Genomic DNA, 115,343 nt, shown 5'->3' with positions numbered 1-115,343 from the left:
TGCAGTTGGCGGAAGAAAAAGGGTTATTTGTCATTGAAGATTGTGCTCAAGCACATGGGGCACAATATAAAGGAAAATCAGCGGGTTCGATTGGTCATATTGGGGCATGGTCTTTCTGTCAGGACAAAATTATGAGTACTGGTGGTGAAGGCGGGATGGTTACCACCAATGATGAGAACTTATGGGAAAAAATGTGGTCTTATAAAGACCATGGTAAAAATTATGACAGCATTTACCATAAACAACACCCACCTGGTTTCCATTGGGTACATGACTCTTTTGGAACCAATTGGCGCATGATGGAAATGCAGGCCGTGCTCGGGCGCATGCAACTGAAAAAAATGCCAATATGGACAAAAAAACGTACGCAGAATGCGCAGCGTATATTGGCTGTATTTCAAAATAGTCGTTATTTCTCCGTACATTATCCAAATCAAGATTATGTACATGCCAACTACAAGTGCTATGTACAGGTCAATATTGATCAATTACCTGCAGGTTGGTCCCGTGACCGTATTTTGAATGAAATAAATGCACAAGGTGTGCCATGTTTTATTGGCTCTTGTTCAGAAGTGTATTTAGAAAAAGCATTTGATGGTACTCCTTGGAGACCAAAAACACGCTTAGTGAACGCACAACAATTAGGTGAAACCAGTTTAATGTTTTTGGTACATCCGACCTTAACAGAAGATAATCTGACAAAAACTGTGAATGCTATTCAGCAGGTTATACAGATGATGAATGCAATAAAAAATTAAACCAATTAAGGTGATCCTCGACAAAATATTGGATACACAGTTCTTTTAAAAATCATGTAAATTTTAGAAATCTTGGATGACTCCCTTGTACAGCAGTGCTGCTCAAGTCCTGAATTTAAACAGTCAGCAATGGATTCAAATCATCGTTTACCTACAGCGCAAAATTTTAGGGATTGCCTATTTCCAGTTATTTAGTCACTACTATTTAGACAGTCAACATGGCCTCTATTTGAATTAAAGAAGGCTAGTCATACTCATGGGTAATATTGAATTAATTTAGTCATCTTATTCGTGGTTGGAAAACTAGCCCACACATAAACTGTCAATTGGTATGTGCTGTATTTCATTATGAGCTGTTCACGAGGAAACTCTATCAGTTGTTATGTTTATGACCTTGCAAAGCTGTGCTTCTCAGGCTTACGAGACTGTATTGTGATTTTAGAGTGCTATTACACAAGCAGCCGAATTAAAATAATATTTATGCGTAGAGACTGTTGGGATTACAGTAATTAAAAGTTTCATTCATGTATCAAAAGTTCATGTGGTACACGGCAGAGTATTGTCTACTTGCAAACGAACCAATGATATCTAGTTTGTATATATTGAGATTTACTACAATCGAATCAGACAACACTTTGAAAATAGTGAGTTAAGTCTGACCGCATTTCAACAAGAATATTTTAAGAATTTAGAGAGATTATCTGTTGAGAATACTCTCTAGGGTCAATGTTATTTTTACTAGGATCACCCATACATACGGACAATATGCTATCGAAATATTCCGATAGTTTGTCGAGTATAAATAGGGAGCTAACTTTACTGCCGATTTCTTCAAATAATTTAATTTCTCTTAATGAATTGTGGCTAAAAATTGCTCGTCCGTCCGCGTAGGACTTCTAGTTTAAATGAACCAGAATCTTTTGGTTTTGCGAGAGTAGCCCTTTCTACAATTGATTTTTTAGGATTTACGTCCAGATATTTTTTAATCTCTGCATTTAAGACCGTTTCAGTCCGCTCTTTAATCTGAGACTTCAGAATAAAAGTTTAACCAGTGAGTAGTCGTCCGGATTGTAATTATTTAAATTTGTTTAGAACTCAAAGTTGTAATTTGTCATGCTTTTTCATGAAGCGCTGATTAATTTAATAAAATAATTATATTTTTTGATAAATGTCTCAATTTAATTAAAAACAAATATTAATTTATCAATTTTACCAATTTTTGGGGATTTATTCGCATTTATGGTGATTCTATAGTTGTGCTATGTCATTCGTTTGCTTGATCCAGAAGGTTTACTTAGAGACTTAAAGTACGTCTAGTAAATGCTCAATATCTAAGTGAAGCAAATTTAATGTTCTTGGTACCTCTATGTTAAGAGAAAAGAGTTTTTAAAAAACCGTGAATGTAATTAAGAAGATTGTGTAGGCGATTGATGTAATAAAAAGTTCAACCAAATAAGGACAATAGGATGTCCTCATAAGGCTATCCCATTTAAACATGCATTTTTATTGACATAAAAATGGGTATAAAGATGCAATCCTGTAAAGGGGATCATCATGGTGAGAAATATAATTCATCAATTTGCTGCACAGCCAAGATTATATAAGCAAGTTTTTTTAAGTTTTTTGGATTTATTGGCTTTCCCTGTCATTTTATGGTTGTGCTATGTGATTCGTTTGTTTGATTTTCAAACTCCAATTATTTCAGATGCGACATATGGCATTATCTTGATCAGTTTTATTGCAGTCTTAAGTTTGATGATCACAGGAGTTTATCGTTTTATTGTCCATACTTTTGAAGAAATCCTGATATGGAAGTTAGCACTTGCTGTCGCGATGACGATGATCGCCTTATATGTACTGCGTTCAAGTACTGCAACATTCGTTCCGATGTCTGTCCCATTTATATTCGGATTTATGATGTTTACATGGGTTTGGTTGAGTAGGGTATATATTCGTTTTTTAGTTAGAGCTTCATATTGTGCTGAAATTGGCAGTAAAAGAGTTGCAATTTATGGTGCAGGTGCAGCTGGTCAGCAAATTGAGGCGGCACTTAAATGTTCAGGTCAGTATCTACCTGTATTCTTTATTGATGATGATCCATCCTTACAAGGAAGAATTATTGGCAGTATCCCTGTTTATCCAGTTGCTCAAGCATTACAACGGTTGAAGAAAGATAGAATCGACGAAATTTTATTGGCACTTCCTTCAGTGGAGCGTGGAAGAAAAGCAGAGATTATTCATGAGCTTGAGCCTTGTAATTTAAAAATTACGGCACTACCTGGTTTGACCCAGTTGGTTCATGGCGAAATTACCGTTTCTGATATTCAGGAAGTGGATATTATTGATTTGTTAGGGCGTGATCCTATTCCCCCGATTTCGCATTTATTGACCAAGAATATTGAAAATAAAGTTGTGATGGTGACAGGTGCAGGTGGGTCTATTGGATCTGAATTATGTCGTCAAATTGTTAAGAATAAGCCGAAAGCGCTAGTTCTTTATGAACTGAACGAATTCGCACTGTATAACATTGATCAAGAATTACACTCGAGCTGTGATGTGACCATCATTCCTGTTTTGGGTTCTGTGCGGAATCAAGCCAAATTAGAGTATGAGATTGAACAGTATGGTGTTCAAACAGTCTACCATGCAGCAGCATACAAGCATGTGCCTCTAGTTGAATGTAATCCGCTTGCTGGATTGAAAAATAATGCGATTGGTACGGCATGTAGTCTCAATGCAGCAGTAAAAAAAGGGGTAGAAACATTTGTATTAATTTCGACAGATAAAGCGGTTCGACCAACCAATGTGATGGGGGCTTCGAAGCGGATGGCAGAGTTATATTGTCAATCTGTCGCTGCAATACAGAAAAATACACATATCAGTATTGTTCGATTTGGTAATGTTTTAGGGTCTTCAGGTTCAGTAGTCCCTTTATTTAAACAGCAAATTGCCAAAGGGGGCCCCATTACTGTGACCCATCCAGAAGTTACTCGTTACTTTATGACGATTCCTGAAGCCTCGCAATTGGTGATTCAGGCGGGTGCACTGGGGCAAGGTGGAGATGTATTCTTATTGGATATGGGGGAACCTGTATGCATTCAGAATTTGGCACGACAAATGATTAAACTAAGTGGTTTCACTGTGCGAGAAACTGGGTCGTTGAGTGGTGATATTGAAATCATCTATAGTGGCTTACGTCCAGGAGAGAAACTGTATGAGGAACTGTTGATTGACCAAGAAAATACAGAGTATACAGAGCATGCGCGGATTCGTCGTTCCTTTGAAAAAGATTACCCCTTACAAGAAATACAAATAGTCTTTGATAGAATAAGTCAAATGGATGCAGCAAAACCAGATATAGATTGGTTGTTGACTCAACTTGAGCATTATGTCGATGGGTATAAACGGAGTAATCAAGTTATAATTAACTAAACTATAGAGATTTGCTTGATGAGTATAATTTCGATATTACAGGATTCATTTGATAGCTTAATTTAGGGCTTACTGAAAGTTTTGCAAGGAAAAAATATGGCTAAGATTTTAGTCACAGGTGGAGCTGGTTATATCGGCTCACATACCTGTGTTGAGTTATTAACCGCAGGTCATGACGTTGTGGTTTTAGATAATCTCTCAAATAGTTCGGTTGAATCCTTGACGCGTGTACAACAATTGTCTGGAAAATCTCTCGATTTTGTCGAGGGGGATATTCGAGATGGTGAAATACTAGATCAACTTTTTGCACAGCATACAATTGATGCGGTGATTCATTTCGCAGGTTTAAAAGCGGTAGGTGAAAGCCAGCAGATTCCTTTGACCTATTTTGATAATAACATTACGGGTAGTTTGAATTTGGTCAAAGCCATGGAGCGGGCTGGCGTCTTTAAGCTGGTGTTTAGTTCTTCTGCGACTGTTTATGATGAGGCAAATACTTCACCATTGAATGAAGAGATGCCGACGGGTATGCCATCGAACAATTATGGCTATACCAAGCTGATTGTTGAACAAATGCTACAAAAGCTCAGTATGGCAGATGAGCGTTGGTCGATTGCTTTGTTGCGTTACTTTAACCCTGTAGGCGCGCATAAAAGTGGTCGAATTGGTGAAGATCCCCAAGGAATTCCAAATAATTTGATGCCTTATGTAACGCAAGTCGCTGTGGGGCGTCGTGAAAAACTGGCTATTTTTGGTCAGGATTACGATACGGTAGATGGTACAGGCGTTCGTGATTATATCCATGTAGTGGATTTAGCTAATGCGCATTTATGTGCATTGAATAATCGTTTAGCGGCTACAGGCTGTCGTGCATGGAATATCGGTACGGGGCAGGGTGCCTCAGTTTTGCAAATTAAAAATACCTTTGAGCAAGTCAATGGGATCGCGATTGCATTTGAATTTGCACCACGACGTGCGGGTGATGTAGCAACATCTTTTGCGGACAATACTCGTGCAGTAACAGAATTGAACTGGCAGCCGCAATATGGTTTGGAAGATATGTTGGCCGACAGTTGGAATTGGCAAAAACAGAACCCGCAAGGGTATGCTTAAAATAGACTTTAAAAAAGGGAGCAAAGTGCTCCCTTTTTTAACTTTGAATCAATTGCGTTAATTCATTCACATAAGCTTGCATCGGTTGCGGATTTTGATCCAAACGGCTTTCAATATTCAAGCGAAGCAAAGGTTCTGTATTGGATGCACGTACGTTAAAACGCCAAGTGCCAAAATCTAAGCTCACCCCATCGGTACGATCAATCTCAGGATTTTGATCTGCAAAATGGTCAAACAGTTTTTGAATTGTAGCTTGCGTATCTGCAACCTTAAAGTTGATTTCACCACTACATGGAAACTTGGTAATCATATCTTCAACCAAGCTAGATAAAGATTGCTGTGTTTCAGATAAAACGCTAATCGCCAGTAACCATGGAATCATGCCACTATCGCAATAAGCAAAATCACGGAAATAGTGGTGTGCACTCATTTCTCCGCCATAGACTGCATTATGTTCACGCATGACATCTTTAATAAAGGCGTGACCAGATTTAGACTGTACAGTAATACCTTGATATTGATCGACAATATCTAAAGTGTTCCAGACCAACCGTGGGTCATGTACAATTTTTTCATTGCTCTGTTTTAACAAGAAGGCTTGAGCCAATAAGCCGACAATGTAATAACCCTCAATAAATTGCCCTTTTTCATCAAACAGGAAACAGCGGTCAAAATCGCCATCCCAAGCAATGCCCATATCCGCCTGATGTTCTAGTACTGCATGACGGGTACTATCACGATTTTCAACTAAAATCGGATTTGGAATACCATTCGGGAATGTGCCATCGGCTTCATGATGAATTTTGACAAACTCGACTGGAACTTGCAGTTGCTTGAACTTTTGCTCCAGTGCATCAATCACATGCCCCGCTGCACCATTGCCCGCATTGACCACCAGTTTGAGTGGACGAATTTTTTCGGGGCGAATGTAGGTGAGGAGGTGATCGATAAATTCAGGCAGAATATTGTAACTTTCAACTGTGCCTCTATGCTCAACAGTTGTAAATGCGCCTGATTCCGCCAGTGCTTGAATATCTTTTAAACCAGTGTCAGCACTGATTGGGCGTGCATTTTCACGCACCAGTTTCATGCCGTTATAATCCATTGGATTGTGACTGGCCGTGATTTCGATACCGCCTTGTACGTCAAGATGGAAGGCTCCGAAATACACTTCTTCAGTTCCTGTCATACCCAAATCAAGAACATTGACACCAGCATCGATGAGCCCTTGGATGGTGGCTTGTTTTAGGCCTTCGCTGCTCAGACGGATATCGCAACCAATCACCACGGTTTTAGGTTGGTAAATTTGTCCATAGGCACGACCAATTTTATAGGCAATCTCTTCATTCAATTCTGAGCCGAGTTTGCCACGAATATCATAAGCTTTAAAACAGGTAAGGCTGGTCATATTTTTAACTCATATTATTTGATAAAAAAGGCTCGAAATTCGAGCCTTTATTCTTATTCGACAGTAACACTCTTGGCCAAGTTTCGAGGCTGGTCTACATCGGTACCACGCAATACTGCGACATGATAAGACAGTAGCTGTACAGGGACGCTATACACGATTGGTGCTAAAGTCGCACTGATACTTGGTACACTCACTACGTGTTGGCGATCTTTATTGTGAATGCCACTATGTTCATCCGCAAAGACAAACAATTCACCCCCACGTGCTTGAACTTCTTCCATGTTCGATTTGAGTTTATCTAGCATGTCATCTTGTGGAGCAAGAATAACCACAGGCATGTCATTATCGACCAAAGCCAACGGCCCATGTTTGAGTTCGCCCGCAGCATAACCTTCAGCATGAATATAGGAAATTTCCTTCAGTTTCAATGCACCTTCCAAGGCGATCGGGAAATGTGTGCCACGACCAAGGAATAAGCAGTGTTGTTTTTCCACAAACAATTCTGAAAGTCGCAAAATAGCTGCGTTATTTTGCAAAGTATCTAAAATAACCTTAGGTAAGTGCCATAACTCTGCTGCAATGCTTTGAATTTGATGTTCTGAAATGGTTTGTTTGATTTGACCAATTTTTAAAATCAGTAACATCAATGCGGCCAATTGCGTGGTAAAGGCTTTGGTTGATGCTACGCCAATTTCAGGGCCTGCCAAGGTCAATAAGCTGTGGTTGGTTTCACGAATCATCGATGAAGTGGCCACATTACAAATTGCCATAGTCACAATATTGATATTCTTTGATACAGCACGCTTTTGGGTATCACGCAGTGCGGCTAAGGTATCCGCAGTTTCACCCGATTGTGAAATACATAAGTAAAGCGTGTTATTCACAATGACTGGAGTGCGATAGCGGAATTCGCTGGCAATTTCGACCTGACAAGGCACATCAATCAGTTGTTCAAACCAATATTTGGCAATCATGCCAGCGTGGTAGCTGGTCCCACAAGCTAGAATTTGTACTTGTTGGATGTTCGCAAAATCCGCTTCTGCATGCTTTAAGAAATCAGCACGTAAAGCATTACCATCTAAAGCTTGAGAAATGGTTTGTTGCAATGCTTCAGGCTGCTCATAAATTTCTTTCAGCATGTAATGCTTAAATTCACCTTTGGATGCATTGCTGACTGTTGCATCCAGTTCTTTCACTGGACGATTGACCAGTTGCCCATTTACAAATACTTCAATCTTGTCACGTGTTAAGCGAGCAATGTCACCTTCTTCAAGGTAAATAAAGCGGTTGGTAATCGGTAATAAAGCCAATTGATCCGAGCTAATGAAGTTTTCACCAATCCCCACACCAATCACAAGTGGTGAGCCTTCACGCACCGTAATCAGTTCATCAGGATAATCTGTGTGAATAATTCCCAGTGCATAGGCACCTTTAAGCTGTGGTACTACGCTTTGTACAGCTTCTAACAGGCTAGAGGTTGATTTTAAGGCGTCATGTACCAGATGCGCGACAACCTCGGTATCGGTTTGCGAGGTAAATACATAACCTAAGGCTTCAAGATCATCTTTCAGTTCTTGATAGTTCTCGATAATCCCGTTATGTACGACGGCAACATTACCCGAGACATGTGGATGGGCATTATTTTCGGTTGGTTTACCATGAGTTGCCCAACGAGTATGTGCAATCCCAAGTGAACCTGTGACCAGTGATTCATTCACGGCTTGTTCAAGGTTGGCAACTTTACCGACACGACGTTCACGTAAAATAGCATCTTGACTCACCAGTGCTAAGCCTGCCGAATCATAGCCACGATATTCCAGTCGTTTTAAACCTTCAATTAAAATATTGGTAATACTACGTTCTGCAACGCCACCGACAATACCGCACATAGGAATATCCTCTTATTTCTTCAATTTTTGTGGACGTTGATAGTTTTCTTTGACTATCTGCTTTGAACGTTCAAAGGCCAAGTTGTGATCTTCAACATCACGGGTAATCACTGAACCAGCGCCGACTGTAGCACCATGACCAATACGTACAGGGGCGACCAGTGAACTGTTCGAGCCAATAAAGGCAGCGTCACCAATAATGGTTTTGAATTTGTTGGCACCATCATAATTACAGGTAATGGTTCCTGCACCAATATTTGAATTTTCACCAATTTCGGCATCGCCTAAATAAGTAAAATGATTGGCTTTAGAACCCAGACCGATGCTTGAGTTTTTCACTTCAACAAAATTCCCAATATGGACTTCATTGGCGAGTTTTGCACCTGGACGTAAACGTGCAAAAGGTCCAATTTGGGTGTCTTCACCGACAATGGCTTGATCGAAAATGCTATACGGCTGCACTTTGGTGCCAGCAGCGATTTTGGTGTTTTTAATCACACAACCTGCGCCAATTTCAACCCCATCACCCAGTTCGCAATCACCTTCAATGATCACGTTAATATCAATCCGTACGTCTTGACCGACTTTAAGTTTGCCACGTAAATCAAAACGACTCGGGTCAATCAAATGCACGCCTTGTTGCATCAATTGTTTAGCTTGGAAGTTTTGAAATTGGCGTTCTAATGCTGCAAGTTGAATACGGTCATTCACACCTTCAACTTCAAAGCTCATCTCAGGTTCAACTGAAGCGACCTCAAGACCATCGGCCAGTGCCATCGCCACGATGTCAGTAAGGTAATATTCACCCTGAGCATTATTGTTGGTGAGCTGTGGTAGCCATTGATGTAACTTGGCATTACTCACGCAATAGATGCCTGTATTGATTTCACGAATCTGACGTTGCTGTTCGTTGGCATCTTTATGCTCAACGATCGCTTGAATTTTCCCATTTTCACGCACAATGCGACCATAGCCTGTGGCATCTTCAAGGGTTAAGGTCACGAGACCAATCCCTGTTCCACGTGAAGCATCAAGTAGTTTTTGTAATGTTGCGGGGGTAATACAGGGTACATCACCAGATAAAATCAGTGAGATGCCATCTTGAGGTAGTACAGGTAAAGTCATCTGAACAGCGTGACCAGTACCCAGTTGTTCTGCTTGTTCGACCCATTGTATTTGTTCATGGTTAAAGTGCTGTTGCACTTGTTCGCCACCATGTCCATAAATGGTGATGATGTGCTCAGCATGGAGTTGCTTTGCTGTGTCAATCACATGTCCAAGTAAGGGGCGTCCTGCTAAGGGTTGTAACACTTTGGGGAGCTGGGAACGCATTCGGGTTCCCTTACCTGCAGCAAGAATAATCACAGAAGTTGTCATAACACACCTTACAAGCTGGCGCTAAGCCAGAGAAATATTGAGGTATATAAAAATACAGAGCGCTGCCCAAAGCCCCGCAATAATGTCATCGAGCATAATGCCAAATCCGCCGTGGACTTGGCGGTCAATGACGCGAATGGGCCATGGCTTCCATACATCAAACAGGCGAAACAGCAAAAAACCAATCAATGCAGAGAAGACACTCATTTGTCCGAAATAAATCAACGGTAACAAGGTAATGGATTGGCCTGCAAACTCATCCCAGACAATGCGTCCATCGTCATGTACACCCATCACTTTGGCGGTTTGACCGCAAATATAGATGCCGATCAGCGACATGAAGATGATGGCGTATATGGAGTTGATAAAGCCTAAATTCAACCACAATGGAATAAAAAGCAGGGCAAAAGCTGAACCAAATGTGCCTGGTGCTTTGGGTAATAAACCAGAGCCAAAACCGACACCGCAAAATACAATACAGCGGTTCGACCAAGACATCTGGTTAAACTGAATTGGAGGTTTATGCAAAGTGTTGATACCCTTGAAATTGAAGCGGATGATCTTTGCCATCTTTTTCAAATGTAAGCCCAGTAGATGTTGTAATAGTTCCAATCACCGTAATTTTTACATCTAATTGTTGTTGCAAAAGTTGTTGGTAATTTTGCGGGCTTATTGTAAAACATAACTCGTAGTCATCACCACCTGCGAGTGCGTATTGCCATTGTTGTACTTGTGTTAAATGTTGCAGACTGACATCGATTGGGAGTTGTTCCAATTGTAGTCGAGCACCGACCTGTGATGCCTTAAGAATATGTCCAAGATCCTGTGCCAGTCCATCCGACACATCAATCATGGCAGAAGCTAAGCCTTTTAACTGCTGTCCAAGTTGGCAACGTGGTGTTGGGTAATCTAAACGGTGCTTTAAGGTGTGATTTGGATGTTGAAGGCCAAAGGCCGCATCACCGACCTGACCGCTGACACAAACGTAATCACCTGCTTGAGCACCTGAGCGTTTTACCGCTTGCCCCGTATCTACCCAGCCGAGGGCGGTGACGGAAATGGTGAGGTGAGGGCTTTGGGTCGTATCACCACCAATTAAACTCACGCCAAATTGATCGCAACAATCGTAGAGTCCCCGACTAAAGTCTTTCAGCCAGTCATGATCAATTTGGGGTAGGCTCAATGCCAATAAGATACTCTGCGGTTTGGCGCCCATTGCTGCAATATCGGAAAGATTCACGGCAACAGATTTCCAGCCAATGGCATGGGGAGGAGTATCGAGAGGAAAATGTCGTCCTGCAATCAAGGTGTCTGTGCAGATCACCAATTGTTGCTGCGGAGGCGGGGTAAGTACGGCTGAGTCATCTCCGACCCCTAAGTCGACTGAAGTATGCTTCTGTCGATTAAAATAGGTTTCAATGATAGAAAACTCAGCCATATTACTTACTACACGTCTTATTGTGCTTGTTGCTTTTCTGCTGCACGAAGGCTGTTAGCTAAACGGTCTAATACACCATTAATGTATTTATGACTGTCAGCACCACCAAAGTGTTTGGCAAGTTCAATCGCTTCATCTAAAACCACGCGATACGGGATTTCAAGATGTTCTTTCAATTCGTAAGCGCCTAAACGTAATGTTGCAAGTTCAACACCGTCTAGTGCTTCGATTTGGCGATCTAGCACAGGAATAAGAAGCGCATCCAAAGCTTCATGATTGGCAACCACTTGAGTCAGCAATTCATGATAATAGCTTAGGTCCACTTTATGCATGGCATTTTCAACACGCGTACGTGCTTCAATTTCATGCACTGGGTTGCGGCTCATTTGCCATTCATAAATGCCTTGTACAGCAAAACGACGTGCTTTACGTTTTGCAGCATAAGCGGCTTGAAGTGTTTGCGACATGCTTTAAATAGCCTTTAACAAGTTAACCATTTCAATTGCAGTAAGAGCAGCTTCGCTACCTTTATTACCTGCTTTTGTTCCAGAGCGTTCAATCGCTTGTTCAATGCTGTCCGTAGTCAATACACCGTTAATCACTGGTAAACCAGTGTCTAAGCCAACTACGCCTAAACCTTTGGCACATTCACCTGCAACAAAGTCAAAGTGAGGCGTACTACCACGAATCACAGCGCCAAGAGCGATGATGGCATCAAAGCGATCAGAAGCAGCCAGTTTTTTTGCAACCACTGGAAGTTCCCAAGCGCCTGGTGCATGAACAACAGTGATATTATCCTCTGATACACCATGACGTTTCAATGTATCAATTGCGCCTTCTAGCAAGTGTTCAACCACAAAGCTATTGAAACGACCAACTAAAATCGCGTAACGGCCTTCGCTCGCGAGATGTAATAAACCTTCAATTCGGCGAATCGCCATAGCAACCTCGATTATTTCGTTAATGTTTGTTGAGCGGTGACATATTCCACCACTTCAAGATTAAAACCTGATAATGCGTTGAAACGTAGCGGCGAACTAAGCAGCTTCATTTTTTCGACGCCTAAATCACGTAAAATTTGTGCGCCCACACCAATCGTTTGATATTGCTGAGACAGAGCTGCACTAGATTTGGTTTTCTTTGGTGCAGTTAGGCTGTCTAGGGCAGGGCCTAAATCTTGTAGATGACGTTGACCAATCCAGACCAGTACGCCACGATCACTTTGTGCAATTTCTTTTAAGGCACGGTCTAAGTTCCAAGCGGGTTCGCCGTCTTGCTTGTTCAATTTGAGCAAGTCACGTGTCGGATTAAAACCATGTACGCGAACCGTAGTGATGCCATCTTTTGGCTCACCTTTCACCAAAGCCAAATGAATATCTGGATTGCCAATTTCACGGTAACGGAACAGTTCAAATGTACCGTATTCAGTGTCGATGCTTTCTTGACCTAAACGCTCGACTGTTTGTTCATTGGTCATGCGGTAATGGATGAGGTCAGCAATGGTTCCCATTTTCAGGCCATGCTTTTCAGCGAAAATTTCTAAATCTGGGCGACGGGCCATGGTGCCGTCTTCTTTGATAATTTCACAAATTACAGAAGCAGGTTCTAGACCAGCAATACGGGCAAGGTCACAGCCTGCTTCAGTATGTCCCGCACGGTGTAGTACACCACCAGGTTGCGCCATCAATGGGAAGATATGTCCAGGCTGTACGATATCGCTAGGCTTGGCATGTGCTGCAACCGCCGTTTGAATGGTATGAGCACGTTCAGCAGCGGAAATACCTGTGGTAATCCCTTCGGCTGCTTCAATTGATAGGGTGAAGTTGGTGGCATGTTGCGCACCATTGGCATCGACCATTAATGGTAAATTCAATTGCTGACAACGCTCACGGCTTAAAGTTAAGCACACCAAACCACGCGCATGTGTAATCATGAAGTTGATGTCTTCTGGGCGGACATGTGTCGCCGCAATGACCAAGTCACCTTCATTTTCACGGTCTTCATCATCCATCAGGATGACCATTTTCCCTGCACGGATATCTGCTACGAGCTCTTCAACGGTATTGAGCGGCATCAATCTTCACCTTTCTATTCGTCTGCAAATGACCAAAGTCTTTGCATTTCTGATTGTGGCATAGTCTAACGCTTTTTTAGACAGTTTGCCTATGCTTTTACTTTTCTGTACGTCGATTGTTATACACAGCCATGCAAGACTTTAAAAGAGTTGCACTATTTAAAAATGAGCAATCGATTAAACTCATGGGGTCAAAATCGGCTCAAATTTCCTAGAAAACGGGGGCCGAACTGTACATTTTACTCAAATCAGGCTGTATTGATCAGGATGGTTTGATTTCTAAGAGTATGCGGGTTTCTCACTTAAAATCACGATAAGTGAATTGCTTATGCTTTATAAGTCGAAAGCAAAATACTGGTTTCAGTGTTATAAATACCCGAAATGGTTCGAATACGCTCTAAGGTTTTGTCAAAACTTTCCAAACTGTCCGATTTCAGCTCAACCAATAAATCCCATTTACCATTGGTGGTATGCAGTGTATGTACAGAAGGGTCGATTCTTAACTCTTTTACGACCGCACTGGTTTTGGTGCCTTCCACCATAATATTCATCCAAGCACGAATGGTGTTTTTCTCACTGCCGGGTTTTAAGCGAACGGTATAGCCCGTAATGATGCCACTCGATTCTAAATATTCGATTCGTTTCTGCACAGTATTCCGGGAAACGCGCACTTTTTGGGCAATGTCGGTAATTGACATACGGGCGTTGTCACGCAGCAAACCTAGAATTTGGCTGTCAGTATCATTCATTTTGATTTCCATAATTATCATTTTGATAAAATTTATTGCATTTTTATCAAATTTACAACTTTTTAGAGTCGTTTTGATTTTTCATACTATGCGTATTAGGTAACACTCCAGTTGGAACAACACCGAGCTGAGGCGGTGTCCAATAGATGGGGTGTTTCCTATTTTGAATGGATTAGCTCAATTAAATTCTCAGAGGATAAAATAATGTCTTTGTCGTATGAAATGGAAAATAGTGGCGCATGGCAAACCTACCTTGCTCAGATTAACCGTGTAGCACCTTATCTTGAAGAAGACTTAATCCCATTTATCAATACTTTAAAGCGTCCAAAGCGTGCGCTCATTGTTGATGTGCCTATTGTAATGGACGACGGTTCTATTCAGCATTTCGAAGGTTACCGTGTACAACACAATTTGTCGCGTGGACCAGGTAAGGGCGGTATTCGTTACCATCCAGATGTAGAACTGAATGAGGTCATGGCCCTCTCAGCATGGATGACCATTAAAACTGCGGTATTGAACTTACCATATGGTGGTGCAAAAGGCGGTATTCGAGTAGACCCGCGTAAATTGTCGCCACGTGAACTTGAACGCTTAACACGTCGTTTTACCACTGAAATTAGCCCAATCATTGGCCCACAAATCGATATTCCAGCGCCAGATGTGGGTACTAATGCAGACATTATGGGTTGGATGATGGATACCTATTCCACAATTAAGGGTCATACTGTCACAGGTGTAGTGACGGGTAAACCTGTACATTTAGGTGGTTCATTAGGTCGTGTCCGTGCAACAGGTCGTGGTGTATTCGTTACAGGTTTAGAAGTTGCCAAAAAAATTAACTTAGCACTTGAAGGCAGCCGTATTGCAGTTCAGGGCTTTGGTAACGTAGGTAGCGAAGCTGCATATTTATTCCATAAAGCCAACGCAAAAGTAGTATGTGTACAAGACCACACAGGCACAATTTTCAACGCAGATGGTTTTGACGTTAAGCAATTACAAGACTACGTTGCGATTCATAAAGGTGTTGCAGGCTTCCCTAATGCAACCGTAATTGAAGATGAAGCGTTCTGGACAGTAGAGATGGATATTTTAATCCCTGCTGCTTTAGAAGGTCAGATTACTGCTGAGCGTGCGCAAAAATTGACTGCGAAATTGGTCTTGGAAGGTGCGAACGGCCCAACTTATCCAGAAGCAGAAGATATTCTTTTACAACGTCAAATCATGATTGTTCCAGATGTGCTCTGTAATGCTGGCGGTGTAACCGTGAGTTACTTTGAGTGGGTTCAAGACATGGCAAGTTACTTCTGGACCGAAGAAGAAATTAATGAGCGCTTAGATAAGCTCATGATTAAAGCGGTTGAAGATGTTTGGCATACAGCAGATGACAAAGATTGTAGCTTGCGTACTGCAGCGTACATTTTGGCTTGTGAGCGTATTTTGAAAGCACGTAAAGAACGAGGAATTTTCCCAGGTTAAGGGGAAGTTTCGTGCCCTTCGGGGCACATTCAAGTAAGAAAAACATCAGATTTATTAAGGAAGAACAGACCATGAACCAGAACAGCCAACCGAATCGCCAAGATTTTAATCAGTATATGGTGCCTGTTTTTGCACCTGCTCAATTTATTCCTGTGCGTGGCGAAGGTTCTCGTTTGTGGGATCAGCAAGGTAAAGAATATATTGATTTTGCAGGTGGCATTGCGGTGAATGCGCTTGGACATGCACATCCAGTTGCAGTCAAAGCCTTAGTCGAACAAGGTCAAAAGTTATGGCATATCGGTAATGGTTATACCAATGAACCTGTACTTACTCTAGCAAAACAATTGGTTGAAAGTACCTTCGCCGATAAAGTGTTCTTCTGTAACTCTGGTGCAGAAGCCAACGAAGCGGCTTTGAAACTTGCACGCAAAGTGGGCCTACTTTCAGGCTCTGCGCGCAAGAACAAGATTATTGCATTTAAAAATGCCTTCCACGGTCGTACCTTATTTACCGTTTCGGCAGGTGGTCAACCGAAATATTCGCAAGATTTTGCTCCTTTACCAGAAGGTATTCAGCATCTGCCATTTAATGATTTGGACGCAGCCCGTGCAGCGATTGATGCCGACACGTGTGCCGTGATTGTTGAACCGATTCAAGGTGAAGGTGGGGTCATTACGGCTGATCCTGAATTTTTAAAAGGTTTACGTGAGCTGTGTGATCAACACGGTGCAGTATTAATTTTTGATGAAGTACAAACAGGTGTAGGTCGTACAGGGGCGCTATATGCCTATATGAACACTGAAGTGACGCCAGACATTTTAACCACAGCCAAAGCACTCGGTGGTGGTTTCCCAATTGGTGCCATGATTACGACAGATAAATACGCGAATATGTATGCAGTGGGAGATCACGGCACGACGTATGGCGGTAATCCATTGGCATCTGCTGTGGCAAATGCAGTGTTTGGCTTTATCAACACCCCTGAAGTATTGAATGGTGTACGTACTCGTGCGCAAATCTTTGCTGAAGGTTTGAAGCGTTTGAATGAACGTTTTGGTTTGTTTGAAGAAGTTCGCGGTCAAGGTTTATTGATTGGCTGTGTACTCAAAGCAGAATATGCAGGTAAAGCCAAAGATATCGTCACGCTTGCTGGTGAAGAAGGCCTCTTGGCCTTGGTTGCAGGTCCAAATGTCGTGCGTTTCACGCCATCTTTAATTATTCCAGAAGCGGATATTGAAGCAGGTTTACAACGTTTTGAGCGTGCGCTCGCACGTTTTGTTGGCGCGTGATAGGTCACCGCTGATGATGATTGTTAGACATGCAGAGCATCGAGATTTAGATGATATCTTCATTCTGGCGGGGAAGTCGGGCGTAGGTCTGACTTCTTTACCCCAAAATAAAGACATCTTATTGGCTCGAATTGCCCGCACACAAAAGACCTTACAAGGTCAGGCGGCGCCAAATGAGCAAGGTTATTTATTTGTTTTAGAAGATACCCAGTTGCAGCGCGTGGTTGGCGTGAGTGCGATTGAAGTTGCAGTGGGTTTGACGGAACCATTTTATAACTTTCATGTGGGCAAACAAGTTCATGCTTCACAAGCTCTGAATGTTTATAAGGCCTTAAACACCCTATTTTTAAGCAATGACCATACAGGATGTAGTGAGCTGTGTACGCTGTTTTTAGATCCTGAATACCGTAAAGATCAAAATGGTAAATTGCTCTCTAAAATCCGTTTTCTGTTTATCGCAGCATTTCAGCAGGCATTTCAAAATACCCTGATTGCAGAAATGCGTGGTTATTCTGATGAAAATGGTCGATCACCCTTTTGGGATGCCTTGGGTTATCACTTTTTCAATATGGATTTCTCCACGGCGGATTACTTGAGTGGTATTGGGCAAAAAGTCTTTATTGCGGAATTAATGCCACGCTTCCCTGTGTATACCGATTTATTGCCATTGGCCGCACAGCAAGTGATTGCGCAAGTTCATCCCCAGACTGTTCCAGCTTCTCGTGTTTTAGAGTCGGAAGGTCTGCGTTATCAAGGGTATGTCGATATTTTTGATGCAGGGCCAACCCTCGAAGCTGAAGTGAAAAACTTACGTGCAGTCAAGGAAAGCCAGACCTGTGCTGTGAAAATCGTGAGCAGTTTGCCAGAAGCGACAGGTCGTTATTTGGTGGCGAATGACCGTTATCACGATTATCGCGCAATTTTAATTCAACATGCTGCGGATGCAGACAACTTAAGTTTAACGGCTGAACAAGCCTATGCGCTTGGCGTACAAGCGGGGCAAAGTATTCGTATGTTGCCTTTAGACAAGATGGAGTAAAAATAATGTCACAAGGGAATTTATATATTAATGGGACATGGTCTCCAGCGCAGGGTGCAGCTTGGAACAAACTTGATCCAGTTTCTCAAGAAGTGATTTGGCAAGGTGCAGAAGCTAAGGCTGAACAAGTGGAACAAGCATGTCAGTCAGCACGTGCTGCCTTTGCTGCTTGGGCACGTCGTCCACTTGCAGAGCGTATTGAGGTGATTCATCGCTTTGCAAGCTTGCTAGAACAAAATAAACAACAGTTAGCGACAGTCATTAGCCGTGAAACCAGCAAGCCGATTTGGGAAACCTTAACCGAAGTTCAATCGATGATTGCTAAAGTGGCCATTTCGATTCGTGCTTACCATGAGCGTACAGGCGAAAGCGTAACGGAAATGGCTGATGGTGCAGCCTCTTTGCGTCACCGCCCACATGGGGTATTGGCTGTATTTGGCCCATATAATTTCCCAGGTCACTTGCCGAATGGTCACATTGTACCAGCACTGATTGCGGGGAACACCATTGTCTTCAAACCAAGTGAACTTACGCCGTGGACTGCGGAAGAAACCGTGAAGTTATGGCATGAAGCAGGCTTACCTGCGGGTGTCTTGAACTTGGTACAAGGTGGTCGCAGTACCGGTGAAGCCTTGGCGCAATCACATGAGATTGACGGCTTGCTGTTCACGGGCAGTGCCAATACGGGTTACCACTTGCATAAACAATTAGCAGGTGCGCCAGAAAAAATTCTCGCTCTAGAAATGGGGGGGAACAACGCATTAATTATCGATGAAATTACTGATATTGATGCAGTGGTGAATTTAACCATTCAATCTGCCTTTATTTCCGCAGGTCAGCGCTGTACCTGTGCGCGCCGTTTGATTATCAAAAATGGTGCTGTAGGTGATGCTTTCATTCAACGTTTGGTTGAAGTGAGCCGTAACTTGGTGGTGGGTCAGTGGGATGCACAGCCACAACCATTCATGGGTGGTGTGATTTCATTGCATGCTGCACAGCAAATTTTACAAGCGCAACAACGTTTGGTGGATTTGGGCGCAGAGGTGTTATTGCCTGTGACTCAAACTGATCCAAATAGTAGCTTGTTAAGCCCAGGTCTTTTAGAGGTCACAAACGTCAATAATGTGCCAGATGAAGAATATTTTGGTCCATTGAGCTGTATCTATCGTTATAACCATTTTGATGAAGCTTTAGCGCTTGCCAATGCAACACGCTTTGGCTTGTCAGTAGGTTTAGTTTCACCAGATCGTGAACTGTTCGAGCGTTTATTGATTGAAGCGCGTGCAGGCATTGTGAACTGGAATAAACCATTAACAGGCGCTTCAAGTGCAGCGCCATTTGGTGGTGTTGGTGCATCAGGGAATCATCGTGCCAGTGCCTTCTATGCGGCAGATTATTGCGCATGGCCAATGGCATCACTAGAAAGTCAGCAGGTAAGTCTACCTGAAAAATTATCGCCAGGCATTGTGCTGTAAGTCGACAGAAAAGGGAGTTTAGAAATGTCAGGCTATGAAATTAATTTTGATGGTTTAGTCGGTCCAACGCATCACTATGCTGGATTGTCTTTTGGAAACGAAGCTTCGACCAAAAACCGTAATAATCTATCGAATCCGAAGTTGGCTGCCAAGCAAGGTTTGTTAAAGATGAAAGCTTTGGCCGACATGGGCTTAAAGCAAGGTGTATTTGCACCGCAAGAACGCCCACATGTGCCAACTTTGCGCAAATTGGGTTTCTGTGGGGATGACCATAGCGTGATTGAACAAGCGATGCGTACTTCGCCTGCATTGTTATCCGCTTTGAGTTCTGCATCGTGCATGTGGACAGCCAATGCGGCAACGGTTTCACCGTCGGCAGACAGTGCAGATGGTCGTGTGCATTTTACAGCGGCAAACTTGAACAACAAATTCCACCGCTCGATTGAACATGAAACGACCTCGCGTGTTATGGCAGCCATGTTTAACGATGAGAGTCACTTTGCGCATCACGAAGCACTACCACCCGTGGCATTGTTCGGTGATGAAGGCGCGGCGAACCATAACCGTTTAGGCGGTGCTTATGATCAAGCCAGCGTACAAGTGTTCGTTTATGGTCAGCAGTTCCTCGGCGGTGGTATTGGTCCGAAACATTATCCTGCGCGTCAGTCACGTGAGGCGAGTGAAGCTGTTGCACGTTTACATCAATTGAAAGCTGAACAAACCGTTTTTGTGCAGCAGCATCCCGATGTGATTGACCAAGGGGTCTTCCACAACGATGTGATTGCAGTGAGTAACCAAAACGTCTTGTTTCATCATCAACATGCATTTTTGAACCAAACGGAAGCTTTGGCCGAAATTCGTGAAAAAATGGCGAGTTTGGGTCAAGAGTTTGTGTCCATTGAAGTACCTGATCAGCGTGTTTCAGTGAAAGATGCAGTGAATACCTATTTATTCAATAGTCAATTACTCACACGTGCCGATGGCGGTATGAGCATTGTAGTGCCTGAAGAATCGCGTCAAAACCAAGCGGTATGGAGCTACTTGAACGACATGATTCAAATGGGTACCCCAATTGATGACATCAAAGTTTTCGATTTACGTGAAAGTATGCGTAACGGTGGCGGTCCTGCATGTTTACGTTTGCGTGTTGCCGTGAATGAAGCAGAACTGAACGCGATTAATCCGAATCTATTTATGAATGATGCTTTGTTTGCACGTTTAAATACGTGGGTAGATCAGTACTACCGTGATCAGTTGGCACAGCAAGATTTGGCCGACCCACAATTATTGATTGAAAGCCGTACTGCGTTAGATGAGTTGACGCAAATTTTAGGCTTGGGTTCGGTATATCACTTCCAACGTTAAGTAATCGTGCAGGGAAAGCAAATGATAGATTTTCTAGGTGATGTTTTAGCACAACGTATCCCGACTGTATCGCAGGGCGAACAGCATGATTTTCATTGGGAATGGTTAGCTGAAGGGGTTTTATCTTTTACTCCAAAGCAGGCTTATGAAAAAGCCATCGTGCTTTCCGCGGGTGTACATGGCAATGAAACTGCGCCAATCGAGTTATTGGCGCAGCTCAGTCAGGATATTTTTGCATGTGCGTTACAGCTCAAGGTCAAATTAATATTGATTTTGGGCAACCCTGTCGCGATTCGTTCAGGTCAACGCTATGTTGAAAATGATATGAATCGGATGTTTTGTGGTGCACATCAGCAATTTTCTGAAACCTTTGAAGCAAAGCGAGTGGCTGAGCTAGAGCAGTTGGTGGCAGATTTCTTTCAATCTTGCCCTGCACAGGTCAAACGCTATCACTATGATTTGCACACAGCGATCCGTCCATCTTTGCTTCCGACTTTTGCTTTATTTCCTTATCAAACTCATGGCTATGATGCGGTCATGTTGGCGTGTTTAAATGCTGCGGAACTGGATGCCTTGGTATACCACAATGCAGCGGGTCGCACCTTCACGCACTATACCAGTTCAAGATTTCAGGCAGCGAGTTCAACCCTTGAGCTTGGACATGCCAAGCCTTTTGGTCAAAATGATTTGGCAGCATTTGCTGCAATTAATCAAGTTTTACGTGCGGTGGTGACAGAACAAGCTTTACCTGCACGCCAAAAGTCAGCAATTAAAAACTTTCGTGTCGTCGATTCGATTATCAAAACTGAAGATGACTTTCAGCTCAATCTTGCCGATTCTGCGCCCAATTTCTCAATGTTCCAATCAGATGCAGTGATTGCCCTGCAACAGGGCAAACCTTATGTGATTGCACCAGAACAGGTCTGGATTTTATTTCCAAATACTCAAGTGAAAAAAGGGTTAAGAGCAGGCTTGATATTAACTGAGCTTCGTGTGTGATTATTCGTCTCGATTTATTAAATATGATGATGGTGATTTATAGAATTTAAATCGTTAAATTGATTTTCAATGGAATTGAATATATGGATATTGTAAAAAATATTAATGCAATATTTACGTCCAGTGATTATGAGTTCGCTTGTAATCAGTGGATAAACTCGCGTCATGTTTTTATTAAGCTATTATTTTTTAATGTTAAATTAATAAAATTGGTATAGGTTTTGCAATCTGTGTTGTGATTATTTGGTCGCTATTTTTATTTTATAAATTCGGTTAAATAATAAAATTAATATTATTGAAAGATAATATTTAGCTTAATTTTGGATGGATATTAAATAAGGAAAAATTTTATATCTGTCCCGTATTTGCACCTCTTTGAGGTGTAAATTGGAGTAATAAACATGATGAATGGAAATAAGTTCAATAAGTCGAAAGAAACCCTAGAGGGTGATTTACTGGGTGGACATCATTACGATTCAGCTGGAGAAGAACAACTCGATCGTTCTCTCAGCAATCGCCATATTCAAATGATTGCGATTGGCGGAGCTATCGGAACAGGTCTATTTATGGGTTCGGGGCAAACCATTGCCAATTCTGGAACCTCAGTCATTTTGACTTATATGATCGTTGGCTTTGTCCTGTTTTTTGTCATGCGTGCCATGGGAGAGTTACTGCTTTCCAACACCAATTATAAGTCATTTGTAGATTTTGCTACGGATTATTTAGGTCCTTGGGCAGGCTACTTTTTGGGCTGGACCTACTGGCTCAGTTGGATCATTACTGCGATTGCCGATATTATCGCGATTGGCGGTTATATGCAGTTCTGGTATCCCGATTTACCCGTATGGTTGCCTGCTTTGGCCACGATCACTGTTTTGACGGTACTAAACTTACTTACGGTGAAAATGTTTGGTGAAACTGAGTTTTGGTTTGCCATGATCAAGATTGTGGCAATTGTTGCCTTTTTAATCTTGGGTGTGAGCTTGGTGGTTATGGGCTTCGTGTCGCCAAATGGAGTCAAGGCATCGTTCTCACATATCACCGATCCTGATGCATTTTTACCGCATGGTGTGACAGGTTTCTTGGCGGGTTTCCAAATGGCAGTGTTTGCTTTCTTGGGTATTGAGTTGGTCGGTACAACTGCTGCAGAAACCAAAAACCCAGAAAAATCATTACCTAAAGCCATTAATTCAATCCCTTGGCGAATTCTATTGTTTTATGTGGGTGCCTTGTTGGTCATCATTTCCGTAACCTCATGGCAGCACGTTGATCCAGGCAAAAGTCCATTTGTGGCCATGTTCCAATTGGTCGGGCTGACAGCCGCTGCTGCTGTGGTGAACTTTGTGGTAGTGACTTCGGCAATGTCTTCTGCAAACAGTGGTATCTTCGCCACCAGCCGTATGTTGTATGGCTTGGCGGTTGAGAAAGATGCGCCGCAGCGCTTTAAAACCTTATCTAAAGGTAAAGTGCCTGTACAAGCCCTGTTGTGTTCGATGATTTGTGTATTTATCGGTACGCTGATTCTATTTGTTACGCCAAATGTCATGTCTGCATTTAATATTGTGACAGCATTGACCTCAATTTTGACTGTATTTGCCTTTGGTATGATTCTGGCATCGTATTTGGCTTATCGTAAAAAGCGTCCTGATTTGCACGCGCAATCTATTTATAAAATGCCTGCGGGTATTTTTATGAGCTGGTTTGGGATCGCCTTTATGGTGTTTGTGGTTGCGATTCTATGTCTCGATCATGATACGCGTATTTCACTGTTTGTTTCACCACTTTGGTTTGTCGGCTTATGGATTGCTTACAAACGTCGTCAACGTCAAGATAGCAAGCGCACTTGGATTTTAGAGCATGGTCGTCGCATTGATCATGATGAACTATCAGAAAATAATTAATGAAGAGTGAGAGAGGGTATTTACCCTCTCTTTTTTATAACGACCAAGAGGGATTTGTCTTGAAAAAAGTAACATTATTGGCATGTATGTTGGGGGCAGGGCTGCTGAATATGAGCAGTGCGATGGCGGCACCGATGTTGACATCACAGATTTCAGCGACACAGGCTGCGGCCCCTCAAGCCAACGCTTGGGTTGAAATTAATGTGCAAGCCTTTGAGCAAAATATTCAAACCTTGCAGCAGCAATTGCAGGATAAGAGCCAAATTTGTGCTGTGATGAAAGCCGATGCTTATGGGCATGGAATTCAGTTGTTGATGCCGAGCATTATCAAGTTAAATGTACCTTGTGTGGGCATTACCAGTAATGCCGAAGCAGCGATGGTACGCCAATCGGGTTATCAAGGTCGTATCTTAAGATTGCGTGCAGCCACCGATCAAGAAATTCAAAATGCAGCTTCACTCAAGATGGAAGAATTATTCGGAAACTATGAGCAAGCGCAGCGTATTTCCACTTGGGCGAAACAGCAGGGCATTACAGTTGCCTATCATTTGGGTTTGAATGCAGGCGGTATGGATCGGAATGGTTTAGAGTTAAACAGTGAAACAGGCAAACAGCAAGCACTGCGTATGACCAAACTGCCAAATTTGAAGTTGGTCGGTATCATGACGCATTATGCAGTAGAAGATGAAAAATATGTGCGGGAACGTTTAGCAGTCTTTAACCAACAAACGAACTGGCTCATTAAAAAAGCCAAACTCAAACGTGAAGAGCTAACCTTGCACACAGCCAATTCATTTGCCACTTTAACAGTGCCAGAGTCACATTTAGATATGGTTCGTGCTGGTGGCGTGATTTATGGTGACAGCATTCCTGACCGTGTGGAATATAAAAAGTTGATGACGTTTAAAACCCAAGTGGCAACAGTGAATGTTTATTTAAAAGGTACAACTGTAGGCTATGATCGAACCTATACTTTACAACGTGATTCTTTATTGGCGAACTTGCCGATGGGCTATTCAGATGGCTATCGTCGTGCTTTTAGTAATAAAGCCTATGTACTGATTCGTGGACATAAAGTCCCTGTCGTTGGACGGACGTCGATGAATACCACCATGGTCGATGTCACTGATTTTCCTGATATTCGTGCCAGTGATGAAGTAGTGTTGTTTGGTCAGCAAGGCAATGAAAGCGTCAAGCAAAGTGATTTAGAAGAATACAATGGTGCGCTGCTTGCAGATGTCTACACCATGTGGGGCAATTCTAATCCTAAAATTGCTGTACGCTAAACTGACAATAATTCATTAAGATAAATGACTACTCCATGTCTGAACTTTCAGGCGTGGGGTAATTTTTATATGGCTGTGTAGAGGGGCAATTGATTGTCTATCCAGCTTCATATTGATCGTTAATGCTCAGTTGAGGCTTTAACTTCGGGATAGTTTTCACATCAAATTCATAAATGCCATTTAAGCTTTGAACTCGCATTCCTATAATTGGACATCCAATACCTTTAGTGATCAAGATGTCAGGCTGTTTTTAATGGTGATTGTTTTTTGTATGTATTATGGTTATACCCCAGAGCTTTGAGGTGATGCAAAAGTGATTTTAAAGGTCTCGAAATGGCTATTTAGATGTAAACGTTTGAATCGGTAATTTTCTAGAAGATTGCTGGTGAATCAGATCAATTCTGTAAAAATTTGGTGGGCTACTTGAATAAAAATGGATGGATTATTCAGATTTAAATTTTTAGCCATAAAAAAAGCCCTAATCATTTGACTAGGGCTTTTTTGAATCTGGAGCGGGAAACGAGACTCGAACTCGCGACCCCAACCTTGGCAAGGTTGTGCTCTACCAACTGAGCTATTCCCGCATATTGAGCAGTTTTTTCTAAAACTTACACTAAAAAATTTGGAGCGGGAAACGAGACTCGAACTCGCGACCCCAACCTTGGCAAGGTTGTGCTCTACCAACTGAGCTATTCCCGCATGCCGTGTATAATACAGTATGAAAAATGATGGTCAATATGTTTCTGAAAAAACTTGTATCAATTGCATAAAATACAAGCATTTTATGCCAGATTTTCTAAAAAATTACGATTGAAACCCTAAAAGTCACCTCTGAATACAAAACATAGAGGTAGAACAGCTATACTGTATATAATGGATAAGATAAAGGCAGATTCTCATGAGCTTAGAATTACAACTGCGTGATCGTTTACAGCAATTGGCACCGACTTATTTAGAAATTGTGAATGAATCTTCGGGGCATGGTGGGTATTTTCCTGGCAAAGAGTCCCATTTCAAAGTGGTGATTGTCAGCGAAGCCTTTGATGGCTTACGTTTAGTGCAACGTCATCAAAAAGTATATGCTGCTGTGGGGGATTTATTGGCACCGAGTCGCATTCATGCACTGGCAATTCATGCCTTTGTAGAATCAGAATGGCAGGGACAAGACACGTCAAGCCCTGAATGTGCACATGCACCTAAGCATTAAGGATATTGGCTTGTTATGGATGCTCAAATGTTGTTAATGCTGCATTGGTTGGCAGTTGTACTGGCAGGTTTGGCAATTGTGATTCGTGCGCGGAGTTTATTTTCGGGAACTGAAGGTAATTTGCCGAATCCATCTGCACGTAAATTCTTTGTGGCTTTTCAGCACAGTGCTATGACCTTGTTGATTTTGACAGGTGTTGCCTTGTTGGTGATGAAAGGTTTTGAGGTACAGTCTTGGTTTTATGCCAAAATCATTCTGTTTTTCGTGCTGTTATCTTCTTTAAGTAAAGCCTATAAGAAACAGGATCTGATCGTTTTGGCACAACGTCGTGCAGGCTTGTTTTTAGCTGTGGTGGCGTTTGTTGCTATTTTGGGCTTGGTGATGATTCAGCCAAATTTTGGTTGATTGTCAGACATTTTCGATAACGATAAAAAAATGATCGTTTACACTGCTGAACGATCACAGATAAGAATTGAGGGAGGGGGGAATATGCGGACACGTGTGGTGTTTAATCAGAAAGGTGGTGTAGGCAAGTCGAGTATTACAGTCAATTTGGCTGCGATTAGTGCTTATCAGGGCTTAAAAACACTGGTGATTGATTTGGATCCGCAAGCCAACTCCAGTCAGTATTTATTGGGAGATGATGCTACGTATTCAGTGGATAAGCCTGCATTGGAACCGAATATCGAAAACTACTTTGAAGAAGTGTTGGGAGCAACCCAAAGCAAAGCAGGTTTATTGGGCAATGCGATCGGCTCTTTACTAAAAAATCGTTCCAAAGGTTTGGAAAGTTATGTGCATCAAACCCCGTTTAAACTATTGGATGTGATTCCAGCCAGTCCGAGTTTAGGGGCTTTGGCCCATGCTTTAGAAGCCAAACATAAAATTTATAAATTACGGGATGCTTTGAAGTTACTCGAAGGCAAATATGACCGTGTTTATATTGATACTCCACCAGCCTTTAATTTTTTTACTTTGTCGGCATTAATTGCCGCAGATCGCGTGTTGATTCCGTTCGATTGTGATGTATTCTCAAAACGTGCCCTACAAAGCCTCATTGAAAATGTGATTGAAACCCAAGATGATCATAATGACCAACTGGAAATTGAAGGCATTGTGGTGAATCAATACCAAGCACAAGCCAAGTTACCGCGTGAAGTGGTGCAGGAACTAAAAGATGAAGGCTTGCCAGTATTGGAAAATATGTTGCCACCTTCAGTGCTGATGAAAGAATCCCATCATCAAAACCAGCCATTAATCTATTTAGCCAAAGATCATAAATTGACGCAGGCCTATCTTTCATTGTTCAATGAAATTGAGCAAAAATAAGATTGAGAAAACAGATGAAAAAAATTGCTTTATCTATCCTTGCTGCAAGTGGTTTATTGCTGACCGCGTGTGCAACCACGGTTAAACCGACTTATGTTTCGCCTACACAATATCAGTCATTGAACTGTCAACAATTACAGGCAGAGTATGACCGTATTCAACAATATTTAGACCAAGGTGTTTCAGTACCCAAAAGTACGGGAATGGGAGTCGATGTTGGACTAGGTGGTGGTTGGAGCCGTGGTGGAGGCTGGGGCTTTGGTCCAAGTGTTTCATTAAATATGGGACAGTCTTCAAACACCAAAAAGACCGAAATCTCTCGTTTGATGGGGCAGCAAGATGCTGTTGTTCAGGCGGCTCAGTTTAAAAATTGTCCAATTAAAGTGGTGCCAAGAACTGCAAAATAGCTATTTCACCCTTTGTCATTGCACCACTGAAATGATAAAGGGTGAAAGTTTTTCAAAATATTTCAATATAAAATATAATATAAATAAATACTTATCTTGGTTTATTGCGTTGTATACAACTTAACGGTTCTCAATTTAGACTGAGTTTGGCTTGTCCTTTGGGGGGAGTTTCAGATAAGGTGTGCAACACTTTAAGCTTGAGTAATAGGTTTTTATGATTGAGAGTTGGCTATTTGTATTTGCGATGATTGCGGTGTTCCTGATTCCAGGACCGACCAATGCATTACTGGCAAGCTCTGCACATCAACAAGGTATTCCTAAAACCAGTTTACTTATTCCAGCCGAATTATTGGGCTACATCTATGCAATTAGCTTGTGGTCGCTGTTTATCCATTTGACCCATCCTGTCTGGCCGCATTTGATTACCTTACTGCATGTGTTGAGTGCATTGTATGTGTTCTGGATTGCATTTCATTTATGGAAGTCGACACATTTGCAATCGCATCATCAAAAGCATCCTCATATTCGACCACATCAATTGTTTTTTTCCACGCTTAAAAATCCAAAAGCGCTACTTTTTGCCGCAGGAATTTTACCGTTAGAAATGTGGAATAGTAGTTTGAGTGTAGGCTTGGTTTTTTTGGTCTTTTCTTTAATTTTGATTCCATTTGCATTGTTCTGGATGGTCTTTGGCAAAGCGATTTTGGTGGGAAATTTAAAACAAATAAAAGCCGATCATTTATATAAAGGATCGGCCATGTTATTGATTATCTGTATGTTGCCAGTGGTAATTCGATTCTTTTAACGCTTATGCTTTTACTTTATTTTTTGCTAGTTTCTGACGAATAAAACCGATAATGCCTGGTAAGATACTGATAATAATAATCCCGAAGATTAAATGGGTGAAATTGTCTTTGACTACAGGCATATTGCCAAATAAATAGCCGAGTGTAATAAACGAGGCAATCCAGCAAAAAGCACCAATTAAATTATAGGTTAAAAAGAATTTATAATTCATTTTTCCTGCACCTGCGACAAAGGGTGCAAAGGTACGGGCAAAAGGTACAAAGCGGGCAAAAATAATGGTTTTACCACCATGTTTTTCAAAGAATTTTTGGGTATTAATCAAGTGCTGTTTATTAATAAAACGCGAATCAAGTTCAAATACCCGTGGTCCAATATATTTACCAATATGGTAATTCAGGGTGTCACCTAAAACTGCTGCAATAAACAGTAAAATGCCCAAGACCCAAGGATCCATTGCTCCTGTAGATGCTGCCAATGCCCCTGCAGCAAATAACAAGCTGTCGCCAGGTAAAAATGGCATGACCACTAAACCTGTTTCGACAAAAATAATTAGAAATAAAATAGCGTAAATCCATACCCCATAATTTGTAATAAATTCGAGTAAATGGTCATCTACGTGTAAAATAAAATCAATGAGTTCCATGGGGTAAAACATCGCGAAAATGTAGCCAAATCCTAGCAGTCCATATACGGAAAGTCAGTATAAAAACGTAATTAATTTTAGCTATCTATTGTTTCAAATATAAAACGATAAGTCTGAAAAATGCATATTTATTCTATTATCAACAAAAACTAAGCTGTGCCTATCCACAAAATTAAGAAAAGGTTCAATTATGTTTAATCCAAATGTTGTTGTGAAAAATATCGTGACTCAACCTGCGTTTGATAACGCTGTGAGTTTAATCGCCCGTGTGCTCCTCGCGTATATCTTTTTGGTTGCGGGCTGGGGCAAATTGACCGCCTATAGCGCTACCGTTGGTTATATGGAAGCAATGGGGGTGCCAGGTGCATTATTGCCTTTAACCATTTTGGTTGAATTTGGCGGTGGTTTGGCACTGTTATTTGGTTTCCAAGCGCGCTTTGCTGCACTCGGTCTAGGTATATTTAGCCTTATTACCGCGTTCATTTTCCACGGTGGTGCAGACGATGCCATTAACTTTATGAAAAACTTTGCTATGGCAGGTGGCTTATTTTTCTTGATGCTGCATGGCGCAGGCAAGTTCAGTCTAGATGCCCTTATTGAAAAATCAGAGGTTTAAATTATTTGCTGTAGGATTCAGCAATCCTATTGCAAGTCAGAAGCACCGATAAGTTCGGTGCTTTTTATTTAAATATTTGTTTTATATGTATATTTATTGGTTGTCCAAATAGTGTGCTTAATAACTGGAAAAATGGTAGAATATGGCGCTTATATTCGTTTGCCTATCATAGTTGTTTGTCATGACTACCAATTCTCAAATTACTGAAGATCGTATCCTTATTTTGGATTTCGGCTCTCAATATAGTCAGCTTATTGCACGTCGCGTACGCGAGGCGGGTGTATATTCTGAAATGTATGCCTACGATATGTCTGAAGAAGACATCCGTGCGTTTAATCCAAACGGTATTATTTTATCGGGTGGACCTGAAAGTGTGCATGAAGAAGGCAGTCCACGTGCACCGCAAGTGGTGTTTGAATTAGGTGTGCCTGTATTGGGAATCTGTTACGGTTTCCAAACCATGTCTGAACAACTCGGTGGTAAGGTTGAAGCGGGTACAGTACACGAATTTGGCTATGCTGAAGTTGATATTCAACAGCGCGATCACTTAATTGGTCAGCTTCAAGACCGTGAAAACCAATTACACGTGTGGATGAGCCACGGTGACAAAGTGAGCCGTCTTCCAGAAGGTTTTACAACAACTGCAAGTACACCAAGCTGCCCATTCGCTGCGGCATCTGATGAAAGCCGTCGTTTCTATGGCGTGCAGTTCCACCCAGAAGTTACGCATACTGCAAAAGGTGCAGAGTTATTATCTAACTTTGTTCACAAAATTTGTGGCTGTGGCGGTTTATGGACACCTGAACACATTATCGATCTTCGTGTAGAACAACTACGTGAACAGATTGGTGATGAAAAAGTTCTACTTGGTTTATCTGGCGGCGTAGATTCATCAGTTGTGGCTGCTTTATTACATAAAGCGATTGGTGATCAACTGACTTGCGTATTTGTAGACAACGGTTTACTTCGTTTAAACGAAGGTGATCAAGTGATGCAAATGTTCGCAGACAACATGGGTATCCGTGTGATCCGTGCCGATGCAGAAGAGCGTTTCTTAACAGCGTTGGCGGGTGAAGTTGATCCTGAGAAAAAACGTAAGATCATTGGTCGCGAGTTCATTGAAGTATTTGCAGAAGAAGCACGTAAACTTGATGGCGTGAAATTCTTGGCTCAAGGTACGATCTATCCAGACGTAATTGAATCTGCTGCAAGCAAGCAAGGTAAAGCACATGTGATTAAATCGCACCACAACGTGGGTGGTTTACCAGAAGATTTAGCATTTGACCTTGTTGAACCATTACGTGACTTGTTTAAAGATGAAGTACGTAAACTAGGTACAACTCTAGGTTTGCCGCATAGCATGATTTACCGTCATCCATTCCCAGGTCCAGGTTTGGGCGTGCGTATTTTGGGTGAAGTGAAAAAAGAATATGCGGACATTCTTCGTCTTGCAGACGACATTTTCATGCAAGAACTTCGTGACAGCGGCTGGTATGACAAAACCGCGCAAGCATTTGCGGTATTCCAACCTGTTAAATCAGTTGGTGTAGTCGGTGATGGTCGTCGTTATGCATGGGTCATTGCACTTCGTGCGGTTGAAACTGTGGACTTCATGACTGCTCGTTTCGCGCACTTACCGTATGAATTGGTTGACAAGATTTCTACGCGTATTATGAATGAAATTAAAGATGTTTCACGTGTTGTTTATGACGTGTCATCTAAGCCACCAGCAACAATTGAGTGGGAGTAATTCAGGGATTTCAAGAAGCGAAGCTTCTCGCCTGAATTACGCCAAGAGCTATGCTCGCGGCAAAATAGAATGATTTAAAAAAGGACGTGTAAGCGTCCTTTTTTATTGCTTGAGATACAGATCTATTTAAAAAAACTCACCTTTAGAACAAAATGTTTAGTGCATAAGAACAAAGAGTATTTGCTTTAAGATATATAAAGATATATCTTAATAAGTATAAATTCATCTATAAAGCGAATAAATATTATGAAACAGGGTTCCCATCATGACTATGAGTCGTACTCCCATTATCCCGAGCGCCCGCATGGTGGACGTCGTGGTCGTTTATTTGAAGCAGGTCGAATGAAATTATTGGTGCTATATCTGATTGCCCAAGCCCCCAAACATGGTTATGAACTGATTAAAGATATTAGTGAATTGGTAGGGGGAGGTTATAGTCCAAGTGCAGGCACCATCTATCCGACTTTAACATATTTAGAAGATATGGGTTTTGTTCAAGTGCAACTGACAGAAGGGGATCGTAAGCAGTTCTATATTACGGATGCGGGAAAAATACATTTAAAAGAACAGCATTCCGTGATTCAGCAGCTATTAGATAAGTTGGAAACCAAGCGAGATATACAAAATAAAGATGAGCTGATGGATATTCATCGTGCTATGGAAAACTTAAAAACTTCACTACGCCTAAAACTAAATGCTAAACCTCTTGATGCTGAAACCGTGCGTCAGATTGCTGCACAAATTGATGCTGCTGCCGTGGCAATTGGTCGACTTTAAGGATCTCGAGCCTAGTATGCAAAGTCAGGAATTATTAAAACAGGTACATTTAAAAGTCTCTTCAGCTCGCACTTCCATTTTGCAGCAATTATTGGATGCCACAGTGGCGTGTAGTGCAAACAGCTATATTTACAGCTACACCAGCAACAAAGCGGTTTGAGTTTGACCACTATCTATCGCGTACTGACAGAGCTAGAACAGGCAAAATTGATTGAGCGACGATACCATCAACGCGCCAAAGCCAGTTTTGTAATACGGTAACAACGAACGCAGTTTCAAATCTTATATCTGTAAAATGGGTAAGTCGAAGCATTTGAACATCAAGATTTATCCAACTATCTGAACCAGTTGACTGATGTTATGCAACAGCAACTGGTCAAGGTTGAACTCATCTTACATGTACAACCTAAAGCTGAGTTTTAAATTTATTCGTTAAAAGGACAATAAAATGAAACAACATCAATATCATATTACAGTGCAACATCTTTGTGATGCCAAGGGACAACCCTCAACCTATACTGAAAAATTGGCATTCAATGTAGGTAATCATGATGATATTTTGGCGATTGTCGAGCGTATGCAACAGGCGAAATTGTTTGATAAAGATGCCACTGCTGCATTTGCACTTGGATTAAAGTTGTTTGGTGAAACACTGTTGGAAAATCGTCAGCATCCTTTATTTGAACAGCTATTACCGCAGTTTGGGCAATTTATGAAACATCTTAAACACAAATTGGCACAACAGACCACAGTTCAAGAGTAAGAGAAGAATAATCTAGGATGGACTTAGACTTCATTCGGTAAAGAATCAAAACAGACTACTTGATTGCGCCCATTCTGTTTGGCGCGATAAAGGGCAACGTCGGCTTCTTTAATCAGTAGATGTAAATCGACGTCTTCAGGATCAAGCTGTGAAACACCGATTGAAATGGTGAAATTAAGTTGAATATTATTGCCAATATATACCGTAGAGGATTCAATTTTTTGTCTTAATCGGTTGGCAATCATCATAGCATCTTCTAGTGCAGTTTCGGGAAGAAGCGCAACAAACTCTTCGCCACCAAAACGTGCTAAGACATCTTCACGCCGCATTTCTTTGCGTGCGATTTCCGCAATATTCTGTAGAACTTGATCGCCAATATCATGACCATAGCTGTCATTAATGCGTTTAAAAAAGTCGACATCAAACATGAGCAAACAAATAGATTGATATTGTGGCCATTGATGGATTTTTTGATCAGCAATCAATTCAAATTGGCGACGGTTGTTTAATTGGGTGAGTTCATCAGTATGTGCCAGTTCACGCAACATGTGACGATCCCATTCTTCTAACATAGAGCGTAAGAAGGTGCGGCGCGCATTTAAAGTGTTATTCCAACTGATATATAAGCTAAAGATGAGAATTGGAATATAGACCAGTAAAAAGATAATTGTTTGTTGTAGCGTATTATTAAGATGTATGACTCCAGAAATAATAACAGCACTGATGAGTAATGCTGTTAATACTGAAGGTCGAAAGCGGACTTGAATAGATAAACAGCCCAGCAAGATAAAAATGACCGAAGCATATTGATAAAAATAAACACTTGAGTTTTCGGATTGATGGAGTAGCCAGAACCATACTGTGGCAGCGAAAGCACTCGATATTGGCAGTAATAAGTCTAAAGTTAGAATGTTTTTACAGTATTTAAACATCGCCCAATTCAGTAACATAAAGCTTGATACTGCACTTGTACGTGCAATGCCTGAAATATAGACAATATCTGGCAATAAAAACCAATCTGCAAAAAAATAACAAAGAAAGGACAGTTGTGCTAAAAAATTAATTTGTCTTAAATGATGTCGTTGATGCACATTTTGATAACTGTAATAACACTCTTCAAATTGTGGCGGAATGGGGGCATTACGATCTTGTAATGCATTGACGATTGCCGCACGATTTTCAGGTTCGCATAATTGGGAGGGTAAAATGTAAGTATTGTCAGGGCTATGCTGAATTTTATGGCGGTTTTCTAATTCGATGTTGTGCTTATGACCCAATTCAGTCTGTCCATATCCTCCTTTAATCATAGGCTACTGCTCCATTGTATTTACAATGCATTCTTATGAAATAATAAACATTAATCACAGTTTTGTATATAAAATGCACATTTTTCATTGGAATAGGTATGTAAAACTAAATTCTTTGTTCTTGTTCATATTTTTTCATTTTATTCGATAAATGCGATGCATTATATAGACAGCTGTATTTTATTGTATGGAAATTTTATCTTTCAGATAAAGATTTACATGTAAATTTTAAATTGAACTAGTCGTTTGTAGAGGTTATCGCTATGCTGATGTGATTGGATAAACATAGTTTTAGGATAACAATATGACGAATAGTAACTATATTGAACTTTCAGATTCAGATGATTGTGAAAAATATATTAACCAATTTATTCAAGAGTTTCCGCTACGTTCAGCAGAAATTGGTCAAGGAACTGTTATTAAACGTGCTTTGCCAAGTCGTCATAAACGCATGATTGGAGCATGGTGCTTCTTGGATCATGCAGGCCCAGTCAGTTTTCCTCAAGGGGATGGTTTGGATGTAGGACCTCATCCACATATTGGTCTGCAAACTTTCACATGGATGATTGAAGGCACCATGATGCATACGGATAGTTTAGGTTCGAAACAGCTAATTCGCCCGAAACAGGTGAATTTAATGACCGCGGGTTATGGAATTTCACATACCGAAGTTGCTCCTGCGACAGAAACCCATATGCACGCAGCGCAACTCTGGATTGCTTTGCCTGATGACAAGCAGAATATGGCACCGCGTTTCGATCATTACCCAGAATTACCCACTTTAGAACAAGACCAAGTTGAATTTACGGTGTTGGTGGGTGAGTTCTTAAATGTAGTTTCCCCTGTAAAAGTGCATACGGAGCTGTTGGGTGTCGATATGAAAGCCTTGGCGTCGACCACAACACGGTTGCGACTAAATCCAAAGTTTGAATATGGTTTTCTAGCATTAGAAGGCATCGCTGTTGTTAATGGTCATGAATTAAATGATGACAACATGTTGGCATTAGAACCAGGTGTAACAGAAATTACAGTGGAATTGCATGAGGGAGCGCGTATTTTGTTGCTTGGCGGGGGACCCTTTGAATCGGCAATTTTACTGTGGTGGAACTTTGTAGGGCGTACTCAAGAAGAGTTGCAGTTAGCACGTGAACAGTGGGTCAATCAAGATGAGCGCTTTGGAAGTATTCCTGATTATGATGGACCGCGTTTAGAAGCCCCTGTTTTCCCAGATAAAATGAAAGCATCAAAATAACAAAGGAACAATAAGATGAGTATTATTGCGCAAGCACAGGTTCGCACACGTGCGGAACATTGGTTAGGTGACATCTCAAGTGGGACACATCATTTTCTCACAGATAAACCTGCCTCATTTGGGGGGCAAGATTTGGGACCAGCACCCTATGATTTTCTTTGTTCAGGTTTGGTGTCGTGTACCATGATTACTTTGCGTATGTATGCACAGCATAAGCAAATTGATTTGGGTGATTTTAGCGTGGAAGCCGAGTTTCATGGTAATAAGGATGGGCAGGAATGGATTGAGCGTCGGTTATCCTTTCAACAGTCTTTATCAGAAGAATTACAACAGAAAGTCCTTGAGATTAGTGAAAAGACTCCTGTTACCAAAACTTTATTACGTAGTTTAGAAATACACACTCGCCTGATGTAATCAGGCTTTTTATATTCGGGAGAATTGCTGAGGTTAAGCAATTCTGATATTGGCAAATTGAGGCTAGGGCATGATTACCTTACATCATTTGGAGCAATCTCGCTCTTTTCGCATTTTGTGGGCTTTGGAGGAGTTAAATCTGAATTATCATATTCAGTTTTACCGTCGTTTGCCAACGTTTGCTGCACCTCCTGAACTGAAACTGGTACATCCTTTGGGTAAGGCCCCTGTTTTAACGGATGGGGAGGAGAGTATTGCTGAATCAGCTGTGATTTTAGAGTATTTACAAGAACAATATGATACACAGCAACAGTTCAAACCGCAGGATCATGCCAATAAACAACAATACCGTTATTGGATGCATTATGCAGAAGGCTCATTAATGCCGCTGTTGGTGATGCAATTGGTGATGACCAATGTACCGCAGCATGTTCCTTTTTTGATTAAGCCTGTCGCGAAAAAAATTACTGCGGGGGTGAAAGCAGGATTTATTCAACCCCGCTTAAAAGATCATGTGCAATTTTTAGAAAGCTATTTGGCTACTCATGATTATTTTGCGGGTACGTTCTCTTTCGCAGATATTCAGATGAGCTTTCCTTTGCAGGCATTAGTGTCGAGAACTCAGGGGAAATATCCTAATATTCAAGCCTTTATCCAGCGTATTGCTCAGCGTCCAGCCTATCTCCGCGCACAAGGCAAAGAGCAAGCCTTATAAGGGTCGAGGGCATAAAAAAGATGCTACATCAGCATCTTTTTTTATGTTACTTAGCGTTTGACGACAATGGAGTCGATACCGCTATGTTGTAAAGTTTGTTGTGCAATGACGGCTGCTTCTTGTGAGTCATAAGGCCCAGATACCACACGATACCAAGTTTTACCCCCTTCAACAGTTTTCACCACATCAGCGGATAAACCATTCAAGATAATTTCAGCACGGCGCGCATCAGCACTGTCAGGATCGGGGTAGCTACGAACTTGTAAAATATAGCTGGGTGTACGTTCTGCTGGTGTTGGATTGATTTGAGCTTCTGTAGCATCAGTTGCGGTGCTGCTTGCCGCTTGTTCTGCTTGAGGTGCTTCCACAATCACCACAGTGCCAGAATCTTTATTTTCAGGAATAGCCTGTTCGGGAATCGGGGTGACTTGTTGTTGTGGCAACAAATCATAAAAACGATAATCCTTGTTGGTTTCTTCCTGATAGTGTTCAGATGTCACCTGATTTTTAGGTTGAACAGGTGCCCACGGTTTCCATAGCATTAAAGCAACTGCAAAACTAAGTACGATAAGAATAACCACAAGCGTACCTAACCACGCTGGAATCAGTGGTTTTTTCGGCTTATTTGGTCGTTCTGAAACACCGCGTTGCGTTTTTCCAAACACGTGGAAACCTCTTTTCTTCTCATCAATACAAAGGACTGACTTATTATTTCTTTATTTTAATACACGGCCTCAATGGATTGAGAGAGGTGTGTCGTATCAAAATAAACAATCGCTTTGCAAAACTCAAGTTTCACAAAGCGAGAAATACATCAGTGTTTACATAGCCACTTTCAAGTGCGTAGCTTTCGGTCTTACAGTTCAGGCATGGCTCCTGATCCGACGATGTGCAAAGCGTTACTTTACCTGTTACATCGTCTCAGGTGCAGATACACCTAATAATTCTAAACCATTGCGTAATACTTGTTGTACGTTTACTGAAAGCAATAGACGTGCTTGTGTAAGTTCAGCATCATCATTCAGTACTTTGTGCTCATTATACCAACCATGGAATAAAGCAGCCAATTCTTTCAAGTAGTTACCGACCTGATGTGGTTCGTAAGCATTGGCAGCACGTGCAACCACTTCTGGGTAAGCAGCAAGTTTGGCAAGAATTTCTGTTTCTGCATCCAAGTCCAACTTATTGGCAAATTGGCGGGCAGTTTCAGCATTGAAATTGATACCTGTTGCAGCAGCTTTTTCACGCATACGGCAGATACGGGCATGGGCATATTGAATGTAGTACACCGCATTGTCTTTGCTTTGTGAAACTGCAAGATCCAAATCAAAATCAATGTGTTGTTCAGACTTACGCATCACATAATAAAAACGTGCAGCGTCATTGCCGACTTCTTTACGCAGGTCACGTAAAGTCACGAATTGACCTGAACGCGAAGACATTTGCACCATTTCACCACTACGCCACAAGCTCACGAACTGAACTAAAAGGACAGTCAGTTTCTTCGAGTCATAACCCATTGCATCAATAGCAGCTTTTACACGTGAAATATAACCGTGGTGGTCTGAACCCCAAATATCAAGCAGGTCGGTATAACCACGTTGTAATTTGTTTAGGTGGTAAGCAATGTCAGAGGCAAAATACGTGGTTTGACCGTTACGACGTTTGACCACACGGTCTTTTTCATCGCCAAATTCAGTCGATTTAAACCAGATATTGCCCTCTTTTTCGTAGAGGAAACCACGCTGATCAAGGGTTTGCAGTGCTTCATCAATCTTTTCAGTTAAAGAGGCTTCACTGAACCAGTGATTAAAAGTTACACCAAACTCACCTAGATCATCTTTGATGTCATCTAAGATCGCTTTCAATGCCGCTTGATGGAAAACACGATAGCCTTTGCCCGTCAATTGTTGTGAATTAAAAATTAAACCATCGATATGCTTTTCTTTGTCGCCAGAAAGGACAACTTTATTGCCTTCCGCATCGAGTTCTTCAGCATATTGCACATCTTCAGGTACATCTTTATAGACGTCTGCTACAGGGTGAACATAGGCATTGCCATCGCTATCAATAATGCTTTGTGCAATTTCCTTAACGTAGTCACCTTGATAGGCATTTTTTGGGAACACCAGTTCCTGACCTGTCAACTCTAGGTAACGTAAGTAAGTGGAGGTTGCCAAAATGTCCATTTGACGGCCTGCATCATTGACATAATACTCGCGGTCAACTTTTGCACCTGTAGCTTCAAGCAGGTTTGCAACCGTCATGCCATAAGCCGCACCACGACCATGGCCTACATGCAGGCTAGATGTTGGGTTGGCGGAAACAAACTCGACTTGGATGCGTTTTTCTGCATTCACTTGAGTGCGACCAAATTGTGAGTTTTGTGCTTGAATTTGATCAAGTACAGCAAAACGCTGATCGGCATTTAAAAAGAAGTTAATAAAGCCTGGACCTGCAATTTCTGCTTTGCTGATGTCAGCTACTTCAGGCAGTGCTGCGAGAATTTTTTCGGCCAAATCACGTGGCTTGATACCCGCAGCTTTTGCACCAATCATGGCGATATTTGATGCGAAATCCCCATGGCTTCGGTCTTTGGTACGCGTCAAAGTACTGTTGTTATTCCAGTCAGATGGGAGTACACCTTCCGCTTGAAGGGATTGCACTGCATGATCGAGCGCTGCTTGTATTGCCGTGTTCATAGAGTCGAAAATAAATGTCGCAGAAAAACAGCAAATATAGCAAATTTCGGACCATAAGGTGAGTCCTTTCTATAGAATGTTTTTTATTCGCCTTGAAATTTTTCATCAGGCTCTTATAAGCTGCATCACATCTTGCCAGAAAAACTATGGCATAGTGATTAAATACAAAATTTTGGAAGCAATAGATGACTACAGAACGTCCTAAAATTATTGGAAATATTCCGAAGCTGCCAGCCAAATTTGTCGGTTGGGTGATGCCCTTTTTTCTCTCTTGTTTAATGAGTGGCATTATTTCCTTTATTAATATGCTACGTAATTTGGGTTGGAGTGATACATTTTTATCACTTTGGTTTTCAGCATGGATGATGTCATGGGCAATTGCCTATCCCGTAGTGTTGGTGATGTTGCCATTGGTGCGTAAGTTGACTGGGCTATTGGTAGAGATGCCACCTAATCAACCACCCAAATAAGGATGAAAACTCACGAAGAAATTAGCCAAAAGTCTTAATATTTGTAAGGTATTGTTTTATATAATAATATTTTTATTTTCTTGAATTTTAGTATCATTTTAAAAAATACTAAGTGAATTAAATGGAATTGAGTGTAAAAAACTAAATTATAGAAAATAATGATAATTGATTTAGGTGTATTTAAGCTTTAACTTGCTAAAATAGCTATATATTATAAATATATCAGCAATATTAATGAAATCGGCATGTATTTTAAATATAAAAAAACAATAAATAATGCTCCATTTAATAGCGAAATTATCTTAATACCATTATCACGTATCTAAATATACGTTGCTGGGAAAATAGGTCTAAGCTATACACCGAATCAAAAGAAATTTGATGACGTAAAGTAATCCTGCTGAGAGGATTGCGCGCACTGAGACTGGTTATGACAACTGCACAATTGAAGACGAAACACCCTTTATATATCCCGTACGCTGGAAACACTCTGTTAGAACTCCCACTATTAAATAAAGGCTCTGCTTTTACAGAAGAAGAACGCACGCGCTTTAATTTACATGGCTTGGTTCCGCATGTGATTGAGTCGATTGAAGAGCAAAGCCAGCGCTCATACCAACAATACTGTGCTTTCAATGATGAAATTAATAAGCATATTTACCTGCGCAATATTCAAGACACCAATGAGACTTTGTTTTATCATCTGATTGAAAATCATCTAAGTGAGATGATGCCAATTATTTACACGCCGACTGTAGGTGAAGCGTGTCAGCGTTTTTCAGATATCTATCGCCGTCATCGTGGGATTTTTATTTCATACCCTGATCGTGCACATATCGATGATATTTTACACAATGTAAATAAAAAGAATGTCAAAGTGATTGTGATTACCGATGGTGAGCGTATTTTAGGTCTGGGGGACCAAGGGATTGGTGGTATGGGCATCCCGATTGGTAAGCTTTCCCTCTATACTGCATGTGGCGGAATTAGCCCAGCTTATACTTTGCCAATTACGCTTGACGTGGGTACCAACAATCAACAATTGCTGAATGATCCTATCTATATGGGTTGGAGTCAGCCACGAATCAGTGGTGAAGAGTACTATAGCTTTGTGGATGAAGTGATGGCAGCGATCAAACGTCGTTGGCCGAAAGCACTGATTCAGTTTGAGGATTTCGCGCAAAATAATGCGATGCCATTGTTAAACAAATACCGCGATGAGGTGTGCTGCTTTAATGATGATATTCAAGGCACTGCAGCGGTTTCAGTGGGCAGTTTGATTGCGGCATCGCGTGCGGCAGGCAAGCAACTCAAAGACCAAATTATTACCTTTTTGGGTGCAGGTTCAGCAGGTTGTGGTATTGCAGAGCAAATCGTTGCGCAAATGGTAGCAGAAGGTTTAACTGAAGCTGAGGCGCGTGGACGTGTGTTCATGGTGGATCGTTTTGGTTTGATCACTGAAAATCAGCCTAACTTGCTTGATTTCCAACGTAAATTGGCGCAAAAACCTGAAGTGATTGCGACTTGGGGTAATGCTGAAGAACATATTTCTTTATTGGATGTGGTTAAGCAGGCTAAACCGACGGTATTAATTGGTGTTTCGGGTCAACCAGGTCTATTTACTGAAGAAGTGATTAAGACCTTGGCGAGTAATTGTGAGTCGCCAATTGTATTGCCATTGTCGAATCCAACCTCACGTGTAGAAGCCGTGCCTGCCGATATTGTGCAGTGGACCGAAGGGCGTGCATTAATTGCCACAGGAAGTCCTTTTGCACCTGTGAATTATCAAGGTAAGATTTATAACATTTCACAATGCAATAATTCGTATATCTTCCCAGGGATTGGTTTAGGGGTGGTAGCTTCAGGCGCAACTCGTGTAACGGACAGTATGCTCATGGCATCAAGCAATGCCTTGGCAGATTGCTCCCCTAAACTCAGTAACGCTGATGCAGATTTACTGCCAGATATTAATGATATTCAAAATGTTTCTAAAATCATTGCATTTAAAGTGGCAAAAGCAGCCATGGATGCAGGCGTTGCACCGATGGTCAGCGATGAATTATTACATGAAGCGATTGAAGCGAATTTCTGGAAACCAGAATACCGCCAATATCGTCGGATTACCTTTTAAACTTATCAAAAGGTTTTAATAAAAAAGAGGCGTAAGTCTCTTTTTTTTATGGATAGGTGTTGAGCCTAAAACATTTCTCGAAAGTATGTTTAAACATGGAATAAAAATACTACAAAAAGAGCTAGACGTTGATTTGAGCGGTTCATTAGAATGTCGCGCTTAATATACGTATAACTTTTAATAACGAATTACAACTATGTTGAATCATATTCATCGTGTTTTAGACCAATTGGGTCTAACGACACTAAAAAGGGCTATTCACGTCCAATTTTCCAATGCGGAGTTGAATACGCAGGTCTTTCTACAGCGTGTTGAGGGGAAACATGCGCTCAATGTTGGCTTAGAACTCGAATTAATCTGTTTATCGACCAATGCTCATCTGGCCTTAAAGCAATTTATAGGTTGCCAAGTGGCAGTTGACCAAGTGACCGATATGGGGCAATTGGCACGGATCACAGGCATCATTACCCAAGCCAGCCAATTACAAAGCGATGGTGCTTTTACGGTTTATCGATTGGTGTTGCAAGATGCAACGGCACTTTGGCATAAGCGACGTAACAGTCGAGTATTTATGAATAAAAGCGTGCCTGAAATTAGTGAAATTCTATTTAAGGAATGGCAGGAAAAAAGCACGCTGTTTAATGCTAGCCTGAGTCTAGATCTTTCAGGTTTAACTCAAAATTATGATGTTCGTCCATTTGTGATGCAGGCGAACGAAACCGATTATGATTTTTTAACCCGTCTATGGCGTAGTGAGGGTATTAATTGGCTGGTCGATGAAACCAGTCTGATCGTTAGCCATGCTTTGCAAGCGATTGAGTCACAAAAGTTAAGATTGATAGATGATCAGTTGCAATTTACTGCTTTGAATCGGGGCATTATCCGTTTTCATCGCAGTCATGCTACCGAGCGTTTTGATAGTATGACCAGTTTGGTGGCGCATCGACAATTACAGTCGACAGCCAGTTCGGTTCAACGTTGGCAAGCGGATACTTTGCAACAGGATGATGGAAGTGGCTCATTGTTGAGCAGCCATCAGCAGAGTGAAAGTTATGCCAATGAAAGCCTCAGTTTGGAACAGGCATGGTCAATTACGCCTGCTTGGATTTCAGACCTGACAGGCGCCGATCAGACCACGGCATCGGGGACGCAACAATTAGAAAAACTCAATGCGAATTTGGGGCAGTATCAAGCTGCTTGCGCTAAATATTTTAAAGCGCAGACGAGCGTGCGTGATGCGCAAGTGGGGTATTGGTTTGAATTGCAAGGACATCCTGAAATTGACCAACACACAGGTGCCGATAAGCAGTTTTTGATTTACGAAAAGCAGTTTTATAACCAAAACAATTTGCCCGTTGAATTACACAATCAATTGCGTCATTTGCTCGAATCTAGTCATTTTTCTCGCAGATCATCTGAAGAGCGTCAAGCCAATGAGCTGACACTGGTCCGTCGACAAATAAGAGTTTTACCTGAATACAATCCTTTAACACATCGCCCCGTGGCCTACCCGCAGCATGCTCGTGTAGTTGGACCAGAAGGCGAGAAAATTTATGTGGACGAATGGGGGCGAATTAAAGTTCGTTTTCTCTTTACCCAATCTTCCGATCATCAGCATGACGAAGGTGCAGGCAGCAATCAAAATGACACCGATTCAGCATGGGTGGATGTTTTAACGCCTTGGGCAGGCGAAGGTTATGGCGTCCGTTTTCTACCACGTGTCGGTGAATTGGTGGTGATTGACTTCTTTGATGGCAGCGTTGATCGGCCTTTTGTCACTGGACGTATCCATGAAGCTGAACGTTATCCAACGCGTTTTGATGTAAAAGGACAATTACCTTCGACGAAGAAATTAAGTGGAATACGTTCTCAAGAAGTGGACGGAAGCGGTTTTAATCAGTTGCGTTTTGATGATACGACGGGTCAGATCAGTGCCCAGTTGCAAAGTAGCCATGCTGCAACCCAGCTGAATTTGGGTAATCTAAGTCATCCTAAAGAAACTGAGCAAAGCAGTGGTCGAGGCGAGGGCTTCGAACTCAGAACTGATGCTTGGGGAGCGGTGCGTGCTGGCAAAGGCATGCTGATTAGTACTTATGCGCAAGAGCAAGCGATTGCTGACCACTTAGAAGCAGCCCAAGCGCAGTCTTTGCTTTCACAGGGCTACGACAGTATGAATGTACTGAGCGAAATTGCAGTGAAACAGCAAACAGATGCCTTGAATGTGATTCATCGGTTGCCGAAGTTTATTCAATCACTCGAGTTAAAAACCACAGGGCAAGCGCTAGAAAGCACATTAAATCTGTTCAAAGAAAGTATGAATAAAGATCCAATTCATGCATTAAAGGATTGTGGCGGTTTTATTGCAGACATCGGGGCATTAGGGGGCGATACCAAAACCGTTGTAGAGGAGTTCAATGCATTCTTTAGTGATGCCAAGGATGCTGCTGAAAATTTAAAAGCATTTATTGAAAATGTTGAAGAACATGGTGCTGATCTGGTTAAAGGTAAATTGGCAAGTATCAAGGATCGAATTCAGCAAAACCCTTTTGAGAGTATTCAGGAAGTAGGAAAAGTTTTAGCCAATGTGGATATTCAAGATTTTGACTTGATGAGTGCATGTGGAACTTTTCGCAAAGGAAATAAATTGGAAGTTACACCATCCAAAGCATTAGATTCTTTGCAAGACTTTATGGAGGGGTATACCCAAGGTCTAGAAAGTAGTTCTGATGCAAAGCAGCAAGAACAAGGCAAGATTTTTAGACAGGCATTGATGTTATTAGCATCACCTAATGGGATTGCTTTAACAACACCTGAAAACATTATTCTGCAAGCTTCGCAGGATATTGCGGAGAGTGCCAGTGGTTCAATTAACCTAAGTGCTCAGAAAAATATTATTGGGCATGCACAGGACAAAATCAGTTTGTTTGCCGCACAAAAGGGCTTTAAAGCTTATGCCGCAAAAGGAAAGTTGGAGTTACAAGCACAAGATGATGCGATTGAGGCAATCGCCAAGAAGGTCATCAAACTCATTTCTACTGAAGATAAAATCGAACTTACAAGTCCAAAAGAAATTGTACTAACAGCGGGTGGGTCTCAATTCAAAATTAATGCAGATGGCGTATTTTCAACTACAGGCGGTAAGTTTGAGAGTAAAGCTGGGCAGCATTTGTTTACGAGTGGGGCAAAAGTTTCATATGAGGTGCCACAATTGCCTAATACTCCAACTTTTAGTAATCGTTTAGATGTTTACGATTTATTTTGGGCTAGTGACTTTAGTCAGCTCAGTTATAAGGCATTTATTCCAGATACGAATTCATTTATTACGGGAACAATTGATGAGCATGGTCGTACAGGGAAAATTAATACAGCAGATCCAGCGAAGGTTCAAGTCTTAGTTGGCTCGGATGATGAGTGGGGGTTACAAATTGAAAGTTTTGATGAAGATGATTTTTTAGTTAATCAAAATAATAGTGCAGAGAATCTTGAAATGCATAATAACGAAGATCAAAAGGCTTAAAAATGAAGAAAAAATCATTAGTAACTATACAGATTCTTGACTTATTTGCTAGTCCGATCGCGAAAGTACAATATCAGGTAAAAAATCAGAAAACTGGGCAAGTTATTGCAGCAGGTGCAACGAATTCATCGGGATGTATTGTCGAAATTAGCCGAGATAAAGGCACGGTATTGGATGTTTATGTCAAAAGTATGTTTAATAGTTTAATGGTGAGAGTACAAAGTTTTGCCCTGTCTAAAGATAGGATGTTGGTAAAGATTATTAGCCCAAAAGTACTTTTAGACTTAAAGACATTAACAAATCAGGGAAAGAGTGGGCAGTATAAGAGAAAAACTCATGTCGTAAAAAAAGGTGAAACGTTATTTGAAATTGCCCAAAAAAATCATACGACAGTTCGTGCATTGGCGCGTTTAAATAAGATAGATGATCCGAATAAAATTAGTATTGGCCAAATTATTAAGTTGGATGTAAATATTCCTGCAACGGGAAATCATACACATCAAGAAAAAAATAAGCAGGCAACACAGAAAAAGAATAAAACATCAAACAATAACGCCTCAACAAGTCCAGAGGTAAAGAAACCCTCTCAGGTCAGTTCACAGTCTAAAAAAGATACAGGAATTTTAGATGATGAAATTTTAAAGCAAGTAAATGAACTTTATGAAGAAGGTAAGAAAACGTTAAATGAAGCCACAAGTACTGTTTCCAAAATATTGACGGTTGATGACCGCAGTCAGGATGGTGGAACTCCGAAAGCAGATGCTCCAAATTTATGTAAAACCAATCCACAATGTATTTCAAGCGGTACTAGCGAGCTTATTCGAGAGGTGAATATTCGTTTAGCAGGTTTTGGTGGAGCTTTGCCTACAGATGAGTTTACCGAGCTAACCGCAAAATGTATTAAGCAATTTCAACGGGACTATATGGGGGTTCCTGAAACTGGAAAAATTTGTGGTTCTGTTTTAGTGGCTTTAGATCAAATGTATAAAGATTATCCAATAGCTGGTTTTATGAGTAATGCTAGTTGTGATTGTGGGAAATGCACAGGATTTGGTAATGGAAGAATGGGGGAAAAATCTGGTTTAGCTAAAGCGAATGAGTATTCAGGCTTACATAGATCATTAATCTGGATATTGAAAGCCTTAAATTTTTATTTAAAGAATGAGTTTCATAAGAATAAAATTGAAGTAGCTTATATTGCATCAGGTTATAGGTGTATAGAAAACAATAAAATAAAGAAAAGGACAACTGTAAACCATATGGGTTTGGCTCTTGATATTCATTTTAATAAAAAAGGAAAGAGAACAAGGGAATTGGCAGATATGGAATTTATTAGAAAAGAGATAATAGCTAAAAAAATGGGTGCAACAGAGCAGAGGAGTTTAAATAGGATTTATTTAGAGCCAAAAGTATTTAATAATGGAGATAAAGGAGCGGTAACTTGGGTACATTTTGATATAATGGGATTCTCGAAAGAATATTTTAATAATAATTTTTTTAAGAAAACAGTTTCTGATCTTAATGGGGATAAATTATTTAATATAGTAAACAAAGCGAATAAGGGTTCACTATTCTCTTGTGCTGGTGTTATTGCACAACCTGGCAATACAGCTTTACCCGAATTAGATGGGAAGTTAGTGTTATCCCAAAATGATATTATTGATATTATGAAAGTTGCAGAAACAGAAGTAATAAAATTTAAAACAGAGAAATTTTTCTATGAACAAGCTGCTGGAGTTGTTGATACTATATTAAATAGAACAAAATCAGGTGTTTGGGGTGATTCCGTGAGAAGTGTTGTTAACGCGCATAGACAATTCTCTAAAATTACTGGACCTAAAAGTTTAGAGCCTTATGGTTCTGTTCAGAATATGCCATTTACTCATGTTAGTGAAAGGATTAAAGAATTTGTTAATTCATACTTAATAGAGAGATCGAAAGGTAAGAGATCTATCATTGGAGAAAATCTGCATTATGCAAATAAATATTATTCTGATGAATATAATAGGAAAATGTGGGTAGATGAATTTCATGATCAAGCAGTTAAAAGTGGGTTGGTTTTTGGAAATGGTAAAGCTGTGCATGCGCACGGGACAGTTAAAGAGTTAAAGAGTAAAATGCCAAAACCATTTAAAGTGGTTTTGCCAGATGATTTTAAAGGAATTTAAGATGTTTTTTCTTGGAAAAAGATATGTGCTTATTTTATGTTTAGTAAGTCTGAATATTTTAATATCTTCATGTACAAATGCTTCAGAAAAGAAGTGTAAATCTGATAATGTGAGTCAAAATTTAAACTGTCTTTTTAAAGATAATGTTTTTTTGAAAAAACAATTAAATGATAAAGAAAAAGACTTTAAAAAATGGGAGAAAGAAACTTATAACAAATGTGAGGGAAGGTTAAATTATAGTTTGGGTGAGGGTGCTGCTTTAGCGCGAGAATCTTGCTATAATCAAGAATATAAGACTAGATTAAATGGCTTAAATCAAGATAAAAAAAGTACAGAAATATTGAGAAAAATAGAAAATGGTGATGGTTTTTATATAACACCACTACCTTATAATTCAAATGATCATATCAATTGTATTTTATCAGAGCAAAAAAATAGTTGTAATCGGGTTAATTTAATTGAAAGTACTAGTCTGATTAAAGTTTATAATTTTATTAATCCAAGCTATGGTGATTCAGTTGTTTTTTCAGAAACGACTAACGGTGTTTTATTAATTGCCTCTCCTTCTTCAGGTGAAGGTGAAAACCCAGAAATAAACCTTACGTCTGTGAATAAGTTTGGCTTAGTTAAGAGTATTACATTAGATGCTTCTAAAAATATTTTAATTAATCAAAAATATGAGATTTTATATAAAGAACATGGTAAAGATTATAAACTAAAATTAAACTCAGACGGGGAATTTGTTAAATGACCTAAATTGTGAATATTTACATCTACCTTCATTGATATTGAGATATTAATATAACTTTACTTTGAGCATTCATAGGATATTTTGCTATTCATAGTTGCATGGGGTTAAAAAGATCATTTATGCTGATTTTTAGTTAGATGGTACAGATCATAATAGTTTAGATTAGAAAATGTTAAACACTAGTGGCTGAATTTTAGGTTGATGTTAATCTATAAATATTAACTAATCTAGAGCTATCAAAAATGATAGTCTTGGTGTAGGTGAATAATCTATTGCTTCAATAGTGACAAGAGTGAATAGTTTAGGGTTTACTATTTATCAATCTAAGCTCACCTTTAGATTGATAATTTTTTACAATGATAAAAAGTATCTTGTGAAGCATCAAAAAGTAAAGCAAATATCTCAGCGTTGCTAGGCAATGTGAATCAATACATCAGTAGATATGTTGGCATATTAAAGCATGTTTAATAGGATCTAGCTGCTTGAAACCTAAGGTTTATTTCGCATAGAGTTTTGCCTAATCACTTGCAGCTGCTAAAACTGCATTGGGGTTATCTAGTGGGGAATTGTATGACAGTTATATGCAAGAGAATGTTTTTAGAGAATATTTATTATTAAATCGATGTTCAATTAAAGCACTTCATTTAAGCAAATAGGAAAATTTAAATGAAATTTTTAAAAATAGTAATGATATTTTCTATTGGTTTAGTAGTATCCAGTTGTAGTTTCCCTAAAGAGAATAATCAAAATTTTGATGTTGAAAACAAAAATATTACTAATGGTGCTATTACGCGAGAAAAAGTTGCAAAGTGTAAATTTGAGCAAGGATATGTTGATTTTTGCTCAGATAATTATTTAAAAATTTATAATAATGCATTAAGCCAAAAAGTAAACTTTGCTCAAAATAAAGTTGCTTTAGTATTTGATAAAGAAAGAGACACAGGAAAGGGCGTACCTAGGAAAGTTAAATACTTTGTTGTATTGGATCCTACAACAAGAAAAGTATATCCATTAGAGCAATATGTTGGTTATTTTGTCGATGATCAATTAGAAGAGATTGCGTCAGAACCGTCTGTTGTTAAATTTAGTCAAAATAATAATAAAGTTTGTTTTTCTGGAACAACATTTTCATATCAAGATAATAATATAAATGTTGAGAATGAATGTTATTTATTTAATTCAAATGATAAAAATTTTTTCAAAAAAATACAAAAAGATAAAAAATAATATATGAAAAAGGAACTTTCCCAATTTTATTTGAAAAAAATAAATTTATGTGTAATGAATTAAAGTGTAAGCAAAATGTTCTTAATAACGAGAAGTTAAAAGAAATATCAAACAATGATAAAAATAATGAACTTCGCTTTCTTGTAAGCGAAAGAGGATTTGATACAACTTATATTAATGCTTCTAGTGATGGTAGAGTTTTATATGTTATTAGATATAGTGAAGGTGATAGTGAACAAGAAACTATCTATTTGTCTTATTTTTTAAATGGCTTATTCAGAACCAAAGCACTAGGTGTAGTTAAGTCATTTAAAGTGGATGATAGCCAAAATGTATATTTTCATGGGAAAAAGATTGATTTGAATTAAACATCGATTTGATGTATACCCCCAAGCAAATAATTAAAGAGAGCGAGTTATTAGCTTGGGGAATTCATTATTTGAAGATTAGTAATCTAGACTTCCAAAACCTCTTCCAGTAACTCCTCGCTCGGAGCAAAGAAGTAAGCACCATCTACTGCGGTCACAAAATGCAATAGGCGGTCATGAATGCCATCACCAGTTGTGCCAAACATGTGCTCTAACATGTTATCAATGATGGCAAGGTTTTTGGTATAAGCAATAAAGAACAGGCCTTGCTCACCTTTACCATCGCCATAAGGTAAAGAATGACGCAAAATTTCCATCTCTTCACCTTTATCATCTTCAATCACAACACGTGCAATATGAGCATTTTCTGGTTTGACGTCATCATCCATTTCAATGCTTTCTAGTTTTGAGCGACCCATGACATTTTCTTGTGCGTCGACTTTTAGACGTTTCCATTTATCTAAATCATGTATATAGCGCTGTGCAAATACAAAAGAACCATCTGCAAAAATACCTGCATCTTCTGCTAAAAGTGCTGTTTCTGCACGATCATCAGGAAATTGTGGGTTTTCAGTGCCATCAATAAAGCCTGTTAAATCTCGCCCATCAAAATAGCGAAAACACACACGTTCATCCAAAACTTCAACTTTATCTTGAATCCCATCGAAGAAAGCTTGGCTTAAAGTAAAGCAGATGTCACTACGTTGTGAGGCAATGTGAATCAGCACATCCGCGGGTACAGCTGGCATTTCAAAGGCACCCTGAATTGGAGCAAGTTGTTTGAATCCCTCAGGAGATTGTGTATAGAGTTTTGTCCAAAGTTCAGGCCCAAAGGCAATCGCGGTCTTAATTCCTGCAGTTGGATGTTGAGTAATTAAACGATCTCGCGTGTCCAGTAAATCTTCGATCTTTTCTTTTAGTTCAGGCAACGTTAAATCTTTTAAACGTAATACGATAAAGCGGGCATGATCTGAAGGTAAGGGTAAAATTACGGATTGTGCGGTCATTTATAGCTCCTTTGATTTTTATTCAATGTGTGGCTGAGTTTTATTGTGCCTGATCCATGCATAGCTGAATAGCCTAAACTGTATTATTCTTGAGTGAGAATTTCTCAGCACATTGAATGTGTGAAAAGTCATATAATGACCTGTTTTTCTGAGGTGGTGTGACGATGTCTTTTCAAGTTTGGATGGCGTTTATGTTGGCATGCTGGGTGATTAGTGTTTCACCTGGAGCAGGGGCAATTGCCTCGATGTCGAGTGGTTTAAACTATGGATTTCGTCGTGGTTACTGGAATGCGATTGGTTTGCAACTGGCGCTGTTGGTGCAAATTGGGATTGTTGCCGCTGGGGTCGGGGTGCTTTTTGCCACTACACCTTGGGCTTTTCTGTTGGTGAAGTGGTTTGGTGTGGGCTACTTATTGTATTTGGCTTACTTGCAGTGGAAGGCACCTGTACAGTCCATTGAAATTGAGCAAGAACAACAAGCAACAAAGTCGATTCCCAAACTGGTGGGTTATGGTTTCTTGGTCAATATGAGCAACCCAAAGGCAATCGTATTTTTATTGGCAGTATTGCCCCAGTTCTTAGACTTGTCTAAGCCACAGTGGATTCAGTATGTAATGATGGCTGTGACCATGATCAGTATCGACTTGATTGTGATGGCAGGCTATACAGGTTTAGCGGCAAAGGTGTTGAAACTGTTGAAATCTCCAAAACAGCAAAAATACATGAATCGTACTTTTGCTGTGCTATTTAGTTGTGCTGCGGGACTTTTAAGTTTGGTGCATCAATAATAGAGAGCGATCAAGATTATGTATGAGAGATGATGGATTAAGCCATTTTTCTCACTTTTTGAACGGCAAAAATCAGCGCAAAAACCAACGCCATACATAGCACGATGCTGAGACCTGTTGGGGTATTGAGCGCAGCACTCGACCATAGACCTACACTGACGCCAAATTGAGCTGCAATAAAAGCCCAAATCACCATTTGTTTAGGTGAGTGTGCGAGTAGACGAGCAGTAAGTGCTGGAATCACCAAAAGCGCTCCCATTAACAGTGAACCCACGGCGCGCAATGCCAAAACGGTAAATACAGCAAGCAGTAACATAAATACTAAACGTTGCCATTTCGCATTCACGCCTTCACTAATAGCAATGTCGGGATCAATCGCAATTTGAATTTGGACTTTCCAGTATTTGAATAGTACTGCCAGTGCCAGTGCAATCACAATCGCAAACATGGGTAAATCAGACCAAGCAATCGTGAGCAAGTCACCAAATAAATAACTGAGTAATTCAGGTCTTAAACTTGGTAAATGTTGAATCAGCATTAAGCCTGCACACAGCAAAGTGGCTGAACAGAGGGCTAGCAAGGCATCATTGGGTAAACGCGGATCATGCAGTACCCATAAAATGGCGACCAGCATAAATGCCAATAAAGTGACACCGACCCAAAACGGTAGACTGAGGGCACCTGCAATCGCTACGCCCAACAAAGTCCCGTGTGCCATGGTGTCTGCGAAGAACGACATACGACGCCAAAGCATCAAACAGCCCAAAGGTGCAGTTAAGAACACCAATAATGTCCCCATGGTCCAAGCAGGTAATAGCAGATCTAACCATTCCAACATCTATTAGGCTTCCGGTTCAGGGTGAATATGAGGACGAGGATCATGTTGGCAGGCTGTGGCACTATCTCCATGAGCACAATGATCATGATGGTGTTGATAGAACACACGATTGGTGCCAAAAATGGCTTGGTATTCTGGATGCTGTTGAATATTTTCAGGTAAGCCGCTACAGCAAATATGCTTATTCAAGCAGACCACGCGCTGCGTACCTTGCATCACCCACTGTAAATCATGCGACACCATCAATACCGCACAACGATATTTTTCAGGCAGGCTACGAACGTAATCATACAGTTCAGCTTCAGACTGAATATCAAGCCCTTGCATTGGTTCATCAAGGACCAAAAGGTCAGGTTGGCGCAGTAAGGCCCGCGCTAATAACACACGTTGTCGTTCACCACCAGACAGTTGTTGTACTTTTGAATCTTGCAGTTTGGCAATGCCTGTGTCTTGAATAATTTCTTGTTTAATTGCAGCAGGGCAGGACTCTAAATCAAGTAAGTCTTTCACACGTAAGGGTAGGCTGTGCGATGGGTTAAATTTCTGTGGTACATAAGAAAATTTAAGTTTACGTGTAGACGATACTTGTCCAGCATTGGGTCTTAAAATGCCGAGTAGCACTTTAATTAGGGTTGATTTCCCCGCACCGTTAGGGCCAATTAAGGTGACAATTTCTTGTTCATGGATTGAAAAGTCAATCTGTTTCAGAATGTCACGGTCATCGATACGGACGCTAATTTGCTCTAAAGCAATGAGTACAGGAGTGCTTAATTCGCTTGGCTGCAATTCTGACATTTTCCAGAAATCTCAATAATGCTGTGTTGTGCAGTGAAATGATCAGAAGAGGCGAGTGCATCTAATTGTTGTAATAGACCTTCGGAAGATGCTTCTTTCACAATATGACATTCAGTACAAATTAAAAATGCCGCTTGATGACCTTCGCGGGGATGGCAGCAGGGGATATAGGCATTGATTGAAGTCAGCCGATGAATCAGTCCCTTTTCTAATAAGAAATCCAGTGTGCGATAAACGGTCGGTGGGGCTGCTGGGCGATCAGATTCGCTTTTGATCTTTGCGAGTAAATCATAAGCCCCCATTGGGCCTTGTGCAGTCAAAATCAGTTCCAACACTTCTTTACGAAGTGGGGTTAAGCGCGCGCCAGTGGCTGCACAGAGGCTTTCAGCTTCCGCAAGGCGTGTCGCGACATTATGATGATCATGTACGCCATGTAATGCATTGTGATGTTCATGCGAACATAAGCTCATAGCAACCTCAGTTCGGGCTTGAAATAGAAAAATTGACATTAAATTTTAACATGAACCGCTTTAAGTTACGATTAGACGTAGGTATTTTTATTAAATTGTTATATTATAACACTAGATAAAATTTAGTGCTGTTTGATCATGTCTCGTCTATTCGCTTTTTGTTTACTGTCCATTCTAAGTACTGTGGGGTGGACTCAAAGTCTTGTGGTTTCAACGCATCCGTTATATTTGATTGCACAAGAAGTCACAAAAGGGGTAGAGCGACCAGTTTTACTCTTGGAAAATCAAACTGGGCATGATGTATCTTTAACACCCGCACATCGCAAGGCAATACAAGACGCTGGATTGGTGATTTGGCTCGGTAAAGCTCATGAAGCTCCACTGGATAAATTACTGCATAATAATCCTAAAGCGGTTTCTATCTTGTCTTCAGGATTAGTTAAAACCTTACCGCAACGTAGTACACGTGGTGCACCTTTAGCCAACACAGTCGATACCCATGTGTGGTTAGACCCAAACAATGCAGTACGGATTGGCTTCTTTGTTGCAGCATTACGTTCACAGCAACAACCTCAATACCGTGATAAGTATTGGCATAATGCACAAGTCTTTGCCAAGCAGATGTTTGGTATAGCGCAAAAATTCCAAAATCAAGGTGCAGTGCAGCCGTATTGGGCCTATCACGATGCTTATCAGTACTTAGAACGCCCATTACACTTAAAACTTGCTGGATCAATGACTGATGATCCACATATTGCGCCAACACTGGCACAAATCAAATATTTGAATGATCATCGTGGGCAAAAGAAAATGTGCTTATTGGCAGAAGCTCATGCCAGCGCCAATCAGTATCAAAAACTGCAGCCTATTGTGTTTCAAGCGGTTGATGAAAGTTTAACAGCAGAAAATAACTTCATTTCAGCATGGTCAGATTTGGCGCAACAAGTCAAAAATTGTGTATTAACTGCGCGTCAATGAAGACAAAATAATCAATATTTAATCAGCTGCTAGACATTTATTGTATTGAAAAAAACTCGACTTAGGTCGGGAAATGATTGCATGTTCAGGGGTGTAACTCTATAATGCCTGCGATTAAAAACGATCATCAGCTAAACTTGTCAAGCATTTATGCTGTGAGTGGATAAATAATGAGCCGAACTAGTCGCATGATTGACCGACGATTAGCGAAAGCATTAGTCATCTTGCAAGCATTTATGATTCCTGTGTCAGCCTTGTTAGCGTGGGTTGTGAAAGATGCAACGGCAGCTTTAAGTGCCGCACTTGGTGCGGGTGTTTGCTGGCTGGCAAGTTGTTATTTTTCGTGGCAGTCGTTTCGAGCTGCAGGAGCGAGAGCATCCAAACAGGTACTTTCAAATATGTACCGAGGGATGATGGGCAAGTTTACGATTGTGATCGTCGGATTTATTTTAATTTTAAGCAATGTCCAACCGTTATCTCCGGGGGCGTTGTTTTGTGGTTTTATCCTCGTTCAAACCATGTCGTGGGTCGCTCCTTTTTGGGTGTCACGTCTACAAAAACGAGTTTAAGCGCAGCTAAATTGAAAAGTTTTTTTGGAGATAAGCGAGATATCACGCAGCATGCGATATTCGCTTACTCTATTTGTATTTGACATTGACCAGGTGTGATTTATGGCTGCTGAAGAACATGCCCTTACTTCGACCGAGTATATCAAGCATCACTTGACCAATATGACCTATGGCAAAATGCCAGACGGGACATGGAAATTGGCTGAGACTGGTGCTGAAGCTCAACAGATGGGGTTCACTGCTATTCACTTGGATTCAATGGGTTGGTCTATCACTCTTGGTGTGATTTTCTGTTTGTTATTCTGGTGTGTAGCGAAAGCTGCAAACTCTGGTGTTCCGACCAAGTTCCAGTCTGCAATTGAAATGATCATTGAGTTTGTGGACTCAAGTGTTCGCGACACTTTCCATGGCAAATCACGCTTAATTGCTCCACTTGCATTGACCATTTTCGTGTGGATTTTCCTCATGAACGCAATGGACTTAATTCCTGTTGACTGGATTCCTTATTTAGCTCAACAGATTGGTGCAAGTGTATTTGGTATGGATCCTCATCACGTTTACTTTAAGGTTGTACCTTCTACAGATCCAAACATTACCCTTGGTATGTCTTTATCTGTATTCGTTCTGATCTTGTTCTACAGTATCCGTGAAAAAGGGATTGGTGGTTTCGTTGGCGAATTGGCACTTAACCCATTTAATCCAAGTAACCCAGTTGCAAAAGCGTTACTGATTCCAGTGAACTTAATTCTTGAATTAGTAACCTTCCTTGCACGACCAGTTTCATTGGCTCTGCGACTTTTCGGTAACATGTATGCGGGTGAGTTGATCTTCATCTTGATCGCATTATTACCGTTCTGGATCCAGTGGGCGCTGTCTGTGCCTTGGGCGATCTTCCACATTCTTGTTATTACGTTACAAGCGTTCATTTTCATGATGCTGACTATCGTATACTTGAGCATGGCAAGCGAAAAACATTAATGGTATTGCCTAACTATCAAAGGATGGTTGGGCTTAAAATTTTTTTACTTTAATTTGGTATAAACCTAACCTCTGAGGAATTATCATGGAACTCACTTTAGGTCTAGTTGCAATTGCATCTGCTATCTTGATCGCTTTCGGTGCTTTAGGTACTGCGATTGGTTTTGGTCTTTTAGGCGGTCGCTTCCTTGAAGCTGTTGCTCGTCAACCAGAATTGGCTCCACAACTTCAAACTCGTATGTTCTTAATCGCGGGTCTTCTTGATGCTGTGCCTATGATCGGTGTTGGTATTGGCTTGTTCTTCATCTTCGCTAATCCATTTGTAGGTTAATCAGCTTAATTCCTAAATTAAACTATTGAGGAATAGCGAAATGAATATCAACCTCACATTGATTGGTCAAGCGATTGCATTTGCGATGTTTGTCGCATTTTGCATGAAATTCGTGTGGCCACCACTAATCAATGCGATTAGTGAGCGTCAGCGTAAAATTGCTGATGGCTTAAACGCTGCTGAAAAAGCGAAAGCTGATCTTGCGGATGCGCAAGCTCAAGTAAAAGCTGAATTAGATGCAGCAAAAGCACAAGCGGCTCAATTGATCGAACAAGCGAACCGTCGCGGTGCACAATTGGTAGAAGAAGCGCGTACTCAAGCTGCGGCTGAAGGTGAGCGTATTCGTCAACAAGCAAAAGAAGCTGTTGACACTGAAATCAATGCTGCTCGCGAAGAATTACGTCAACAAGTTGCTGCTCTTGCAGTTACTGGTGCAGAAAAAATCCTGAACCAGCAAGTTGATGCAGAAGCTCACAATGCCATGCTGACTCAGCTGGCTGCTAAACTTTAAGAGAGGCGGATTATGGCTGAACTCTTGACGTTGGCACGCCCGTACGCTAAAGCAGCATTTGCTTACGCTTCTGAGCAAAATGCAACTGACGCTTGGTCATCTGCATTGAACTTGCTCAGTGCTGCGGTGCAAGACGAAGCATTTTCAGCTTTCTTAACTCGCCCTGAGCTTACTCCTGCTGAGCAGGTAAGTCTTTTTGCAAAAGTATTAGGCGAAGACCAAACTGCGGCAGTGTCAAACTTTTTGACATTGCTTGCGGAAAATAGCCGTTTGGTTCTTCTTCCTGAAATTTCTGCAGAATACGAACAGCTCAAATCACAGAATAACAATACGGTGGATGTGGTGATTGAATCTGCATTCCCTATGACTTCTGTACAAGAACAATTACTTGCACATGCTTTAGAGAAAAAATTCGAAGCTGCGGTAAATGTAACTGTAGAAGTTAAACCAGAGCTTATTGCTGGTGTAGTTATTCGTGCAGGCGACCAAGTGATAGATGATTCTGCGCTTAACAAGCTTGAAAAAATGCGGACTCGTCTTCTTGCGTAATAAAGCTTGAAAAAAGCTGCGTATTAGAAGACTGAACTTAATAAAGATTGAGGTATAGCGCAATGCAACAACTGAATCCATCCGAGATCAGTGCGCTCATTAAACAGCGTATCGGCGATCTGGACACCAGCGCGACCGCTAAAAACGAAGGAACCATTGTTATGGTTTCCGACGGTATTGTGCGTATTCACGGCCTTGCTGATGCAATGTACGGTGAAATGATCGAATTCGACGGCGGCTTATACGGTATGGCACTGAACCTAGAACAGGATTCAGTGGGCGTCGTTGTTTTAGGTAACTACTTAAGCCTTCAAGAAGGCCAAAAAGCACGTTGCACAGGTCGTGTATTAGAAGTTCCGGTTGGTCCAGAACTTTTAGGCCGTGTCGTAGATGCTTTGGGTAACCCAATTGATGGTAAAGGCCCAATTGATGCAAAATTAACTGATGCTGTTGAAAAAGTAGCACCAGGCGTAATTTGGCGTCAATCAGTGGATGAACCTGTACAAACTGGTTATAAATCAGTAGATACAATGATTCCAGTAGGCCGTGGTCAGCGTGAGTTGATCATTGGTGACCGTCAAACTGGTAAAACAGCTATGGCGATCGATGCGATCATCGCTCAGAAAAACTCTGGCATTAAATGTGTATACGTAGCAATTGGTCAAAAGCAATCGACCATCGCGAACGTTGTACGCAAGCTAGAAGAAACTGGCGCTATGGCGTATACAACTGTTGTAGCAGCAGCTGCAGCCGATCCAGCAGCAATGTTGTACTTGGCTCCATATTCTGGCTGTACAATGGGTGAATACTTCCGTGACCGCGGTGAAGATGCACTGATCATTTATGATGATTTGTCTAAGCAAGCTGTTGCTTACCGTCAAATTTCATTGTTATTACGTCGTCCACCAGGTCGTGAAGCGTACCCAGGTGACGTATTCTATCTTCACTCACGTCTTCTTGAGCGTGCTTCGCGCGTTTCAGCTGACTATGTTGAGCAATTCACGAAAGGTGAAGTTAAAGGCCAAACTGGTTCATTAACTGCATTACCAATCATTGAAACTCAAGCGGGTGACGTATCTGCATTCGTACCAACGAACGTAATTTCGATCACTGACGGTCAGATCTTCCTTGAAACATCATTATTCAACGCAGGTATTCGTCCTGCTGTGAACGCGGGTATCTCTGTATCTCGTGTTGGTGGTTCAGCGCAAACTAAGATCATCAAAAAATTGTCTGGTGGTATCCGTACTGCTTTGGCGCAATACCGTGAATTGGCAGCGTTTGCTCAGTTCGCTTCTGACCTTGATGAAGCAACTCGTAAGCAACTTGAACATGGTCAACGTGTAACTGAGTTAATGAAGCAAAAGCAATATGCTCCTTACTCAATTGCCGACCAAGCTGTTTCAATTTATGCATCTAACGAAGGCTACATGGCTGACGTTGAAGTGAAGAAAATCGTAGACTTTGATGCTGCATTAATTTCTTACTTCCGTTCAGAACATGCTGCGTTAATGCAAAACATCGATGCTACTGGTGATTACAACAAGGACATCGAAGCTGCAATCAAAGCAGGTATTGAAAGCTTTAAAGCGACTCAAACTTACTAATTTCAACTTTAGTTGGATTTAGTTTTGGTTTGGTTCACGGATCAACCTTCGAGGGCTCGAAAGGGCCTTCGAATACTAGGTTAAGCGTATGGCAAATTTAAAAGAAATTCGCGCCAAAGTAGCTAGTATCAAAAGCACGCAGAAAATTACTCGCGCGATGCAGATGGTAGCAGCTTCTAAGATGCGTCGTGCGCAAGAGCGCATGGCTCAAGGCCGTCCGTATGCCGAAAATATGCACCGTGTAATTGCTCATTTGGTTCAAGCGAATCCTGAATACAAACACCGTTATATGGTTGAACGCCCAGTTAAGCGTGTTGGCTATATCATTGTGTCTTCAGATCGCGGCCTTGCTGGTGGTTTGAACATTAACTTGTTCAAAAAAGTGGTTAAACACGTCCAACAGCAACAAGAGCAGTCAATTGAAGTTCAATTTGCTTTAATTGGTCAAAAAGCGGTTTCGTTTTTTAAAAACTACGGCGGTAAAGTGCTCGGTGCTACGACAAATGTCGGTGATACACCAAGCCTTGAACAGTTATCTGGTTCTGTACAAGTGATGTTAGATGCGTTTGATAAAGGCGAGTTAGATCGTATTTATCTCGTATCAAACGGCTTTGTCAATGCCATGACTCAAAATCAAAAGATCGAACAACTTGTGCCTTTAGCGACTGCTGAAGAAAACAAGACCCTTAACCGTCAATACGGTTGGGACTATATCTATGAGCCAGAAGCTGAAGAGCTTTTAAATGGCTTATTGGTTCGTTATATCGAGTCTGTGGTATACCAAGGTGTGATCGAAAACATCGCGTGTGAGCAGTCAGCTCGTATGGTTGCAATGAAAGCTGCAACTGACAACGCAGGTGAATTGATCAAGAGCCTACAACTTATTTATAACAAGCTGCGTCAAGCCGCGATTACTCAGGAAATTTCTGAGATCGTTGGTGGTGCCGCTGCCGTTTAACATTATTTTGAATTGAGGAGACAGCAATGAGTAGCGGTCGTATCATTCAGATCATCGGCGCGGTTATCGACGTCGAGTTTGAACGTAACAGCGTTCCTAAGATCTATGACGCTCTCCACGTTGATGGCACTGAAACTACTTTAGAAGTTCAGCAACAACTTGGTGATGGCGTAGTTCGTACTATTGCAATGGGTTCTACTGAAGGCCTTAAGCGTGGTTTGAACGTAACGAATACTAACGCACCGATCTCTGTACCAGTAGGTACAGCGACTCTAGGTCGTATCATGGACGTTCTTGGTCGCCCAATCGACGAAGCTGGTCCTGTAGCGACTGAAGCGCGTTTACCAATTCACCGTCAAGCCCCTTCTTATGCTGAACAAGCAGCTTCTACTGACCTTTTAGAAACTGGTATTAAAGTCATTGACTTACTTTGCCCGTTTGCAAAAGGTGGTAAAGTTGGTCTGTTCGGTGGTGCCGGTGTTGGTAAAACTGTAAACATGATGGAGTTGATCAACAACATCGCGAAAGCTCACTCAGGTTTATCTGTGTTTGCTGGTGTTGGTGAGCGTACTCGTGAAGGTAATGACTTCTATCACGAGATGAAAGACTCAAACGTTCTTGACAAAGTAGCAATGGTTTACGGTCAGATGAACGAGCCACCGGGTAACCGTTTACGCGTAGCGTTGACTGGTTTGACCATGGCTGAGTACTTCCGTGACGAGAAAGACGAAAACGGTAAAGGCCGTGACGTATTATTGTTCGTCGACAACATCTATCGTTATACACTAGCAGGTACTGAAGTATCAGCACTTCTAGGTCGTATGCCATCTGCAGTAGGTTACCAACCGACACTTGCAGAAGAGATGGGTGTTCTTCAAGAACGTATTACATCGACTAAGTCTGGTTCTATTACGTCAATCCAAGCGGTATACGTACCTGCCGATGACTTAACAGATCCATCGCCTGCAACTACGTTTGCTCACTTAGATGCAACTGTTGTATTGAGCCGTGATATCGCATCTTCTGGTATTTACCCAGCGATCGATCCACTTGACTCAACTTCACGTCAGTTAGATCCACTAGTTGTGGGTGCTGAGCATTACGAGATCGCTCGTTCAGTTCAAAACGTTCTTCAACGTTATAAAGAATTGAAAGACATCATCGCAATTCTTGGTATGGATGAACTTGCAGAAGAAGATAAGTTGACTGTTTACCGTGCGCGTAAAATCCAACGTTTCTTCTCTCAACCGTTCCACGTAGCTGAAGTGTTTACTGGTGCTCCTGGTAAACTTGTACCGCTTAAAGAAACGATTCGTGGCTTTAAAGGTCTTTTAGCTGGTGAATACGATCACATTCCAGAACAAGCGTTCTACATGGTTGGTGGTATTGACGAAGTAATTGCTAAAGCTGAGAAACTTTAATTAGTTACCTAATTTAGGAGATTCTCATGGCGACTATGCAGTGTGATGTTGTAAGTGTTCAAGAGTCTTTGTACTCTGGCACGGTAACGATGCTAATTGCTAAAGGTGCTGGTGGTGAATTGGGTATTATGCCTGGTCATGCGCCATTAGTAACTTTACTTCAACCGGGTGCGATTCGTGTTCTGTTGGAAAACGGTACAGAAGAGTTAATCTATGTATCTGGTGGTGTTCTAGAAGTTCAACCGCATGTTGTTACGGTTCTTGCAGATACTGCAGTCCGTGCAGAAAACTTAGATGAAGCGGCAATTCTTGAAGCGCGTAAACACGCTGAACAATTGCTTGCCAATCAAAAGAGCGACTTGGACTCAGCTGCTGCTTTGGCTGCTCTTGCAGAAACTGCTGCTCAGTTAGAAACCATCCGCAAAATCAAAAACCGCGCTCAGTAAGAGACGGTTTAAGATTGAAAAAGCCACCGAAAGGTGGCTTTTTTTATTATAAATAACATTTTTATAAAAAAATTGTTATATTTTACCGCTTGATATATTTACTTTATATAACAGGGGTATCAAATGACAATTAAATTAGTTTTTCCATTACTTATTGCATCACTATTTGTTGGATGTGCATCAGTGCCTAAAGTAGATCAACAATTGTCTCAAAACACCAAGGAATTAACAGCACCTCAAGAAGGTAAGGCTGGCTTGTATGTTTATCGTTCTAATAATATTGTGGGTTCAGCATTAAAAAAAGATATTTGGGTTGATGGGGAATGCTTGGGAGAAACCGCAAGAGGTGTATTTTTTTATAAAGAAGTGGACGGAAATAAAAATCACACTATTTCAACTGAATCAGAATTTTCTCCAAATCATTTGAAAATTGAGGTACAAAGCGGCAAAAATTATTTTATTCAGCAATATATTAAGCCGGGTGTTTTTGTGGGTGGTGCAAATTTAAAATTAGTAGATGATATGCAGGGTAAAAAGGCAATTAATGAGTACAGCCTAGCTTCTGCTGGCAAATGTAGTAAAGCAACGATTCAAATTTTAAATTAATGTTTAATGGCAAGGGTATTTATGGAATTAAACCCATTAAAAAATGCCCTTGCTTTATTGTAAAGACTAAATTTTTTTATGACTAAACCTTTTTAGAATGCGGACATCTTCATGAAAGTAAAAATTATATCTAAAGTTGAATTTGGTTAAGACTTATATTCAGTTAAGCTTTTAGAAAAATTGAATAAAGATTATCAATGAACATCATAGAACACGAACCCCATTTTTGGGAACTTTATCAAGATGATCATCAATACTATTTGGGAATTGCGGTGGACATGAGTTCAGTAGTTTCTTGTTGGGATATTTTTCTAACTCCTGAACAGATTCACGCCTATCGACTGCAAGGTAGAGAAAGCATTGTGGTTTTAGCCAAAACTATAGTGGATGCTGTTTACCGTGGTGATTTTAGTTATTTACATCAACATCAGGTGTCTTCAGCACAAACACAGGCAATGCAGACAGCCTTTCAACAATGGCGAGCGGGTTAAAATTAGTTTTACATAAGCATTATTGATAGTGATATACATCCATTAAATGTAAGAATGCTCTACATTCATTGTTTCTAACGATGCAGGTTTTGTGCTAATTTGGCAGGTCGCTGCAATTTTGATCAAAAAACACACCAAATGCTTACCTTTCATTTCCAGTTTTTATGTTAATCCTGAATGAGATTGCTACATAAGAATTTTACTCAAACATGAGTATATGGAGAATGAAAATGGCAAATACAATGAAAGCCGCAGTCGTCACGGCATTTAACCAACCCTTACAAATCCAAGACATTGAGATTCCAAAAATAAGTGAGGGTAAAGTATTGGTCAAAATGATCGCCACGGGTGTTTGTCATACCGATTTACATGCCATGCACGGGGACTGGCCAATCAAGCCGAATCTCCCTTTTATTCCTGGTCATGAAGGTGTAGGTAAAGTAATCGAGATAGGGGCAGGGATTCATCATTTAAAAGTCGGTGATGTGGTGGGTATTCCATGGCTTTATTCGGCATGTGGACACTGTGATTATTGCTATGCAGGCTGGGAAACCCTATGTAAACAGCAGCAAAATTCAGGGTATTCCGTTAATGGCAGCTTTGCTGAATATTGTTTGGCTGATGGTAATTATGTTGGCGTCATCCCAGAGGGAGTTGATTTACTCGCCATAGCACCGATTTTATGTGCGGGTGTAACGGTCTATAAAGGGCTTAAAATGACGGAGGCAAAAGCAGGGGATTGGGTTGCAATTTCTGGTATTGGTGGCTTAGGTCATGTTGCAGTGCAATATGCTAAAACGATGGGTTTTAATGTGGTGGCGATTGATGTTGATGATACAAAGCTTGAACTGGCGAAACAGTTAGGAGCAGATGTTGCGGTGAACGCACTGCACGTGAATGTTAAAGATGCAGTATTGCAAGCGACGGGTGAAGGGTGTCACGGGGTTTTAGTGACTGCGGTATCACCAAAAGCATTTGAACAGGCAGTTTCAATTGTGCGTCGTGGCGGAACCATGGTACTCAATGGTTTACCACCTGGAAAGTTTGACCTCTCTATTTTTGATATGGTTCTAGATGGGATTACTGTTCGGGGGTCGATTGTCGGGACACGTCTAGACTTGAAAGAGGCCTTAGATATTGCGGCACGGGGTAAAGTAAAGGCACATATTCATGTAGAGCCTTTAGAACATATCAATGATATCTTTGAGCGGATGGAGCAGGGTAAGATTGATGGTCGAATCGTGATAGATTTTAGCCTTTAAATATAGGTTGAGGATTCATCTCATTAAAAATAACAGATGAATCCTCTCATGTTTTTATGATGATTTTTCACTAAAGTCGGGTTGTGACAGTAACATTTTTGCCAATTTAAGCATTTCTGTTTGTACCAACGTCATTTGTTGTTCAATTTTGTGCAAATCGACAGATTGAAGGTCAACTTTACCATTTAAATAAGGTAAATCGAGGACTTGTTGATTAGTAGACATGATGCTTTGTCGAATGGAGTCAACTTCCTGACTTTTTAAATCTAAGCTATTTAAAGCACGGTTGAAGTCAGTGAGTTGTTGATGTAAAGCATTGACTGATGTTTGGAGCGATTGCTGGTCTTTATCTGCTAAAGCTTGCTCTAAGTCAGTTTGAGTTTGCTTCAACTGTTGGACGTAATCACCTGCTTTTAATTGCATGTCGGCAACATCACGAACCACATAAATCATGTTGCCATTTTTTAATTCGGCCTCAGGATTATTATGAGAAGGGCTATGTTCTTCTACGTCAGTGGAATTAGCTGTTTGAGTATCCTGTTCTGTCGACTGATTACAGCCAAGTAAGCTGATTGCAGCAACAAAAATACCAAAAGGAAGTAAGGCACCTTGCAGAAGTTTTTTCATAATCTTGAATGGTCTCAATCTAGCATTGAATTGCTTTAACGGAATTATAAAATGGCAGCCTCATTTTCCAAAGTCAGGCTGCAAAGCAACAACAAAAAGGTTGGATATAAAAAAGAGTGCTGAAAGCACTCTTGTGATCTATGTGGAACCTTACATTCCTGGAACAATTTTAATAACGTTGTGATTTAACACATTGGTAAGGACATAATCACCATTCACTTTGATCCACTGTTCATTTTTGCCTGGCTTATTTAATTTTTTGTATTTGCTGTGGTCAACTTTGTAACTCTGACTACGGTATTGCGTTGGAACAGGATTGCCTGGTTTCCATGTCGCCGATGGGCGAGTCATTTGTTTATTCCCAGTTTTATTATTGCTTGCGGGTTTATGTTGATCTTGTGCATGATGGCTTGAAGAATCATGATGCATGCCTTGATGATTTGCATCATTGTGATTCTGAGTTGCGTGTTGTTTGTGATCTTGTGAATTCTGTGGAGCAGCAAAAGCGGGCGCAGCTACTAATGCAGTGGATAAAGAGAAAACAACAGCTTGTACTAAACGATTCATAATCTACCAACCTTAAACTTTCTATCTTGTTCTGATCTTGTTATTAAAGCAGTAAGTCTTTGAGTTAGTTTGAATTTAATGTTGTATAAATATTAAAATCATGAAGAAATTAAGAAGGCTTTTAAGGCATCAAGCAGCCAATCAATGACTGCTTGATACTCAGAATAGTTTATTATTTTTGTAGCTCAGTTTGAATTGCATCCAGAATACGCGGATCATCTGCGGTAATGTCAGGTGCAAAACGTGCCACCACTTGTCCTTGTTTGTTCACGAGAAATTTTTCAAAATTCCATAACACTTCAGGTGGTTCATTTGGGGTGAGACCATAATCGACTAAATCTTTCCACCACGGGCCTTCACCAATGCGTTCAGGAATAGCATGGATTAAGGTTTCATAGAGTGAATGTTTATCTTCACCTGCGACAGAAATTTTGGAAAATAAAGGGAAATCAATTTGGTAGTTGAGAGAGCAGAATTCTTGAATTTCACTATCGCTACCAGGCTCTTGTGCCAAAAAATTGTTGGCAGGAAAGCCTAAAATTTCTAAGCCCTGATCTTTTTGTTGCTGATAGAGTTTTTCTAAACCTTCATATTGCGGGGTTAAGCCACATTTTGATGCCACATTGACAATCAAAAGGACTTTGCCTTGATATTGGTTTAAGGTGATGTTCTCTCCCTGAATGGTTTTTACAGGAATGTCATATACAGACTGGTTCATACACAGATCCATTGATTTTTATCGGGTGTAGATGTTGTAACGAGAATTCACGTCAACTTCAAGTTGAATCCTGCAAGTGAGGTAAAAAGAGCGTGGGGTTGCTGGTTTATTCACGTAATTGAGCGGGTGTTTGTCCTGTATAACGCTTAAAGAATTCAATAAAACTAGAACTATGTTGATAACCCAAATCATAAGCCAGTTTTTTAACTGTCGATCCTGCATGCAGTTGATCAATCGCATACAGAATTTTTGCCCGATTGCGCCATTCTGCGAGACTGAGTTGTAGCTCCTGTTGGCTTAAGCGGAGTAAATGCCTTTCGGTAAACTGAAATTTATGGAGGATTTGTTGCAAACTTTTAGCAAAGCATTGTGGATTGGCCAGTTGCTGTAAGATTGGCTTTAAAACACGGTGTTGTGTTTGTGGTAGGTAGTGCTCATAAGCAGGTGCGGTACGCAGTTGATCGAGTAAAACCTGAAGTAAATGTTCGTATTCCACAGCGGTTGTTACGGGCTTTTGGCGTAGAATCTCTTTAATTAAATGGCGGAGAAAAGGACTGATTTCTACGGCTTTTGTCGTTGTGGGAAAGTAGTTACAAAGCACAGGATGGAGATGAATACAAATATAATGGGTAGGTTGTATCTCACGCGCAATGCAAGCATGAGCAGTATGGGCTGGAATCCAAAGTCCGTAATTTGGAGGCGATAAATGATGTATTCCTTCAATTTCATAATCCAAAATACCATTTAAACTAAAATTAAAATCGCCCCATATGCAACTATGCGCTGCAATTTCATCATTTTGTGCATAAAAATATTCATGCACTTCTATCAATTGAGATAAATCAGTGTCTGCATAACTTTTCATGCAAGATGCCCATTATGAAGGAGGAATGGATGTCGGACGGTTAAATCTGCCATATCAATGTCTGAAAAAACGTATGTCTATTATTTCAGACTTTTAGCACAATAGTCATCCAAGATATTGTAAATGAGTGGGGAAATGCAGCAAAACAAATGGGTGAAATTGGCAGTGATGCTGCCCTTAATTGCAGTGTTTATCTGGTCGCTGAATATCGCAGTGACGCGTTATGTCGCGGATTACATTTCTCCAGTGAGCATTAGTTTTTATCGTTGGTTAGTGGCTTTTATTGTCCTCACGCCACTAATGCTGCCTAAAGTGTGGCAACAGCGTCAGTTAGTTGCATTACATTGGAGGCAATTTGCAATACTCAGTGCCTTTGGCATGTTGCTCTATCAAGGGTTAGCGTATAGCGCTGCGCATTATACCACCGCGACCAACATGGGAATTATTAATGCCTTTATTCCAATTTTTACCATTTTTGTTTCCATCATTATTCTAAAAGAAGTGCCTAATCGTTTTGCTGTCATGGGGAGCTTGGTGTCATTACTGGGTTTACTCTATGTGATTGCTCAAGGACAACTTCAAGCCTTACTTCATTTAGGTGGGCACTGGGGTGATTTGCTGATGATAATTGCCGTGTTCTTTTATGCTTTTTACGGGGTGTTTTTAAAGAAATGGCAACTGAAAGTCCCACTCATGATTAGTCTATACGTTCAAATAGGATTTTCTCTGATTTACCATTTGCCGTTCGTACTTTGGTTAGGCATAGACCGTTTGGATATGCAGAATAGCGCGAGTGTTTTGTATGCGGGCCTATTTGCATCCCTGATTGCACCTTGGGTATGGATGCTTGCTGTACAGCGTTTAGGACCTAATCGGACCAGTATTTTTATGAATTTGATGCCCATTTTTACAGCAATATTGGCTTATTTTTGGTTGCATGAAGCGTGGACGATGCATCACACCATAGGGGGAATTATTATTATTACGGGGATTGTTATGGCACAAATAAAAGCACGGCAGGTACAATCTGAGACAATAGAGTCAACCAGTATGATTAATAAATAATCAAACAGTAAATTTTATTGATTTATTTTTTTTGGACTAAACTACCAGTTATAAGTGTAAATTTTCATACTGTCAAATGATTATTTATTTAAAAATATTTTAAAAATAGCAGCATAGTTTGACTTTTTGAGAAAATTTAACATTTTAATCATGCATTTAATCAAAAAAATGGCGGAGATAAGGGGTTTGTATTTTGATTTGAAATATTAGATAATGTTCACATCAAGAATGATTAGTTAAGTATTTCTTAATAATACTTTAAGTCTAACATTCCGCAAAATTTTCGAACCCTCTGGATGTGATTAACACACATCCTTTTTATGCTCAATCAACCTATTTGATTGAGCTTTTTTTTGTCCAAATTTTCTATAAAATTGATTGTTTTATTCGCTTATGCACGAATAATTTGACCCGTTTCAGCATCTAAAATACGACTAGGTTCTTGGCTTAAACCTAAATCACCATTTAGATAGGTTAAATGATGGTTAAAGTATTTATTGGCTTCTTGCAGCGAACGTGCAGGTTCAAGACCCGCGGGGTTTGCGCTAGTCGAGACAATAAAACCGTTAAAGGCATTGCAAAGCGCCACACATAAAGGATGTGTAGTCACACGAATGGCAACTTTGGGGTGATTACCTTTGATCCAGAGAGGGATGTCTTCACTCGCAGGCAGTAACCAAGTGGTAGCACGCTCGGTTGGGCTACGATTACTCCAAGAGGCGATCACGGTGTCACGCATCTCTTGAGTGAGTCTGGCCAGCAAGTGTTCGACTTGGGAAATATGCCCAGCCAATAAGATGACACCTTTTTCAATAGGGCGTTGTTTTAACTTCAAAATCTCATTAAATGCAGCTTCGTTATAAGGATCACAACCTAATCCCCATACTGCCTCTGTTGGGTATGCCAAGACCTGTCCGCGTTTTAAACTATCGGCAGCTTCGGCAACAGAGGTGGTAATCATTTTCTTGTCCTAATTTAAGCAAAGGCCTATTCTGAACCTTATTGGTTAGGACGACAACGCAAATACACTCCAGATTGTTGCATACATAAACCTAAAAGCTCTAATTCCATCAACTGGGCAGTCAATGTCGCGGTATCTTGCTTAAGATGAATGACCAAATGGTCTAGCGGAGATCCTGTCCAGTTCAGTTGATTATAAAGTGGTATTAAATGCTCGGGAATCTCGGGCTTTGCAAGGACTGAATGTGAGGTTGAGTCGTTTTGTGATTGCTGCTGTGTTTGCCATTGTGTCGGTAAAGCAAGGTCTTCTAAAATTTGTTCAGGATGGCTGACCAAAATTGCGCCTTCGCGAATCAGTTGATGGCAACCTTGATGGAATTCACTATAAATATGCCCAGGAATTGCGAAAATTAATTTTCCTTGTTCTGCTGCAAAGGTGGCTGTTGAGATTGAACCACTTTTTAAACCTGCTTCTGCCACAAGAGTTCCCAAAGAAAGGGCACTGACAATCCGATTTCGGCGTGGAAAATGTTGTCGTAGCGGCGGAGTATGGGGTAAAAACTCACTGATAATGGCACCTGAATGCTGCAAAATTTGCTGGCGAAGTTGCCGATGCTGTGCGGGATAAGTTTGATCGAGTCCTGTGCCCATGACTGCCAGTGTACGTTGATGAGATAAAGCGCCTTGATGTGCAGCCTCATCAATCCCTTGTGCTAAGCCACTGCTAATCACAAAACCCTTTTCACTGAGATAATACGAAAAATCATAGGCAATTTGGCGACCATGTGGACTGGGTTTACGACTGCCGACAATGGCAATTTGTGGCTGCATCAACAGCGAAAGTTGTCCTTGTCCAAATAGAATTGGGGGTTTATCACTATAAGGCAGCAATTGTTGTGGATATTCGGGATCGTGATAACTCAGTACGAAATCACTATGTCGCTCAATTTCTTGAATAAGGTGCTGAAACTTACTTTGTTCAGACTGGGTATAAAATTGTTGTGCACGTTGAATATGATTTTTATGTAAACCTAATTTTGACCAATCTTGCAAATTTTGGGGTTGTACTGCGTTATGGATGCTACCAAAGTGTTGTTCGAGTTTATAAAAACTGCTGAGCGAGTGCTGAACCAAATACCACAAGGTAATGGTGTCCATTTGCACTTGTGATAATGGTTTCAGCATAGCAACTCCGAATTAATCATCCATTAATGGTGGTTGAATATAAGCACCGATTTTGATAGGTAAGGAACTGTCAAGCACATAGCCATAGCTAAAGTGATCAAAAGTTCTGAACACCATTAAGTTACCAATTTTTTGTCCAGGCAATTGCACCATTTCTTTGGTTTTCGGGTCTCGAACCTGTTCACCTTTTTGGTTGATGCTAAATACATGGCCCACTTGCACGCCTTCAAAACTACCGCGATCTATTGTCACGACGCTGTGTTGGGCAGCCGTACCAATAGAACCCATCACGCGAACAATTTGCCCTCCAGCCGTTACATCTTCAGCCATGGTTGGATAGAACAGGGTAGGCAACATTGGGTCATAAACAGGGAGTACACGGTCACCACGACGTACTTCGGCATTAAAGCTATCTGTGAGTTCCAGTGTTGTAATGTCATTTTCACTTGCAACAGCTATGCCCGTCGCCACCTGATTCAGCTCAAGTCCAGCATTATACTTTTTGCCTTTTTCATTGCTGAGGGTGTACGGGTCACCTTCGCGATAAACTGCATATTGCTGGCCCACTTCTAAGCCATTGCCACGCGCATAGATGGTTTGCCCTTTGGCTGCCAATACGCGTTGATCAGCAGTACCTAGTACATAAGGTGTATTTTCTACTGACTCAGGAGCAACAATCGTTGAATGTTCTAACCATTGTTTAATATTGTCCAATGGAATTACAGGAATAGCATCATTTAAGGATTCGACGCGGACCTGAGGTTGTAGTTTGGTGCCGCCAGCATAACGACGGATAATACCATCACAGCCATCACCTTCATCTTTACCTATCAGGGGTTTGCCTTGATAGCTACAAAGTAAAAGTTTATCGCCAGGGAAAATCCAGTGTGGATTTTTCACGTGACGGTTACTTGCCCAAATTTCAGGCCAGCGCCAAGGTTTATCTAAAAATTTCCCCGAAATATCCCAGAGGGTGTCACCCTTTTTCACCACATAAACTTGTGGTGCACCTGCTTTTAATGAAGGTGGATTAACATTACGAGCTGGTGCAGCTTCAACTACTGCGATAGAACCAACACTGATCGCCAAACCGACAGTCAGTGCCAACAATTGCTGTTTAAACCCCAAGGCACTAAAAGATGGCATGCCCTTCAAAACCTTTTTCATTATCATAATTCCTAAAATTATGTACGTAATTTACGTTATAATAACGATATTACACACATTTTTTTGATCAAGCATTCCTTCATTTGGTTTTTTGATCAATGGCATAAGTGAGGATGTTTATGGCCTTATTACCTATTTTAAGTTTCCCCGATCCCCGTCTTCGTACCATTGCACAACCAGTCGAAGAAGTTACTGATGAAATTCGTCAGTTAGCTGCAGATATGTTTGAAACCATGTATGAAGCGCCAGGCATTGGTTTAGCCGCTACCCAAGTCGACCGCCATATTCAGTTGATTGTTATGGATCTATCTGAACATAAAGATCAGCCTATGGTGTTCATTAACCCCAAAATTACCCCATTGACTGAAGAAACCCAGCCCTATGAAGAAGGCTGTTTATCAGTGCCTCAAATATACGACAAAGTTGAGCGTCCGTCACGTGTAAAAATTGAGGCAATTAACCTTGAAGGTCAGTCCTTTACATTAGAAGCAGACGAACTTCTCGCTGTTTGTATTCAGCATGAAATGGATCACTTAAACGGCAAATTATTTGTCGATTATTTATCACCCCTCAAGCGTCAGCGTGCGCGTGAAAAAGTGGAAAAAGTGACACGTCAGCGTCAAAAAGAGAAAGTCGCAGTCAAGCGCGGATAATTTCTCATTAAAAATCATCTTTAAGTATGAACCCAATTCCGATTGGGTTTTGTTATACTGGCGCCGCACAAATTGCAGGATGATTATTTTTGCTTTTCCGTGGTGGTTTGCTGCTGGCATGTGTCGCAGTTTTTTTACAGATTGCTGTTTTTCTACAGCCTTTGTTGCCGAAGCAATATCAAGTTGCTCCGGTCTGTGAAACCATTACGCGTGCATTATTACTCCCTTCTCAAGCGACACACGCTGTTCAAACTTCAGTTGTACATGATCAGCATTCGCATATGCACATGCAGCATCAAGAGCAACCTGCACATGATCATCATGATGTCCATCATCAATGTCAGTACTGTACCGTATATGGCAATTTAGTCTTGCCGCCTGAACTTGATGTAAAGCCAATACTTGATCGTATTCAAGTGCGTTTAATCGCTTTTCAGAAAGCCTTTGCGCATGTTTGGTTTGTTCTACAACAACTCTTTCTGATTCCACAAGGACGGGCACCGCCACTCTTGGCATAAATCCGCTTTCTTTCGCTTGGGTCTTATGACTTAGGCACAGTGTTATTTATGTTTTTAGAGAGATTGATATGGCTCAGCCTAAATTCTTGTTACAGCCTTTATCGGCTGCGATTTGTGTCGCGTGTTATTCAGTCGCGGCTTATAGTACAGAAGTACAACCTGCTCAAATTTTGACTCCTATTGTCGTGACCGCCCAGCAAGGCAATGATGCCAATGGCTTAATTGTTCATGCAGATCCAAAACAACCGACACAGCCAATTCCAGCTGTAGATGGTGCTGCTTATTTACAAAGTATTGTTGGTTTTAATCAAATTAAAAATGGCGGGGCCAATGGCGATGTGACCTTCCGTGGTATGTTCGGTTCACGTATTAAAATATTAACCGATGGCACCGAAAACTTGGGTGCATGCCCTAGTCGTATGGATAATCCAACCTCTTATATTTCACCTGAAAGTTATGACAAGATTACCGTGATAAAGGGACCGCAAACGGTGCAATATGCACATACAGGTTCAGCAGCAACTGTCATTTTTGAACGTGAACCCGAGAAATTGACTAGCGAAAAACCTTATCGTGGGCAAGCCAGTGTCATGGTGGGTTCTTATGGACGTCTGGATCATAATATTGAAACAGCTGTGGGTGATGAAACTAAATATGTACGTTTAAATGCCAACCGTTCAGTTGCCGATAGTTATCAAGATGGTGCTGGACATACAGTTCCATCGGACTGGGAAAAATGGAATGCTGATCTGGCATTTGGTTGGACACCGAATGAAGATACGTGGGTGGAACTGAAGGGCGGTAAGAGTGATGGAGAGGCAGTCTATGCTGGGCGAAGTATGGATGGTTCCAAGTTTGCGCGAGAAAGCCTAGGTTTACATGTTGAAAAGAAAAATATCAATGAAGTGATTCAGAAGATCGAAGCACAAGTGGACTATAGCTATAACGATCATGTCATGGATAATTTTAGTCTTCGTAAATTCACTCCTGTTGATGGTATGTCAATGCCGATGGCATCGAATGTAGCTCGAAGAACATTAAACTCTCGCGTAGCAATAACAACAGAATGGGATAATTGGAGTCTAGTCTCTGGTGTTGATGCGCAGAATAATAAGCATAGCGCTCGTAAAGGGATGATGAATACTTATAAAGATAAACCAAGAGTGACCGACATGGATTTTGAATCTTATGGTGCTTTTGGTGAGTTAAGCTATCAATTGAGTGATCAGAATAAGTTGGTCACGGGAGCGCGTATTGATCAAACTCAAATTGATAATCTGAAGATGGATACGGAACGTAAAGAAACGCTACCGAGTGGATTTGTCCGCCTAGAAAGTCAACTTAAGGATCAGGTGAAAACCTATGTAGGTTTGGGCTATGTTGAGCGTGTACCAGATTACTGGGAATTATTCAGTACCCAATATTATCAAACAGGGACAACCTTCGATCATTTAAACAATGAAAAAACCACACAGTTTGATGCAGGCTATCAATATGAACAGGGTGCATTTAAATCATGGGCTTCGGTTTATGCAGGGCTGATTCAAGATTACATCTTGGTGGCATACACACCAACGGGTTCTATGGGAAAATTGGAAGCCAAAAGCCGTAATGTCGATGCGACCATTGCAGGGGCAGAAGCAGGCATTAGCTATCAATTGACGGATCAGATTCAAGCCGATGTCAGTGCCATGTATGCGTGGGGTGAAAACACCACAGACCATCGCGCATTACCGCAAATTGCGCCGCTAGAAGGGCGTTTCAATTTACGTTATGTTCAAGACAAATATAATCTTGGCGTATTGTGGCGTGTTGTTGCAGCACAAGATCGGACCAGTTATCGCGAAGGTAATATTATTGGCTATGATGTGGAAGACAGTAAAGGCTTTGGCACATTGTCCTTAAATGGAACCTATAACCTGCAAAAAGGCGTTGATCTTTCTGTGGGGATTGATAATGTCTTTGACAAGAACTATGCCGAACATTTGAATAAATTAGGAAGTTCAGGCTTTGGCTATGCTGCAACTGAACAATTTAATAATATCGGGCGAAATTATTGGGCACGTATTAGTATGAAGTTCTAATGAGAAGCCTAAAATAAACAACAACCACTCTTCTCTAAGAGTGGTTGTTTTGCTTTTGAAATAATAAGATGATTGGAAAATGATATAAAAATATACACTTAGAGGAAAAAATACACATAAATTGAATATTAAAGAAACAACTTGAACTAGAAAAATATATAAATTCAAATAAATAGAAAATATTTTAAAATTAAAACAATAACTTAAATTAAATATGGTGTGCTCAATTAGCGTGCTTTAGAGCACTGAATAAAAAATATTAATTTTTATTAAAGTAAATTAAATATAAAAAACAATAGCATAGGTTTTTTATAGTTTGAAAAATATGCACACGATAAAATTAATTTTGAAAATGGTATTGCAACGAGTTGAGAATGCTGTAGAATGCACATCCATCGGCGGTGATGCAGATAAAAACTTGTTGATTAACAAGGATTTAGCTTGGTAGTTAAATTTTTAGATTGATTGAATGAGTTTTAAAAATATCGAAATTACCTGTTGACTTTGATTTAGATTAGAGTAACATAGCCGACCTAGCTTGATGATGACGAATCATCGAGAAGATCATTAAGAGATTATGAAGAACAACTTGTGTGGATTTTTACTGATTGATTGATCGAAATTATTTTCATTGATTGATGGTAGAAATTACTCGAAGTTTATTTGAGAAATTAATGTCAGAAAATTGATGAGCCAGATTTGGTGTTTAGAATAAAGCACTATTGATTTTAAACTGAAGAGTTTGATCATGGCTCAGATTGAACGCTGGCGGCAGGCTTAACACATGCAAGTCGAGCGGAGCGAGGGTGCTTGCACCTTAGCTTAGCGGCGGACGGGTGAGTAATGCTTAGGAATCTGCCTATTAGTGGGGGACAACATTCCGAAAGGAATGCTAATACCGCATACGCCCTACGGGGGAAAGCAGGGGATCTTCGGACCTTGCGCTAATAGATGAGCCTAAGTCGGATTAGCTAGTTGGTGGGGTAAAGGCCTACCAAGGCGACGATCTGTAGCGGGTCTGAGAGGATGATCCGCCACACTGGGACTGAGACACGGCCCAGACTCCTACGGGAGGCAGCAGTGGGGAATATTGGACAATGGGCGGAAGCCTGATCCAGCCATGCCGCGTGTGTGAAGAAGGCCTTTTGGTTGTAAAGCACTTTAAGCGAGGAGGAGGCTCTTAAGGTTAATACCCTTGATGAGTGGACGTTACTCGCAGAATAAGCACCGGCTAACTCTGTGCCAGCAGCCGCGGTAATACAGAGGGTGCGAGCGTTAATCGGATTTACTGGGCGTAAAGCGTGCGTAGGCGGCTGATTAAGTCGGATGTGAAATCCCTGAGCTTAACTTAGGAATTGCATTCGATACTGGTCAGCTAGAGTATGGGAGAGGATGGTAGAATTCCAGGTGTAGCGGTGAAATGCGTAGAGATCTGGAGGAATACCGATGGCGAAGGCAGCCATCTGGCCTAATACTGACGCTGAGGTACGAAAGCATGGGGAGCAAACAGGATTAGATACCCTGGTAGTCCATGCCGTAAACGATGTCTACTAGCCGTTGGGGCCTTTGAGGCTTTAGTGGCGCAGCTAACGCGATAAGTAGACCGCCTGGGGAGTACGGTCGCAAGACTAAAACTCAAATGAATTGACGGGGGCCCGCACAAGCGGTGGAGCATGTGGTTTAATTCGATGCAACGCGAAGAACCTTACCTGGTCTTGACATAGTAAGAACTTTCCAGAGATGGATTGGTGCCTTCGGGAACTTACATACAGGTGCTGCATGGCTGTCGTCAGCTCGTGTCGTGAGATGTTGGGTTAAGTCCCGCAACGAGCGCAACCCTTTTCCTTATTTGCCAGCACTTCGGGTGGGAACTTTAAGGATACTGCCAGTGACAAACTGGAGGAAGGCGGGGACGACGTCAAGTCATCATGGCCCTTACGACCAGGGCTACACACGTGCTACAATGGTCGGTACAAAGGGTTGCTACCTAGCGATAGGATGCTAATCTCAAAAAGCCGATCGTAGTCCGGATTGGAGTCTGCAACTCGACTCCATGAAGTCGGAATCGCTAGTAATCGCGGATCAGAATGCCGCGGTGAATACGTTCCCGGGCCTTGTACACACCGCCCGTCACACCATGGGAGTTTGTTGCACCAGAAGTAGCTAGCCTAACTGCAAAGAGGGCGGTTACCACGGTGTGGCCGATGACTGGGGTGAAGTCGTAACAAGGTAGCCGTAGGGGAACCTGCGGCTGGATCACCTCCTTAACGAAAGATTGACGATTGGTAAGAATCCACAACAAGTTGTTCTTCATGACGATGTATCTGAGGGTCTGTAGCTCAGTTGGTTAGAGCACACGCTTGATAAGCGTGGGGTCACAAGTTCAAGTCTTGTCAGACCCACCACTACTGACGAAGTACGGAAGATCAGAAACATTGACTTATTGATAAGCTGGGGACTTAGCTTAGTTGGTAGAGCGCCTGCTTTGCACGCAGGAGGTCAGGAGTTCGACTCTCCTAGTCTCCACCATCACATTGCATTGCAATGAGCTAAGAAACAAGCAAACGAAGTATTAGATTATAGAAATTAATAAGAAGTTAGCGTAATATGCGCGTCTTGTTAACTTCTGTGATTTATCACAGTTTACTGCAAGCTGACGAGGCTGTAGTTAATCATTAACAGATTAGAAAATTGAGTCTGAAATAAATTGTTCACTCAATGACGAAGAAAGAAGAAGTAATTCTTTGATCTAAGTTGATTGAGAACTAGCAAAAACACTGAATCAAGCGTTTTGGTATATGAATTTAGATTGAAGCTGTACAGTGCTTAAGTGCACAGACAACAAATCAGTAGCAATTAAGTTTGCAACGATAACACTCACTTGTATGTGTTAGCGACTGTTTGGGGTTGTATAGTCAAGTAATTAAGTGCATGTGGTGGATGCCTTGGCAGTCAGAGGCGATGAAAGACGTAATAGCCTGCGATAAGCTCCGGGGAGGCGGCAAATATCCTTTGATCCGGAGATTTCTGAATGGGGGAACCCACCTACTATAAGGTAGGTATTGCAACATGAATACATAGTGTTGCAAGGCGAACGAGGGGAAGTGAAACATCTCAGTACCCTTAGGAAAAGAAATCAATTGAGATTCCCTCAGTAGCGGCGAGCGAACGGGGAAAAGCCCATTAAGTCATGTAAGTTTTAGTGGAATGCTCTGGGAAGTGCAACCATAGTGGGTGATAGTCCTGTACACGAAAGGGCTTACATGATGATGTCGAGTAGGGCGAGGCACGTGAAACCTTGTCTGAATATGGGGGGACCATCCTCCAAGGCTAAATACTCCTGACTGACCGATAGTGAACCAGTACCGTGAGGGAAAGGCGAAAAGAACCCCTGTGAGGGGAGTGAAATAGATCCTGAAACCGCATGCATACAAGCAGTGGGAGCCGACTTGTTCGGTGACTGCGTACCTTTTGTATAATGGGTCAGCGACTTACATTCAGTAGCAAGGTTAACCGTATAGGGGAGCCGTAGAGAAATCGAGTCTTAATAGGGCGTTTAGTTGCTGGGTGTAGACCCGAAACCAGGCGATCTATCCATGAGCAGGTTGAAGGTTGGGTAACACTAACTGGAGGACCGAACCCACTGTCGTTGAAAAGCCAGGGGATGACTTGTGGATAGGGGTGAAAGGCTAATCAAGCCTGGTGATAGCTGGTTCTCCCCGAAAGCTATTTAGGTAGCGCCTCGGACGAATACCATAGGGGGTAGAGCACTGTTTCGGCTAGGGGGTCATCCCGACTTACCAAACCGATGCAAACTCCGAATACCTATGAGTACTATCCGGGAGACAGACTGCGGGTGCTAACGTCCGTAGTCAAGAGGAAAACAATCCAGACCGCCAGCTAAGGCCCCAAAATCATAGTTAAGTGGGAAACGATGTGGGAAGGCATAGACAGCTAGGAGGTTGGCTTAGAAGCAGCCACCCTTTAAAGAAAGCGTAATAGCTCACTAGTCGAGTCGGCCTGCGCGGAAGATGTAACGGGGCTAAAACTATGTGCCGAAGCTGCGGATTTGACATTAGTCAAGTGGTAGGGGAGCGTTCTGTAAGCCGATGAAGGTGTATTGAGAAGTATGCTGGAGGTATCAGAAGTGCGAATGCTGACGTGAGTAACGACAAAACGGGTGAAAAACCCGTTCGCTGAAAGACCAAGGGTTCCAGTCCAACGTTAATCGGGGCTGGGTGAGTCGACCCCTAAGGCGAGGCCGAGAGGCGTAGTCGATGGGAAATTGGTTAATATTCCAATACTTCTGTGTAATGCGATGAGAGGACGGAGAAGGTTAAGTCAGCCTGGCGTTGGTTGTCCAGGTGGAAGGTTGTAGGCATGTATCTTAGGCAAATCCGGGGTACTCTATGCTGAGAACTGATAGCAAGCTGTACTTGTACAGTGAAGTGGCTGATACCATGCTTCCAGGAAAAGTCTCTAAGCTTCAGTTACACAGGAATCGTACCCGAAACCGACACAGGTGGTCAGGTCGAGTAGACCAAAGCGCTTGAGAGAACTCTGCTGAAGGAACTAGGCAAAATGGTACCGTAACTTCGGGAGAAGGTACGCTGCTGACGGTGATGGGACTTGCTCCCTGAGCTATTGGCAGCCACAGAAACCAGGCCGCTGCAACTGTTTATTAAAAACATAGCACTCTGCAAACACGAAAGTGGACGTATAGGGTGTGATGCCTGCCCGGTGCTGGAAGGTTAATTGATGGGGTTAGCGTAAGCGAAGCTCTTGATCGAAGCCCCAGTAAACGGCGGCCGTAACTATAACGGTCCTAAGGTAGCGAAATTCCTTGTCGGGTAAGTTCCGACCTGCACGAATGGCATAATGATGGCGGCGCTGTCTCCAGCAGAGGCTCAGTGAAATCGAAATCGCTGTGAAGATGCAGTGTACCCGCGGCTAGACGGAAAGACCCCGTGAACCTTTACTGCAGCTTGACATTGAACTTTGACCTTACTTGTGTAGGATAGGTGGGAGGCTTTGAAGTTGGAACGCCAGTTCCAATGGAGCCGTCCTTGAAATACCACCCTGGTAATGTTGAGGTTCTAACTCTGTCCCGTTATCCGGGACGAGGACCATGTCTGGTGGGTAGTTTGACTGGGGCGGTCTCCTCCTAAAGAGTAACGGAGGAGTACGAAGGTGCGCTCAGCGTGGTCGGAAATCACGCGTAGAGTATAAAGGCAAAAGCGCGCTTAACTGCGAGACCCACAAGTCGAGCAGGTACGAAAGTAGGTCTTAGTGATCCGGTGGTTCTGTATGGAAGGGCCATCGCTCAACGGATAAAAGGTACTCTGGGGATAACAGGCTGATACCGCCCAAGAGTTCATATCGACGGCGGTGTTTGGCACCTCGATGTCGGCTCATCTCATCCTGGGGCTGAAGCAGGTCCCAAGGGTATGGCTGTTCGCCATTTAAAGAGGTACGCGAGCTGGGTTTAGAACGTCGTGAGACAGTTCGGTCCCTATCTACCGTGGGCGCTGGAAATTTGAGAGGATCTGCTCCTAGTACGAGAGGACCAGAGTGGACGAACCTCTGGTGTACCGGTTGTGACGCCAGTCGCATCGCCGGGTAGCTATGTTCGGAAGGGATAACCGCTGAAAGCATCTAAGCGGGAAGCCTACCTCAAGATAAGATTTCCCTAGGACTTTATGTCCTCTAAAGAGCCGTTGAAGACTACGACGTTGATAGGTTGGATGTGGAAGCATAGTGATATGTGAAGCTGACCAATACTAATTGCTCGTGAGGCTTGACTATACAACACCCAAGCAGTTGTATTTAAAGCTTATAATCGATTCATAAAAGATCAGTTAACCCTGATCTGAAACAAAAAACTTGATTTAGTGAAAGCTAGAACATAAAATTCGACTCAGTTAACTAATCCGTTAATAACTCATTTGGAAAAAACCTTGGCACATACAGAAATGTAAACTTAAGACCAAGCAAGTATCCATAAACAGTTGTGCTGGCGACAATAGCAAGAGTGAACCACCTGATCCCTTCCCGAACTCAGAAGTGAAACCTCTTAGCGCTGATGGTAGTGTGGGGTTACCCATGTGAGAGTAAGTCATCGCCAGCTCATTAATTCAAACACCCCCTTCTAATAAGAAGGGGGTGTTTTTTTATATGCGAATATTATTTAAATTAAATGCTAAAGACTAAAAAATACCTGCCAAGCAGCAAATATAAATAACTTTGTACATCGTTTCCATCTTAAAAGACGTGATATCAATCAAATCACAAAGACTTTTTATAGCTATATTACCCTATTTGCTTTCGACGATTGAACTGACTGTATGAGGCCTTCATTTTGGTAGGGTCGACTAATGATTCAGTGGTCGCCAAAGCTTAATTTTTAATCTAGGGTTTAGTGTTTAGTTAAGAGTATATTTTGCTATACCATTTAATTTTACGAGCGCCATGTTTTTAAAATGCTGTTTAAAATGTAAACAAATCTAAAAGAATACGTTTAATTATGTTGTCATAGGGCATGCTTCAATGCTAATGATCGAAATAGATCACAAATATAAGTAAAACCTAGCCACAGTTCGATTTTGACTCAATCATTCTAGCGTTTTATAGTGATTATTATTGATTAAAAAGTAGGTGATTTAAGCAATTCTGAGATGAAATCGTTCGATTATAAGTGTGGTCATAACTTAGATTTTGAAGAAGACAAGCCGATCAACAAACAGAAGAGGACATAGTAGGATCAAAAAAATTAGAAAAATCGAAGTTTAATTGGTCATGTTGGATAAGATGAAGGAGGTAAAGTTCTATTTTAATTAAAAATTTCTCTGGTCATAATTTTAAAAATTTAACACATGAGTTCCTTATTATTGAATCACATTACTGTTTAAGAGGTTATGACAGAATGACCTCTTAAACATAAACTTAAGGAGTTGATTATGAGACGATATGTATTTTCTTCAAAGATTTTAGTATTTGAAATCAGTAGGGTGAGGGTCTTCCCATGGGAACAACATTAACACTGAATTCAAGATTACTCGCAATCATTGCACAGCGAAACCCAACCATTTATGACATAGTTATACCACGTTTTACTTGCCCATCTGCTGAAACTTGGATTATTGGCAAACATTCTCCAGTTGCAGTGAGTCCACAACAATTACCACCTTCAGAATTGGGTGCACTTGTTGCTTCTGAATTTATACAGATGGTTTGGTTTGCAAACCGTTTTGGATTAGATTCAAGTTCTATTTTGGATGATCTAGATGATTGGTGTCCGACCTATCCAAAATGGCCCAAAAGGATACCTTGGTTAACTCCTCAGATCGATATTTCAAGACAACCATTGCCTGAGCCTCCTACAAATTGGCTTTTAGATTTTCATCTGGGATTTGCTGCAAGGTTAGCCACAGCCCAACTAGAAGAGAGCATGATCGGTGAGATCGTGACTAAAGCATTCGAGCGATCCGCTGCGTTGATTGAGTCTGAAAAATACATATAAATACTTTGGCAATTTTTTGATGAGGTTCATTCAGCATGGATAGGCATTTAAAAGTCTAAGACTTGAAAGGACTGCCTAATTCTTTCATTCAAGAAATCCTGTTGGGGTACAGGGTCTCTTGAATGAGAGGCTTAATTGAGCATAGATGGTCATGATATTTTTTATTTTTGATATTTAATCAGTTTTTCTAATATTTGCTTTAATCCATCGATTTCAAACTGATTGGCTTCAAAGTTCTCTTCTTTATTACGTTTAAAGATGTCGCGAATTTCTAATATTGCATTCGCGTCTACCATATTCAAACTTGAGCTTACTTGACGGATCTGACTGATGCCGCGAGAGCCATTGGTCGTACCATAACCAATAAATGCAGCAGGTTTGCCTTGCCACTCTTTGCCTAGATAATCTAAGGCCTTTTTAAGGCCAGGGCTATAACCATGATTATATTCAGGGCTAATAAAAATAAAGGCATCTGCTAAGGCAATTTTATCTGCCCATTGTTGTTGTTTGGGTTGATCATAAATACCCGTCGCAGGAGGATGTGAACCTGAAAACAATGGTAAATCCCACTGTTTTAAATCAATCAGTTCGATATCGATGTCATGCAGGGAAAAATTAGAAATACAATTCATGATCCAGTGCGCAACTTTAATGGCCGTGCGGCCTTCTCGTATACTACCAACAATAAGATATATAAGCATGAGAGTTCCATTTTTTATTCTTGTATTTAAATTAACCATTTATGGCATGCATTCCCAGTCAAACTTTGTTAAGACCTTGTCAAGGTTTCACATACTTATATCTTAAAGATAATAAAAGCATGAATAATGAAGTAATTGCATACCTTTGTGGCATATCTATATATGCAATCGGTTTTGGACAATAAAGCAGCTTTACCGCATTGTGTAAGTCTATTTTGGGATGACTTCACAAGTTGGAGGTGAAGCGTGAGTACACAAACTTTAAATATAAATACTGTGGTAGATGAAGCCAAATTTACACCTTTCCATTGGAGTGTTTTAATTTGGTGTTTATTGATTATTATTTTTGATGGTTATGATTTGGTCATTTATGGCGTTGCTTTACCTTTGTTAATGCAAGAGTGGGGCCTGAGTGCGGTACAAGCTGGATTACTTGCCAGTACAGCATTGTTTGGAATGATGTTCGGTGCCATGAGTTTTGGAACCTTGTCTGATAAATTAGGCCGTAAAAAAACCATTATGATTTGTGTGGCCATCTTTAGTGGTTTTACTTTTTTAGGTGCCTTTGCTTCTTCACCCGTTGAATTTGGTATTTTAAGATTTCTGGCGGGACTGGGCATTGGAGGTGTGATGCCGAACGTGGTTGCCTTGATGACCGAATATGCACCAAAACGTATTCGTAGCACTTTGGTTGCCGTCATGTTTAGTGGTTATGCGATTGGTGGTATGGCTTCAGCTTTATTGGGGGCATGGCTGGTTGCAGATCACGGCTGGAAAATCATGTTCTTTATTGCAGGTATTCCGTTTGTAGCTTTACCGATTATCTGGAAGTTTTTACCTGAATCATTAATGTTTCTGACCAAAAAAGGCGAAACAGCGCAAGTGGCTGAGATTGTGAAAAAAATTAGCCCTGAGCAAAAATTAAATGCAGAGACACGATTTGTATTAAATGATGTTATTGCAGGTGATGAAGCACCTTTACGTGCCTTATTTCAGCAAGGACGAATGTTCAGTACCTTGATGTTCTGGGTTGCATTTTTCATGTGTTTACTGATGGTCTATGCGCTGGGTAGCTGGTTACCAAAATTGATGATACAAGCAGGTTATTCATTGGGTGCCAGTATGCTATTCCTGTTTGCTTTGAATATTGGTGGCATGGTCGGTGCAATTGGAGGCGGAGCTTTGGCAGATCGTTTTCACCTGAAACCAGTACTCAGCATCATGTTCACTGTAGGCGCTTTAGCCTTGATTTTACTCGGTTTTAATAGTCCGCAGGTAGTGTTATATACCTTGATTGCAGTGGCAGGTGCTGCAACTATTGGCTCACAAATTTTACTCTACACTTTTGTAGCACAGTTCTACCCAACCGCAGTACGCTCTACAGGCATGGGCTGGGCATCAGGAATTGGACGGATTGGCGCGATTGTGGGTCCAATTTTGACAGGAGCATTATTAACCTTGCAGTTGCCCCATCAGATGAATTTTTTGGTGATTGCGATTCCTGGCATTATTGCAGCCTTGGCGGTATTTATGGTGAATTTAAAAGTTTCGGTTGAGGGGACGCAACAAGAGCAATTACCTTCAAAGCGCATTAAAGATTCCGTACTCAGTTGATACAGTTTGAACTGATTGAAATGTATAAATCTAAAACCATCTGTTTGATGCTACAGCATTAAGCAGATGGTTTTTTGTATATAGATGGATATGAGATAGATAAATGTAATGCAGGTGCAGGGTTTTGATTTTAGAGTAAAGAGTAATTTTTAGATGCTTGTTTTTGTATATATTTTAATCAAGCAAGATGAATCTAATTCATGGTAAAATGATCGGCTTTCATCTTTGATCTATTTTGGATCTTCCATCTGCCAGCCGAGAATTGCTAGCCATGTCTACTGCTTATACCATGCAGACTGCGCCAACAGCGTTGTTTGATTACGACAAATATTGGGCGTCATGCTTTGAACCTGCGCCATTTTTGCCGATGTCGCGCGAGGAAATGGATCAACTCGGTTGGGATAGTTGCGACTTTATCTTGGTTTGTGGTGATGCTTATATCGATCATCCTTCATTCTGTTCGGGCATTATAGGTCGTACTTTAGAAGCGCAAGGTTTCCGTGTTGGTATTATCGCACAGCCCGATTGGACCAATGTTGAAGCCTTCCGCGTTTTGGGTAAGCCAAATATTGCTTGGGGTGTAACCGCGGGTAATATGGACTCTATGATTAACCGTTATACGGCAGATCGTAAGATTCGTTCAGATGATGCTTATTCACCAGACAATGTTCCGAATAAACGCCCAGACCGTGCGGCGACAGTCTATTGTCAACGTGTACGTGAAGCATTTCCAGATGTGCCAGTATTATTAGGTGGGATTGAAGCCTCTTTACGTCGTATCGCCCATTACGATTATTGGTCAGATAAAGTCCGTCGTTCAGTACTAATGGATTCAAAAGCGGATTTATTGATGTATGGTAATGGTGAGCGTTCGATCACTGAAGTGATGCATCGTTTAGCCAAAGGTGAAAAAATCCACGAAATTACTGATGTACGTGGTACGGCATTTATTATTAATAAGCATAATCGTGCATCGAAAGCCAAATTTGTTGAAATTGCATCTAATGATGTAGATACCGTGGGGCGTGTTGATCCCATCATCAATCCTTATGTGATGACCGAAGATTTAGACGGCTGTGAAATTGAAAAAGATAAGGGTAATTCTTTAACCCAATATCAAAATTTCCAAAAAGAATTGGTTGCCAACCCGATTGTTCGTGAAGGCGATCAATTGGATGCAGACACACAAATTGTACAGTTACAGCCATCGTCAAAAGCAATTAAACATAAATTACCGCCACGTGAGTTGGCAGTGATTCGTCTACCTGCATTTGAAGAAGTGGCGAATGATCCAGTTTTATATGCCCATGCCAACCGTATTTTGCATCTTGAAACCAACCCTGGAAATGCGCGTGCTTTGGTACAAAAACATGGTGAGCGTGATGTTTGGTTAAATCCACCACCGATTCCATTAACGACGGAAGAAATGGACTATGTGTTTGATTTGCCGTATGCACGTCTACCACATCCTGTGTATGGTGAAGCCCGTTTCCCTGCATTTGATATGATTAAATTCTCTGTGAACATCATGCGTGGCTGTTTTGGGGGCTGTACCTTCTGCTCGATTACAGAACATGAAGGGCGAATTATTCAAAACCGTTCGGAAGAGTCAATTCTGCGTGAAGTTGAGAAAATTCGTGATACGGCTCCGGGCTTTACAGGCATTATTTCAGACTTAGGTGGTCCAACGGCAAACATGTACCGTTTGCACTGTAAAGACCCTGAAATTGAAAAGAACTGTCGTAAACCCTCTTGTGTATATCCAGGCGTATGTCAAAACTTACATACGGATCATGCTCCATTAACGCAGTTATATCGTAAAGCACGCGCCATTAAAGGCATCAAAAAGATTCTGATTGGTTCAGGCTTGCGTTATGACTTAGCAGTGCTGAATCCTGAATACGTGAAAGAGTTAGTTACCCATCACGTGGGTGGTTACTTAAAGATTGCGCCTGAGCATACTGAAAAAGGTCCATTATCTAAGATGATGAAACCGGGAATCGGGACCTATGATCGTTTCAAGCAAATGTTTGATCGTTTTAGTAAGGAAGCAGGCAAAGAGCAGTATTTAATTCCATACTTTATCGCGGCGCATCCGGGAACCACGGATTACGACATGATGAACTTGGCAATTTGGTTGAAAAAGAATGGTTTCCGTGCCGATCAGGTACAGACCTTCTATCCATCGCCAATGGCAACAGCGACAACAATGTATTACACGGCTAAAAATCCTTTGGCCAAAGTGGCACGTTATACTGAAAATGTTGATATTGTAAAAGGGGAAAAGCGTCGTCGTCTGCATAAAGCCTTCTTGCGTTATCATGATCCAAATAACTGGCCATTGCTACGTGAGGCTTTAAAGGAGATGGGGCGCCAAGACTTAATTGGTAATTCTAAGCAACATTTAATTCCAACCTATCAACCGCAAGGAACCGAAGGTCAGTATCAGTCTGCGCGTAAGAAAAACTCGACTGTCGCGGGTGATTCTCAGAAACGCACAGGTTCGGCGGGCGTTCGTGGACAACAAACTCAAGGACAAAATCACCGTCCGAAAAAAGGTCAAGTGCTGACCCAACATACGGGTTTGCCACCGCGTGAAACGGGTGAGAAGCGACCTTTTAATGCCAATGCAGCAAAGAAAAGAAAAAATCCAAAAGCACGGGCCTAAAATGAACGAAAAGACGCTACGGCGTCTTTTTTTTATCCTTCTATTCGTCGGAATTGTTCTGCGCTAGACTTAAGATGAATTGCAACATGTAGGGAGATTGAGCTAAAGTAATTTTATTCAATCATTTTGTGTATAAAAAATATGCAATTTAATTGGCTCTCGTCAAGTGACGTGTGGTCATTTTTTATAATAATTTCGTCAAGATGAATGTAGTTTTTTAACTTGAACGTTTGAATAAAAATAGAGGCGCTATAATCGATTTTTCGGCATAAAAAATCGGTATAAAGCCGCAGGATTATAAAAATAGATTAAAGGAATAAATTTATGAGTATGTATTTACTGATAGGACTCCTATTGTTGTTCAGTTGCATGATTTTTAAAAGTTTTAATAATCAATCAAAACAACAGGATAGTGTGCTTAAGCGGCGTGCAGTTTTTAGTTTAAATCAGCAGTTGACCTTTGCTCGCTTAAAAGAAATTCTTCCAAGCTATACTATCTTGGCGCAGGTTTCTTATGATGCCTTAATGACGACAAAATATAGCCGTACTCGAAATAAGTATCGTAATTTATTGGCTGATTTTGTGGTGCTCGATGCATCCCATCAGATTGTAGCGATTATTGGTTTAGATGATCCGAATGTGTTAAAGCGTTTTCAGCAAACACAGTATAAAGATGCACTATTGGCGATGGCAGGCTATCGTGTGATTCGTTACGATGAAGTGCCGAGTTATCAGCAAATTCGACGAGACTTTTTAGGCGAGCTCCGTAAAGAGTGGCATGAACCTGATACACAAGAACTAGATACATCTTTGAAAAAGTATAATTTTTATCACAATCATGAAAAACGTAAGTTGAAACTATGGGGTTAAAATCAGCCTGAATGCTTGTTCAAGCTGATTTAAGTTCAGATTATTCTGGACGCACTGCGGTTACGGTCATTTCAACCAGTACATCAGGGGCGTACATTTTGGCTTCAACGCAGGTGCGAGGCAGTGCTTGCATATCTGCACACCATGCATCCCAAACTTCATTCATGCCTGCATAATCATTTTCTATATCTTTCAAAAAAATCATGACCGACAAAATATGACGTTTATCTGTGCCTGCATCGGCAAGAAAACGATCAATAATGTCTAAAGTCTGTTGGGTTTGTCCTTTAATATCGAGCGTGGTATCTGCTGCAAGCTGACCTGCAAGATGAACCAAGTTACCTGAAATGGCAATTTCAGAAAAACGCTTTTCGACATGTAAACGTTGAACCGTCATGTGATTTCCATGATGTAAAGAGAACGGTCAGTTTACGTGATCCGTGATGATCTGCAAATGGTGTTTTGTATGACCTGTACTGTAGGAGGTGAAGATAATTATTTTGGGTAAGCGTTGGAAATAGGGCTTAAAAATATGAATCAATGAGAGCTATAAAATGTTGATGCAGTTTTAAAATGAGGAAGCATTGTTTTTTGGATGAGAAGAACAAAACCCATGTAATATGTTCAGAATTGCCCTGTAATACTCGGATTGGATCGTCGCGTTCACCACAGGACAACATGCTAAAAGTAAAGGTGATTTTTAGCATTTCAGCGTTTACATGGATAATGTATCGCGTCAAATAGGTTAACCTAAAATTAAAAAAATTGTAGGGTTAATTGTTGTATTTTTATTCTTTTGCTTAAAAAAGATACAAGAATAGCTTACCAGAGACTCAGTTGGGGTAGATCATCCGCAGGGCTTAATTGGTAGACACCTACGCCAATCAGACGGAATTGGTATTCGGCAGGAATATACATTTCACTGAGTAACAATTCTAACACTTGCGTCAGCTCAGTATGATTATGAAGAGGAATTTTGAAACTTTTGCTGTGCTGAAGCACCTGAAAGTTTTTTAATTTGAGTTTGACGGTTACTCCGCGTGCCATAAGCTGCTTTTTATTTAAACTTTCCCAGACCTGTGTCGTGAGTTTTGCCCAATAGGGCTGACATTGTTGTAAAGTAAAATCATCATCAAATGTGGTTTCTTTGGAAATCTGCTGCCGTTCACGTTCAGCCTGTACAGGACGTTCATCAATGCCTTGAGCATATAAAAACAGTTGGTGACCATATTTGCCAAAGTGATGAATTAGTGTACTTTCCTCAATTTTTTGTAAATCCCCTAGAGTTTCCAATTGCAGTTGTTTTAATTTTTCTTGAGTGACTTTACCGACGCCTGGAATTTTTTTAAGGGGCAAATGCTGAATAAAATTTTGTACTTGGCTGGGTTTAATTACACAGAGACCATCGGGTTTATTCCAATCCGAAGCAACTTTTGCCAGAAATTTATTCGGTGCCACCCCAGCTGAAGCAGTTAAACCTGTGCTTTGGAAAATTTCGGCGCGAATACGCTGTGCCACTTCAGTTGCACTGGCCAAACCATATAAATTTTCGGTGACATCCAGATAGGCTTCATCTAAAGATAGTGGTTCGATCAGTGGTGTGTAGCGTTGAAAAATTTGGTGAATTTGTGCGGAAACTTCACGATACTGATTAAAGTTGGGTTCAATGACCACGACCTGAGGGCAAAGTTTTTTCGCTTGGGTCATCGACATGGCGGAACGTAGCCCAAATTTCCGTGCGGGATAAGAGGCTGCGGCAATGACTGCTCGCGGATGATGCGATGAAATCACTACAGGTAAGTGTTGCAGATCGGGACGACTACGTAATTCTACTGATGCAAAAAACGCATCCATATCAATATGTATGATTTTTCTCATATCGCCCAAAATTCACTAACCTCTACTTGCGAGTATGGCATGCTCCAACAAAGCTGTGTAGCTCGACATGCATCAGCGCGACAGAACATGACGGCTAATAGAGCTAATCCGTGAATGGAGTCATAAAAAAGTCTTTAAGGTGTGGTGGGGGTAAGCGGTTGAATCCCGTTCTTTTGTAAGAAAATACTCCAGTCATACACAGAACCATGAAAGACGTTCATATCGACGGGTTTGCTGATGCCCTGAATTGTGCCTTGATTGGTATGTTGCCAAAAGGTCCATTGGGGATTGCCTTTAAGTTCAGGTTGCCCTTGATATTCACGCACCCAAAGCGGTGTATTTTTGAATTCACCGGCCAAAACTATGTTATAGAAAGTTTTTGAAATATAAAAAATCGGTTGTTTGCCATAATGCTGTTGTAGCTGATCATGCATAATTTGAATTTCAGCCAATAACTGCTCTTTGGTATAGGCATTGATACAGTTACTGTCGTATTCCAAATCAATGACTGGCGGCAAGGCATCAGGTTTATTCGGTACGGTTTCAATAAAATTCTGCGCCTGAATTTTGCCGTCGCGGCAGAGACGATAAAAATGATAAGCCCCAACCAAAAAACCATGTTCACGGGCTTTTAGCCAATTATCTTGGAATTTTCGGTCTTTAAAATCGCCCCCTTCAGTTGCTTTCAAATAGATAAACTGGAATTTTTGATGTGGTACCTGTTCCCAGTTAATGTCCCCTTGATGATGTGAGACATCGAAGCCCTGCACTGGAAATTCCTGCGCAGCAGCGGGATTTTGATGGAAAATAAAAACATACAGCATCACTGCAAGACAAACGGTCCCGACACCAATGCAGGAAGCAATGAAGGAACTGGATTTTGTTATGCGTGTTGATTTGGTCATGCGTGTTTTAATCTCATCAAGTGGCGCTATGATAACGCGAGCATAAAATTGACTCCATGTGCATTTTGCAAAAGTACTATATGCTGCTGTTTTTGGGAATTTTCCAGAAAATTGCAGCAGTAATGATATTGATGGCACCTAGACAGATAAAGGTCATTTGAAAAGCCGTAGTGACTTGTGCAACACCATAATGTGCGGTAAAGAGGTTAATTAATGTACCTGCGAGTGCGACCCCAATACTCATAGAGAGCATCATGATCATGGACAGGAAACTATTCCCGCTACTGGCATTTTGCTGAGACAGATCTTTCAATGTAAAGGTATTCATAGCGACAAATTGGGTCGAGTTCAACATGCCACAAATGAAGAAGTGTAGTGTTCTTAGCCATAGCGGTGTATCCGCCGTGGTCAAGGCAAAACTGGCGAGGGCACTCCCGACGAGAATCGTATTGACGACCAGTACGGTACGATAGCCAAATCTTTGAATCACAGGGCGCACAATCGGCTTAGAAACCAATGAACCTAAGACCAAAGGAATCATCATCAATCCAGTGATGAAGGGTTCAAAATGGAAAGCCACTTGCAACATTAAAGGCAGCAAAAAGGGAAAGGCATTGCCACCCAGTCGCGCAAAAAAATTACCTAAAATACCAATCGCATAGATGTTGTTTTTAAATAATCGGCTACGAAACAGGGCATTTTGATGCGTGTGGGCATGATAGGCATAAATGGCTGAGCTGAATAATCCTAGGCCAATCAAAGCGAGTCCTTGCCAATGACTATGAGCTGTACTGGCAAAGCTTTCAATGCCTAAAGATAGCCCCACCATGGCGATGACTAACCACAGGAAGCCACTAAAATCGAAAGCTTGTACGCTGGGTTCAGTGGCGTTTGGTAAGGCTTTTAAGGTCACTAAAATACCTAAAATACCCATCGGTAAATTAATCAGAAAAATCCAGTGCCAAGTGGCAACTTCAACCAGCCATCCCCCCAGAGTTGGTCCAATTAAGGGTCCAATCAACCCCGCCAGACTCATTAAACTCATGGCAGATAAAAATTGATCTCGTGGAATCAGTTTTAGCATGGCTAAACGACCGACAGGCAACAGCAATGCTCCCCCGATACCTTGAATAATACGAAATACCAGCAATTGATTGAGGCTCTGCGATAGACCACAACCCAGTGAAGCCAGCGTAAAAATGATAATCGCCGCTAGATAGGTATTGCGTACGCCAAACCGATCGGCAAGCCAACCACTCAAAGGAATACATGCGGCGACAGCCAAGACATACGCCACCACCACACTGTGCATATTCAGGGGGTCTTCATGTAAGTGTTTAGCCATGGCAGGAATGGCGGTGTTGACAATCGTGGTATCTAAAGCCTGCATAAAAAAGCCAATCGACACCAAGAAAACCAAGAGTCGGTATTCAGGTTGTAAGGCGCGATGTGAAATGGCTTGGCTCATAGATTAGAAATGGAATGGATCAAGATACTGTTAAAAGTCATGATAGCAAAGCACAGAGAAACAGTGCTCAATAAATCACATAAATTAGCAATCAAACGAACGTACTTAGGGGGAAGCTATGGGTTTAGAGCATTTAGAAATTGCTCACCTATAGGTGAGTAAATAATCTAATTAAATTCAACAACAAAGCGCTTACTTATTCAGAGAAGTGTGCTGCCCGTCACACCAGTGTCATTAAAATGAAATAAAAATGTCATAATTTAAATGCCACCCCATAAGGGTAGATTTTTCTGATAAGGGCTTAGGTGTTATGACAATTGAAATTTTGATGATTGTGGGTTTCTGTTTAGCAGCATACTCAATTGTCGGAAATGATGTGCCACAAACTTTAGGAACCTTTATTTCCTCCAATGCGCACCGACCTTGGTGGGTCCTTTGGCTGTATACCAGCAGTATTCTGGTTGTGGTGTTGCTATATGGCTGGTTTGCTTCAGGGACAGGAGACGCCTCTTATGGACGTTTAGAAACCATTCCTTTCCCAGAGACAGGCATTACTTGGCTGTATATTGTTCCCCCAATTTTATTGATTATTTTGACCAAATATGGGATTCCAGTCAGTACCACCTTTTTAGTGCTCACGATTTTTTCTCCGAGCAGCTTAAGCGCTATGTTGACCAAATCGATGATGGGTTATGCCGTTGCGTTTGTGGTCGCGATTTTGGTTTATCGTTTTGTGATGAAAGGGATTAGCATCTATTTAAGTAAAACCCGTCATAAGGAACCTTCACATATTTGGATTGGCTTGCAATGGGTGTCGACGGCATTTTTGTGGAGCCAGTGGCTAATTCAAGATTTAGCCAATATCTTTGTTTATGTCCCGCGCCAAGTGCCATTTGAATTCTTAATTTTTGGCATTTTGGTGTTTGTGGTATTGCTCGGTTGGATTTTTTACCGTCGTGGTGGGGCAATTCAAAACATTATCGATACCAAAACTGGGGTCGCAGATATTCGCGCAGCCACGATTATCGACTTTATGTATGCCATCATTTTGCTGGTGTTTAAAGAGTGGAGCAATATTCCAATGAGTACCACATGGGTATTCTTGGGCTTGCTGGCAGGACGTGAGTTTGCGTTGTCCATGCATTTGGCGGAAGTCAATAAATATCGGACTTCACGTAATGTCAGTAAGGATGCTATGAAATTAATGTTTGGTTTGGCCATCAGTGTACTGTTGGCAACTGGATTACCTTGGTTGTATCAACATATTTCAGGTTGAAATTTCGGGTAAATATTCAATCAAGTCAGAAAAAAGCGAGCATGAAGGGCTCGCTTTTTTTATAAGTAAATTTGACTAAATCACGAAATGCACAGGTGCTTGCAGGTTCTTCAGTGCATTTAAAATTTGTTCGGCATGATTACATACGATCAGTTTGGCGCGATGTTGCGGCGGTAAAAAGCCCTCTTGTACAGCATGATCCAGTTGAGCAATTAAGGCATCATAAAAATTGTTGACGTTATACAGTATCATGGGTTTCTGATGCTGATTGAGTTGCCCCCACGTGGCTATTTCTAAAATTTCTTCAAATGTGCCTAAGCCACCAGGTAAGGCAACAAAGGCGCTGGCCCGCTCTGCCATCATGGCTTTACGTTCATGCATGGTTTTGACCACATGTAATTCTGTCAGTTGATTATGCGCAATTTCATAATCCAACATAAATTCAGGGATCACCCCTACGGTATCACCGCCATGTTCAATTACAGTATCAGCAACTTGACCCATTAATCCTATGCTCGCACCGCCATACACGAGACCGAAGCCTTGTTCTGCAATGGCGCTTGCCAGTGCAATCGCCTTTTCTTTATAAATGGGATGATTACCAGAACGTGAACCACAGTAGAGTGCAATGAGGGCTTGAGAAGTTTTCGTTGTTACTTTTTCATGTTCTACAGTCATTTTTAATACGCTATTCATCATTCTCTATTTTACCTTATCACTTTCTTGTTGGCTGCTCTAGCTTATGTAAGAAATATGACAAGGCGATGTTGCGTATTATTGTTGTGGCTGTTTTTATGTTGTTGCTTGGTGATGCAAAATATGCATTGTCTAAAAAAAGATGAATTTAGTACTGATCTTGCCTATACTGAGCTTCTGTTTTACAACAAATGAATCAACATGAGTCGTGACTGTTGTCGCACTAAACGAACACACATTTTTGCCATAATAAGAGAGAAGATGCAGAGCCAATTTGCACTTAAACCTCGCCCTATTGATCCTGAATTCCTGATGAAGGAGAGCATTCAATGATTTTTGAGTGGATGTCTGATCCTTCTGCATGGGTAGGCTTAGCGACCTTAGTGGTGCTTGAAATTGTATTGGGGATTGATAACCTCGTTTTTATTGCAATTTTGGCAGAAAAATTACCACCTGAACAACGCAATACCGCGCGTATTCTCGGGCTGATTTTAGCTTTAGGTATGCGTTTAATTTTATTGGCGTCGATTGCATGGGTGGTGACGCTCACCAATCCGTTATTCCATATTTTTGAACATCCGTTTTCTGGGCGAGACTTAATCTTGCTGCTGGGTGGGGTCTTCTTGCTGTTTAAAGGCACTATGGAATTACGTGAGCGGATTGAAGGAAAGCCTGTCTTAAAGGAAGAAAATCCTGTACATGCGACTTTCTGGATGGTGATTGTCCAAATTGTGATTTTAGATGCAGTGTTCTCCTTAGACAGCGTAATTACCGCTGTGGGCATGGTGAAACATCTATCGGTGATGATGATTGCGGTCATTATCGCTGTGGGCATTATGTTGTGGGCATCCAAGCCACTCATGGATTTTGTGAACAGACATCCGACCGTAGTGATTCTGTGTCTGTGTTTCTTGATGATGATTGGTTTCTCTTTGGTGGTCGAAGGTTTTGGCTATCATATTCCGAAGGGTTACTTATATGCCGCGATTGGTTTCTCGGTCATGATCGAGTTCCTGAACCAAACAGTGAAGAAAAATCAGGAAAAAATGGTTACCACCAACGATTTACGCTATCGCACAGCTTCAGCAGTACTGCGTATGTTGGGGGGAAAAAATGCCAGTGATGCGCCTGAACATCAAAATGAAGATGTCTTGGCAACCCGCGCTTTTGCTGATGAAGTTTTTGCTCAGGAAAATGGGGTGTATCACAGTGTTATGGTGCAAGGGGTATTAGGGCTTTCCGAACGTCCAGTCAAATCTGTCATGACTCCACGTCCTGAACTGGAATGGCTAGATTTAGATGAAGATGAAGCTGCGATCAAACAACAATTGTTGAGCATGACCCATTCTCGTTTGATTGTGGCACATGGTGAGCTAGATAATATCGCAGGTGTAGTTCTGACGCATAAAGTCATGAATGAATACATCGAAACTGGGGTATTAAATTTCGAGAAGCATTTACGTGACCCAGTGATCGTCCATGAAAATGCACAAGTGTTGATGGTGATGGAACAATTGCGTCAAGCGCCATTACAGTTGGCGATTGTGTTGAACGAATATGGTTCAATTGAAGGGATTGCCACGCCAATTGATGTTCTTGAAGCGATTGCAGGTGAATTCCCTGATGAAGATGAATTGGAAACCGCGGCAGAAAGCCTAGAAGATGGCAGTTTGATGTTGGAAGGTTCGACCGATATTCGTCATGTTTCTTTGTTATTGGGCAAAAACTTGGTGGATGACTCAGAACAGTATTCAACTTTATCGGGTTATTTATTGTTCCATTTAGGCCGCTTGCCTGAAAATGGTTCTAGTATTGAAGCTGATGGCTTTATTTTTGAAGTCGTGACGATGGATGGTCATAAAATTGAGAAAGTCCATGTGATTCCAAAACACATCGTGGAAAAAGATGATTAACGCTGTAGAAATCCGCGTTTAAACTTCAGTTAAAATAGCCCGCACTGTTCGGGCTATTTTATTGGGAAAATGTATGTCAGAAGAACAATGCCCTTGTGGCTTAGGATTATATGCCGAGTGTTGTCAGCCTTTGCATTTAGGACAACGCATTGCAGTCAGTGCGGAACAGTTGATGCGTTCTCGTTATAGTGCTTTTGCCAAACAGCAGATTGACTATATTGTGCAGACCACGGCATTGGGGCAACAGCAGGCTTTGGATGTTCCTGCCATTAAAGCGTGGAGTGAATCTAATCAATGGTTAGGTTTAGAAGTGGTACAAGCGCAGGAAAAACTGGACAAGAGCCATGCCCAAGTGGAATTTAAAGCGCATTATCATGATGGTCAGCAGGCCCAAACACATCATGAAGTTTCACATTTTGTGAAACAGGCCGGGCACTGGTATTTCCTTGATCCGACTACAGAGCAACTCATCACCATGAAACAGCTCTGTATTTGTGGGTCGGGTAAAAAATTTAAGCAATGTTGTGCACAATTTTTATAACGTTCAGTTTGGATTTGGCTTAGAATAGCCCGCATCTTAACCCTTCAATGGAAGCGCAGGGCGATGTTACTGACCATAATTTATATTATTGCGATTACGGCTGAGGCCATGACTGGGGCACTGTCTGCTGGTCGACGTAGTATGGATTGGTTTGGGGTAATTCTGATTGCCTGTGTGACCGCTTTAGGTGGTGGGTCGGTCCGTGATGTATTGCTCGGACATTATCCATTGACTTGGGTCAAGCATCCTGAATATTTGGTCCTGACTTGCTGTGCCGCGTTGTTTACCATTTTGATTGCCAAGTGGATGCGCCATTTGCACAATATTTTCTTGGTATTAGATGCGTTAGGCCTGATCGGCTTTACCATTATTGGTTGCCAAATTGCCTTGTCGATGGGACATGGTTTTGTGGTTTCCGCAGTAGCAGGCATTATGACAGGGGTATCTGGCGGGATTTTGCGTGACATTTTGTGTAATGATGTCCCATTAGTATTCCGTCGTGAGCTCTATGCCAGTATTTCTTTTGTCGCAGTGATTTGTTATTGGGTCTGTCTGGAAATTGGACTATCCCTAGAGTTGACGGTGATTTCAACCCTGATTTTTGGCTTTTCTTTACGTCTGATTGCGATTTATTTTGGTCTGGAAATGCCGAAATTTATTTATAAAGATGATGATGCCGATTCTGCCTCTTCAACTGATACGCATTAATCAACGATTGCAATTTCGCCAAAATTTAAAATGATAATGCCCAAAGCCAAATTTGGGCATATACTTAAAATATAAAATAAATTTCATTTCCCCATCGCTCAACAGAATTTATTAAAATAGACTGCGTGGTATTTTTTCTTCTGTAACAACATAAAATTGCATAGCAGTTCTTTTCAATGTTGTTATTTTCCTCATCTTAACTTGAGTCATCACTATGGATTTAGTTTCACGTGTACAACGTTTACCTGTTGGAAAGTTCCACTATACCTTGCTGTGGGTGATTGGCTTGGGCTGGATGTTTGATGCCATGGATACTGGGTTGATTTCCTTCATTTTGACCAAGATGGCAACCGAGTGGAGTATGAGTCCCGCAGAAAAAGGCTGGGTGGTGTCGATTGGTTTTGTCGGTATGGCGATAGGTGCGGTCTGTTCAGGAGCATTGGCTGACCGTTGGGGACGTCGTAATGTGTTTGCTGTGACGTTGGTCACTTATAGTATTGCCACAGCGTTGTGTGCCTTTGTCCCAAATCTGACATGGTTGTTGGTATTTCGCTTTATTGTCGGCTTAGGGCTGGGTGGACAACTCCCCGTTGCGGTGACTTTGGTCAGTGAATACATTCCTGCACAGGTACGTGGACGATTTATTGTATTGCTAGAAAGTTTTTGGGGACTGGGCTGGCTAGTGGCTGCTTTGGTGTCCTATTTTGTGATTCCGAGTTATGGCTGGCATGTTGCGTTCTTAATTGGCGGTTTGCCTGCGCTGTATGTGTTCATGATTTTAAAGAAAGTACCAGAATCTGTACCGTACTTAATTAATCGGGGACGGATTGAAGAAGCCCATGCCTTGGTGCAAAAACTGGAGCGTGAATGTGGGGTGGAAGTCATTCAGCAGATTGAAGTAAAACCAGTTGCCGCTAAGCAAAGTGTGTCTTTTTCACAACTGTGGTCAAATCCTTTTGCAAAACGTACTTTAATGCTGTGGCTGATCTGGTTTGGCATTGTCTATTCTTATTATGGCATTTTCACGTGGTTACCCAGCCTGTTAGTCAAACAAGGTTATAGCATTGTGCAGTCATTTGAATATGTACTGGTGATGATTTTGGCACAACTTCCAGGCTATATCGCGGCCGCTTGGCTGGTCGAGAAACTAGGACGTAAATGGACATTGGCAGGTTTTATTGGCTTATGTGCTGTTTCGGCTTACTTCTTTGGACAGGCAAATACCGTTACTTTGATTATGTTCTGGGGCTGTCTGATGTCGTTCTTTAATTTAGGCGCATGGGGCGTACTCTATACTTATACCCCAGAACAATATCCGACCAATATTCGTGCCTTTGGTTCGGGTTGGGCCTCTGCGATTGGGCGTATGGGCGGCATCGTGGCGCCGTTGGTAGTGACGCAAATGATGGTGCAGAGCAATGGCTTTCATCATGTATTTATGATGTTTACCGCAGTCTTGCTTGCTGTAGCATTGGTCATTTTGGTTTTAGGTGAAGAAACCAAAGGCAAAACATTAGAATCGATTGGTATGTAGAATTTGCAGAGAGTTTGGGCGGCAAAATTGTCGCCATTCTATATTTTGGCTTATTGGCTGAACTTGTGTTAAACCTATTGCTGTGAAAATAAAAAATTATAAGTTGATCATTTATTTAAAAGTGGATAATTTTACGACATCAGAGACCCATTAAGACACAAATTGTCGTGGTAGTAGATGGCACACCCTTGTGCAGTCACAGTCTGAGACTTAGCATAAGAACTTAGATAAAAAAACGATTTGATTAGGATGAAAGGTTGTTATGACGAACCTTGCGCATCACGCAACTGAAAACCGCTCCGTCGCAGAATTTACTGAACGCGCCTACCTCAATTATGCCATGTACGTGATTATGGACCGTGCTTTGCCTCACATCAGTGATGGTTTAAAGCCTGTTCAACGCCGTATTGTGTATGCCATGAGTGAGCTTGGACTCAAACCAAGTGGTAAACCGAAAAAATCTGCACGTACTGTGGGTGATGTATTGGGTAAATACCATCCACATGGTGATTCGGCATGTTATGAAGCCATGGTGTTGATGGCACAACCGTTTAGCTATCGTTATCCATTTATCGAAGGTCAGGGCAACTGGGGTTCACCTGATGATCCTAAGTCCTTTGCTGCCATGCGTTATACCGAAGCCAAATTGTCACAGTACAGTGAGGTATTGTTGGCAGAATTGGGACAGGGCACCTGTGACTGGCAAGATAACTTTGATGGTTCAATGAAAGAACCTGTCAATTTGCCTGCTCGTGTGCCGAATATTCTGTTAAATGGTACAACAGGTATTGCGGTCGGTATGGCCACTGACATTCCACCGCATAACTTGCGTGAAGTGGTCAAAGGTACAATCGCCCTGATTCGTAACCCAAATTTAAGTGATGAGAAAGTCGCAGAATATATTCCTGCTCCTGATTTACCGACCAAAGCTGAAATTATTACCCCTCCGAGTGAATTACTTAAAATTCAAACTACAGGTCGTGGTAGTTACCGTATGCGTTCGGTGTACAGCATTGAAAAAAATGAAATTGTGATTACCGACTTGCCTTACCAAGTGTCAGGATCAAAAGTGATCACACAAATTGCTGATCAGATGCAAGCGAAAAAATTGCCATTGGTGAGCGATGTTCGTGATGAGTCGGATCATCAAAATCCAACTCGATTGGTTATTGTCCTGCGCTCGAACCGAATTGATGCAGAAGCGGTGATGAGTCATTTATTTGCCACAACCGATTTAGAATCTAGCTATCGCGTCAATATGAATATGATTGGTGCAGATGGTCGTCCGCAAGTGAAATCGATTCGTCGTATTTTATTGGAATGGATTGAAATTCGGAAAGAAACAGTCACGCGTCGTCTGCAATATCATTTAAATAAAATTGAAAAACGCCTGCACATTTTGGCAGGTTTGCTCATCGCATATCTAGATATCGATACCGTGATTCGCATCATCCGAGAAGAAGAGCATCCGAAAGCGGAATTGATGTCACATTTTGGCATTGATGAGATTCAAGCCGAAGCCATTTTGGAATTGAAATTACGCCACTTGGCGAAATTAGAAGAAATGGAAATTCGCCGTGAACAAGAAGAGCTGGAAGCCAAAGCTGCCATTATTCGTGAACAATTGGCGAATCCAGAATCTTTAAAATCACTGATTATTAACGAACTAAAAGAAGATGCGAAACGTTTTGGTGATGATCGTCGTTCGCCAATTGTACAACGTGCTGAAGCAACAGCCATTAGCGAGCAAGATTTGATGCCTGCTGATCCTGTGACGGTGGTGTTGTCGGAAGCAGGTTGGATTCGCAGTGCGAAAGGGCATGATATTGATGCCGAGAACCTGAATTTCCGTGCGGGCGATCAGTACCGCAGTCACGCACAAGGCAAGTCTAATCAAAAAGTTTATATTTTAGATCAGACGGGGCGCAGTTATGCATTGGCAATTAATAGTTTGCCTTCTGCCCGCGGTCTAGGTGAACCTTTGAGTTCCAAGCTTGCGCCTGTCAGTGGGGTAGGTTTCCTTCAAGTACTAATAGAAGATGATGAAGCAGAAATTTTAGCGATGAGTACGAAGGGCTACGGCTTTAAGACCCAAGCCAAACAGCTTGATACCAATGCTAAAGCAGGTAAAGCCTTCTTGACTGTGCCTGAAGATGCCAAACCATTACCGTTATATCCTTTAAAGGACGCGACCCATTTGGCATTATTAAGTACGGCTGGACGGTTACTCATTATCGATTTGTCAGAATTACCAATCCTGAATAAAGGTAAAGGTAATAAATTGATACAACTTGAAGATAAAGATCAAATTATATCTATGACAACCTTAAATTTAGATGAAATAATTCAAGTGGTTGCAGGCCAGCAACAACTTAAAATAAAAGGCGATGATTTACAAAAATACATGGGCAAGCGTGCGACAAAAGGGCAACTGTTACCACGTGGATATCAAAAAGCAAATAGACTGTTGGTTCAGAGATAAAACTAGCATGTATTTGTCGAAATAAGTTATATATGTGGCTGTGTTCGTGAAAATGGATACGGGAATGTGCATCAACAAGCTAAATAAACACACACAAACCCGAAAAAAAAGCTGCATATTTTAAGGACTATAGATTGGAGAGATTGGGATTATGGAAAAGATTTGGTTCGCTGAATACCGCAAGACAGGAATTCCTGAAACTGTAGAATTACCGCCAGAGAACACCTCTTTGGTTGATGTATTTGAGCGTAATTTCCAAAAATTTGGTTCACGTGATGCTTTTATCTTTATGGATAAAGCGCTTACATTCAGTGAACTTGACGAAGCGAGTCGTAAATTTGCTGTTTATCTACAAAGTTTAGGTTTGGCGAAAGGTTCTCGTGTAGCAGTCATGATGCCAAACGTTCTCCAATATCCAGTGGTTGCTCTTGGTGTATTGCGTGCAGGTCTGGTGCTTGTGAACGTTAATCCGCTATACACTGCGCGTGAACTTGAACATCAATTAAATGATTCAGGTTCTGAAGTTTTAGTCATTATTGAAAACTTTGCTTCGGTTTATCAGAGCATTATTGGTAAAACGCCAGTAAAACATGTCGTGGTTGCCTCTGTCGGTGACATGTTGGGTACTTTAAAAGGGACTCTAGTGAATTTTGTGTTGCGTTCAGTACGTAAGCAAATTCCTGCGTGGAATATTCCAGGTCATATCCGTTTTAACGCGGCTATGTCAAAAGTAAGCCCAAGCAACTATAAACGTCCAAATCTAACCCTCAGTGATACGGCTGTTTTACAGTACACTGGTGGTACTACGGGTGTTTCTAAAGGTGCTGAGTTAACCCATCGTAACCTTGTGGCTAACTTATTACAGTGTGATGGTATTTTCCAAAGTAAATTTGGTGCTCAAGATGGTCAGCCAGATGACCGTATTTTCTGTGCTTTGCCGCTGTATCATATTTTCGCGTTTATGGTTTGTGCTATGTACGGTATGTATAAAGGTCAAGCCAATGTTTTAATTCCGAACCCGCGTGATTTACCTGCGGTGATGAAAGAATTACGCAAATATCAACCAACATTCTTCCCAGCAGTAAATACCTTATTTAATGCTTTGGTCAATAATGAAGAGTTTAAACAGCTCGACCACAGCAAACTTAAAATGGCTATGGGCGGTGGTATGGCCGTACTTCCATCGACTGCAGAAGCGTGGAAGAAAGTCACAGGTACGAACATTATTGAAGGTTATGGCTTATCTGAAACTTCACCTGTAGCAACAGCAAACCCACCTGCTTCGGATGAATTCAGTGGCACGATTGGTATTCCATTACCATTAACTGACATTGCAATTTTAGATGATGATGGCAATCCAGTTGCATTGGGCGAGCAAGGTGAAATCTGTATTCGTGGTCCTCAGGTGATGAAAGGTTACTGGAATCGTCCAGATGAAACTGCCAAAGTGATGGTGAATGGTTTCTTCCGTACAGGTGACATCGGTGTAATGGATGATCGCGGCTACACCAAAATTGTTGACCGTAAGAAAGATATGATTTTAGTGTCTGGCTTCAACGTTTATCCTTCTGAAATTGAAGAAGTGATTGCCAAGCATCCAAAAGTGCTTGAAGTTGCTGCAATTGGTGTACCTGATGAAAAATCAGGTGAAGTACCAAAATTGTTTGTTGTGAAAAAAGATGCCTCTTTAACCACTGAAGAAGTTCTTGAATTTGCAAAAGAGAACTTAACAGGCTATAAACGCCCACGTTATGTAGAGTTTATGGAAGAATTACCAAAATCAAATGTAGGTAAAATTTTACGTAAAGATTTACGTAAGACTGCATAGAATTTTGTATAAAAAAGCGCCTCAGGGCGCTTTTTTTTGCTATGGCTTATTTTTTCTTCATCAGCCAGCGGTCAAAATAAGGGCGGCCTACACCTGCAATACCAATAAAAATAAAGATGGTGCCGAACTGACGGCTAAAGCCAGAACGATTAAAAGTGCCGTAGCTCAAGAAATTATCCACCAAGCAGTAAATCAGGGTAATCAGCACCCAATGCCAGAGGGGCAGGCGACGAATGCCTACAGCCCAAAATGCAACCCAGAGCAAAATAAAGGTGCAGACAGTTGACCAGATATTCATGTTGGCACAAATGACTGTGAGTAAAAAAGCAACAATAGGGAACACAATAGCGAGTACACGATCCATCTGCCGTTGATGTTGGCGCTGTTTTTCCAGTTCATCGAACAGTTTGTGCTGCTCCGCATTAAATGACATAGATATTCCCGAATGGCTTGGTAATCAAAACACTATATTTAACAAAAAATATTCTAGAATTGCCATGCTATGATAAGGCTAATTCATACTCTCACGAGAACTCAATTGATGCACAGTATTAGCGGTATTGTCTATCTCATCTTAATTGCATGTTTATTACCTTATGTTTTTAGTCTTATTGCTAGACTTGCGAGTGGTTTTCAGGTCAAAGACAATCAATATCCGCGTGAGTTTTTGAACAATTCAACAGGTATTGCTGCACGTGCCAATGCCGCACAACAAAATAGTTTTGAAGGATTACCTTTATTTATTGCTGCTGTTTTAATGGCGGAATATATGGTTGTGTCACAATCTGTGATTATGACTTTTGGCATTGCTTATTTGGTGTTACGTGTGATCTATGGGGTCTGTTATTTGGCCAATTGGGCGACATTGCGTTCAATTGTCTGGTGTCTATCTTTATTGTGTCCAATTTCACTGCTGATTTTGGTGATCAAACTCAGCTAATGAACGTGCATATTCCCTATTTTTGCGGGGCAGATGTATAATCGCTCCGTGATTAAACCGAAGACTTTAATTTCGGTCTCAATATAATTTAAATCGTTAAAGAGTGATGCTATGAGTTACAGCAATATCCCTGCGGGTAAAGATGCACCAAATGACATTTATGTCATCATTGAAATTCCTGCAAATGCAGCGCCAATCAAATATGAGATTGATAAAGATTCTGATGCTTTATTTGTAGATCGTTTCATGGGTACAGCAATGTTCTACCCAGCGAACTACGGTTATGTACCAAATACTTTGTCTGAAGATGGTGACCCGCTTGACGTACTTGTTGTGACTCCACATCCAGTTGAGCCAGGTTCTGTGATTCGTTGCCGTCCTGTGGGTAAATTGAACATGGAAGATGACGGTGGTATCGATGCGAAACTTATCGCTGTTCCACACGAAAAATTAACGCCAATCTATAAAGATGTTCAGGAATATACTGATCTTCCTCCACTTTTAATTCAGCAAGTGGAGCATTTCTTTGCTCACTACAAAGATTTAGAGCCAGGCAAATGGGTGAAGTTAACAGGTTGGGAAGGTGCTGAAGTTGCTAAGCAAGAAGTGCTTAAAGCAATTGAAGCTGCAAAATAATTTCTCAATAAAATAGTGGTTTAGATGAATTTGTTTTTCTGAACCCATAAAAAAACCTGCACACTGTGCAGGTTTTTTTAAATCTCTGAAAATGACTTCAAATTAGAAGAATTTTACAGGGATATCTAACCAAATACGCCATTCGTTGGTGTCACCAATGTAGTTGCTTTGGTAGTTGTCGCTTGCGCGGTAGTATGAGTGACGTAAGCGTAAGCTTGAATCTTTAGCAAAACCAGATTGAACTGTATATTTGACTTGGTTAAAGAATTCACGTTCTTGTTCATTATCACTGATCATAGTGCCTTTATTGTCAGTTGCTTTAATGTCCCAACCATAAACAAATGCAGTAGTCCACGTTAAACCAGGTACACCATAATTCGCAAAATCTAGGCTATATTGAAGTTGAAGTGATTTTTCATCATTACCAATGAAGTCAGAAAGGTAAGAGTTTGGTAAGTAAACTGTTTGATGGCCATCACCAACACCTTTACCTAAGCCATAGTCATAACCAGTATTACCACTGTTTTGTTGGTACGCAACCATTACATTGTGTGGACCAGTGTTGTAGGTCGTAGAAAATGCAAAAATAGTGTTGTCAAAAGAATCGTTTGCTGAACCAATTTGAGAATACAAATATTTATTCGCGCCCTTATCCCATTCAGTGTGGTAACCACTGAAGTCATAAGTTAATGAGCTATTGTTTGCCAACGCTTGCTTGTAATTGGTATTGATATAATGACGCTCTAAACGGTCTTTAATGTCAGTACCATAGTAAGATGCATTTAATTGATCATTAAATTTATATTTTGCACCCCAAACCACTGCGCGATCTAATTCATTGCCATCAGTGGTTACTTGGTCTGAATATTGGTTTTTAGTGAATTTACCAGCAGTAAGCTCTAAACCTTTAATTTCACGGCTAGTCGCTAAAACACCTTCAAAATATTCAGGAACTAGACGCGCAGTATTACTTGCAAGTACTGGCAAGTCGAGTACTTGAGTACCATAACGAACTTCAGTATTAGAGATACGTGCTTTTACGATACCGCCACCACGAGCCCAGTGGTCATAAGCATCAACATGACCATTTGCATCTTTTGCACCATCATTGTGTAATGGAATCATCCCATTGCCAGCGTGGTTATTTTCGCCAAGTTTGAATGAACCATCACCAATTACACCTACACCAAAACCAACAAGGCCTTTGGTATAACCAGATTCAATTTTAACCATTGCAGTTTGAGCAGCTGAACTCGTATCTGCTGTACCATGTTTTTTGTCACGAGATAAATAACCAGTGCGGAACAACACTGATCCTTCAGCATCTTCTACAAATCCTTTTGCTTCACTTTGTTCGCTTGCATAAGCTGTAGTAATAAGGGCAGCCTGAATTAATACTGCTAATGTAAGTTTTTGCGCCTTTGGCATAAGAAACAACCTCAAAAAAAGATAGATTCAGAATTTCGTTTTTTGGCATAACTCGAAATTTTAATAAATTGTATAATTAATCTATAAAAAAGATAGATTTTTATTAATTTTATTTCATTCTTGTTACCGGCTACTTGACGAAATTGCTTTCTTGTAGTTTAGCCAGTGATAAACAATATTTATACTTAAACCTTTAATTCATAATAAAAATATATTTTATTAAATGGAAAATTTCCACTGCTTTTGTTTCGATCAAACACAGAAAAATCACATATTCTTTTGTTTATTTTTTCTTCAATATCGACTTGATTGATCGTTTTATATTCAAATAATGGCTTGCTTTTATGAATCAACTCAATTTCTAAATGAAAATGAGAAATGTTTCATTTAGGTGCAGGACAATTCCCGCTGAACGCCTATCATAAAATGTTGGAGTACATTGCGATTCGCATTAGATTTTAGATAAGGGTGTGGTCAGTTATAGTGCATGTATTTTGTACAATTTCTGCTGTGAAAATTAACTTGTGAACAAAAATAAAGCATTTTAATACTCAGTCAGCGCAGTTTGATTCAAATTTTACTAATCCAATGTGTTCTTCGTTATAAAAGCCAAACAGAAATGTACCTCATCACCCCAGTCTCTTTTTTTTGCTACAAATACCATGATGAATGTGAATTTAATGATATTGAGAACAATATAAATGTCATACGGGGCTTACACGACTTTATTGATTGGTAAGCTTAAAATAAATTTTATACTGTTTATTTAGCGAGTTATGCCTTTTCAACGGAACAATATAAGAACTATGAATGGTCTGAGTGATGTATCCAACGCTTTTTCGATAGGGGGTGATGCTGATCATTTGAGCTATCCCGATGAGGAATATTGATCAGCCTTATTGAGAAGTTTTGATAATAAATGAAAGAATAATTTTTGTAAGTACTTGTTATTTATTATTTTATATGAAATTTACGGTCTTTTTACGTTACAGATATGTTGAGTCGTTTTATGGTATGGCCGATCAAGTTCAGAACTTTTTAGACACAGCGTATGGTTTATAAAACGCTATCACTATGGAAATTGATAGTTCAGCCTGAAGTTTCTCAATATTTGACAGCGAACAGCAATGTACAAATATTTTTTAAAGTTGGCATAGCGCTTGCTAATACATTTCTGAGTTTATTAATTACAGCAAAACGTCGTAATTCGATGTGGGGGAACCTCAGAATGAAATTCACATTAAAAGTATTATCTATGGCGGTTGTTGCAGCGGCTTCAACATTTACCTTTGCGGATGATCAAGCAGCATCACCATTTGGTCTTTCTTTTAGCGGCAATGCAGCAGTAACAACAGACTACCGTTTCCGTGGACTGTCTCAAACTCAAAATGATCCAGCAGTACAAGCAGGTTTCACACTTGCACATGATTCAGGCGTGTATTTTGGGCTTTGGGGTTCAAATGTAAACTTTGGTTCAGGGACGCCAAGTTTAGAGTTAGATCCATCGCTTGGTTTTGCAACCACGTTGGATAGCTTTGCCAGCAAACCTTTATTGGATGTGGGTGTTGTGTATTACAACTATCCAAGTGCATCTGACTTAAGTTGGGTTGAATTTTATGGCAAATTGACTTTCGCAAGTGTGTTGGCTGAAGGGGACAGCATTCTGACCAATGTGAACTTTACCAATGATTATGCAGGTGCAGATACAAATAGCTGGAATGTGAATGCAGGTTATTCTGTTCCATTTGGTTCAACAGGTTTTGGCGGTGTAGCAAGTGTGGGCTATACTGTTGTGGATGATGAAGACAAATATTCGTTTGGTGGCGACGATAACTATGTAGACTGGAAAGTCGGTGTTAACTATGCATTTAAATCAATTTCTGGGGCAACGGCTGAATTAGCAGCAGTAGGTACAAATATAGATACAGATGCTATGGATGATGCAACAGCTCGTGGTGTAGAAACAGGCGCAGTGTTTACCTTAACCAAAACATTCTAAATTTAAGGGTGTTAAAAAAACCTCTAGTTCTTTGGACTAGAGGTTTTTTATTTGGAATTTAACCGTATTAAAGGCTTTGCTGCCGATACGATAGAGCTTCACTTAAATGTCCAGTTTGAATTTCAACAGAATTTGCTAGGTCAGCAATGGTTCTGGCAACTCTTAATACCCGATGATAGGCCCGTGCAGATAAATTTAAACGTTGTTGAGCCAATTCAAGCATTTTTTTGGTTTGTTCATTCAATCCTGCAAATTGTTCCAGTTGTTGTGGATTCAAAGCATGATTTAAACAATTTTGTCGTTGAATTTGTTGCTCGTAGGCTTGAGTCACACGATGACGCACTTGATCAGAGTTTTCAACAGGTGCATGTTCTTGTAATTCATGTACCGTAAGCGGTGGTACATCAATATGCAAATCTATCCGATCTAATAGGGGACCAGAAATTCGATTTTGATAACGTTTGATGGCCTCTGTGGAACATTGACAACGTTGATCCTGATTAAACGCATAGCCACATGGACAAGGATTCATGGCCGCGATTAACTGAAAATTGGCAGGATAAGTCATTTGACGGGATGCCCGAGAAATCACAATTTCTTTAGATTCTAAAGGCTGTCTAAGTACTTCCAAGACTTTACGATCAAATTCAGGAAGTTCATCTAAAAATAGAACGCCTAAATGGGCTAAAGTAATTTCGCCTGGTTTAGGATGTGAACCGCCACCCACCAATGCAATGGCTGAAGCAGTATGATGTGGCGCGCGAAAAGGGCGGTGTCCAAAATGATGCTGCGTATTGGCAACAGAATAAATACTGGCTACTTCTAAATTTTCACTAGAACTGAGCGGTGGAAGAATACTAGGTAGACGCGATGCCAATAAGGTTTTGCCTGTGCCAGGGGGGCCGCGAAACAGTAAGGAGTGACCACCTGCTGCTGCAATTTCTAAAGCACGCCGTGGACGAAGTTGTCCTTTCACATCAGCCAGATCAAATTTATAGCGATGTAAAGGCGAGTCGACAGGCTTTTGCACTGGAGATAACGGTTTGTGTTGGCTTAAGTGTTCACAAACTTCTTTGAGATTTTTTGCTGCATACACATCAAAATGGGGTAGTTGTGCTGCTTCAAATGCATTTTGTTCGGGCAAAACCAATTGGTGCTGAGCTTGCTGACATGCGATGGCAATACTTAAAGTCCCAGTGGTTGGACGTAATTGACCATCTAGTGCCAATTCTCCAATAAATTCAAGATGATCGATATTTTGTTCTGGGAGTTGCCCAGATGCAATTAAAATACCCAACGCTATCGGTAAATCTAGGCGTGAACCATCTTTGGGCAAATCTGCGGGTGCGAGATTAATCGTGAGTCGCTTACTTGGGAATTGAAAGCCACTATTAATAATGGCTGAACGAACCCGATCTTTACTTTCCCGAACAGCAGCTTCTGCTAATCCTACAATGGTAAGTGATGGTAATCCTTGACTTAAATGAACTTCGACTTCAATCAGTGGGGCGTGCAGACCCAATAGCCCTCGCGTATTTATTTTGGCAAAAGACATCTTATTGTTCCATTTTGGTGCATTATTTTTGATCGTTATTGGTTTTTTATTGCACTAATAATGTGCTTATTTTTTGTTCTGAATTTTTTGTTCAAGAGCTTCGACTTGGAGGAGTAATTCGGTTAAGCGTTGATTGGCATTGTTAAGCGCAGTTTTCTGACGTTCAATTTCGTCACGAGAAACCAAATCCATTTTCGTCACGGCCTCATTTAATAGGGCTCTTAAATTATGTTCCAAATCGGTTTTTGGTTGTTCTATTTGTTCTAGAATGGCTTGTAATAAAGTTTCAATCATTGTTGTATCCACATTGCTGAAGAAGAGCGGGAGCAGTGTAGCACTGCTTCGACAGAGACTATAGTGCTATCTCAATAATCCTGAACATGATCTGGCGAAAATAGCCGACTTTTGGCTAAAAATCTCGAATATTAAAGACCTAAGCTTCGATTAAAAGATAAAAATAAGGTATAAATAGAGTTGTGTATCAGGTTTTTATTTCCCTCAACCTTAGAAATCTTGGCACGAAAATTGAACATAAAACCTTACTGGTGAAAAAAGCCGAAGGAAAAACAAACATGAAGCTAGTAACTGCAATTGTAAAACCCTTTAAATTAGATGATGTGCGTGAAGCATTGTCAGAAATTGGTGTCCAAGGGATCACTGTGACAGAGGTCAAAGGTTTTGGCCGTCAAAAAGGTCATACTGAGCTGTATCGTGGTGCAGAGTATGTCGTTGATTTTCTTCCAAAAGTTAAAATTGAAATCGCGATTAGCGATGAAATGGTTGATGCAGTGATTGAATCGGTCACTCGTGTTGCGAGCACTGGAAAAATTGGTGACGGAAAAATCTTTGTAACTAACTTAGAGCAAGTAATCCGTATTCGTACAGGTGAAACAGGTCCAGATGCTGTTTAATTTGGCATAAAGTTTGCAGAGTATCGAGTAACTCGCAAAATTAGGTTGGGGGACACGAATGAAAAAAATGCTACTCGCGCTGAGTCTATCAGGCGCACTTTTAGGTGGTTCTGTTGCTTGGGCTGAAGACGTAACCGCATCTGCTCCATCAGAAGAAGTCACAACAACAGTTGAAACGACTGCAGCGGCATCGCCAGATGTACAAGCAGTTGCGACACCTGCTCCAGTTGAAGAAGCTGCAGCTCCTGCGGCTGAAGAACCAACCCTCGATACGGGTGATACAGCTTGGATTCTAGTTTCCACAGCATTGGTCTTGTTAATGACCATTCCTGGCTTGGCGCTTTTCTACGGCGGGATGGTTCGTAAGAAAAACGTATTAAGCACCATGGCACACAGTTTTGTTGCAGCAGCCGTAGTGAGCCTTGCTTGGGTAATTGTAGGTTATACACTTGCATTTACTGAAGGAAATGCCTTTATTGGTGGGTTTGACAAGATTATGTTGTCAGGGATTACCACAACCGCATTAACAGGCACAATTCCTGAAATTCTGTTTGTTATTTTCCAAATGACTTTTGCGATTATTACTGTTGCCATTATCAGTGGCTCAATTGCAGAACGAATGAAATTTGGAGCCTTTGTCGCATTTATCGCGATCTGGGTGGTTGTGGTGTATGCACCAATTACCCACTGGGTCTGGGGTGGTGGCTGGTTATTTAACGATGGCGCACTTGATTTTGCGGGTGGTACAGTCGTACATATTAACTCAGGTGTTGCGGGTCTAGTTGCAGCATATATGTTAGGTAAACGTATGGGGCTAGGTCGTGAATCTATGGCACCGCATAACCTGACATTAACAGTGATTGGTGCAAGCCTTGTTTGGGTTGGCTGGTTTGGTTTTAACGGTGGTTCAGCACTGGGTGCAAATGGTTCTGCTGGTTATGCGTTGGTTACTACACAAGTTGCAGCAGCAGCGGCGGCAATTGCATGGTTAATTACTGAAAAAGTGGTGCGTGGTAAAGCTTCTGTACTGGGTGGTGCATCTGGTGCGGTAGCAGGTCTGGTTGTGATTACTCCTGCGGCTGGTTTCGTGACCGTTGGTGGTGCCTTGGCGATGGGTCTGATTGGTGGTGTGGTTTGCTTCTGGGGGATTACAGGTCTGAAACGTGCCCTTAAAGCAGATGACTCATTAGATGCTTTCGGCTTACACGGTGTTGGCGGTATTGTGGGAGCGATTCTTACCGCAGTCTTTGCCAGTGAATTCATCATGGGAGATAAAGCACCTGCAAATATGATGAGCCAATTGTGGGTTCAAATTGAAGGTGTACTTGCGACTATTGCTTACTCAGCAGTGTTAACTTTCGTGATCCTCAAAGTAATTGATGTGGTGATTGGTATCCGTGTTGAAGCTGATGATGAACGTATGGGTCTGGACTTAAGTCAACATGGCGAACGCATTGAATAATTTTCTTACGATATAATCAATATATTGTGTAAAACAGCCCGAAAGGGCTGTTTTTTTTCCATATCTAGCGTAATGCTCTACAAAAACCAGAATTTTTGCTACACTCAGAATTCAAGAATGTTATGTTTAATTCAACCGCCATGCATTGTCCTTTTTGCAACGCCGCAGACAGTAAAGTTATTGACTCGCGCTTAGCCGCTGAAGGCTGTCAAATTAGACGTCGCCGTGAATGTATTAGTTGCGGTGAGCGTTTTACCACATTTGAAAGTTTTGAAGTAGTCATGCCACGTGTGATTAAATCAGACGGTAAAAATGAGCCTTTTGACGAAGCAAAGCTACGTCGTTCGTTAATGCATGCTTTACAAAAGCGTCCCGTCACACAAGAACAAATTGAAGCTGTGTTGAGCGATATTCAACTGCATATTCGTCGTTTAGGAGAACGTGATGTGAAGTCACGCACCATCGGTGAAATTGTCATGCAAGCTTTATTTGCTTTGGATCATGTCGCTTATGTGCGTTTTGCTTCGGTCTATCAGGACTTTCAGGATGTAGAAGCTTTTCGTCGTCAAATTGAACAGATGCAGCAACGTGAACATGAATGAGTATGCCCATGTCTGAGTTAAACCAAGACCAAATGTGGATGCAACGTGCTATCCGTTTGGCACAACAGGGGCAGTATTCCACTAAGCCAAATCCAAATGTGGGTTGTGTGATTGTCAAAGATGGACAGTTAGTGGGTGAGGGGTTTCATCCACGTGCGGGACAACCTCACGCAGAAGTATTTGCCATGCGGCAAGCAGGTGATTTAACACATGGTGCAACGGCTTATGTTACTTTAGAACCTTGTGCACATTATGGTCGGACTCCGCCTTGTGCCAAAGGCTTGGTTGAAGCGGGAATAGCCCAAGTTGTCGTTGCTTGTTCCGACCCTAATCCTTTAGTGGCAGGTAAAGGTATTCATATTCTTCAGGAAGCCGGTATTCAAGTCAGGACTGGGGTGTGTGAGGCTGAAGCTGCGACATTGAACCGTGGCTTTCTTAAGGCGATGGCAATAGGTTTGCCTTATGTGCGCTTGAAAGTTGCTTCCAGTTTAGATGGTCGAACTGCAATGGCATCAGGGGAATCGAAATGGATTACTGGCGCAGAGGCTCGATTGGATGTTCAGCATTGGCGTGCCATTTCAGGCGCAGTGATTACAGGCATTGATACGGTTTTAGCAGATGACTGTTTATTAAATGTGCGTCAACTGCCAGATGTTGAAGATATCAATACCGTGGTTCAGCCCAAACGCGTTATTTTAGATCGACAAGGCCGACTGCCTTTAGATGCCCAAATTTTACAACATCCCGATACGGTCATGGTCATGGGACCCTTCCGTCCTGAACTGGCGCAGTTGGGTGTGATACAGTTAGAAATTCAATCTTTAGAAAGTTTATTAAGAACCTTAAAAGATTTTCAAATTTACGATGTGTTGGTAGAAGCAGGTGCGACTTTATCCAGTGCTTTCCTACAGCAGGGTTTGGTGGATGAGCTGATCAGTTATGTTGCACCCACCTTATTAGGTCAATCCGCACGCGCGATGTTTAATGCAGAGTTTGAGCATTTGGCAGAGCAACTTCGATTTAAGCTCATCGATGTTTCCCAAGTTGGAAATGATGTGCGCTTAAGACTAACTCCCCTTCAAGAGTCTATATGAATCAAGAGTCTACGGTTTATCATAAACGACGTCACGCGGCACGGACCACAGACGAATACTTATTCCATCAATTGGTTCCTTACTTAGGAAACAAGCGTCGTTTATTACATCTGATTTTAGAGGCACTTGAACAGACGGGAACCTTGAATGCCAAAGGTCGTTCGCCTATTTTTGCTGACTTTTTTGCGGGTAGTGGTGTGGTCTCCCGTTTGGCCCGTCAAAATGGTTATCGTGTGATTGCCAATGACTGGGAACCTTATAGTCATGCCTTGAACCATGCAATTTTGGCCTGTGTGGATGCCCCTGCATTTAAAGAATTGGGTGGCTATCAAAAGGCAATTGACTATTTAAATCGCCTGCCAGAAGTCAAAGGTTGGGTGACGCATAACCTATGCCCCCGCAATGATGAAATTTATGATCCTGCCCGTGACCGATTGTTCTTTAAACGTCGTAATGGTATGCGGATTGATGCGATTCGTCAGCAAATTGCCACTTGGCAAGCGCAAGGCGCGATTGATGATGTGGAAATGAGTGCTTTGTTGGCGCCATTATTGTATTCAGCCAGTTTTGTCAGCAATACCAGTGGTGTCTTTAAAAGTTTTCATCATGGTTGGGGGGGTAAAACCCAAACAGCCTTGGAGCGTATTGAATCCTTGCTCTGGCTAACCCCAAGCCGTTTTTGTGAAATAGGCGATCCAAAACGCCCTGC

General features: G+C 41.2%; 102 protein-coding genes, 4 tRNA genes, 3 rRNA genes and 1 pseudogene (2 of these 110 cut by a window edge). 74 read left to right on the top strand and 36 right to left on the bottom strand.

Features of this window, described 5'->3' with window-relative positions:
- From MP622_RS13615 to galE, 4 genes are all read left to right on the top strand, one after another.
- A protein-coding gene (locus MP622_RS13615) for a DegT/DnrJ/EryC1/StrS aminotransferase family protein (protein WP_243793537.1) crosses the window boundary here: on the top strand, positions 1 to 758 show its 3' portion. 427 nt of this gene lie to the left of the window's left edge; 758 of the gene's 1,185 nt are visible here — the last part of the coding sequence; its start codon lies off the left edge, out of view; the stop codon is at positions 756 to 758.
- A 76-nt stretch (positions 759 to 834) separates the two neighbouring features.
- Entirely contained in the window at positions 835 to 996 is a 162-nt protein-coding gene (locus MP622_RS13610) for a hypothetical protein (RefSeq protein WP_243791390.1), read from the top strand.
- Between the two features lie 1,319 nt (positions 997 to 2,315).
- On the top strand, positions 2,316 to 4,190 hold the full coding sequence (locus MP622_RS13605; protein ID WP_243793536.1) for a nucleoside-diphosphate sugar epimerase/dehydratase: 1,875 nt from the start codon (positions 2,316 to 2,318) through the stop codon (positions 4,188 to 4,190).
- Positions 4,191 to 4,286: 96 nt separating this feature from the next.
- A complete protein-coding gene (gene galE / locus MP622_RS13600) occupies positions 4,287 to 5,303 on the top strand; it encodes a UDP-glucose 4-epimerase GalE (RefSeq protein ID WP_243791388.1) in 1,017 nt (338 codons plus the stop codon).
- Positions 5,304 to 5,340: 37 nt separating this feature from the next.
- Here the strand turns inward: galE and MP622_RS13595 are convergent, their stop codons facing one another.
- The 9 genes from MP622_RS13595 to MP622_RS13555 form a co-directional block, all read right to left on the bottom strand.
- Complete coding sequence (locus MP622_RS13595; protein WP_243791386.1) at positions 5,341 to 6,711, bottom strand: phosphomannomutase CpsG; 1,371 nt, start codon at positions 6,709 to 6,711, stop codon at positions 5,341 to 5,343.
- Positions 6,712 to 6,764: 53 nt separating this feature from the next.
- Entirely contained in the window at positions 6,765 to 8,603 is a 1,839-nt protein-coding gene (gene glmS / locus MP622_RS13590) for a glutamine--fructose-6-phosphate transaminase (isomerizing) (RefSeq protein WP_243791384.1), read from the bottom strand.
- Positions 8,604 to 8,615: 12 nt separating this feature from the next.
- Positions 8,616 to 9,980 (bottom strand): bifunctional UDP-N-acetylglucosamine diphosphorylase/glucosamine-1-phosphate N-acetyltransferase GlmU, encoded by a 1,365-nt coding sequence (glmU, locus tag MP622_RS13585; RefSeq protein WP_243791382.1) that lies wholly within the window; start codon positions 9,978 to 9,980, stop codon positions 8,616 to 8,618.
- 21 nt (positions 9,981 to 10,001) lie between these two features.
- Entirely contained in the window at positions 10,002 to 10,550 is a 549-nt protein-coding gene (locus tag MP622_RS13580; protein WP_042069148.1) for a phosphatidylglycerophosphatase A, read from the bottom strand.
- Positions 10,501 to 11,418: a thiamine-phosphate kinase gene (gene thiL, locus MP622_RS13575; RefSeq protein WP_243791381.1), complete on the bottom strand. Its 918-nt coding sequence runs from the start codon at positions 11,416 to 11,418 to the stop codon at positions 10,501 to 10,503. Before thiL ends, MP622_RS13580 begins: the two co-directional genes overlap by 50 nt.
- A gap of 17 nt (positions 11,419 to 11,435) precedes the next feature.
- Positions 11,436 to 11,885 (bottom strand): transcription antitermination factor NusB, encoded by a 450-nt coding sequence (nusB, locus tag MP622_RS13570; protein WP_016165654.1) that lies wholly within the window; start codon positions 11,883 to 11,885, stop codon positions 11,436 to 11,438.
- Positions 11,886 to 11,888: 3 nt separating this feature from the next.
- Positions 11,889 to 12,359, bottom strand: a complete 471-nt coding sequence (gene ribE / locus MP622_RS13565; protein ID WP_016165653.1) for a 6,7-dimethyl-8-ribityllumazine synthase — start codon at positions 12,357 to 12,359, stop codon at positions 11,889 to 11,891.
- A gap of 11 nt (positions 12,360 to 12,370) precedes the next feature.
- Entirely contained in the window at positions 12,371 to 13,492 is a 1,122-nt protein-coding gene (gene ribBA / locus MP622_RS13560; protein ID WP_044739724.1) for a bifunctional 3,4-dihydroxy-2-butanone-4-phosphate synthase/GTP cyclohydrolase II, read from the bottom strand.
- Positions 13,493 to 13,818: 326 nt separating this feature from the next.
- Positions 13,819 to 14,241, bottom strand: coding sequence for an Lrp/AsnC family transcriptional regulator (locus tag MP622_RS13555; RefSeq protein WP_044739723.1), 423 nt, complete (start codon positions 14,239 to 14,241; stop codon positions 13,819 to 13,821).
- A gap of 201 nt (positions 14,242 to 14,442) precedes the next feature.
- Between MP622_RS13555 and MP622_RS13550 the strand changes: the two genes are divergently transcribed.
- The 8 genes from MP622_RS13550 (at position 14,443) to alr (ending at position 25,071) form a co-directional block, all read left to right on the top strand.
- A complete protein-coding gene (locus MP622_RS13550) occupies positions 14,443 to 15,717 on the top strand; it encodes a Glu/Leu/Phe/Val dehydrogenase (RefSeq protein ID WP_171284991.1) in 1,275 nt (424 codons plus the stop codon).
- A 71-nt stretch (positions 15,718 to 15,788) separates the two neighbouring features.
- Positions 15,789 to 17,006: a bifunctional succinylornithine transaminase/acetylornithine transaminase gene (locus MP622_RS13545; protein WP_016165649.1), complete on the top strand. Its 1,218-nt coding sequence runs from the start codon at positions 15,789 to 15,791 to the stop codon at positions 17,004 to 17,006.
- Between the two features lie 13 nt (positions 17,007 to 17,019).
- A complete protein-coding gene (astA, locus tag MP622_RS13540; RefSeq protein ID WP_016165648.1) occupies positions 17,020 to 18,045 on the top strand; it encodes an arginine N-succinyltransferase in 1,026 nt (341 codons plus the stop codon).
- A 5-nt stretch (positions 18,046 to 18,050) separates the two neighbouring features.
- Positions 18,051 to 19,520: a succinylglutamate-semialdehyde dehydrogenase gene (astD, locus tag MP622_RS13535; RefSeq protein ID WP_243791379.1), complete on the top strand. Its 1,470-nt coding sequence runs from the start codon at positions 18,051 to 18,053 to the stop codon at positions 19,518 to 19,520.
- A gap of 24 nt (positions 19,521 to 19,544) precedes the next feature.
- Positions 19,545 to 20,885: an N-succinylarginine dihydrolase gene (astB, locus tag MP622_RS13530; protein WP_243791377.1), complete on the top strand. Its 1,341-nt coding sequence runs from the start codon at positions 19,545 to 19,547 to the stop codon at positions 20,883 to 20,885.
- Positions 20,886 to 20,906: 21 nt separating this feature from the next.
- Complete coding sequence (gene astE / locus MP622_RS13525) at positions 20,907 to 21,884, top strand: succinylglutamate desuccinylase (RefSeq protein WP_151505344.1); 978 nt, start codon at positions 20,907 to 20,909, stop codon at positions 21,882 to 21,884.
- A 401-nt stretch (positions 21,885 to 22,285) separates the two neighbouring features.
- The gene (locus MP622_RS13520) at positions 22,286 to 23,785 is read left to right on the top strand and encodes an amino acid permease (RefSeq protein ID WP_243791376.1); all 1,500 of its coding nucleotides are present in this window, start codon (positions 22,286 to 22,288) and stop codon (positions 23,783 to 23,785) included.
- Positions 23,786 to 23,871: 86 nt separating this feature from the next.
- Positions 23,872 to 25,071: an alanine racemase gene (gene alr, locus MP622_RS13515; protein ID WP_243793535.1), complete on the top strand. Its 1,200-nt coding sequence runs from the start codon at positions 23,872 to 23,874 to the stop codon at positions 25,069 to 25,071.
- A 508-nt stretch (positions 25,072 to 25,579) separates the two neighbouring features.
- Here alr and MP622_RS13510 read toward each other — a convergent pair.
- Both MP622_RS13510 and MP622_RS13505 read right to left on the bottom strand, forming a co-directional pair.
- Positions 25,580 to 25,655, bottom strand: a tRNA-Gly gene (locus MP622_RS13510).
- A 39-nt stretch (positions 25,656 to 25,694) separates the two neighbouring features.
- Positions 25,695 to 25,770, bottom strand: a tRNA-Gly gene (locus MP622_RS13505).
- Between the two features lie 199 nt (positions 25,771 to 25,969).
- On the opposite strand from MP622_RS13505, the gene MP622_RS13500 reads away from it, so the two are divergent.
- The 5 genes from MP622_RS13500 (at position 25,970) to MP622_RS13480 (ending at position 28,819) form a co-directional block, all read left to right on the top strand.
- Positions 25,970 to 26,278: a BolA family protein gene (locus MP622_RS13500; protein WP_016165636.1), complete on the top strand. Its 309-nt coding sequence runs from the start codon at positions 25,970 to 25,972 to the stop codon at positions 26,276 to 26,278.
- Positions 26,279 to 26,293: 15 nt separating this feature from the next.
- Entirely contained in the window at positions 26,294 to 26,683 is a 390-nt protein-coding gene (locus tag MP622_RS13495) for a SirB2 family protein (protein WP_044739566.1), read from the top strand.
- A gap of 84 nt (positions 26,684 to 26,767) precedes the next feature.
- Complete coding sequence (locus MP622_RS13490) at positions 26,768 to 27,607, top strand: ParA family protein (protein WP_243791374.1); 840 nt, start codon at positions 26,768 to 26,770, stop codon at positions 27,605 to 27,607.
- Positions 27,608 to 27,621: 14 nt separating this feature from the next.
- Entirely contained in the window at positions 27,622 to 28,014 is a 393-nt protein-coding gene (locus MP622_RS13485) for a hypothetical protein (protein ID WP_044739567.1), read from the top strand.
- Between the two features lie 214 nt (positions 28,015 to 28,228).
- Complete coding sequence (locus MP622_RS13480) at positions 28,229 to 28,819, top strand: threonine transporter RhtB (protein ID WP_243791373.1); 591 nt, start codon at positions 28,229 to 28,231, stop codon at positions 28,817 to 28,819.
- Between the two features lie 3 nt (positions 28,820 to 28,822).
- Here MP622_RS13480 and MP622_RS13475 read toward each other — a convergent pair whose 3' ends face one another.
- A complete protein-coding gene (locus MP622_RS13475) occupies positions 28,823 to 29,464 on the bottom strand; it encodes a DedA family protein (protein ID WP_044739569.1) in 642 nt (213 codons plus the stop codon).
- Positions 29,465 to 29,654: 190 nt separating this feature from the next.
- Here MP622_RS13475 and MP622_RS13470 point away from each other — a divergent pair, with 190 nt between their 5' ends.
- The 5 genes from MP622_RS13470 (at position 29,655) to MP622_RS13450 (ending at position 33,370) form a co-directional block, all read left to right on the top strand.
- Positions 29,655 to 30,080 (top strand): DoxX family protein, encoded by a 426-nt coding sequence (locus MP622_RS13470; protein ID WP_044739570.1) that lies wholly within the window; start codon positions 29,655 to 29,657, stop codon positions 30,078 to 30,080.
- Between the two features lie 181 nt (positions 30,081 to 30,261).
- Positions 30,262 to 31,830, top strand: coding sequence for a glutamine-hydrolyzing GMP synthase (gene guaA, locus MP622_RS13465; RefSeq protein WP_044739571.1), 1,569 nt, complete (start codon positions 30,262 to 30,264; stop codon positions 31,828 to 31,830).
- Between the two features lie 246 nt (positions 31,831 to 32,076).
- Positions 32,077 to 32,607, top strand: coding sequence for a PadR family transcriptional regulator (locus MP622_RS13460; RefSeq protein ID WP_243791371.1), 531 nt, complete (start codon positions 32,077 to 32,079; stop codon positions 32,605 to 32,607).
- 16 nt (positions 32,608 to 32,623) lie between these two features.
- Positions 32,624 to 32,767: a hypothetical protein gene (locus MP622_RS13455; protein WP_243791369.1), complete on the top strand. Its 144-nt coding sequence runs from the start codon at positions 32,624 to 32,626 to the stop codon at positions 32,765 to 32,767.
- Positions 32,768 to 33,055: 288 nt separating this feature from the next.
- Entirely contained in the window at positions 33,056 to 33,370 is a 315-nt protein-coding gene (locus tag MP622_RS13450; protein WP_243791367.1) for a DUF3861 domain-containing protein, read from the top strand.
- Between the two features lie 23 nt (positions 33,371 to 33,393).
- Here the strand turns inward: MP622_RS13450 and MP622_RS13445 are convergent, their stop codons facing one another.
- A complete protein-coding gene (locus MP622_RS13445) occupies positions 33,394 to 34,677 on the bottom strand; it encodes a GGDEF domain-containing protein (protein ID WP_104441247.1) in 1,284 nt (427 codons plus the stop codon).
- Between the two features lie 304 nt (positions 34,678 to 34,981).
- On the opposite strand from MP622_RS13445, the gene MP622_RS13440 reads away from it, so the two are divergent.
- From MP622_RS13440 to MP622_RS13430, 3 genes are all read left to right on the top strand, one after another.
- Entirely contained in the window at positions 34,982 to 35,929 is a 948-nt protein-coding gene (locus MP622_RS13440) for a pirin family protein (RefSeq protein ID WP_243791365.1), read from the top strand.
- A 15-nt stretch (positions 35,930 to 35,944) separates the two neighbouring features.
- The gene (locus MP622_RS13435; RefSeq protein WP_151505338.1) at positions 35,945 to 36,343 is read left to right on the top strand and encodes an OsmC family protein; all 399 of its coding nucleotides are present in this window, start codon (positions 35,945 to 35,947) and stop codon (positions 36,341 to 36,343) included.
- Between the two features lie 70 nt (positions 36,344 to 36,413).
- On the top strand, positions 36,414 to 37,058 hold the full coding sequence (locus tag MP622_RS13430) for a glutathione S-transferase (protein WP_243791363.1): 645 nt from the start codon (positions 36,414 to 36,416) through the stop codon (positions 37,056 to 37,058).
- 50 nt (positions 37,059 to 37,108) lie between these two features.
- Here MP622_RS13430 and MP622_RS13425 read toward each other — a convergent pair whose 3' ends face one another.
- Both MP622_RS13425 and argS read right to left on the bottom strand, forming a co-directional pair.
- Entirely contained in the window at positions 37,109 to 37,723 is a 615-nt protein-coding gene (locus MP622_RS13425) for an SPOR domain-containing protein (RefSeq protein ID WP_044739578.1), read from the bottom strand.
- Positions 37,724 to 37,969: 246 nt separating this feature from the next.
- Positions 37,970 to 39,760 carry an arginine--tRNA ligase gene (argS, locus tag MP622_RS13420; RefSeq protein WP_104441245.1) on the bottom strand — a complete coding sequence of 597 codons (1,791 nt, stop codon included), beginning with the start codon at positions 39,758 to 39,760 and terminating at the stop codon, positions 37,970 to 37,972.
- Positions 39,761 to 39,945: 185 nt separating this feature from the next.
- On the opposite strand from argS, the gene MP622_RS13415 reads away from it, so the two are divergent.
- From MP622_RS13415 to MP622_RS13385, 7 genes and pseudogenes are all read left to right on the top strand, one after another.
- Complete coding sequence (locus MP622_RS13415) at positions 39,946 to 40,230, top strand: DUF2798 domain-containing protein (protein WP_151505335.1); 285 nt, start codon at positions 39,946 to 39,948, stop codon at positions 40,228 to 40,230.
- Between the two features lie 430 nt (positions 40,231 to 40,660).
- A complete protein-coding gene (locus MP622_RS13410) occupies positions 40,661 to 42,361 on the top strand; it encodes an NAD-dependent malic enzyme (protein WP_104441243.1) in 1,701 nt (566 codons plus the stop codon).
- Positions 42,362 to 42,557: 196 nt separating this feature from the next.
- Complete coding sequence (locus MP622_RS13405; RefSeq protein ID WP_243791361.1) at positions 42,558 to 45,878, top strand: type VI secretion system Vgr family protein; 3,321 nt, start codon at positions 42,558 to 42,560, stop codon at positions 45,876 to 45,878.
- Between the two features lie 2 nt (positions 45,879 to 45,880).
- Entirely contained in the window at positions 45,881 to 48,046 is a 2,166-nt protein-coding gene (locus MP622_RS13400) for a LysM peptidoglycan-binding domain-containing protein (RefSeq protein ID WP_243791359.1), read from the top strand.
- A gap of 346 nt (positions 48,047 to 48,392) precedes the next feature.
- Positions 48,393 to 48,797 (top strand): annotated as a pseudogene (locus MP622_RS17430) (hypothetical protein); the annotation flags it as partial.
- Between the two features lie 666 nt (positions 48,798 to 49,463).
- Positions 49,464 to 50,024, top strand: coding sequence for a hypothetical protein (locus MP622_RS13390; RefSeq protein WP_243791355.1), 561 nt, complete (start codon positions 49,464 to 49,466; stop codon positions 50,022 to 50,024).
- A gap of 47 nt (positions 50,025 to 50,071) precedes the next feature.
- On the top strand, positions 50,072 to 50,392 hold the full coding sequence (locus MP622_RS13385) for a hypothetical protein (protein WP_243791354.1): 321 nt from the start codon (positions 50,072 to 50,074) through the stop codon (positions 50,390 to 50,392).
- Between the two features lie 86 nt (positions 50,393 to 50,478).
- Here MP622_RS13385 and MP622_RS13380 read toward each other — a convergent pair whose 3' ends face one another.
- Entirely contained in the window at positions 50,479 to 51,399 is a 921-nt protein-coding gene (locus tag MP622_RS13380; RefSeq protein ID WP_243791352.1) for a Dyp-type peroxidase, read from the bottom strand.
- Positions 51,400 to 51,563: 164 nt separating this feature from the next.
- On the opposite strand from MP622_RS13380, the gene MP622_RS13375 reads away from it, so the two are divergent.
- Positions 51,564 to 52,187, top strand: a complete 624-nt coding sequence (locus MP622_RS13375; RefSeq protein ID WP_044739586.1) for a LysE family transporter — start codon at positions 51,564 to 51,566, stop codon at positions 52,185 to 52,187.
- A gap of 37 nt (positions 52,188 to 52,224) precedes the next feature.
- On the opposite strand, the gene znuB is transcribed toward MP622_RS13375, so the two are convergent.
- From znuB to MP622_RS13360, 3 genes are read right to left on the bottom strand one after another with little or no spacing between them, the layout of a single operon-like run.
- Entirely contained in the window at positions 52,225 to 53,025 is an 801-nt protein-coding gene (znuB, locus tag MP622_RS13370) for a zinc ABC transporter permease subunit ZnuB (RefSeq protein WP_243791351.1), read from the bottom strand.
- 3 nt (positions 53,026 to 53,028) lie between these two features.
- Entirely contained in the window at positions 53,029 to 53,820 is a 792-nt protein-coding gene (znuC, locus tag MP622_RS13365) for a zinc ABC transporter ATP-binding protein ZnuC (protein WP_243791349.1), read from the bottom strand.
- Positions 53,793 to 54,290 (bottom strand): transcriptional repressor, encoded by a 498-nt coding sequence (locus MP622_RS13360; RefSeq protein ID WP_243791347.1) that lies wholly within the window; start codon positions 54,288 to 54,290, stop codon positions 53,793 to 53,795. Before MP622_RS13360 ends, znuC begins: the two co-directional genes overlap by 28 nt.
- 138 nt (positions 54,291 to 54,428) lie before the next feature.
- Here MP622_RS13360 and MP622_RS13355 point away from each other — a divergent pair, with 138 nt between their 5' ends.
- The 13 genes from MP622_RS13355 (at position 54,429) to adhP (ending at position 64,997) form a co-directional block, all read left to right on the top strand.
- Positions 54,429 to 55,268, top strand: a complete 840-nt coding sequence (locus tag MP622_RS13355) for a zinc ABC transporter substrate-binding protein (protein WP_243791345.1) — start codon at positions 54,429 to 54,431, stop codon at positions 55,266 to 55,268.
- A gap of 170 nt (positions 55,269 to 55,438) precedes the next feature.
- Positions 55,439 to 55,837 carry an ATP synthase subunit I gene (locus tag MP622_RS13350; RefSeq protein ID WP_104441236.1) on the top strand — a complete coding sequence of 133 codons (399 nt, stop codon included), beginning with the start codon at positions 55,439 to 55,441 and terminating at the stop codon, positions 55,835 to 55,837.
- A 102-nt stretch (positions 55,838 to 55,939) separates the two neighbouring features.
- A complete protein-coding gene (atpB, locus tag MP622_RS13345; protein ID WP_016165603.1) occupies positions 55,940 to 56,815 on the top strand; it encodes a F0F1 ATP synthase subunit A in 876 nt (291 codons plus the stop codon).
- A gap of 85 nt (positions 56,816 to 56,900) precedes the next feature.
- Positions 56,901 to 57,146 (top strand): F0F1 ATP synthase subunit C, encoded by a 246-nt coding sequence (atpE, locus tag MP622_RS13340; RefSeq protein WP_000424060.1) that lies wholly within the window; start codon positions 56,901 to 56,903, stop codon positions 57,144 to 57,146.
- Between the two features lie 40 nt (positions 57,147 to 57,186).
- Positions 57,187 to 57,657, top strand: coding sequence for a F0F1 ATP synthase subunit B (locus MP622_RS13335; protein WP_016165602.1), 471 nt, complete (start codon positions 57,187 to 57,189; stop codon positions 57,655 to 57,657).
- Between the two features lie 12 nt (positions 57,658 to 57,669).
- Positions 57,670 to 58,206 carry a F0F1 ATP synthase subunit delta gene (locus tag MP622_RS13330; RefSeq protein ID WP_016165601.1) on the top strand — a complete coding sequence of 179 codons (537 nt, stop codon included), beginning with the start codon at positions 57,670 to 57,672 and terminating at the stop codon, positions 58,204 to 58,206.
- Between the two features lie 62 nt (positions 58,207 to 58,268).
- On the top strand, positions 58,269 to 59,813 hold the full coding sequence (gene atpA, locus MP622_RS13325) for a F0F1 ATP synthase subunit alpha (RefSeq protein ID WP_016165600.1): 1,545 nt from the start codon (positions 58,269 to 58,271) through the stop codon (positions 59,811 to 59,813).
- Between the two features lie 88 nt (positions 59,814 to 59,901).
- Entirely contained in the window at positions 59,902 to 60,771 is an 870-nt protein-coding gene (gene atpG / locus MP622_RS13320) for a F0F1 ATP synthase subunit gamma (protein WP_016165599.1), read from the top strand.
- 26 nt (positions 60,772 to 60,797) lie between these two features.
- Positions 60,798 to 62,192, top strand: a complete 1,395-nt coding sequence (atpD, locus tag MP622_RS13315) for a F0F1 ATP synthase subunit beta (RefSeq protein WP_004684425.1) — start codon at positions 60,798 to 60,800, stop codon at positions 62,190 to 62,192.
- A gap of 26 nt (positions 62,193 to 62,218) precedes the next feature.
- Positions 62,219 to 62,638, top strand: a complete 420-nt coding sequence (locus MP622_RS13310; RefSeq protein ID WP_016165598.1) for a F0F1 ATP synthase subunit epsilon — start codon at positions 62,219 to 62,221, stop codon at positions 62,636 to 62,638.
- Positions 62,639 to 62,761: 123 nt separating this feature from the next.
- Positions 62,762 to 63,244 (top strand): DUF2846 domain-containing protein, encoded by a 483-nt coding sequence (locus MP622_RS13305; protein WP_243791343.1) that lies wholly within the window; start codon positions 62,762 to 62,764, stop codon positions 63,242 to 63,244.
- A gap of 197 nt (positions 63,245 to 63,441) precedes the next feature.
- Entirely contained in the window at positions 63,442 to 63,735 is a 294-nt protein-coding gene (locus MP622_RS13300; protein WP_243791341.1) for a hypothetical protein, read from the top strand.
- A gap of 230 nt (positions 63,736 to 63,965) precedes the next feature.
- Positions 63,966 to 64,997: an alcohol dehydrogenase AdhP gene (adhP, locus tag MP622_RS13295; protein ID WP_044739590.1), complete on the top strand. Its 1,032-nt coding sequence runs from the start codon at positions 63,966 to 63,968 to the stop codon at positions 64,995 to 64,997.
- 54 nt (positions 64,998 to 65,051) lie between these two features.
- Here the strand turns inward: adhP and MP622_RS13290 are convergent, their stop codons facing one another.
- The 4 genes from MP622_RS13290 to MP622_RS13275 all read right to left on the bottom strand — a co-directional run bounded on the left by MP622_RS13290 (position 65,052) and on the right by MP622_RS13275 (position 67,774).
- Entirely contained in the window at positions 65,052 to 65,624 is a 573-nt protein-coding gene (locus MP622_RS13290) for a hypothetical protein (RefSeq protein WP_243791340.1), read from the bottom strand.
- A gap of 150 nt (positions 65,625 to 65,774) precedes the next feature.
- Entirely contained in the window at positions 65,775 to 66,191 is a 417-nt protein-coding gene (locus MP622_RS13285) for an RcnB family protein (protein ID WP_243791338.1), read from the bottom strand.
- A gap of 172 nt (positions 66,192 to 66,363) precedes the next feature.
- Entirely contained in the window at positions 66,364 to 66,909 is a 546-nt protein-coding gene (locus tag MP622_RS13280) for a redoxin domain-containing protein (protein ID WP_243791336.1), read from the bottom strand.
- A gap of 106 nt (positions 66,910 to 67,015) precedes the next feature.
- Complete coding sequence (locus MP622_RS13275; RefSeq protein ID WP_044739593.1) at positions 67,016 to 67,774, bottom strand: helix-turn-helix transcriptional regulator; 759 nt, start codon at positions 67,772 to 67,774, stop codon at positions 67,016 to 67,018.
- Between the two features lie 135 nt (positions 67,775 to 67,909).
- Here MP622_RS13275 and MP622_RS13270 point away from each other — a divergent pair, with 135 nt between their 5' ends.
- A complete protein-coding gene (locus tag MP622_RS13270) occupies positions 67,910 to 68,839 on the top strand; it encodes a DMT family transporter (RefSeq protein WP_243791334.1) in 930 nt (309 codons plus the stop codon).
- A 391-nt stretch (positions 68,840 to 69,230) separates the two neighbouring features.
- Here the strand turns inward: MP622_RS13270 and MP622_RS13265 are convergent, their stop codons facing one another.
- The 3 genes from MP622_RS13265 to MP622_RS13255 are packed head-to-tail and all read right to left on the bottom strand — an operon-like array spanning position 69,231 to position 72,151.
- Positions 69,231 to 69,800, bottom strand: a complete 570-nt coding sequence (locus tag MP622_RS13265; RefSeq protein WP_243791333.1) for a Sua5/YciO/YrdC/YwlC family protein — start codon at positions 69,798 to 69,800, stop codon at positions 69,231 to 69,233.
- Between the two features lie 38 nt (positions 69,801 to 69,838).
- Positions 69,839 to 70,984, bottom strand: a complete 1,146-nt coding sequence (gene dprA, locus MP622_RS13260; RefSeq protein WP_243791331.1) for a DNA-processing protein DprA — start codon at positions 70,982 to 70,984, stop codon at positions 69,839 to 69,841.
- A 12-nt stretch (positions 70,985 to 70,996) separates the two neighbouring features.
- Entirely contained in the window at positions 70,997 to 72,151 is a 1,155-nt protein-coding gene (locus MP622_RS13255) for a LysM peptidoglycan-binding domain-containing protein (RefSeq protein ID WP_243791329.1), read from the bottom strand.
- Positions 72,152 to 72,270: 119 nt separating this feature from the next.
- Here MP622_RS13255 and def point away from each other — a divergent pair, with 119 nt between their 5' ends.
- From def to MP622_RS13210, 9 genes are all read left to right on the top strand, one after another.
- Entirely contained in the window at positions 72,271 to 72,804 is a 534-nt protein-coding gene (def, locus tag MP622_RS13250) for a peptide deformylase (protein WP_044739598.1), read from the top strand.
- Between the two features lie 89 nt (positions 72,805 to 72,893).
- Positions 72,894 to 73,322 carry a DUF2946 family protein gene (locus tag MP622_RS13245; RefSeq protein WP_243791327.1) on the top strand — a complete coding sequence of 143 codons (429 nt, stop codon included), beginning with the start codon at positions 72,894 to 72,896 and terminating at the stop codon, positions 73,320 to 73,322.
- 68 nt (positions 73,323 to 73,390) lie between these two features.
- Positions 73,391 to 75,406 carry a TonB-dependent copper receptor gene (locus MP622_RS13240; protein ID WP_243791325.1) on the top strand — a complete coding sequence of 672 codons (2,016 nt, stop codon included), beginning with the start codon at positions 73,391 to 73,393 and terminating at the stop codon, positions 75,404 to 75,406.
- A gap of 730 nt (positions 75,407 to 76,136) precedes the next feature.
- Positions 76,137 to 77,673, top strand: a 16S ribosomal RNA gene (locus MP622_RS13235).
- A 61-nt stretch (positions 77,674 to 77,734) separates the two neighbouring features.
- Positions 77,735 to 77,811, top strand: a tRNA-Ile gene (locus MP622_RS13230).
- Between the two features lie 48 nt (positions 77,812 to 77,859).
- A tRNA-Ala gene (locus MP622_RS13225) sits at positions 77,860 to 77,935 on the top strand.
- A gap of 384 nt (positions 77,936 to 78,319) precedes the next feature.
- Positions 78,320 to 81,211, top strand: a 23S ribosomal RNA gene (locus MP622_RS13220).
- A 207-nt stretch (positions 81,212 to 81,418) separates the two neighbouring features.
- Positions 81,419 to 81,533, top strand: a 5S ribosomal RNA gene (gene rrf / locus MP622_RS13215).
- Together the 16S, 23S and 5S rRNA genes with 2 tRNA genes alongside form the textbook arrangement of a ribosomal RNA operon.
- A gap of 894 nt (positions 81,534 to 82,427) precedes the next feature.
- The gene (locus MP622_RS13210) at positions 82,428 to 82,925 is read left to right on the top strand and encodes a hypothetical protein (RefSeq protein WP_243791323.1); all 498 of its coding nucleotides are present in this window, start codon (positions 82,428 to 82,430) and stop codon (positions 82,923 to 82,925) included.
- A gap of 161 nt (positions 82,926 to 83,086) precedes the next feature.
- Here MP622_RS13210 and MP622_RS13205 read toward each other — a convergent pair whose 3' ends face one another.
- Complete coding sequence (locus tag MP622_RS13205; RefSeq protein ID WP_243791321.1) at positions 83,087 to 83,626, bottom strand: NAD(P)H-dependent oxidoreductase; 540 nt, start codon at positions 83,624 to 83,626, stop codon at positions 83,087 to 83,089.
- A 246-nt stretch (positions 83,627 to 83,872) separates the two neighbouring features.
- Here MP622_RS13205 and MP622_RS13200 point away from each other — a divergent pair, with 246 nt between their 5' ends.
- From MP622_RS13200 to MP622_RS13190, 3 genes are all read left to right on the top strand, one after another.
- Positions 83,873 to 85,240: an MFS transporter gene (locus MP622_RS13200; RefSeq protein ID WP_243791319.1), complete on the top strand. Its 1,368-nt coding sequence runs from the start codon at positions 83,873 to 83,875 to the stop codon at positions 85,238 to 85,240.
- A gap of 271 nt (positions 85,241 to 85,511) precedes the next feature.
- Positions 85,512 to 87,908, top strand: a complete 2,397-nt coding sequence (locus MP622_RS13195; protein WP_243791318.1) for a YgiQ family radical SAM protein — start codon at positions 85,512 to 85,514, stop codon at positions 87,906 to 87,908.
- A 324-nt stretch (positions 87,909 to 88,232) separates the two neighbouring features.
- Entirely contained in the window at positions 88,233 to 88,778 is a 546-nt protein-coding gene (locus MP622_RS13190; protein WP_044738754.1) for a DUF2726 domain-containing protein, read from the top strand.
- Positions 88,779 to 88,818: 40 nt separating this feature from the next.
- Here the strand turns inward: MP622_RS13190 and MP622_RS13185 are convergent, their stop codons facing one another.
- From MP622_RS13185 to mdtD, 4 genes are all read right to left on the bottom strand, one after another.
- The gene (locus MP622_RS13185) at positions 88,819 to 89,175 is read right to left on the bottom strand and encodes a RidA family protein (protein WP_044738755.1); all 357 of its coding nucleotides are present in this window, start codon (positions 89,173 to 89,175) and stop codon (positions 88,819 to 88,821) included.
- A 425-nt stretch (positions 89,176 to 89,600) separates the two neighbouring features.
- Complete coding sequence (dinB, locus tag MP622_RS13180) at positions 89,601 to 90,656, bottom strand: DNA polymerase IV (RefSeq protein WP_243791316.1); 1,056 nt, start codon at positions 90,654 to 90,656, stop codon at positions 89,601 to 89,603.
- A 134-nt stretch (positions 90,657 to 90,790) separates the two neighbouring features.
- Positions 90,791 to 91,561: a GH25 family lysozyme gene (locus MP622_RS13175; RefSeq protein WP_016168530.1), complete on the bottom strand. Its 771-nt coding sequence runs from the start codon at positions 91,559 to 91,561 to the stop codon at positions 90,791 to 90,793.
- A gap of 76 nt (positions 91,562 to 91,637) precedes the next feature.
- Positions 91,638 to 93,029 (bottom strand): multidrug transporter subunit MdtD, encoded by a 1,392-nt coding sequence (mdtD, locus tag MP622_RS13170; protein ID WP_243791314.1) that lies wholly within the window; start codon positions 93,027 to 93,029, stop codon positions 91,638 to 91,640.
- 310 nt (positions 93,030 to 93,339) lie between these two features.
- On the opposite strand from mdtD, the gene MP622_RS13165 reads away from it, so the two are divergent.
- Complete coding sequence (locus MP622_RS13165) at positions 93,340 to 94,305, top strand: hypothetical protein (protein WP_016168528.1); 966 nt, start codon at positions 93,340 to 93,342, stop codon at positions 94,303 to 94,305.
- Positions 94,306 to 94,380: 75 nt separating this feature from the next.
- Here the strand turns inward: MP622_RS13165 and MP622_RS13160 are convergent, their stop codons facing one another.
- Positions 94,381 to 95,001: a TIGR00730 family Rossman fold protein gene (locus tag MP622_RS13160; protein WP_243793533.1), complete on the bottom strand. Its 621-nt coding sequence runs from the start codon at positions 94,999 to 95,001 to the stop codon at positions 94,381 to 94,383.
- Between the two features lie 329 nt (positions 95,002 to 95,330).
- Here MP622_RS13160 and MP622_RS13155 point away from each other — a divergent pair, with 329 nt between their 5' ends.
- The 6 genes from MP622_RS13155 (at position 95,331) to MP622_RS13130 (ending at position 104,007) form a co-directional block, all read left to right on the top strand.
- Positions 95,331 to 96,914 carry a TerC family protein gene (locus tag MP622_RS13155; RefSeq protein WP_044738757.1) on the top strand — a complete coding sequence of 528 codons (1,584 nt, stop codon included), beginning with the start codon at positions 95,331 to 95,333 and terminating at the stop codon, positions 96,912 to 96,914.
- A 73-nt stretch (positions 96,915 to 96,987) separates the two neighbouring features.
- Positions 96,988 to 97,455, top strand: a complete 468-nt coding sequence (locus tag MP622_RS13150; RefSeq protein WP_243791312.1) for a YchJ family protein — start codon at positions 96,988 to 96,990, stop codon at positions 97,453 to 97,455.
- A 63-nt stretch (positions 97,456 to 97,518) separates the two neighbouring features.
- Positions 97,519 to 98,163, top strand: a complete 645-nt coding sequence (locus tag MP622_RS13145; RefSeq protein ID WP_044738759.1) for a trimeric intracellular cation channel family protein — start codon at positions 97,519 to 97,521, stop codon at positions 98,161 to 98,163.
- 214 nt (positions 98,164 to 98,377) lie between these two features.
- A complete protein-coding gene (locus MP622_RS13140; protein WP_243791310.1) occupies positions 98,378 to 99,697 on the top strand; it encodes an MFS transporter in 1,320 nt (439 codons plus the stop codon).
- A 262-nt stretch (positions 99,698 to 99,959) separates the two neighbouring features.
- Positions 99,960 to 102,179: a DNA topoisomerase IV subunit A gene (gene parC / locus MP622_RS13135; RefSeq protein WP_243791308.1), complete on the top strand. Its 2,220-nt coding sequence runs from the start codon at positions 99,960 to 99,962 to the stop codon at positions 102,177 to 102,179.
- 151 nt (positions 102,180 to 102,330) lie between these two features.
- Positions 102,331 to 104,007 carry a long-chain-fatty-acid--CoA ligase gene (locus MP622_RS13130; protein WP_016168521.1) on the top strand — a complete coding sequence of 559 codons (1,677 nt, stop codon included), beginning with the start codon at positions 102,331 to 102,333 and terminating at the stop codon, positions 104,005 to 104,007.
- Between the two features lie 46 nt (positions 104,008 to 104,053).
- Here MP622_RS13130 and MP622_RS13125 read toward each other — a convergent pair whose 3' ends face one another.
- The gene (locus tag MP622_RS13125; protein WP_016168520.1) at positions 104,054 to 104,440 is read right to left on the bottom strand and encodes a hypothetical protein; all 387 of its coding nucleotides are present in this window, start codon (positions 104,438 to 104,440) and stop codon (positions 104,054 to 104,056) included.
- 108 nt (positions 104,441 to 104,548) lie between these two features.
- Here MP622_RS13125 and MP622_RS13120 point away from each other — a divergent pair, with 108 nt between their 5' ends.
- Together MP622_RS13120 and ppa are read left to right on the top strand one after the other, a co-directional pair.
- Positions 104,549 to 104,947: an MAPEG family protein gene (locus MP622_RS13120; RefSeq protein WP_104441226.1), complete on the top strand. Its 399-nt coding sequence runs from the start codon at positions 104,549 to 104,551 to the stop codon at positions 104,945 to 104,947.
- 111 nt (positions 104,948 to 105,058) lie between these two features.
- The gene (gene ppa, locus MP622_RS13115) at positions 105,059 to 105,583 is read left to right on the top strand and encodes an inorganic diphosphatase (RefSeq protein WP_016168518.1); all 525 of its coding nucleotides are present in this window, start codon (positions 105,059 to 105,061) and stop codon (positions 105,581 to 105,583) included.
- Between the two features lie 102 nt (positions 105,584 to 105,685).
- Here ppa and MP622_RS13110 read toward each other — a convergent pair whose 3' ends face one another.
- Positions 105,686 to 107,011 (bottom strand): OprD family outer membrane porin, encoded by a 1,326-nt coding sequence (locus tag MP622_RS13110; protein WP_104441225.1) that lies wholly within the window; start codon positions 107,009 to 107,011, stop codon positions 105,686 to 105,688.
- A 1,228-nt stretch (positions 107,012 to 108,239) separates the two neighbouring features.
- On the opposite strand from MP622_RS13110, the gene MP622_RS13105 reads away from it, so the two are divergent.
- Positions 108,240 to 109,010: a TorF family putative porin gene (locus tag MP622_RS13105; RefSeq protein WP_243791306.1), complete on the top strand. Its 771-nt coding sequence runs from the start codon at positions 108,240 to 108,242 to the stop codon at positions 109,008 to 109,010.
- 67 nt (positions 109,011 to 109,077) lie between these two features.
- Here the strand turns inward: MP622_RS13105 and MP622_RS13100 are convergent, their stop codons facing one another.
- Positions 109,078 to 110,565 carry a YifB family Mg chelatase-like AAA ATPase gene (locus MP622_RS13100; RefSeq protein ID WP_243791305.1) on the bottom strand — a complete coding sequence of 496 codons (1,488 nt, stop codon included), beginning with the start codon at positions 110,563 to 110,565 and terminating at the stop codon, positions 109,078 to 109,080.
- Positions 110,566 to 110,631: 66 nt separating this feature from the next.
- The gene (locus tag MP622_RS13095) at positions 110,632 to 110,859 is read right to left on the bottom strand and encodes an accessory factor UbiK family protein (protein WP_016168503.1); all 228 of its coding nucleotides are present in this window, start codon (positions 110,857 to 110,859) and stop codon (positions 110,632 to 110,634) included.
- 278 nt (positions 110,860 to 111,137) lie between these two features.
- Here MP622_RS13095 and glnK point away from each other — a divergent pair, with 278 nt between their 5' ends.
- The 5 genes from glnK to MP622_RS13070 all read left to right on the top strand — a co-directional run.
- Positions 111,138 to 111,476, top strand: a complete 339-nt coding sequence (glnK, locus tag MP622_RS13090) for a P-II family nitrogen regulator (RefSeq protein WP_016168502.1) — start codon at positions 111,138 to 111,140, stop codon at positions 111,474 to 111,476.
- Between the two features lie 58 nt (positions 111,477 to 111,534).
- Complete coding sequence (locus MP622_RS13085; protein WP_044738775.1) at positions 111,535 to 112,938, top strand: ammonium transporter; 1,404 nt, start codon at positions 111,535 to 111,537, stop codon at positions 112,936 to 112,938.
- Positions 112,939 to 113,078: 140 nt separating this feature from the next.
- Positions 113,079 to 113,540, top strand: a complete 462-nt coding sequence (gene nrdR, locus MP622_RS13080) for a transcriptional regulator NrdR (RefSeq protein ID WP_026441105.1) — start codon at positions 113,079 to 113,081, stop codon at positions 113,538 to 113,540.
- Positions 113,541 to 113,548: 8 nt separating this feature from the next.
- On the top strand, positions 113,549 to 114,634 hold the full coding sequence (gene ribD, locus MP622_RS13075; protein WP_044738776.1) for a bifunctional diaminohydroxyphosphoribosylaminopyrimidine deaminase/5-amino-6-(5-phosphoribosylamino)uracil reductase RibD: 1,086 nt from the start codon (positions 113,549 to 113,551) through the stop codon (positions 114,632 to 114,634).
- On the top strand, positions 114,631 to 115,343 hold the 5' portion of the coding sequence (locus MP622_RS13070) for a DNA adenine methylase (RefSeq protein WP_016168498.1). 577 nt of this gene lie beyond the right edge of the window; only the first 713 of its 1,290 coding nucleotides appear in the window; the start codon lies at positions 114,631 to 114,633; its stop codon lies beyond the right edge, outside the window. The genes ribD and MP622_RS13070 overlap by 4 nt, the downstream gene beginning before the upstream one ends.

This window comes from Acinetobacter sp. PK01, from assembly GCF_022819285.1.
Taxonomy (GTDB): Bacteria; Pseudomonadota; Gammaproteobacteria; order Pseudomonadales; family Moraxellaceae; genus Acinetobacter; species Acinetobacter tandoii.
Note: the sequence above shows the minus strand (reverse complement) of the source record. Positions and strands in the feature narration are given on the sequence as shown.

What these genes read in the sequence shown, in the direction of transcription:
- MP622_RS13185 (WP_044738755.1), bottom strand. Translation starts at nt 89,175, where the DNA reads ATGACGGTTCAACGTTTACATGTCGAAAAGCGTTTTTCTGAAATTGCC.
- MP622_RS13545 (WP_016165649.1), top strand. Translation starts at nt 15,789, where the DNA reads ATGAACCAGAACAGCCAACCGAATCGCCAAGATTTTAATCAGTATATG.
- MP622_RS13410 (WP_104441243.1), top strand. Translation starts at nt 40,661, where the DNA reads ATGACAACTGCACAATTGAAGACGAAACACCCTTTATATATCCCGTAC.
- MP622_RS13265 (WP_243791333.1), bottom strand. Translation starts at nt 69,800, where the DNA reads ATGATTACCACCTCTGTTGCCGAAGCTGCCGATAGTTTAAAACGCGGA.
- astA (WP_016165648.1), top strand. Translation starts at nt 17,020, where the DNA reads ATGATGATTGTTAGACATGCAGAGCATCGAGATTTAGATGATATCTTC.
- MP622_RS13485 (WP_044739567.1), top strand. Translation starts at nt 27,622, where the DNA reads ATGAAAAAAATTGCTTTATCTATCCTTGCTGCAAGTGGTTTATTGCTG.
- MP622_RS13430 (WP_243791363.1), top strand. Translation starts at nt 36,414, where the DNA reads ATGATTACCTTACATCATTTGGAGCAATCTCGCTCTTTTCGCATTTTG.
- znuB (WP_243791351.1), bottom strand. Translation starts at nt 53,025, where the DNA reads ATGTTGGAATGGTTAGATCTGCTATTACCTGCTTGGACCATGGGGACA.
- MP622_RS13490 (WP_243791374.1), top strand. Translation starts at nt 26,768, where the DNA reads ATGCGGACACGTGTGGTGTTTAATCAGAAAGGTGGTGTAGGCAAGTCG.
- MP622_RS13105 (WP_243791306.1), top strand. Translation starts at nt 108,240, where the DNA reads ATGAAATTCACATTAAAAGTATTATCTATGGCGGTTGTTGCAGCGGCT.
- MP622_RS13290 (WP_243791340.1), bottom strand. Translation starts at nt 65,624, where the DNA reads ATGAAAAAACTTCTGCAAGGTGCCTTACTTCCTTTTGGTATTTTTGTT.
- ppa (WP_016168518.1), top strand. Translation starts at nt 105,059, where the DNA reads ATGAGTTACAGCAATATCCCTGCGGGTAAAGATGCACCAAATGACATT.
- MP622_RS13095 (WP_016168503.1), bottom strand. Translation starts at nt 110,859, where the DNA reads ATGATTGAAACTTTATTACAAGCCATTCTAGAACAAATAGAACAACCA.
- adhP (WP_044739590.1), top strand. Translation starts at nt 63,966, where the DNA reads ATGGCAAATACAATGAAAGCCGCAGTCGTCACGGCATTTAACCAACCC.
- MP622_RS13240 (WP_243791325.1), top strand. Translation starts at nt 73,391, where the DNA reads ATGGCTCAGCCTAAATTCTTGTTACAGCCTTTATCGGCTGCGATTTGT.
- MP622_RS13155 (WP_044738757.1), top strand. Translation starts at nt 95,331, where the DNA reads ATGATTTTTGAGTGGATGTCTGATCCTTCTGCATGGGTAGGCTTAGCG.
- MP622_RS13145 (WP_044738759.1), top strand. Translation starts at nt 97,519, where the DNA reads ATGTTACTGACCATAATTTATATTATTGCGATTACGGCTGAGGCCATG.
- znuC (WP_243791349.1), bottom strand. Translation starts at nt 53,820, where the DNA reads ATGTCAGAATTGCAGCCAAGCGAATTAAGCACTCCTGTACTCATTGCT.
- MP622_RS13150 (WP_243791312.1), top strand. Translation starts at nt 96,988, where the DNA reads ATGTCAGAAGAACAATGCCCTTGTGGCTTAGGATTATATGCCGAGTGT.
- thiL (WP_243791381.1), bottom strand. Translation starts at nt 11,418, where the DNA reads ATGGCTGAGTTTTCTATCATTGAAACCTATTTTAATCGACAGAAGCAT.
- atpG (WP_016165599.1), top strand. Translation starts at nt 59,902, where the DNA reads ATGGCAAATTTAAAAGAAATTCGCGCCAAAGTAGCTAGTATCAAAAGC.
- dinB (WP_243791316.1), bottom strand. Translation starts at nt 90,656, where the DNA reads ATGAGAAAAATCATACATATTGATATGGATGCGTTTTTTGCATCAGTA.
- MP622_RS13400 (WP_243791359.1), top strand. Translation starts at nt 45,881, where the DNA reads ATGAAGAAAAAATCATTAGTAACTATACAGATTCTTGACTTATTTGCT.
- glnK (WP_016168502.1), top strand. Translation starts at nt 111,138, where the DNA reads ATGAAGCTAGTAACTGCAATTGTAAAACCCTTTAAATTAGATGATGTG.
- ribD (WP_044738776.1), top strand. Translation starts at nt 113,549, where the DNA reads ATGTCTGAGTTAAACCAAGACCAAATGTGGATGCAACGTGCTATCCGT.
- MP622_RS13300 (WP_243791341.1), top strand. Translation starts at nt 63,442, where the DNA reads ATGAACATCATAGAACACGAACCCCATTTTTGGGAACTTTATCAAGAT.
- galE (WP_243791388.1), top strand. Translation starts at nt 4,287, where the DNA reads ATGGCTAAGATTTTAGTCACAGGTGGAGCTGGTTATATCGGCTCACAT.
- MP622_RS13175 (WP_016168530.1), bottom strand. Translation starts at nt 91,561, where the DNA reads ATGACCAAATCAACACGCATAACAAAATCCAGTTCCTTCATTGCTTCC.
- astE (WP_151505344.1), top strand. Translation starts at nt 20,907, where the DNA reads ATGATAGATTTTCTAGGTGATGTTTTAGCACAACGTATCCCGACTGTA.
- MP622_RS13285 (WP_243791338.1), bottom strand. Translation starts at nt 66,191, where the DNA reads ATGAATCGTTTAGTACAAGCTGTTGTTTTCTCTTTATCCACTGCATTA.
- MP622_RS13470 (WP_044739570.1), top strand. Translation starts at nt 29,655, where the DNA reads ATGTTTAATCCAAATGTTGTTGTGAAAAATATCGTGACTCAACCTGCG.
- atpB (WP_016165603.1), top strand. Translation starts at nt 55,940, where the DNA reads ATGGCTGCTGAAGAACATGCCCTTACTTCGACCGAGTATATCAAGCAT.
- nusB (WP_016165654.1), bottom strand. Translation starts at nt 11,885, where the DNA reads ATGTCGCAAACACTTCAAGCCGCTTATGCTGCAAAACGTAAAGCACGT.
- alr (WP_243793535.1), top strand. Translation starts at nt 23,872, where the DNA reads ATGTTGGGGGCAGGGCTGCTGAATATGAGCAGTGCGATGGCGGCACCG.
- MP622_RS13595 (WP_243791386.1), bottom strand. Translation starts at nt 6,711, where the DNA reads ATGACCAGCCTTACCTGTTTTAAAGCTTATGATATTCGTGGCAAACTC.
- MP622_RS13280 (WP_243791336.1), bottom strand. Translation starts at nt 66,909, where the DNA reads ATGAACCAGTCTGTATATGACATTCCTGTAAAAACCATTCAGGGAGAG.
- MP622_RS13445 (WP_104441247.1), bottom strand. Translation starts at nt 34,677, where the DNA reads ATGATTAAAGGAGGATATGGACAGACTGAATTGGGTCATAAGCACAAC.
- MP622_RS13140 (WP_243791310.1), top strand. Translation starts at nt 98,378, where the DNA reads ATGGATTTAGTTTCACGTGTACAACGTTTACCTGTTGGAAAGTTCCAC.
- MP622_RS13380 (WP_243791352.1), bottom strand. Translation starts at nt 51,399, where the DNA reads ATGACCGCACAATCCGTAATTTTACCCTTACCTTCAGATCATGCCCGC.
- dprA (WP_243791331.1), bottom strand. Translation starts at nt 70,984, where the DNA reads ATGCTGAAACCATTATCACAAGTGCAAATGGACACCATTACCTTGTGG.
- MP622_RS13110 (WP_104441225.1), bottom strand. Translation starts at nt 107,011, where the DNA reads ATGCCAAAGGCGCAAAAACTTACATTAGCAGTATTAATTCAGGCTGCC.
- glmU (WP_243791382.1), bottom strand. Translation starts at nt 9,980, where the DNA reads ATGACAACTTCTGTGATTATTCTTGCTGCAGGTAAGGGAACCCGAATG.
- atpE (WP_000424060.1), top strand. Translation starts at nt 56,901, where the DNA reads ATGGAACTCACTTTAGGTCTAGTTGCAATTGCATCTGCTATCTTGATC.
- ribBA (WP_044739724.1), bottom strand. Translation starts at nt 13,492, where the DNA reads ATGCCGCTCAATACCGTTGAAGAGCTCGTAGCAGATATCCGTGCAGGG.
- MP622_RS13405 (WP_243791361.1), top strand. Translation starts at nt 42,558, where the DNA reads ATGTTGAATCATATTCATCGTGTTTTAGACCAATTGGGTCTAACGACA.
- MP622_RS13100 (WP_243791305.1), bottom strand. Translation starts at nt 110,565, where the DNA reads ATGTCTTTTGCCAAAATAAATACGCGAGGGCTATTGGGTCTGCACGCC.
- argS (WP_104441245.1), bottom strand. Translation starts at nt 39,760, where the DNA reads ATGAACACGGCAATACAAGCAGCGCTCGATCATGCAGTGCAATCCCTT.
- MP622_RS13435 (WP_151505338.1), top strand. Translation starts at nt 35,945, where the DNA reads ATGAGTATTATTGCGCAAGCACAGGTTCGCACACGTGCGGAACATTGG.
- MP622_RS13385 (WP_243791354.1), top strand. Translation starts at nt 50,072, where the DNA reads ATGTGTAATGAATTAAAGTGTAAGCAAAATGTTCTTAATAACGAGAAG.
- MP622_RS13255 (WP_243791329.1), bottom strand. Translation starts at nt 72,151, where the DNA reads ATGAAAAAGGTTTTGAAGGGCATGCCATCTTTTAGTGCCTTGGGGTTT.
- astD (WP_243791379.1), top strand. Translation starts at nt 18,051, where the DNA reads ATGTCACAAGGGAATTTATATATTAATGGGACATGGTCTCCAGCGCAG.
- MP622_RS13210 (WP_243791323.1), top strand. Translation starts at nt 82,428, where the DNA reads ATGGGAACAACATTAACACTGAATTCAAGATTACTCGCAATCATTGCA.
- MP622_RS13350 (WP_104441236.1), top strand. Translation starts at nt 55,439, where the DNA reads ATGAGCCGAACTAGTCGCATGATTGACCGACGATTAGCGAAAGCATTA.
- MP622_RS13580 (WP_042069148.1), bottom strand. Translation starts at nt 10,550, where the DNA reads ATGGCAAAGATCATCCGCTTCAATTTCAAGGGTATCAACACTTTGCAT.
- MP622_RS13455 (WP_243791369.1), top strand. Translation starts at nt 32,624, where the DNA reads ATGCAAAGTCAGGAATTATTAAAACAGGTACATTTAAAAGTCTCTTCA.
- MP622_RS13165 (WP_016168528.1), top strand. Translation starts at nt 93,340, where the DNA reads ATGACAATTGAAATTTTGATGATTGTGGGTTTCTGTTTAGCAGCATAC.
- glmS (WP_243791384.1), bottom strand. Translation starts at nt 8,603, where the DNA reads ATGTGCGGTATTGTCGGTGGCGTTGCAGAACGTAGTATTACCAATATT.
- MP622_RS13610 (WP_243791390.1), top strand. Translation starts at nt 835, where the DNA reads ATGACTCCCTTGTACAGCAGTGCTGCTCAAGTCCTGAATTTAAACAGT.
- nrdR (WP_026441105.1), top strand. Translation starts at nt 113,079, where the DNA reads ATGCATTGTCCTTTTTGCAACGCCGCAGACAGTAAAGTTATTGACTCG.
- MP622_RS13460 (WP_243791371.1), top strand. Translation starts at nt 32,077, where the DNA reads ATGAAACAGGGTTCCCATCATGACTATGAGTCGTACTCCCATTATCCC.
- MP622_RS13160 (WP_243793533.1), bottom strand. Translation starts at nt 95,001, where the DNA reads ATGAATAGCGTATTAAAAATGACTGTAGAACATGAAAAAGTAACAACG.
- MP622_RS13335 (WP_016165602.1), top strand. Translation starts at nt 57,187, where the DNA reads ATGAATATCAACCTCACATTGATTGGTCAAGCGATTGCATTTGCGATG.
- def (WP_044739598.1), top strand. Translation starts at nt 72,271, where the DNA reads ATGGCCTTATTACCTATTTTAAGTTTCCCCGATCCCCGTCTTCGTACC.
- MP622_RS13475 (WP_044739569.1), bottom strand. Translation starts at nt 29,464, where the DNA reads ATGGAACTCATTGATTTTATTTTACACGTAGATGACCATTTACTCGAA.
- MP622_RS13415 (WP_151505335.1), top strand. Translation starts at nt 39,946, where the DNA reads ATGACTACAGAACGTCCTAAAATTATTGGAAATATTCCGAAGCTGCCA.
- MP622_RS13305 (WP_243791343.1), top strand. Translation starts at nt 62,762, where the DNA reads ATGACAATTAAATTAGTTTTTCCATTACTTATTGCATCACTATTTGTT.
- MP622_RS13390 (WP_243791355.1), top strand. Translation starts at nt 49,464, where the DNA reads ATGAAATTTTTAAAAATAGTAATGATATTTTCTATTGGTTTAGTAGTA.
- MP622_RS13555 (WP_044739723.1), bottom strand. Translation starts at nt 14,241, where the DNA reads ATGAATGATACTGACAGCCAAATTCTAGGTTTGCTGCGTGACAACGCC.
- MP622_RS13205 (WP_243791321.1), bottom strand. Translation starts at nt 83,626, where the DNA reads ATGCTTATATATCTTATTGTTGGTAGTATACGAGAAGGCCGCACGGCC.
- MP622_RS13270 (WP_243791334.1), top strand. Translation starts at nt 67,910, where the DNA reads ATGCAGCAAAACAAATGGGTGAAATTGGCAGTGATGCTGCCCTTAATT.
- MP622_RS13275 (WP_044739593.1), bottom strand. Translation starts at nt 67,774, where the DNA reads ATGAAAAGTTATGCAGACACTGATTTATCTCAATTGATAGAAGTGCAT.
- MP622_RS13310 (WP_016165598.1), top strand. Translation starts at nt 62,219, where the DNA reads ATGGCGACTATGCAGTGTGATGTTGTAAGTGTTCAAGAGTCTTTGTAC.
- atpA (WP_016165600.1), top strand. Translation starts at nt 58,269, where the DNA reads ATGCAACAACTGAATCCATCCGAGATCAGTGCGCTCATTAAACAGCGT.
- MP622_RS13125 (WP_016168520.1), bottom strand. Translation starts at nt 104,440, where the DNA reads ATGTCATTTAATGCGGAGCAGCACAAACTGTTCGATGAACTGGAAAAA.
- MP622_RS13440 (WP_243791365.1), top strand. Translation starts at nt 34,982, where the DNA reads ATGACGAATAGTAACTATATTGAACTTTCAGATTCAGATGATTGTGAA.
- mdtD (WP_243791314.1), bottom strand. Translation starts at nt 93,029, where the DNA reads ATGAGCCAAGCCATTTCACATCGCGCCTTACAACCTGAATACCGACTC.
- atpD (WP_004684425.1), top strand. Translation starts at nt 60,798, where the DNA reads ATGAGTAGCGGTCGTATCATTCAGATCATCGGCGCGGTTATCGACGTC.
- MP622_RS13355 (WP_243791345.1), top strand. Translation starts at nt 54,429, where the DNA reads ATGTCTCGTCTATTCGCTTTTTGTTTACTGTCCATTCTAAGTACTGTG.
- MP622_RS13360 (WP_243791347.1), bottom strand. Translation starts at nt 54,290, where the DNA reads ATGAGCTTATGTTCGCATGAACATCACAATGCATTACATGGCGTACAT.
- ribE (WP_016165653.1), bottom strand. Translation starts at nt 12,359, where the DNA reads ATGGCGATTCGCCGAATTGAAGGTTTATTACATCTCGCGAGCGAAGGC.
- MP622_RS13375 (WP_044739586.1), top strand. Translation starts at nt 51,564, where the DNA reads ATGTCTTTTCAAGTTTGGATGGCGTTTATGTTGGCATGCTGGGTGATT.
- MP622_RS13330 (WP_016165601.1), top strand. Translation starts at nt 57,670, where the DNA reads ATGGCTGAACTCTTGACGTTGGCACGCCCGTACGCTAAAGCAGCATTT.
- MP622_RS13480 (WP_243791373.1), top strand. Translation starts at nt 28,229, where the DNA reads ATGATTGAGAGTTGGCTATTTGTATTTGCGATGATTGCGGTGTTCCTG.
- MP622_RS13120 (WP_104441226.1), top strand. Translation starts at nt 104,549, where the DNA reads ATGCACAGTATTAGCGGTATTGTCTATCTCATCTTAATTGCATGTTTA.
- MP622_RS13195 (WP_243791318.1), top strand. Translation starts at nt 85,512, where the DNA reads ATGTCTACTGCTTATACCATGCAGACTGCGCCAACAGCGTTGTTTGAT.
- MP622_RS13190 (WP_044738754.1), top strand. Translation starts at nt 88,233, where the DNA reads ATGAGTATGTATTTACTGATAGGACTCCTATTGTTGTTCAGTTGCATG.
- MP622_RS13130 (WP_016168521.1), top strand. Translation starts at nt 102,331, where the DNA reads ATGGAAAAGATTTGGTTCGCTGAATACCGCAAGACAGGAATTCCTGAA.
- MP622_RS13500 (WP_016165636.1), top strand. Translation starts at nt 25,970, where the DNA reads ATGAGCTTAGAATTACAACTGCGTGATCGTTTACAGCAATTGGCACCG.
- MP622_RS13520 (WP_243791376.1), top strand. Translation starts at nt 22,286, where the DNA reads ATGATGAATGGAAATAAGTTCAATAAGTCGAAAGAAACCCTAGAGGGT.
- MP622_RS13085 (WP_044738775.1), top strand. Translation starts at nt 111,535, where the DNA reads ATGAAAAAAATGCTACTCGCGCTGAGTCTATCAGGCGCACTTTTAGGT.
- guaA (WP_044739571.1), top strand. Translation starts at nt 30,262, where the DNA reads ATGACTACCAATTCTCAAATTACTGAAGATCGTATCCTTATTTTGGAT.
- MP622_RS13450 (WP_243791367.1), top strand. Translation starts at nt 33,056, where the DNA reads ATGAAACAACATCAATATCATATTACAGTGCAACATCTTTGTGATGCC.
- astB (WP_243791377.1), top strand. Translation starts at nt 19,545, where the DNA reads ATGTCAGGCTATGAAATTAATTTTGATGGTTTAGTCGGTCCAACGCAT.
- MP622_RS13495 (WP_044739566.1), top strand. Translation starts at nt 26,294, where the DNA reads ATGGATGCTCAAATGTTGTTAATGCTGCATTGGTTGGCAGTTGTACTG.
- parC (WP_243791308.1), top strand. Translation starts at nt 99,960, where the DNA reads ATGACGAACCTTGCGCATCACGCAACTGAAAACCGCTCCGTCGCAGAA.